This window comes from Streptomyces sp. NPDC058274 (genome assembly GCF_042881375.1).
Taxonomy (GTDB): Bacteria; Actinomycetota; Actinomycetes; order Streptomycetales; family Streptomycetaceae; genus Streptomyces.
The window spans coordinates 111,439-199,148 of record NZ_JBHVXW010000018.1 but is presented as its reverse complement, the minus strand read 5'-3'; the positions used below and the strand labels follow the sequence as shown (position 1 = coordinate 199,148).

The following is an 87,710-nucleotide window of genomic DNA, read 5'->3' as shown; positions in this document are numbered from 1 at the left end:
GCCCCAGACATTCAGGTCTGGGGCCGCCCGGCGTTCGTGTGCCTCTTGCGTGAACATGTGGTGACCGGCGCTCGGACGGAGCGGGAGTGGGGCAGGGGCACGGCGTGGCCGGGAGGCCCGCTGATCGCGCAGGGGACCGCGCGCCTCCAACTCGGCGGGCTTCCCGGGCACGCACGCCCGGCCGGCCGCCGGGCCTGTTTCGACCGCGGCACCCCGTCCCCCGTGCATGCGGCGCGAGGTGCGCCGGGTGCCGCGTCCGGGCGGCCCGTACCACCGCCGCTGATCCGCCGACTCCGTCGAGGCGCGGGACGTACGGCTGGCCGGATCGGGGGCCGGCTGCCGTACGTCCCGCCGCTCCGGGCGCGCCGGCAAGATGAGCGCGCCCGGGTACAGGGACCGACTGCCCGGCCGCATGGACGGCATGCTCGGCCGAACGGCTGACGTCTGCCGTGGGCATGCAAGGGCTGCCGGCGGCCGAGCCTGATCGCCGTTTTCTTCAGGGTGTTGAGACGGCAGACTGCTCGGATGAACTCAGACCTGTATCCCGACTTGGCCGCTGCGGGCGGCCTTGCCCCCGCGCTGGAACTGCTGGCGGCCGACCTTGGTGTGGATCTGACGGTGGCGTCCCAGGACGGAGGTTCGCTCGTCGCGGCGGGCATCGCCTCATCGGTCCCGGAACGCGGGCCGCTGTCTGTCCACGTCGGGGCCGAAAGTCGCCTGTTCGGCGTCCGGGGCTGGAGCCAGGGCATCGAGCTCATCACCGGAGCCACCCCCGAACTGGCAGACGTCGTCAGGGCCGGTGTGGCGTGGGGGGCAGGTGTGCGTGTGCGAGAGCTGACGGCGGAGCTGCCGTTTTTGCACCTCAGCAGGCGCGCCGAGGCCCACGAACGGGGACCGGCCGCAGTGGTGGACCTGCAGTGGCATGCGATGCGGGAAGAGGCGGCGGGAGCGCCGGATTTCCCCGAGTTCGGGGAGCTCGTAGAAGCGGCGCACGCCGTACGGCAGTTGCGGCAGCTCTATGTGTTCTCCAGCCACTGGATACTCGGTTTCAGCTCCTGCACCGGATTCCGGTTCAAGGTCGAGGTCGCCATCGCCCCGTCGCACGGCGGTGGACCGTACCGCGTGCAGAAGCATCCTCACTCCGAGATCATCGGCGAGGCCGCCACGGCTCAGGAGGCCGTCGCCCTGGCGGTGGCCCACCTCCCCGTCGACCTAGGCCCGGCCGTGGCGGGAACCGCCGACTCGGTCCACTGAGACCTGCGAGTTGCAGCAGCACCTTCACCGACAGTGACCGTCCGGGAAGAGGTGGCGGGTGGTTCGACTGTGAGTGGCCGTCGCTCTCGCGCCGAGGAATGGCGGGCCGAGGGGGGGCTTTCCTGGATGGCACCAACTAGGTACCATCGTGGTATGCCATCACTGAACGTGTCCTTCACGGACGAGGAGCTCGAGGGGGTCCGGGCGGCCGCCGCGGCCGACGGGAAGAGTCTGAAGCAGTATCTGCACGACCTCGGGGTCCGGGAGATGCAGCGCAAGCAGTTCGTCGCCGGTGCCAGTGCGTGGGCCGACCGGCTGCGTGGCGAATTCGATGACGCGTTCCCGGACGAGGTGCCGCCCTCGGAGCGGCGCGACGGGGTCGCGGCCGCCTGATGCACCTCTCGGTTGATGTCGCTTGGCTGCTCGACGTCCAGGAGGCCGCCCTCCTCAGCGACGACATGTCGGTCTCGGACTACTCGGCACTCGTGGCGGCCGTCGCCCGGCACAAGACCAAGCTGCCGACCCTGGCCGCGGCCGACCCGGACGCCGCCTGGCGGGCGGCCGCGCTGATGCACACCATCGTGCGCCTGGAGCCGCTCCCGCACCGCAACAGTCTGTTCGCCGCGTTCGTCGCCGCCCAGTACATGGACCAGGCCGGCGAGGGCATCGACCCGCCCTACGGGGGCTTGTCCGACCTCGTCCGCAAGATCCACGAGACCGGGCTCGGCGTCCTCGTCGTCGCCGATCAGTTGCGCTCCTGGAAGGTCTGATCCGGCGGGAGACCATGCCCTGGGACGGGAGACTCCATTCGGTCAAGGCGCGGCCAGTACCCTTGCGGCGTGACGATGCACAAGGCCGTCGGCTTGAATGTCGACTTGATGATCGAGGACCTCAGGACACTCGTCGAAGTCGAGTCTCCGTCGCGCGATCCGGACGCGTTGAGGGCATCGGCCAAAGCCGTCGCCTCCGTCATCGAGAGCCGCCTGGGCGGGCAGGCCACACTCGTGGAGAGCGAAGCCGGGCCGCACGTTCACTGGTCGGGCGGCGGCGATCCCCGCGTGCTGATCCTCGGTCACCATGACACCGTGTTCCCGCTGGGCACCCTGGAGCGTCGACCGTTCAAGGTCGCGGACGGGCGCGCGACCGGCCCCGGCGTCTTCGACATGCTCGGCGGTGTGGTGCAGGCCGTCCACGGCCTGGCGACGCTCGACGACCGTTCGGGCGTCGAGATCCTGGTGACCGCCGACGAAGAGGTCGGCTCCCTCTCCTCGCGCGCGCTCCTCGAAGAGCGAGCCCTTGCCTGCGGCGCCGTCCTGGTGCTCGAAGGCGCCGCTGACGGCGGAGGCCTGAAGACCGGCCGCAAGGGCTGCGGCACGTTCCAGGTCTCCGTCGCGGGCAGGGCGTCACACGCAGGCCTCGAGCCCGCGGCCGGGGTCAACGCCCTGATCGAAGCGGCACACCAGGTACTGGCCATCGCAGCCCTGAGCCGACCGGACATCGGCACGACGGTCACCCCGACTGTCGCGTCCGCGGGCACCCTGGACAACGTCGTCCCCGCGGAGGCGACCGTCGTCGTCGACGTCAGGGTCGAGTCGACCGAAGAGAAGCAACGCATCGAATCCGCGTTCGCGGCACTGGCTCCGCATCTCGACGGGGCCGAGATCTCGGTTCGGGGTGCGGTCAGCCGGCCCCCGATGCCCGAGTCGGCGTCGGCCGGACTCTTCACGGTGGCCAAGGGTCTGCTCCCCGGCCTCGAAGGCAAGGCCGTCGGCGGCGGGAGTGACGGCAACTTCACGGCCGCCCTGGGTGTGCCGACGCTCGACGGACTGGGAGCGGTAGGCGGCGGCGCCCATGCCGACCACGAGTACGTGGTGATCGACGCCATGACCGAGCGGGCCAACCTCCTGGCCGGCCTGGTGAACGCGCTTCGCAACGCCTAGGGAGCGGCCGTCCCTTCGCTGCCGTCGCAGACTCCCTTGCTCACCAGCGGGAACAGCCGCAGCCGCTCCCCTTTCACTTCAGGTGCCGGCCGAAGAACCGGTTCCCGTCCGCCAACCGCCAACCGCCAACCGCCAACCGCCGACGGCCGGCGGGCGAGTCCTTCACACGCGGGCTCGCGTAGGGACTGTCAGAAGTCGTCGGCCGGCCGGCGCGGTCCCGGAATGCTTCGGCGGACGACCTGACGCGGATCCGCCCTGCGGAGCCGGGGCTGGTCGTCCTGCTGGGAGTTGGGCCCCCGCGCGCGTCGCCAATCCGGCGTCGAGGAGCACGCGTCGCACCACTCGTCACACGCCCCGTCCGCCAACTCCCCGCAGTTCTTCCCCGTGTGATGGATCGTCAACGCCAAGAAGGCGCTGCAGTGCCGCCCCAGGGTGTATTCAAGTCCGATGAGGAATTTCATCCCTCTGTAGTGCTCGCCAGAGCTCGAGGCACACGCACCCAAACGGGTGCAGGACGGGGATGGAACGCATGACCGCATCGCATCCCCGGGCCGCCTTCGAGGCTTCCGGCCGGTCTACTCCTCGACAGCCATCTCGCCCAGCAGCGACCAGTCGTCCTGGGGGATCTTCATGTTCACGATGCGAGGTGTCGCGGCCAGGTGGCGCGGGAGGGTCTGCTGCGCGGTCTTGAAGTGGGCCGACTGGACATGGGCCGCGCCGGCGTCGTCGTCGCGGAAGGCTTCGACGAGGACGTACTCCGTCGGGTCCTCGATGCTCCGCGACCAGTCGAAGGACAGACAGCCGGGCTCGGCGCGGGTGGCCGCGGTGAAGTCGGCGGCGATGTCCGGCCACTGGTCCGCGTACTCGGGGCGGACGAGGAACTTGGCGGCAATAAAGATCATGAGAACTCCTTGGGTACGTGTCGAGTCATTCTGCAACGCGGCCTCGGCGGGCGTCGCCCGGCGCCGTGACCTGGACGACGGCATTGTGCCGAGGACAACACATCCGAACGGTGACGGCGACTCAACGGCCAGAGGCCAGTGGCCAGAGGCCAGAGGCCAAAGGGCACAGGGCACAGGGCAAAGGCCAAAGGGCAAAGGCCAAAGGCAAAAGGAGAAGGCCAAAGGGCGGCCCGTACGTCGTCGAGTCGCGCGGGTCATGGATTCCGGACGCGGAACGAACCGTGCCCAGGCGGAGGCCGCGATCACCCGATGTCGACCACCCGTGCCCACGCGGGCGGCGAGTCGGGGACGTAGTCGGGGTCGTCCTCGTCCCACGACCTGTTCCCGTACTGCCGCGGAAAGAGACCCACCACCGTCCGGCACGGCGGCTGCGTGGCCGGCCATGGCGTCTGGCCGTCGGTGAGGACCACGACGACGTCGGGGCGGGGCCGGCCGCGGAGGGCCCTGGTGAAGCCCGCGCGCAGATCCGTACCCCCTCCGCCCATCAGCTGAATTCCCTCGGCACGGCACAGCGGGTGGGCGACCCGGGCCGCCGCATCGCACGACACCACGGTGACCAGGTCGCGACGGCCGCCCACGGCACGGGAGATCGCGGCAACCTCCAGGATCGCGCTGCCGAGTTCGGTGTCACTGACCGAGGCGGACGTGTCGATGACGACGGAGACCCGGGGTGGCCTGCGCCGCAGGCTGGGCAGCACCGCGCCGGGTACCCCGGCAGAACGGCGCGACGGCCGGCCGTAGGTGTAGTCGTCGCCCGCGCCGGGACCGGAGGCCGCCGAGCGGACCGCCGCGCCCAGCAGCGCCCGCCACGGCTGCGGCGGGTGGAACGCCTCCGCCGCCCACCGCTTCCACCCCTTCGGCATGTGCCCGGGGCGGGCGGTGATGCCTTGCGCCACCCGGAACCGGACCGCGTCCTGCTCCTGCTCGCTGAGGCCGTGCGCGCCGTCCGGCCCCAGCTCCCACTCCCGTGTCAGTCCGTCCGCGCCGCTGCCACAGTCCAGCCAGGCCATGCCCTGGGTACGCGGCTCGAGCCCGAACCGGCGCAGGTAGTCCTCCATGAGCTGCCCCGCCGGCAGCCCCAACGCCTGCGGTTCGACGGCGCCTTCGGGGCGGAGCAACCCGTCTCCGAAGGCGTCGTCATTGATCTCGAAGTCCGCGGCGATGTTCATCCGCAGCCGCTCCCCGGGCCCGGTCAGTCCGCGCTCCCGCGCGACCCGGTCGCTGCGCCCGTGGTGGTCGCGCAGCAGGTGCGACACCTCGTGCACCCACACGCCGGCCAGGTCCTCCACCGGCATCCGGTCCACGAACGCCGGTGAGACGTAGCACCGCCAGTACCGGTCGACCGACATCGTCGGCACCAGCCGTGACTCGACGGTGTGCAGGGCGAACAGGGCCGTCGCCAAGTAGGGGCGGGCCCGGGCGGCGTGCAGGCGGGCGGCGAACAGCTTGTCGAGGTCCAGGGTCCCCGGCGCTTCGGCGGTCATCGGCCGGTCTTGGCGGCGACGGAGGTACGGGCGGCGGCCTGGTCCGCTCGCCGGGACAGCGACACCGCTCCGGCGAGTTTGTCGATCGACGCCGGGACGTCCCATTCCTCCTGGCGAAGCGTGGCGAGGGTGTTCGCGGGGACGACCACCAGATCGGGGGCACCGGTCTCCACCGCCCGGACCAGGACCGCCCATGCCGCGTCCCAGCGGGACTTCTCCGGGTTCTTGCGGATCGCCTCCACCACGCCGTCGAGCACGGCCTGGCGCAGATCCCCTCGCTGGGGCAGTTCGGCCGCCGCGGGGTCGGCGAGCAGCACCTCGGGGTCCGGGAGGTCCATACGATCCAGGCTCGCCAGCAGCTCGAACCCGGGCCCGTCTCCCACTGTGCCCCTGACCAGCTGGGACAGTACGTCGCTGGAGGACCCGGCCGCGGTCGCGAAGGCGATCAGGCACAGCGTCATCTCCCAGCTTCGGGGTGACGGCCAGGGGCCGCCCCGGCGGGTCTCCGTGGTGGGCAGCTGGTGTACGAGTCCGGGGCGGGCGGCCAGGAGCCCGCACACCGCGCGGCGGGCGAAGTCCACGGCCTCGGACAGCTTCCCCGGGTCGAGCACCGGCAGTGTGGCCCGCGGCCAGGTGCCGCCGAGTCCGCGTACGACGACGTCGTGGTCGTGGGTCCACTGGAGATGAACGAACCGGTTGGCCAGCGGTGGGCTCAGCTCCCAGCCGTCGGCAGCCGAGGACCGAGGGTTGGCGGCGGCCACGATCCGTACGCCGGGCGGGAGTTGGAGGGCACCGATCCGGCGTTCGAGGACGACGCGGAGCAGGGCGGCCTGAACGGCCGGTGCCGCGGTGGACAGTTCGTCAAGGAACAGCAGTCCCCGGCCGGCCCGTACCAGGCGCACGGCCCAGTCCGGCGGGGCCATCGGGACGCCCTGTTCGGCGGGATCATCCCCGACGACGGGCAGACCCGAGAAGTCGGACGGTTCGTGCACACTCGCGATCACTGTGGTCAGCGGGAGGTCCAGAGCCGCGGCGAGCTGTGTCAGGGCCGCGGTCTTGCCGATTCCCGGCTCACCCCACAGGAGGACGGGCAGGTCGGCGGCCACGGCCAGCGTCAGGGCTTCGAGTTGGGTGTCGGGGCGTGGTTCGGTGGTCGCGTCGCGCAACAGGGTCAACAGGTGCCCAGCGACGTCGAGTTGGGATACGTGTGTCGGGTCGGAGAGGGCGGCGGTAGGAGCGAGCGGGGTGTACGTGGGCATGTGTGATCACCTTTGGATTCGTCGTTGGGCATGTGCGTGAGTGCGTGAGTGCGTGCGTGCGTACGTGCCGGCGGGTGCGTGAGGCGCGGGCCCCTCCGCACGCGGGACGTAGGCTTCTTGGGGCCCTGCGCGATTGCGTGGTGCGGAGGTGAACGGTCGCGGGACGCGAGACCCTCGTCGGGTCAGCGGGCGATCGCGTGGCGCGGATGTGAGCGCTGGGTACGGGGACGGCGCCGGTCCAGGTGGGTACGGTCAGGTCCGTTTCCGGTCAGCCCCGACCGGTACAGCCCGTAGGTGATCCGCCGTAGCGCGGCCGCCTCCAGTTCGTCCCGCAGCGCGCCGGTGCGCAGCAGCGCGTCAGGGCCGAGCAGGCCTTCGACGACGGCGAGCGCCCCGGCGGTGTCGCCGTGGTCCAGGCGTTCGCGGACACCCGTGAGGCAGTCCGGACGGCGATGCGCCTCGTCGATGGCCCGCAGGCAGGGGAGCGGAGTACCGGTCAGCGCGGCCAGCAGCTCCTCCCGGCGGATCTCGGCCGGGTCATGGTCCAGCGGGGCCAGCACCCCGTTGACCAGGCCGATCCGGTGCGGGGCTCCGCGGCACATCACCAGGTGTGGTTGTCCCGCCCGCTGTGCCGCACGCTCGGCAGGCCCGGACCGGCCGGCGGCCGTAAGGCCCCTGGCGCCCGTCGACTGATCCGGTACGAGCGCCGAGGCGACCAGCGGATGCAGCCGGTCGGCCTCGATCGAACCGCCGCGGAGCAGTTCCAGGTCGGGCAGCACCCACGTCGCCGCATCCGGCAGGAGGGGCAGCCTGACGGCTCCGCCGTCTCCGGGCGCCGCCGCGATCCGCAGGGCCGGCGGCCCTGCGCCGTCCCGGCCCCGATCAGGGTCCAGGTCCAGGATCAGCCGATGCCGCGCCCCGACGCGCACGGCAACGGTACCTGCGCGCCGCCCTCCGGCGCCGAGGACGATCGCCGCCTCGGCCGCCCAACGGTCAACTGCGCAGAGGTGCCCCCACGGCTCCGACCCCGCCAACTCGGTATCCAGCACAGGGCGTTCGCCGGCGGGCGGCCGGGCCCCGCACCGGATCCGCAGCTCATCGGTCCTGCGCGCGTCCCACAGGTGCCGGTGCAGGTCGAGGCGGAAACGCGGGTGGGGACGGGGGCGCGGGTGACGCGCGGTGCCGGTCCAGGAGTCGGTTCCGTCCCACAGCGCGAGGCTGATCCGCTGACCGGCGTCCGCCCAGGCCGGCGGAGTCCGCACCACGAGATACAGCGGACTCGTGCCGTCGCGCCCGTCGGCCTCGTACCGGGCCAGGGCGATGGTCAGGCCGGGCCGCAACAGCCCGGCGGGGCCGATCCTCGGCATGTGCCAGCGCAGCAAGTCAGGGGCCAACTGGCGGAGATCGGCCCGGAGTCGGGACGCCAGGTGCCGGCCATGGATACGGGCCACGGCACGAAGGCTGAGATCGACATCGACGCCCGCGGCGGCGCACGCCCCCGCCCAGTCCCCGGCACGACGGCGGGCGGTCGCGGTCTCGATCATGGACGGCGGCACGGCGAACTCGCGCACGCGCAGCCAGAAGGAAAGGCGGAAATCCCTGTGCGCGGTCTCAGTGAGCATCAGCACTCACCTTGCGCGGACGGGACCCCCGATCTGTCATCAGAATGAGTCGTCATCGCGGCGAGCATAGCGTTCGGTCACTCGGTCTGCCAGAGGTTTCCGACCGAGGTGCCGATCACCCAACTCCGCGGATCTGACGGGACGTACGGAGTGAGGTGCCCCTTCTCATCGGCGTAGGCCCGCGGCCGTGGATCGCCCCGCAAGTCGGGATCCGTCACGGCGCTACCAATGGGCCCGGCCGCTGACGGCTCCCGCTTCGACGAGGAGGGCGACGGTCTCGGGATGGGGGCCGTTGGTAGCCCACTTCAGGGGCGAGAGGCCCGTGCCGTGATCTTCGCGAAGGTTCGGATCGGCGCCGTACGCGAGGAGCGCGCGCACCGTCTCGGTGTGTCCCCAGCACGCGGCCGCGCACAGAGGGGTGCCCTGGTCGCCGTGTCCGCTCTCCGTGTCGGCAGTGGCCCCGGCCGCGAGGAGCAGACGGGCGATCTCGGCCGCTCCGTGGACGGATGCCGAATACAGCGGGGTGGTGCCCTCGCGGTCCGCTCGCCGGGGGTCGGCCCCGGCCCGCAGCAACGCCTTCGCGCGAGTGGTGTCACCCAGCAGTGCCGCTGTGACGAGGGCCCGGGAGAGTTTCTTGCGCTGTCGCTGGTTCATGGGTGCGGAGGTTAGCCACGGGGTGGGCGGCCGGACCAGCCATTTCCGCCGGGCGTTGGCTCAGAAGAGTCACAGGAGACGTACAGCGATCTCACATGAACGGCTCGCACTCTTGAGTCAGCTGCCTGAGTGAGAGGTGTTCCCACATGAACGATCACGACGTCACAGGCCCGGACGAGCCCACTCCCGCTCGCCCCGATGACACGGCGACGACAGAGCCGACGGCCGCCGGAACCCCAGCCGCCGCGAAGGTACGGCGACTGCTGCCGAGCACGAGAAGGGGACGGGTCGCGGCCGCTGCGATGCTGTGTGCGGTGATCGGACTCACCGCCGCCTGTTCCTCCACGTCGGCAACAGCCACATCGCCCTCGTCATCCGCCACGTCACCCTCGGCGACCAGCAGTGCGCCCGCCGGGGGACCCAAGAGCGGCGGCGGGGGCTCCAACGCCCGGTCCGGACCGGCTGCCGGGGGAGCGGTCGGCACGGTCGACAGCGTCTCCACGTCGGGCTTCACCCTGTCCACGGCAACGGGCCAGAAGGTGACCGTCAAGGAGGCGTCCTCCACGACCTACAAGAACGGCACGAGCTCGACCACGTCGAGCGCGGTCAAGGCGGGCGACAGCGTCCTCGTGCTGGGGACGACGGATTCCACCACGATCACGGCCACGCAGGTCACCGTGCAGCCCAACGGCGACGGCGGATCCGCGACGTCCTCGGCGGCAGGGGTGGTCCCCTTCAAGCAGGGTTCGGCGTCCGAGTCCAAGCAGGTCGGCCAGATCCCGGCGAACTACAGCGAGGGCGACGGGACGGTCGTCAGCGGAACGGAAGCGAACAAGGCGACGGAAGCCGCCCTCGCCGCCTACCCGGGTGGCGTCGTCGACCGGGTGGTCAAGCTCAGCAACGGCGAGTACGAGGTCCACAACATCGGCGTCAACTGGCCCCACCACGTCTTCGTCGACCAGGACTTCAAGGTGGTCGGGGCCTACTAGCTGGTAAGGAGCCGGTACCGCCATACCCGGTCGCGGTCGGCGAAGGGCGTCCGTAGCGACCGGCGTCACCTCTCCGGCGTAACCGAGGCACCGTAAGGCGCCCGGCACGAGTGCCCGCTCCACGGTCGGGCCGACGGGCGCCACCGTCCTCGGAGCGTCCGGCCCCCGGGGCTGACCAGAGCCTCCCGGACTACTGTGCTGATGCATGAGGACCTGGTTGCTGCTCGATGCCGTGCCCCGCCTCATCGGCGCCGTGGTCCTCGGCGCTGCGGCCGCCGTGGTTGTCGCGGTGACGACCGACCTGGATCTGGGGGTGCTGGCCGGGATCGCCGTGACCGAACTGCTCTTCGTCCTGGCGGGCTGGACGGTGCTGTGGCCCATGGACGCCACGGCCACTCACCGCAATGCGCGGCGGGAGGACTTCCGGCCCGTCACCGAGGAAATCGTCGTCGTCGTGGTGGCCCTGTGCGGGCTGTTCGCCATCGTGCTGCTGCTCCTGCGCAACGAGTCCGACAACGACCACGTCGCCGCCGCGACCGCCCTGTGCGGGGTGTTCATGGCCTGGGCCGCGCTGCATCTGATGTACGCCGCCCGCTACGCCTACGTGTACTACGAGGACGAGGGCGGGATCGACTTCAATTCGCACCGACCTCCGGCTTACCGGGACTTCTTCTACTTCAGTTACAACCTCGGCATGACCTATCAGGTGTCCGACACCGACGTCTCGAGTTCCACGGTCCGCGCGGTCGTGCTCCGGCACTGCCTGCTGTCCTACGTCTTCGGCACCAGCATTCTCGCCACGGCCATCAACCTCGTCGTCGGCCTGGTCAGCGGCTGACGGCACTCGACAGCTCCCGCCTGTTTCCGGGGGTGGCGCTCCGGCACCGTCCTGCCTCGAACTCGCGCGGTTGTCCACGGGACGCAGCAGGATGGGGAACGGAACCGGCGGCAGGCCGGCTGCGGCCGTGCCGGATACATCCGCGTCGCATGAGGAGGCCCACTCGTGGTTGAGTCACAGACGGTGATCGCCCCACCGGCCAGGGCCACCATCTTCCTCGTGGTCACCGTCACGCCGGGTCACGAGGACACGGTCCGTGATCTCTTGGAGGACGTCTCGGGGCTGCGCCGTTCCGTCGCCTTCCGCGCACCCGGCGAAGAGCTCAGCTGCGTCGTGGGCATCGGATCTGCTGCGTGGGACCGGCTGTTCAGCGGACCGCGGCCGCGGGAACTGCACCCGTTCGTGGAGCTGGCCGGTGAGCGCCACCGGGCACCGGCCACGCCGGGAGACCTCCTGTTCCATGTGCGGGCCCGCCGCATGGACCTCTGTTTCGAGCTCACCCGGCTGCTCGCCGAACGGCTCAGCGGCGCGGTCACGGTGGTCGACGAAGTCCCGGCGTTCAAGTACTTCGACGAGCGCGACCTGCTCGGATTCGTCGACGGCAGCGAGAACCCCGAAGGGCAGCTCGCGGTCAATGCCGTGTACATCGGCCACGAGGACCCCGGCTTCGAGGGCGGCAGCTACGTGATCGTCCAGAAGTATCTGCACGACATGGCGGCGTGGACCGCCCTGCCGTCGGAGGAACAGGAGAGGGTCATTGGGCGGACGAAGCCGGCCAACGTCGAACTCCCCGACGACGTCAAGCCCGCCGACTCCCATGTCGCCCTCACCACGATCACCGACGAGGACGGCAACGAACGCAAGATCATGCGAGAGAACATGCCGTTCGGCAGCGTCGGCGACGGCGCTTTCGGCACGTACTTCATCGGATACGCGCGCACCCCGGACGTGACCGAGCACATGCTGCGGAACATGTTCCTCGGCGACGGCGACGCCTCGTACGACCGCATTCTCGACTTCTCGACGGCGATGACCGGATGCCTGTTCCACGTACCGACCGTCACGTTCCTCGACGACCTTCCCGAGGCTCCCGGCGGCAGGAACGCGGCGGACGGTTCTGCTTCCGCCTGAGCGGGCCCTCGGATTCCGCTGGGTCCGGCGACGGTGGTCGTTCAACGCGGAACCACGCCGAATCGCGTCGCTCTGTGATGTGTGGAAGCGTGGATGGCCAGAGTTCACGACGCAGAGCTGTGTCCTGTTCATGCGGGAGGTTGCCATGTCCTCGAAGCGACGCCGGAAGAAGAAGGCCCGCCGCAAGCACGCCGCGAACCACGGCCGACGGCCCCAGTCCTAGGTCCGCTCCTAGGCGCGCTCGCAGACCAGCTCCCAGGCCAAGAGGGTGACTCTCCTGAACGCCTCCCACCACGTCTCCCATGACGAGCAGGCAGGGCCGGAGCCCCCAGTGGGGCCCGACCCCAAGGGCGAACCCGACTTCCACCCGTACCGTCACCCGGCCGCGGGATGGGGTGCGGCCAAGAGCGTGAGCCGCGTTCTGGCGCGCGAGCGAGCCCTCGTGGACGGGCCGCGGTCGATCATGCGGATGAACCACGAGGGCCGTGGCTTCGACTGCCCGGGATGTGCCTGGCCCGACGACACCAAGGGCCTGCATCTCGACATCTGCGAGAACGGCATCAAGCACGTCACCTGGGAGATGACGCGCAAGCGGGTCGGCCGCGAGTTCTTCGCCGCCCACTCGGTCACGGAGCTGTTCGGCTGGAGCGACTTCGACCTCGAGGACCAGGGGCGGCTCACCGAACCGATGGTCTACGACCCGGAGTCCGACCACTACGTCCCGATCAGCTGGCGCGACGCGTTCGGGCTGGTCGGCAGTACCCTGCGCGGACTCGACCAGCCGAACCAGGCGGCCTTCTACACCTCCGGCCGCCTCGGCAACGAGGCCACCTTCCTCTATCAGCTGATGGCCCGCGAACTGGGCACGAACAACCTTCCCGACTGCTCGAACATGTGCCACGAGGCCAGCGGTCGCGCGCTGCGCGCGTCCCTGGGCACCGGCAAGGGGACCGTCGACCTCAAGGACTGGGAGGCCACCGACGCCCTGTTCATCATGGGTGTCAACGCCGCCTCCAACGCGCCCAGGATGCTCACCGCGCTCGCCGAGGCATACCGGCGCGGCGCGCAGGTCGTGCACATCAACCCGCTGGTCGAGGCGGCCGCCACCCGCACCATCGTGCCGCACGACTTCACGGACATGGCCCTCAACAAGGCGACCCGGACCAGCACGCTGAACGTGCAGCCCCGCATCGGCGGGGACATGGCACTGGTGCGCGGCATGGCCAAGGCGGTGCTGGAACAGGCCAGGACCGACCCCAAGGCCTTGGACCAGGAGTTCATCGACCGCCACACGGCGTACTTCGAGGAGTACCGGGCGGTGTGCGAGGCCACGTCCTGGGAGGAGATCGAGCGGCAGTCCGGTGTCGGCCGCGACGACATCCTCAACGTGGCGCGGGTGTACCGCGACGCCGACCGCAGCATCGTCAGCTGGTGCCTGGGCGTCAGTCAGCACGAACACGGCGTCGACACCGTGCGGGAGATCGTCAACCTCCTTCTGCTGCGCGGCAATCTGGGCCGGGAAGGTGCCGGGCCGTCGCCGGTGCGAGGGCACAGCAACGTCCAGGGCAACAGGACCTGCGGCATCGATCACCGGCCCGCCCAGGAGTTCCTGGACCGCCTGGCCGACGTCTGCAGGATCGACCCGCCCCGCGAACACGGTCTCGACACGGTCGGCACCATCCAGGCGATGCAGCGCGGTGAAGTGAAGGTGTTCGTCGGCATGGGCGGCAACTTCGCCCTGGCCGCGCCCGACACCCCGTACACCTATGAGGCCCTGCGCAGGTGCGATCTCACCGTGCAGGTGAGTACCAAGCTGAACCGCAGCCATCTCGTCCACGGCAGCCGGGCGCTCATCCTGCCGTGCCTGGGCCGGACCGAGAAGGACCACCAGCGCGGCGGCATCCAGAGCACCTCGGTCGAGGACTCGATGAGCATGGTCCACCTGTCCGTCGGCATGAAGCGCCCCGCCTCCAAGCACCTGCTGTCCGAGCCCGCCATCATCGCCGGCATCGCCCGCGCCGCCCTCCCGGACAGCGCCACCCCGTGGGAGTGGTACATCGAGGACTACGACCGGGTCCGCGACACCATGGCCCAGGTTCTCGACGGGTTCGAGGACTGCAATCGCCGGGTGCGCCTGCCGCTCGGGTTCCGTATCAAGCAGCCGGCCCGCGAACTGGTCTTCCTCACTCCGTCGGGACGCGCCGAGTTCTCCACGGCCCCGCTGCCCGACGTGGTCCCGGCCCCGGGCACGCTGGCACTGGGCACCATGCGCTCCCACGACCAGTGGAACACGACCATCTACTCCGACAACGACCGCTACCGGGGCATCAAGAATCTGCGCACGCTCGTCTTCATGAACCAGGACGACATGCGGGAACGCGGTCTCTCCGAGTTCGACCCGGTCGACATCACCAGCACCGCCAAGGACGGCAGCCTGCGCCACCTCGACGGCTACCTCGCGGTCCCGTACGACATCCCGCGCGGCTGCGCGGCCGGCTACATGCCGGAGATGAACGTGCTGTGCGCGATCGGTGACTACAGCGCCCAGAGCGACCAGCCACTGATGAAGCACATCAAGGTCACCATCACCCCGGCCGCCTGAGCGGCACCGGAGGCCCCCGGAAAACGTACGGCGACCAGATCGTTTGCCGCTGCCCGCGCCGGCACAGGACCCGCTGTCACGCCCCTCGCCCGGTGCGCCCCCAAGGTGTCCCGTGCAGAAGGCACCCCCTGCATGATCAAAAAGAGGAGGGCGTTAACATCTGAGCACCGCCTAGCTCGAAAGATAAACCTGTGACTGTCAACGATGACTCGTTCACCAACTGGAAGAACCGCGAAGAAATCGCGGAGTCGATGATCCCCATCATCGGGAAGCTGCACCGGGAGCGGGACGTCACGGTCCTGTTGCACAGCCGTTCCTTGGTGAACAAGTCGGTGGTCAGCATCCTCAAGACCCACCGATTCGCCCGGCAGATGGCCGGTGAGGAGCTCTCGGTCACCGAGACGCTGCCGTTCCTGCAGACCCTCACCACGCTCGACCTCGGCCCCTCCCAGATCGACATCGGGATGCTCGCCGCGACGTACAAGGCCGACGACCGCGGTCTCTCGGTGGCGGAGTTCACCGCCGAGGCCGTCATCGGTGCCACGGGTGAGAACAAGATCGAGCGCCGTGAGCCGCGCGACGTCGTCCTCTACGGGTTCGGCCGCATCGGGCGCCTGCTCGCCCGTCTGCTGATCGAGAAGGCCGGCTCCGGCAACGGCCTGCGGCTGCGTGCCATCGTCGTCCGCAAGGGCGGTGGCCAGGACATAGTCAAGCGTGCCTCGCTGCTGCGCCGCGACTCCATCCACGGCCAGTTCCAGGGCACGATCACCGTCGACGAGGCGAACAGCAAGATCATCGCCAATGGCAACGAGATCAGGGTGATCTACTCCGACGACCCGACGGCGGTGGACTACTCGTCCTACGGCATCAAGGACGCCATCCTCATCGACAACACCGGCAGGTGGCGCGACCGCGAGGGGCTGTCGAAGCATCTGCGTCCCGGTATCGCCAAGGTCGTCCTGACCGCACCGGGCAAGGGTGATGTCCCGAACATCGTCCATGGCGTCAACCACGACATGATCAAGCCGGACGAGCAGATCCTGTCCTGCGCCTCGTGCACCACCAACGCGATCGTGCCGCCGCTGAAGGCCATGGCGGACGAGTACGGCGTCCTGCGCGGTCACGTGGAGACCGTCCACTCGTTCACCAACGACCAGAACCTGCTGGACAATTACCACGATTCCGACCGGCGCGGCCGCTCGGCGCCGCTCAACATGGTGATCACCGAGACGGGCGCCGCCTCCGCGGTGGCCAAGGCGCTGCCCGACCTCGAGGCCAAGATCACCGGTAGTTCGATCCGCGTCCCGGTGCCGAACGTCTCGATCGCGATCCTCAATCTGCGGCTCGCCCGCGAGACCACGCGTGAGGAGGTCCTCGACTACCTCCGCAACGTGTCGCTCACCTCGCCGCTCAAGCGTCAGATCGACTTCATCAGCGCCCCCGACGCGGTCTCGAGCGACTTCATCGGCTCGCGCCACTCCTCGATCATCGACGCCGGCGCGCTCAAGGCCGAGGGCGACGACGCGATCCTCTACCTGTGGTACGACAACGAGTTCGGCTACTCCTGCCAGGTCATCCGCGTGGTCCAGCACGTCTCCGGAGTGGAGTACCCGACGTACCCGGTGCCCGTGGCCTGATCCCCGCCTTCCGTCGTACGACTGCCGCTCGCGAGCTCAGCGGCTGCCGCGGTGTCCGCCCTGGGCGAGGGCGGGCACCGCGGCTTCGTCGATTCCCAGCCGTTGCGGGCCGACCGGCCGCGCGGACGTCCTTGCCGCTCCGACGTCTGGGACCTCGTCCAGGTTGTACGCGAATAAGCGGATTGCCTGCCGTGTGGTGGTGCGCTTGTATCGCGGTGGGGCTCGGTGCGGGCCGGGGTGACAGGTTCCGGGGGAGCCGTCCAGGGCTGCGGTCGCCGCCAACTGGGGCGCGCTGAACGGCGGTTCGGGCACCGCTGTCACGTACCGGACGGCATGTACGGCGCACCGACGTCCCTCCCGCACGCTTCACACCGAGCCGAAACGGGGATCCACCATGCGCACCAAGCAGAGAGTCCTGACCGGGCTGTTGCTGTCCGCCGCACTGGGCATGACGGGCTCACTCCCGGCCCACGCGGAGGCGGACCCGGAGCTGCCCGTCACCGAGCGGATCAGCACGGCCTACGACGGCGCGCAGCTGGACCGGCCGTCCCACGACCCGGAGATGGGGGAGGGCCGCGTCACCGCCTTCACCACCGACGAACCCTCCGGACCGAACGGCGCCGGCGCACTGCCCGGCGTGTTCATCAACGCGCAGAGCGTCGACGAGGTCAGCTACGGCGCGGACGGGCCGTCGTACGACGGTGCGCCCTGCTCCAGCGGCCGTATGGTCGGCTTCGTGTCCGAGTCCACGACGCTGGACTCCCGCCCGCACCCCGACCACCGGCCGCGCGTCTGCATCCGCAACCGTTCGGTCGGCAAGCTTACGGGCCTGCACAGCTATCAGGGCGTGGAGTTCACGTCGATGGGCCGGCCCAGGGTGGATCCCAGCTGCCAGTGGATCACGTTCACCGCCACACTGCCGGCGACCGACACCGACCCGGCGCCACAACCCCGCGTCTACCGCTTCAAGTTCAACGGCGGCACGACCGACCTGGTGAGCGAGGCCTCGGACGAACCGGCGGACAACGCGTCGATCAGCCACAACGGGCGGTACGTCGCCTATGAGCAGGGCGGGGACATCTACGTCCGCGACCTGGACACCGGCGGCCTGGAGAAGGCCAGCGTGGCCCGCAACGGCGGCGCGGCCAACGGCGGGTCGTCGGCGCCCTCACTCAGTGCCGACGGACGTCGCGTCGCCTTCGATTCACGGGCCTCCAACCTCGCGCCCGGCGACAAGAACCGTGCCACCAACGTCTTCGTCCGTGACCTCGACTCAGGCACGACGACCCTGGTCAAGGGCGCGCACAAGAAGGACTGCACAGCGCAGGCGGCCCTCTCCGGTGACGGCACCCATGTCGCCTTCACCTCGGGGAGGAGCTCGGGCAAGAGGCCCGCTCCTGCCGTGTATCTGCGCGAACTGGCCACCGGTGACACGCAGTTGATCAGCACCGACCGCGATGGCCGGCGCAATGACCTCGCGGCCGGGGAGCCCTCGGTCAACGCGGACGGCACCGTCGTCGCGTTCGCCTCCGCGTCACCCGACCTGGTGGCGGGCGACACCAACGGAGTGTCGGACATCTTCCTGCGGACGGTTCGGTAACAGGGCAACGGGGGCGGAACGCCGGAGACCGAACCGAACCGGCCAGGACGGCGGCCCGCGCGTGGGCCGATGTCCTGGCCGGCGGGTGTCTGCGTACCGTGCGGCAGCGGCTGAAAAGCGCCTGCGAACGGGACGAACGTCCAGCAAGCAAGAGTCAATTCGAGCCGTTGTGTTGTTGGATCCATGACAAGGCGGCCTCCGTGGTGTCAGTCTGATCTTCGCGTGTTCACCATTCCTTCACCCCCCACCTCGCGCGTTGCCGAGTTCGGACGCCTGGCGTCGCTCAGGGCAGCGCTCCTTCTTGCTCAGCGCCCTCCTCCTGGTCCCGCGCGCCCTCCTCGCCCCGTCGTCGGCGCGCCCCCTGGCCTGCACCACAGGCCTTCTGTCGTAGAAGGAGAAGCCCTTGCTCCCCCCTCACCGCTCCTCGCACCGGCGCAGATACACGGCAGCACTGGCCCTCACCGCGGCCGGCACCCTGCTCGCCGCCGGCTTCCAGGCCGACGTCGCCTCCGCGGCCCCCAAGGGCCGTGACAATGCCAAGATCGTCGCCAAGCCGCGGGCCGGTGCGGCCCCGGCGAAGCTGTCCGCGGCCAAGCACGCCGCGCTCCTGAAGAGCGCGACCGCCGCGGTCGGCACCACCGCGAAGCGCCTCGACCTCGGCTCGAAGGAAAAGCTGATCGTCAAGGACGTGTCGAAGGACGCGGACGGCACCACACACACCCGCTACGAGCGCACCTACGCCGGTCTGCCGGTCCTCGGCGGCGACCTGGTCGTCCACGTCAAGGACGGCCGCAGCACGGTGTCCGAGGCCAGCAGGGCCACCATCAAGGTGGCGACCACCTCACCCGGCATCACCTCGAAGACCGCCGCGCGCAAGGCAGTTGACGCCGCCGAGCGAGCCGACGCGAAGCGTCCCGCGGTCGACGGCGCCCCCCGGCTCGTCGTCTGGGCCGGCGGAACCAAGCCTGTGCTGGCCTGGGAGGCGGTGGTCGAGGGCATGCAGCACGACGGCACCCCGAGCGAGCTGCACGTCATCACGGACGCCACCTCGGGCAAGCACGTCTTCGACTTCGAGGCTGTGCGCACGGGAACGGGCACGGGGCAGTACAGCGGGTCGGTGTCGGTCGGCTCGACGCCGTCCGGCGACACGTACCAGCTGGTGGACGGCGACCGGGCGGGCCACCGCACCTACGACCTGAACCAGGGCACCTCGGGCACCGGAACCCTCTTCACGGATGACAACGATGTCTGGGGCGACGGGACGGCGAGCGACCGGCAGACGGCCGGCGTGGACGTCGCCTTCGGTGCCGCGGCCACCTGGGACTACTACAAGGACGTGTTCGGCCGCAACGGCATCCGCAACGACGGCGTGGCCGCCTATAGCCGGGCGCACTACGGCAACGCGTACGTCAACGCCTTCTGGTCCGACTCCTGCTTCTGCATGACCTACGGCGACGGCGCGAGCAACACCCATCCGCTGACGTCGCTGGACGTCGCCGCGCACGAGATGAGCCACGGCGTCACCGCCGCCACGGCCGGCCTGGTCTACTCGGGCGAGTCCGGCGGCCTGAACGAGGCGACCTCGGACATCTTCGCCTCCGCGGTGGAGTTCCACGCCAACCTGGCCGCCGACGTGCCCGACTACCTCGTCGGCGAGAAGATCGACATCCGCGGCAACGGCACCCCGCTGCGCTACATGGACAAGCCCTCCAAGGACGGAGCGTCCCGCGACAACTGGGACGCCTCCCTCGGGAGCATCGACGTCCACTACTCGTCCGGGCCGGCCAACCACTTCTTCTACCTGCTGTCCGAGGGCAGCGGCGCCAAGACCGTCAACGGGGTCTCCTACGACAGCCCGACCTACGACGGTACGGCCGTGACCGGCATCGGCATCGAGAACGCCCAGCAGATCTGGTACCGGGCGCTCACCACGTACATGACGTCCACCACCAACTACGCCGGTGCGCGGACCGCGACGCTGCAGGCCGCCTCCGACCTCTTCGGCGCGTACAGCGACACCTACCTCGCCGTCGCCGCCGCCTGGGCCGGGATCAACGTCGGCGACCGGATCGCGCTCGGCGTCAACGTCGCCCCGATCGCCGACCAGACCAGTGGCGTCGGCCAGGACGTGTCGCTGCAGACGAACGCGTACACCACCAACTCCGGTGCCACGCTGACGTATGAGGCGACCGGCCTGCCGGACGGGCTGGCCATCAGCGACACCGGCCAGATCTCCGGTATTCCGACCACGGCCGGGACCGGCGAGGTGACCGTGAAGGTCACCGACAGCACCGGCGCGGCCGTCTCGGAGAGCTTCAACTGGCGCATCGCGTACATCTACGGCAACAGCACGCGCGTCGACATTCCCGACGCCGGTGCCGCGGTGGAGTCGCCGGTCGTCATCACCGGGCAGACGGGCAACGCCTCGGCCACCACCGAGGTTTACGTGAAGATCATCCACACCTACCGCGGTGACCTGACGGTCGACCTCGTGGGTCCGGACGGCGCGGTCTACTCGCTGCTCAACCGCAGTGGCGGATCCGCCGACAACGTCGACCAGACCTTCAAGGTCGACGCCTCCGCACAGTCCATCAACGGGACCTGGAAACTGAGGGTCCGTGACCTCGCGTCGATCGACGTCGGCTACATCCAGCAGTGGCAGCTCACTCCCTGACCAATTGCTGACCCGCACCGCCCGTCCGGGTCACTTCCGTGGCCCGGGCGGGCGCACCTCTTCCCTCGCGCCACAGTCCGGGCGATCGACCCTCGCGCCACAGTCCGGGCGAGCGCGAACGCCGTACGCTGGCCCGGACCTGACCGGCGTACGGCTCAACCGACCTTCGCCTGAGCGGAAATGCCTCCGTCGACCGGCATCGCCACGCCCGTCACGAAGGACGCGCGGGGACTGCACAGCCAGGCCGCGGCTTCCGCGATCTCACGTGGCTCCGCCATGCGCTTCTGGATCTGCGGGGCGATGAACGCCTGCTCCAGGTGCGGGAACTGCCGTACGGCCTCGTCGATCATCTCGCTGCGCGTGGTGCCGACCACGAGCGCGTTCACCCGGATGCCCTTGTCGCCGTACTCGGCCGCCGACGCGCGCGTGATGCCGAGGACCGCGTGCTTGGCGGCCACATACGGGACGGACGCGCCCGTCGCGTAACGGCCCGCCGTACTGCTGGTGTTGACGATGGAACCGCCCTTGCCCGCGGCCAGCATCACCGGCAGCTGGTGCTTCATGCAGTTCCAGACACCGCGGACGTTGACGTCCATGGTGCGGTCGTAGATTTCGTCGTCGGTCTCGTGGAGCGAGGGCTCGACGGTCGCGTAACCGGCGTTGTTGAAGGCGCAGTCCAGGCCCCCGAACCGCTCCACGGCCGCCTCGACCACGCGGCGGACGTCCCCGGAGCGCGTGACATCGCCCGGGACGGCCAGTGCGTGCCCGCCCGCGTCGTTGATCTCCTCGGCCAGCGCCCGCAGCCGGTCCTCGCGGCGCGCCATCAGGACGACCTCGGCCCCCTCCTCGGCGAACAGTCGTGCAGCGGCCTCACCGATCCCGCTGGACGCCCCCGTGATCATCGCCACCTGCCCGGCCAACAGGCCTGCGTGGCTCCCCTGTGTGATCTTCTGTTCGGTCATCGGGCGAGCATACGACGTGCGGTCGGGGGGATCGGGAGATGGTCCGGGGCTCGAAGTCCTCGCCCGTGACTACCTGACCCGGGCCGAGGGCGGGGTCCTGTTTGTGCCGTCCTGCCGCGCTTCAGGCGCAGGTCGGGCACAGGCCGCGGTAGGTGACCTCGACCTCGGACACCGTGAAGCCGAAGCGCTCCTCCGAGGGGAGGTCGGCCAGCGGATTGCCCGTCGGGTGTACGTCGCGGATGGTGCCGCAGCTGGAACACACCAGGTGCTGGTGGGCATGGTGCGCGTTGGGGTCGTACCGCTTGGCGCGGCCGTCGGTGGAGACCTCCGTGACCTCGCCGAGGGAGACCATCTCGCCCAGGGCGTTGTAGACGGTCGCCCGGGAGATCTCGGGCAGCTTCGCGACAGCGCGGGCGTGCACCTCGTCGGCCGTGAGGTGCACGTGGTCGCCGTCGAGGACCTCTGCAACGACACGCCGCTGGGAGGTCATACGCCAGCCACGCCCTCGCAGTCGCTCCAGCAGGTCGCTCATGTCGGTTCACCTATTCAAGTGGGTGGGAACGCGAGTTTACCGGGAGAACATCCGGGTTCTGATTGGATATGGGTTTGGCGCTCTTCTTGACTTGGACTCTGTCCATCGTAGGATCGAGACCGGCGCAAGCCAAGGGACCGGAAGACTCCAGTACGGCAGGGGACACAGACGTTATGGGACCACCGACGCGGAACTGCGCGGGGTCGGCCTGCGGATGACGGCCACCCGCGCAGTGCTGCTCGACACCGTCCGGGACCGTGACCGCCCGGGCGTCGAGGCGATGGCCTCACGTGACCCGCGCGGCCCGCTGCGCGTTCCTGTCGGTGTGTCCCGTACGCGGCACCGCACCGGGCGTCGACCCCGCCCGGTGCGTGAGCCACGTCGTGCCATCGCCCGCGTCTCCCGCCCGGTCGGCGAGGCCCGTCGCCCGACCGTGTCCGGTGACCACGGCTTCTCGATGGACGAGGCCGAGGTCGTCAACTGGAGCCCGCGTCCCACCTGTTCCACCCTTCGCAGTTTCTGAGCACCGAGAATCGCCCCGTCCGGAAGGATTCCCATGTCCGAGAACCACGACGCAATCGTCACAGACTCCAAGACGGAGGGTGGAGGTGGCTGCCCGGTCGCGCACGGGCGCGCCCCCCACCCGACGCAGGGCGGCGGAAACCGCCAGTGGTGGCCGGAGCGGCTCAACCTGAAGATCCTCGCCAAGAACCCCGCCGTGGCCAACCCGCTCGGTGAGGAGTTCGACTACGCCGAGGCGTTCAAGACCCTCGACCTGCCGGCCGTGAAACAGGACATCGCGGAGGTGCTGACCACTTCCCAGGATTGGTGGCCGGCCGACTTCGGTCACTACGGCCCCTTCATCATCCGGATGGCGTGGCACAGCGCGGGCACCTACCGCATCAGCGACGGCCGCGGCGGCGCCGGCGCCGGCCAGCAGCGCTTCGCCCCGCTCAACAGCTGGCCGGACAACGCCAACCTCGACAAGGCCCGGCGTCTGCTGTGGCCGGTCAAGAAGAAGTACGGCCAGAGCCTCTCGTGGGCCGACCTCATGATCCTCGCCGGTAACGTCGCCCTGGAGTCGATGGGCTTCGAGACCTTCGGTTACGGCGGCGGCCGCGCCGACGTCTGGGAGCCCGACGAGGACGTCTACTGGGGTCCCGAGACCACCTGGCTCGACGACCAGCGCTACACCGGTGACCGCGAGCTCGAAAGCCCCCTCGGCGCGGTCCAGATGGGCCTCATCTACGTCAACCCGGAGGGCCCGAACGGCAACCCGGACCCGCTGGCCGCGGCCCGCGACATCCGTGAGACGTTCCGCCGGATGGCGATGAACGACGAGGAGACGGTCGCCCTGGTGGCGGGCGGTCACACCTTCGGCAAGACCCACGGCGCGGGCCCGGCGGACAGCGTCGGCGACGACCCCGAGGCCGCCTCGCTCGAGGAGCAGGGCCTGGGCTGGAACAACACCTTCGGCACCGGCAAGGGGGGCGACACGATCACCAGCGGTCTCGAGGGTACGTGGACGAACACCCCGGTGACGTGGGACAACAGCTTCTTCGAGATCCTGTTCGGCTACGAGTGGGAGCTGTTCAAGAGCCCCGCGGGCGCGAACCAGTGGCGGCCGAAGGCCGGCGCCGGAGCGGGCACCGTGCCCGACGCCCACGACGCGTCGAAGAGCCACGCCCCGACGATGCTGACGACCGACCTCGCGCTCCGCGTCGACCCGGCCTACGAGCAGATCTCGCGGCGCTTCCTCGAGAACCCTGCCGAGTTCGCCGACGCCTTCGCCCGGGCCTGGTTCAAGCTGACCCACCGCGACATGGGCCCGATCGTGCGCTACCTCGGCCCCGAGGTCCCCAGCGAGACGCTGATCTGGCAGGACCCGCTGCCCGAGTCGACGCACGAGCTCGTGGACGCCGCGGACATCGCCGCGCTCAAGGGCCAGATCCTCGCCTCGGGCCTGTCGGTCTCCCAGCTGGTGTCCACCGCGTGGGCGTCGGCCTCGTCCTTCCGCGGCAGCGACAAGCGCGGCGGCGCCAACGGCGCGCGCATCCGCCTCCAGCCGCAGAGCGGGTGGGAGGTCAACGACCCCGACGAGCTGGCGTCGGTGCTGCGCACTCTGGAGGGCGTCCAGGAGTCCTTCAACTCCGGCCAGGCCGGCGGCAAGCAGGTCTCGCTCGCCGACCTGATCGTGCTCGCCGGTGCCGCGGGTGTCGAGAAGGCCGCGAAGGACGCCGGCTTCGACATCGAGGTCCCCTTCACGCCGGGCCGCGTGGACGCGTCGCAGGAGCAGACCGACGTGGAGTCGTTCGTCGCGCTCGAGCCGACGGCCGACGGGTTCCGCAACTACCTCGGCAAGGGCAACCGGCTGCCGGCCGAGTACCTGCTGCTCGACCGTGCCAACCTGCTCAACCTGAGCGCGCCCGAGCTGACGGTCCTCGTCGGTGGTCTGCGCGTCCTGGGCGCCAACCACCAGCAGTCGACGCACGGCGTGCTGACCACGGCCCCCGGGACTCTGACCAACGACTTCTTCGTCAACCTGCTCGACCTGGGCACGAAGTGGAAGGCGACGTCCGAGGACCAGCACATCTTCGAGGGCCGTGACACCGCCACCGGCGAGGTCAAGTGGACCGGCACCCGTGCCGACCTCGTCTTCGGATCGAACTCCGAGCTGCGCGCCCTCGCCGAGGTGTACGCGAGCGACGACGCCAAGGCGAAGTTCGTCAAGGACTTCGTCGCGGCCTGGGACAAGGTCATGAACCTGGACCGGTTCGACCTCGTCTGATGCTGCGGACGTCCCGGTCGACCCGCGAGGGTCGGCCGGGACGTTTCTGTTGTGAAGGGGCCCGGCTCCGCCGGAGTCCCTGGCACGTGCGTGGGCCGCCGGCCGGCGGCACGCGGCGCCCACCGCGGTATCGCCCTGTGGCCGGGTGAACCCATCGCGCAGCCAACCGAGTTGAGACGCCCACCCCTGACCCCGCCCGGAACAACGCCCGCTGAGGACGGTCAGAACAGACCGTGCTGACCCTCGACGTCGTCCGGCTTGGCGGCCGGGCGACGACGCCGCGGAGCCGGACGGGGCTCTTCACCGAACAGGGCCGGGGTGCCGCAGTCGTCGGGTGTGGCGAGGACCCGCCTCGGCCCCGGGGACACGGCCAGCGTGTTGGGTGCGGCCGCATCGAACTCGGCCAGTGACATCGCTGTCCACTGCGGCCGGCTGCTGTTCTCGTTCATCCCCTACTCCTGCCCCGCTGAGGTCCGATACATAACAGACGCCGGCTCGGCGAGCAGGAAGAAGCCCGCGCGCGATCCCGTCGAGCAGTCGCGCGCCCGGAAGCGATCGGGGCCCCGGCCGGCGCACACGGTCGGAACTCCGTGCTCGCTCAGCCGACGTGAAGGACCCGGAAGCGATCGGGTTCCGCCGGATCCCGGTCCACGACTTGGACGGGCGCCCAAGCCCATTGCCACACGTTGATTCCTGGATTGCGGGAGAACTGGATCTGCCCGCGGGTGCCTTCGACCGCGACCCGCGGCCAGGACGCGGCAATGCGCGCTCGCTCCGTGCCGTGAGAACGCAGCACATCGGCGAGGACGGCAACCGTGTCGTAGCCCTCGAAGGCCACGAAGGAGGGCGCTTCGCCCAGCCGCTCGCGCAGAGCCGTCTCGACCCGTGCACCGAGTGGGCTGAGGCGCTCGGGCAGATAGCGCAGGAACGGGATCGCGGCGCTGTCTTCGCCCAGCAGCGTCGCCCATTCCGCGAACTCCGGTTGCCCGGCCGGAGCGCCGATCATGACCTCGGACAGTCGCCGGTCGCGGCGGACGGACTGGACGATCGACACCGCAGGCTCCGGATGGCCGACCAGAAGAAGGAGGGCTGTCGCGCGATGGCCGACGAGCTCGTCGCACACAGCCGTGGGGGTGAGTGCGCGCATGTCGAGTTCGATGACGGTGCCGCCGCGTGGAGCGACGCAGTCCCGCAGAACGCGGGCCCCGGATGCCCAGTAGACACTCGGCTGGGCTGCTACGGCGATTCGGCTGTGGCCCGCGCCGAGGAGGAAGTCCGCGTAGACCTGCCAGCCGTGGGACTGCGCCGGGGCGAGGCGCGCCACCCATTCCGTTGGCTGCTCGGTGAGCGCGTCGAGAACCGCTGACGAGCAGAGGAACGGCAGGCCGAGGGCGTCGGCCCGGGCGGCAGCGGCGCGAGCGACGACGCTGTGATACTCGCCCGCCAAGGCGGCCACGCCCAGGCCCGCCAATTCGTCTACGGCCGCCGCGGCCTGCTGTGGATCGGCCGCGGTGTCCCGGACGACCAGGTCGAGTGGTCTTCCGGCGATCCCGCCGGCGCCGTTGACTTCGTGCACCGCAAGCTCGAGTCCGGCGAGCAGGTGTTGGCCGGCCTCGACCCAGCCGGGCCGAGTCAGCGGAACGAGAGCGCCGATCCGGACGGGCGATCCGTCAGTCCGTTCCGCTCCGGATGGCGAGGGTGGCGTATTCATGCGGTGGCGTCTCCCGTGCGACGACTCGGTTGCGGCTTGCCCGAGTCGTCCGGTGGCACGGCCCGGCCGTACGCGTTCATCTCATCTCGCCGTGGCGGGCACACCTGGGTGATCATGCCGGACATTGCATCCACCACCAGCGCCGACAGGCAACCGATTATCGGTTCGCTGCGCTGCCGGGCGCCGTGGGTCCGGGGCGGGAAACCGGGGCCTGCCACCCGCCCGCGCCTGTGAACGTTGTCCAGTCCCTTGACATGGACCCGACCGGAGGAAGACGCTCCCGAGAGCGCTCTCACGTCCACCCGCAGGGCCGCCGCCTGACGGAGCACCGGCATGTGGTCGCCCCTCGCCCCCCACGAGGGGAAGGAGTACGGATGTCCATCAACGGCATGCGCGTGTACTTGTTCCGGCGCCGAAGAGGCAGGTCTCGCACGGGAGTTGGCCTGCTCGCGGCGGTATCCGCCGTTGCGACGGTCGCGTTGGCCGGTGCGCCGGCCGCTCAAGGAGCGACCGCGCAGGCCCCGGTGACGGCCATCGCGGCACAGTCCGCCGCAGCGGCCGCCCCCACGGCCGTACCGACCGCGCCCGCCGGCTTCACCACCACGTGGAGCGACGACTTCTCCGGAGCGGCCAACACCGGTCTGGACACCGGGACATGGCGCTACGACGTGGGCGAGGGCTGGACCTTCGGCACCGGTGAAGTCGAGACCATGACCAACAGCACGTCCAACGTCTACCAGGACGGCAACGGCCATCTGGTCCTCAAGGCCCTGCACTCGGGCTCCGACCCGGTCGCCGGCTGGACGTCGGGCCGGGTCGAGACGCAGGCCGACGGCTTCGGCGCGCTGCCCGGCGGCGTCGTACGGATGCAGGCCTCGATCCAGCAGCCGAACGTCAACACGTCGAACGGGCTCGGCTACTGGCCCGCGTTCTGGATGCTGGGCGCTCCGCTGCGGGTCGGCACGGTCTGGCCCGGTTCCGGCGAGATCGACATCATGGAGGACATCAACGGCCGCAGCTCGACGTTCGGCACCCTGCACTGCGGTACCGCTCCGGGCGGCCCGTGCAACGAGAACACCGGCGTCGGCAGCGGCGAACGCGCCTGCTCCGGCTGCCAGACCGGGTACCACACCTACGCGGTGGAGATCGACCGCTCGACCTCTCCCGAGCAGATCCGCTGGTACCTCGACGGCAACCTGTCCTACACGCTCAGCTCCAACCAGGTCGAGGCAAGCGCCTGGTCCAACGCGGTCGACCACAGCTTCTTCATCATCTTCGACCTGGCCATCGGCGGCGCCTTCCCGGCCGCGTACGGCGGCGGCCCCACCGCGGCCACCGTGTCCGGCGGTTCCCTGAACATCGACTACGTCGCCGTCTACAACAAGCCGCCGCCCGGCACCACGGGCACCAACATCGCCCAGGGCAAGCCGACTACGGCCTCGTCAACGGAAAGCGCCTCGTTCCCTGCGTCCAACGCCACCGACGGCAACATCACCACCCGCTGGTCGAGCGCCTTCAGCGACCCGCAGTGGCTCCAGGTCGATCTCGGCGCCACCTACAACCTCACCCACGCGTCGGTGATCTGGGAGGCGGCCGCCGCATCGGCCTACCAGATACAGACCTCCGCGAACGGCACCACCTGGACCACCGTCTACACCAACAACAACAGTCCACAAGACATCCAGGACACCGCACTCTCCGCCTCGGGCAGATACGTCCGGGTCTACATCACGGGCAGAGTGTCGACCTACGGCGCGTCGCTCTACGAGTTGCGACTCTACGGTTCGACCGGTTCCGGCGGGAATCCCGCGACGCTCCTGTCGCAGGGCAAGGCGGCCACCGCTTCGTCCTCGGAGAACACCAGCTTCACCGCGCCCAATGCGGTGGACGGCAACACCGGCACCCGCTGGTCCAGCGCGTTCAGCGATCCGCAGTGGTTGCAGGTGGACCTCGGGGCCACCCACGCCATCAGCTCGGTGGGGCTCAACTGGGAGGGCGCCTATGGCACGGCGTACCAGATCCAGACCTCCGCCAACGGGACGACCTGGACCACCATCTATACGACCACGGCGGGCAGCGGTGGCAATCAGACACTGAACGTCACCGGTTCCGGGCGGTACGTGCGCCTGTACGGCACCGCACGCTCGACCCAATACGGCTACTCACTCTGGGAGTTCCAGGTCTTCGGTACCTGATCGCGCCCCGACTCGGTAGCTCTTGTCCCTTGGCCGCCCTGGTGCGCAGTCGGCGCACCAGGGCGGAGGTGCTTCACGGACGTATGAAGAGGCCCGGTGGTGGCTGGTTGTGCCAGGCTGGCGGATCATGGGTTCGACCGTCCGCCAAGCGTCAACCAGTTCGTTGTGGGAGCGTCAGTGACAGCATCGCGTCTGGCACCGTTGTTGGACCAGTTCGACTTCGCGTGCGAGCGGCTGACCGGCCGCTTGGCGGGGCCGGTGATGGACAGCGGTGACGGTTCGGAGACACAGGTCAGCACCATGGCCGATGCGGAGTACTTCTGGGAGCCGGTGCCCGAGTGCTGGTCGGTCCGGCAGCGGGCGGACGGACCCGGTCCGCGCGCCGCCTTCCTGGCCGGCACCGGCGACTGGGGACGCGACGCCGCGCCCTACCCGCACCCCTGGCCGCCGCCGTTCACCACCATCGCGTGGCGTCTGACCCACCTCAGCGAAATGCTGACTCTCCGCGCCGACCACACGGCCGGCGGCCGTACGCTCACCCGCGACGACTACCGCATCAGCGGGAGTGCGGCAGCCGCGGTCGCCGCCTTCCATGCCGGTGCCACCGCCTGGCGGAAGGCGCTTGTCGGCATCGACGACGCCTCGCTCGACACCGTTGGGTACTGCACCTATCCCCACGGCAGCGACTCGGAAGAGCCGTTCATCGACATCGTGTGGTGGGTCAACCAGGAAGTCCTGCACCACGGCGCCGAGATCGCCCTGCTGCGCGATCTGCACCGCACCCGGCAGCTCTGACTCTCCGGCGAAGGCAACGCCCCCGCGCCGTTCACCCCCTGCCCCCGCCGCCCTCGGTCACCGTCCGCAGGTACCCGCCCAGGCGGGCGACGGCCGACGGGTTGCGGGGGCTTTCGACCAGGTCGACGTAGTCGAGGGTGAAGATCCGCCGGTGCTTGACGGCGGAGACGTTGCGCAGTGGAGCGTAGGAGAGGAGGAACTTCTTCTTCTGTTCGGCGCTGACGTCCCCGTAGTCGCAGATCACGATGACGTCCGGGTCGCGTTCGACGACGGTCTCCCAGCCGACGGTCGTCCACGAGTCGGCGACGTCGTGCATGAGGTTGGTGCCGCCGGCCTCGGTGATGATCTGCTCGGGCGCCGCGTAGCGACCGGAGGTGAAGGGCTGGTCCTGGCCGCTGTCGTACAGGAAGACGGTCGGCCGGTCGTCGTCCTGGGGCGCCTTCGCCCGGACGCCGGCGATCTGCTTCTTGAAGTCGGCGATCAGGGCTGCCGCACGCTGTTCGACGCCGAAGAGTTTCCCGAGGTTGGTGAGGTCGGCGTACAGGGCGTCCAGCGGCGGCATGATGCCGCGCGAGCTCTTCGTACGGCCGTTGCGGCAGGACTCGGTGAGGACGTATGAGGGGATGCCGAGCTTCTTCAGGGCGTCGGGAGTGAAGCCGCCGTCGTCGCGGAATCCGTAGTTCCAGCCGGCGAAGACGAGGTCGGCACGGGCGTCGAGGACGTTCTCCCTGGTGAGCTGGTCCTTCGACAGCCACTTCACCTTGTCGTAGCCGTCTTTCCACGGCACGCCGCTCAGGTCGCCCTTGTCGTCCGGCATCGCGTATCCGGCCATGCGGTCCTCGAGGCCCAGCGCGAACATGAGCTCGGTGATGCCGACGTCGTTGGTGACCACGCGTCGCGGGACCTTGTCGTAGGTGACCTTGTGGCCGCAGTTGGTGAGGGTGATCGAGGAGGACTTCGAGTCCGCCGACGGTTCGACGGTGGCGCCGCAACCGGTGGCCGTGGCGGTCGTGGCGAGACAGAGTGCGGCGGTGAGCAGCTTGCGCATGGGGGTCCTTAGGCGGTGGGCGGGAGCCGGTCGAAGAGGATGTGGAGGACACCTGTCTCCGGGTGCCGCACCGGATGCGCGCGGACCCCGAACACCTCGGCGAGCAGGCCCGGCCGGAGGACGTCGTGCGGTGGCCCCGAGGCGACGATCCGGCCGTCGGCGATCACGTACAGGACATCGCAGTGGGCGGCGGCCAGATTGAGGTCGTGCAGGGCGGCCAGCACGGTCAGGCCGCTCTCGCGGACCAGGGACAGCACGTCCAACTGGTGTGCGATGTCGAGGTGGTTGGTGGGCTCGTCGAGGACGAGCACCCTGGGCTGCTGGGCGAGCGCCCGGGCGACGAGCACCCGCTGCTTCTCGCCGCCGGACAGGGCAAGAAACCCCCGGCCGGCGAGGTGGCCGACACCGGTCCGGTCCATGGCCTGCGCGCAGATCGCGCGGTCCGCCGTGGCGGTCCGGTCGCGGTGGGGCAGGCGTCCCATGGCGACCACCTCGGCGACGGTGAAGTCGAACTCGGCCGACGACTCCTGCGGCAGCGCCGCCAGGACCCGGGCCGCCGCCCTGGCCGGCATGGCATGCATGTCCTGTCCATCGAGCCGCACCACGCCCCCGGCCGGGCGCAGCGCCCGGTACACCGTGCGCAACAGGGTCGACTTGCCGCTTCCGTTCGGTCCGACGAGACCGACGAAGGCCCCGCTGTCCGCCGTGAGCCGGATGTCGTCCACGAGACGGGTCCCGCCGGCGTCGACGGTGATGCCCTCCAGGTCAAGCCGCATGAATGCCGTTCCTTCCGGTCCCGGCCGTCATCAGCGGCCTCCGAACGCGTAGCCGCCGCGCCGCATGAGCAGCAGGAAGGCCGGCACTCCGACGACCGCGGTGATCACCCCGACGGGCAGCTCCGCGGGCGCGAGCAGCAGCCGGGAGAGCAAGTCCGCCCATACGAGCAGGACGGCACCGGCGAGGGGGGCCACGGCGAGCACCCGCCGGTGATCGGCGCCGACCAGCATGCGTGCGACGTGCGGCACCATCAGTCCGACGAACCCGATGGCCCCGCTGACCGCGACCACCGTCCCGGTCACGGCGGCGGTGACGAGGAACAGCTCCCGGCGCAGCCGGCTCGGCGGGATGCCGAGCGCCGCGGAGGTCTCGTCCCCCATGGCAAGGGCGTTGAGCGCCTCGGCCCGCAGGCGCAGCCACACCCACCCGGCCGCCACTGTGACCGCCGCGAGCGGCACCTGCGCCCAGGTCGCGCCCCCCAGACTCCCCAGCAGCCACATCATCGCCGACCGCGCGGCCTCACCCCGTGCGGCCCCGAACACCATGACGGTGGTGAGGGCCTCGAAGCCGTACGCCAGTGCCGTCCCGGTCAGGATCAGTCGCAGCGGGGTGAGCCCGTGCGGCGAGCGGGCCACGGCGTACACCAGCGCCATGGCGACGAGCGCGGACGCGAACGCCGACACCGACAGGGCCCACACCCCCAGCCCCGCGAACGCGCCGAGGAGGATGACCGCGTTGGCGCCCACCGCGGCGCCCGAGGAGATGCCCAGCACGAAGGGGTCGGCGAGCGCGTTGCGGACCATGGCCTGCACCGCCACGCCGACGGCCGCGAGACCCGCCCCGACGACGGCGCCGAGGACGACACGTGGCAGCCGGATCTCCCAGACGATGGTGTACGAGGCGACGTCAGGGGCGTGCACGGTCCCGCCGGTGAACCCGGCCCACAGAAACCGCAGGACGTCCCCCGGCCCGATCCCCGCGGCTCCCAGGCCCACGCCGCACAGCAGCGACACGAACAGTAGGAGCAACAGCCCGAGCACCAGAGGGAAAAGGGGTGCCCGGGATGTCCCGGACGGTGTCGGACTACCGGCTCGACGGGGACTTTGGCCCGGGCTTCGGGTCGGACTTCGGCGCATGGTCAGGGCGGTCCTTGGCCTGGGGCCGCCTGGTGAACGTCGAGCGAGGAGACAGCCCGTACGGCGGAACGGCCGCGCGGTCCCCTCTCGCAGTCCACGGCGAGCAGTCAACGGGTCGCAGGCCACCTACGGGTAATCGGACTCGCGCGGCGGACCCCGGGTCCCCACGCACACCGTTGCGGGTCAGCGCCGGAATCTCACCGGACTTCCCCCGCGGGAGGCTCCGGGAGCGTAACAAACGGGCCGGCACGCGCCTGACCCTGGGGCAGCACCGCCCGTGGTGGAGCCCGCCCCGTCTTCCGCCAGGATTATGATCATGCGACCGATTCGTGACGGACAGGAGGGCCAACGCCCATGACGGACAAGCGCGTTGTCATTGTTTCCGGGGGAGGTACGGGTATCGGTGCGGCCACCGCACGGGTGCTCCGGGCGGCCGGGCACGATGTGGTCGTCTCCGGACGACGGCCGGAACCGCTGCACCGGGTCGCCGAGGAGACCGGCGCCCTGCCCTGCCCGGCGGACACCACCGACGCGGACGCCGTCCGTCACCTCGTCGACGTCGCGGTGGAGCGCTACGGCCGGCTCGACGGGCTGGTCGTCAACGCGGGGATCGGGAGCAGCGGTGCGGTGGGCCAACTGTCCGACGAGGACTGGGACTTGGTGCTCCGGACGAATCTCACCGGGCCTTTCCTGCTGATGCGCGCGGCGTTGCCACACCTCCTGGAGGCCGGCGGCTCGGTCGTCGCGGTGGCGTCGGTCGCCGCCCTCCGCAACGGAGTGGCCAACGCCGCGTACGCCACGTCCAAGGCGGCGCTGCTCCAGCTGTGCCGCTCGCTGGCCGTCGACTACGGGCCGCAGGGTCTGCGGGCCAACACCGTGTGCCCCAGCTGGGTGCGCACGGAGATGGCGGACGGCCGTATGACCCGGTTCGCCGAGGAGGCCGGGCTGGAGGGCGGGGCCGAAGCGGCCTATGAAGAGGCGACCCGGCTGCTCCCGGCACGCCGTCCCGGCGAGCCCTCGGAGGTGGCCGAGGCCATCGCCTGGCTGCTGTCGCCGGCGGCCTCGTTCGTCAACGGCGCGGCGCTGACCGTGGACGGAGGCGTGACAGCGCTGGACCCGGGGACCCTTCCGTTCGATTTCCGGATCAGTCCGCGCGACGGCGTGCGCTGACCCTGCGGGGGCTTCTGCGGAAGCCGGCGAGGTCGGCGCCCAGGGTTCGGGGTGGCGTCCCGGGGCACTCCCCGAGCTCGCGGGCGTGGGGGCGTTCGAGGGCCGCCGCTGGGAACCGCCGGGTTCCGCCGGGAGCGCGGAGATAACCTCGGCACGCGAATCGTCCGACGGGGAGGGGCAGGACATGCCGGGGCAGGACTGGATAGATCGTGCGGGGGAGTTGTTCGAGGCGGCGATGTTCGGCGGGGACACGTCCGCGCTGGAGCGGTCCGACGACGTGCTGGACGCGATCGAGGCGCCACTGTCCATGGCACGGGGAAAGGTGTTGCACGTCCGCTTCCTGAACGACCGGGAGGAGAACAGCCAGGAGCTGGTGCTGTTCGAGCGCGCGGCCGCGTTGTACCAGCGTCTCGGGGACGCGTCGGGTGAGGCGGCCGCCTTGTTCTGGGTCGGCTGCTGGCATCAGGTGGTGAAGAGCGACGGCGCCACCGGCAGGCCGTACTTCGAGCGGTCGTACACGCTGGCGAAGTCCGTTGGCGACCGGATGACGATGTCCTACGCGACACGCCATCTCGGCTTTGCCGACAAGGACGCGGGCCGATTCGACCTGGCCCGCGAGCGGTTGACCGAATCGGTGACGCTGCGCCGGGAAATCGGCTTCAAGCCCGGTGAAGCGGCCGGCCTGGTGGCGCTGGCCTACCTCTCGGCCGAGACGGGCGACCGATCGGCGGCGCTCGACCACCTCGACGAGGCCGCATCGGTCGCCGAGGAGTGCGCTGCCAAGGCCGTCTCGGGGTGGATCGTGCAGGCCCGCACGTTCATCCGCCCCTGAGGTCTGTGGACCATGCCGGTCACAGCCACGCGGTGAGGACTGCGACCGGCACGGTCGCCTCGTGGCGGACGGCAAGCTCGTCGTACCGCGGCGGCCGGCCGCCCCGGGGGCCCGCTCCTGACGGCCGTTCGGCTCTGCGTACCGGTGGTCCGCCGGGCATGGCGGGCGACCGTTCGGCTCTGCCGTACCGGTGGTCCGCCGGGCATGGCGCACGCCGACGGCGTCACGCGGCGTCTACGGTCGGCGGCATGGACGGTGATCGCCGAGGGTGGCTCCAGTGTTTGCTCTGCGGGGCGGTGTTCGCCGTGTGCATGGCCGGCACCACGCTGCCGACCCCGCTCTACGGCCTCTATCAGGAGAAGTTCGGATTCTCCGAGCTGACGGTGACGGTCGTGTACGCCGTGTACGCCTTCGGGGTCATCGGCATGCTGCTGCTGGCGGGCAACGCGTCGGACGCCGTGGGCCGACGGCCGGTGCTGCTCGCGGGCCTCGGCTTCGCGGCGCTCAGCGCCGTCTGCTTCCTGTGTGCCAACGGGCTGGGCTGGCTGTACGCGGGACGGCTGCTGTCGGGTCTGTCCGCCGGCCTGTTCACCGGCGCCGCCACGGCGTACGTGATGGATCTGGCACCCCGCGGCGGCTCGTCCCGGGCCACGTTCGTGGCGACAGCCACCAACATGGGCGGCCTCGGCTGCGGCCCGCTGCTCGCCGGACTGCTCGCGCAGTACGCCGTCTGGCCGCTGCACCTGTCGTTCATCGTGCACCTCGTCCTGCTGGCCGGCTCGGTGGCCGTGCTGCTGCGCCTGCCGGAGACCGTGGCGGAGCGGCGGCCGTTGAGCACGGTACGGCCGCAGCGGCCCGGCCTGCCCAGGCAGGTACGGGCCGTGTTCGCGCCCGCGGCGATCGCCTCGTTCGTGGGGTTCGCCATGTTCGGCGTGTTCACGGCGGTCAGCCCGACGTTCCTCGAGGAGTCCCTGAACGTGGACAACCACGCCGTGAGCGGGCTGGTGGTCGCGCTCGGCTTCTTCGCCTCGACCGGGGGGCAACTGGTGGCCGGCCGGGTCGGGCCGGAGCGTTCGCTGCCGCTGGGCTGCGCCGCGCTCTTCGCCGGACTGGTGCTGCTCGCGGGTGCGTTGCGCTGGGACCTGCTGGTGCTGGTGATCCTCAGCGCGATCGTCGCCGGTGTCGGGCAGGGACTGGCGTTCCGCGGGGCGCTGTCCGCAGTGGCCGCAGCGTCCCCCGCCCACGGGCGCGCGGCGGTGATCTCGACGCTCTTCGTGGTGGCGTACGCGGGCATCTCGGTCCCGGTGATCGGCGTGGGCGTTCTGGCGCGTCCGCTCGGCCTGGAGGGCGCCGGGCTGACGTTCATCGCGTGCATGGCCGTCCTGGTCACGTCCGCGGGCGTCTACCTGCTCCGGCGGCCGGTAGGGGCGAGCACGTAACCCGGCAGTGACGGACGTACCTCGGCGGCGGGAAGACGTCTCGTCCTGCTCGCCTGCAACCAATACACTGCCGCGGCGCGTCCGTTCCACAGAATGACATCGGGGGAGAATCAGAGATGAGTGCCTGGAATCCGCAGGGGCCGCCGCCGCAGCAGCCGCACCACCCTCACGGTCACCCTGTGCCGCCGCAGCCGTATCCGTACAACGGTCCCCCTCACCAGGGCGGATACCCGCCGCAGGGGCCCTACCCCTACCAGCCGGGATATCCGCAGCCGGCGCCACGCCGCGTCGGGCTGTTCCGCCGGCTGTGGCGCGCCGTCGGCCCGACCGCCACCGCCCGCAAGGTGTTCCGGCCCTCCCGGCCGGGCCGGGTGGAGGACGCGGTGGTCGACCGGATCCAGAAGATCCGGACATACGTGGGTCTGGGCGCGATCGCCTGGGTGACGTTCTCCTACAAGCTGGTCGACTCCGCGAGCGACGCCGCCAGTGATCGATTCAGCGACTCCTGGATCAACGTCCTCGTCCTCTCCCTGACGTTCCCGGTCATCATCGGTGTGCTCGTCGCACTGGCGCGTCCCCCGGCCCGGCAGCAACTGCTGCGGCGCGCGGCCAAGCCGTTCGGCTCCGTGGTGGCGATCATCGGCGGTGTCGCCGTGTTCCCCGCCGCCATCATCAGCGGCCTCATCGACGGACGGCTCGCCATCAATCCCGTGATGTCCGTGGTCAGTTGGCTGATCACGGTGCTGATTCTCGTGTGGGTCCTGCCGTTCATCCTCTACGGGATGGTGCTGTCCCTGGTCCACGTGTTCCGTACCGCGGACATCCACGAAACCGTGCCACCGCTGCTCACGATGACACTGGTGTGGGAGATGGCCATCATCGGTCTGTTCACCGGGGCCTACGGAAACCTGCCAGGTGTCGTCCGCATCGTCTTCATCCTCGGAGCCCCCCTGTCGGTCACCGCGGTCGGGCTGTGGGAACTGCGCCGACTGCGCTCCCACTACGGGCTCACCCTGCGCGGCGCGCTGATGCGCTGACCCGTGCCGGGACGCCGCTCGCTCTCGACGTCCCGGCCTCGGCTGTGGTCCGCCGTCAGCCGGCGTAGTCCCGGATGACCTGGCGTGCCACGCGTGTGCGGGGAGCGGCCAGCTCCGCCGCGATCTCGGCCGGAGTGTTGTCGTCGAACCGGACCAGCGCGGGCTGGTGCTTGCCCTCGCTCACGCACTGGCGCCGCGCGTGGGTCGGCGGATGCGTCGTATCCACGCTGTGTCCGCGCGCGGTGCTCGCCCGTCGCAGCCGTTCGTATTCACGCTCCGGTACGGATCCGACGTGGTCGGCGAGACGCTCCCACAGGCCCTGTCCCGCGTCGCTGCGTGACCTCCCGCCGATGCCCGTCTGAGCCAGCACCGATTCCCGGCGCAGTTCCATCTCGACGGAGTCGATGAGCAGGAGCCGGTCCAGCAGTTCGGCGACCGCCTCGGTGGAAGCGGCCCGGGCGGCCGCCCGGTCGGCCAGGTACTCCGCCCGCTGCGAGGCCTGCATGGTCAGGCGGTCGAGCAGCATCAACAGGCAGTGGGCGAGGCCTCGGGGGACGAGCAGCAGCACGTTGCCGAGGCGCTCGAGGAAGGTGGGTGACTGCGCGGGCGCCAGTACGTAGCACCACAGGGCGAGCGAGCGCAGGGCGCTGCCGACGATCTTCGCGTGCCGCAGGTCCCCGTGGGCGTAGTGACCGAGTTCATGACCCAGGAGTGCCACGCGCTGCTGGGGCGTGAGGACTTCCCACAGTGCCAGGCCCAGGTACAGCACCCGCCGCTGCCGGACCCCCACCAGACCCACGCTCGCGTTGGCCTCCGGTCCGATCACCACGGCATGCACACCCGTCGTGCCGACGGCCGCCGCGACCTCGTCGACCAGCGCGAACAGCCGTGGCGCGTCGGTCCTGTGCAGGACGGGCGCGTCGTCCGGCAGGGAGGCGAACCGCGGCCGCAGGGCGATGGCGAGGAGGATCAGCACGACACCGATCACGGGCTGGCTCACCGTGCTCCAGCCCAGTACCACCAGCAGCGCTCCAGCCACCGCGAGCGCCACCGTGGAACCGTGCACCGCCAAGGCGATCGTATGAGCGAGGACGCCGGACGCGTCACGCCGCGGCCGGGCGGCCTCGTCCTCGGTCATCTCCGCGAGCAGGTGCTGCCCGTGTCTTCGAGCCAGCCGCCGGCGCAGAGCGTCGATCCTTCCGGGTTCCGGCTCCGCCGCCCCCGGATCGACGTTCCAGCCGCACTCGGCGCACCAAGCGCCGAAACGCGGGTCCACCGGCACGTTCTCAGCGCAGTCCGGACACGCCTGTGTCCGGCCCGCAGAAATCTGCGGTCCCATGTCCCTGTCCCCACCCCTGTAGATCCTCAGCACCAGCCCACCGATCGCGCCGGCAGGGCGGGAGGGCGGGAGGCGGACGTGCCTGCGCAGCGTAAGCGGGGTTGGGCAGCACGTCCAGCGCCGATCATGGCCGCCACCAGCGCTCCACGAGATGGCGCCGCCGGGACGGCGGACGCGGCTACTCGGCCGGCCGGCCGACTCGGAACGCCTGGCGGTAGGCGGTGGGGGAGACGCCGATCGTCTGGGACAGGTGCTGCCGGAGCGAGGCCGCGGTGCCGAAGCCCGCGTGGGCGGCGACCTGGTCGACCGGCAGGTCGGTGGTCTCCAGGAGCAGGCGTGCGTGTTCCACCCGTTGCTGCGCGAGCCACTGGCCCGGCGGCATGCCCACCTCCTCGACGAACCGCCGGCAGAACGTCCGCACACTCATCCCGGCGTGCGCGGCCAGCTCGGCCAGGGTGAGCGGCCGGTGCAGCTGCTGCTGGGCCCAGCTACGGGTGGCGGACGTGGTGGCGGCGGTCGGCTCCGGGACCGGGCGAGCGATGTACTGGGCCTGGCCGCCCTCCCGCCACGGGGGTACGACGCAGAGCCGGGCCACCCTGTTCGCGGTCTCGCTGCCGTGGTCGCGGCGCACCAGATGCAGGCAGAGGTCGACTCCGGCGGCGACGCCGGCCGCCGTGAGGACCTGGCCGTTGTCGATGAACAGCACGTTCGCGTCGACCTGCACCTGCGGATAGGCACGCTGGAAAGCCCCGGCCTCGTTCCAGTGTGTGGTGGCGGGGCGCCCGTCGAGGAGGCCTGCGGCGGCCAGGACGTAGGAGGCGGTGCAGATCGAGACGAGGCGGGCGCCGGCCGGCAGGAGGGCGAGGGCCTCGGCCAGTTCGTCGGGCAGCCAGTCCCGTGGTTCCTCGGGTCCGCAGGTGAACGGCGGGATGACGAGGGTGTCGGCCGTCCGGAGCGCATCGCTGCCGTGGGCCACCGTGATGGTGAAGTCCGCGCTCGTGGTGACCGGATTCCCGTCCAGGCTGCACGTGATGACCTCGTACAGGGGCTCGCCCTCCTGCCCGGCGGCGGTGCCGAAGATCCTTACCGGGATGCTGAGTTCGAAGGGATAGACCCCTTCGAGAGCCAGGACGACAACGCGATGCATGGCAAGATCCTTGCACATGCTGGCAACCTTGCCACTCGTTCTTGTCCGTCGGATCCGAGAACCTTGATCCAAGCGGGCCGCAGGAGCCCGACAGGAACTGGGGGAGTTGTCATGCGTGCTATCGGCCAGGACGAGTTCGGCGGGCCCGAGGTGCTGAAGGTGATCGAGGTGGTACGCCCGGCACCCGGGCCCGCGGAGGTGCTGGTGCGGGTGCACGCGGCCGGCGTCAACCCGACCGACTCGTGGCACCGCGCCACCGGTGGCCTGGCCGGTGCCGTGATCCCGCTGGGCTGGGACGTCTCCGGTGTGGTCGAGGAGGTCGGCGCGGGCGTGACCACCCTCGCGCCGGGCGACGAGGTCTTCGGCATGCCGCGTCACCCGCTCCCCGCGGGCACGTACGCCGAGTACGTCACCTCCTCCGCCCGCCACCTGGCCCGCAAGCCCGCCGGTCTCAGCCATGAACAGGCCGCCGCGCTGCCGTTGGCCGGACTGACCGCCTGGCAGGCACTCGTGGAGACCGCCGGCATCCGTCCAGGCCAACGCGTACTGATCCACGCGGCCGCAGGCGGCGTCGGCCACCTCGCCGTGCAGATCGCCAAGGCGCGCGGGGCCCATGTCATCGGCACCGCCCGCTCGGCCAAGCACGACTTCCTGCGGGCCCTCGGCGCGGACGAACTCGTCGACTACACCGAGACCGAGTTCGAGAACGCCATCGAGCCGGTCGACGTCGTGCTCGACGCGATCGGCGGAGCCTACGGGCCGCGTTCTCTGCGCATCCTGCGCCCTGGCGGTGTCCTGGTCGCGCTCGCCTCCCCGGCCGAGGCCTACCTGGCCGAGCAGGCCCGCCCGCTCGGACTGCGGGCCGGCTTCATGATCGTGGAAGCCGACCATGCGGGCATGCGGGAGATCGCGGCCCTCGCCGAGGCCGGGCTGCTGCGGCCCGAGCTCGACACGGTGCTTCCCCTCGAACAGGCGGCCAAAGCGCATGAACTCGCGGACAGCCGGCGGACGACTGGCAAGATCGTTCTGTCCGTCGCCGACTGACGGACCCGTCGCCGACCGACCCGTAAAGGAACGCCCCGATGACGACCTTCGTCCTCATACCCGGTGCCTGGCACGGCGCGTGGACCTTCGAACCCGTCGCCGAGCAGCTGCGCCGGCACGGCCACCAGGCCCACCCCCTGACCCTGACCGGGGTGGGGGAGCGCCGGCACCTGCTGACCGCCTCCGTCAACCTCGACACCCACATCGCCGATGTCGCCAACTTCCTGATGGACCAGCAGATCACCGACGCGGTACTGGTCGGGCACAGCTACGGCGGCATGGTCATCACCGGCGCCGCCGACCGCGTCCCTGAGCGCGTGGCGGGGCTGGTCTACGTCGACGCCCTGGTCCCCGAGGACGGCGACTCCTGCTGGTCCCTGGTCACCGAGCAGGAGCGCGCCTGGTACCTCCGCGGCGTGGGCGCCACCGGCTACGCCAGCGCCCCGCTGCCCTTCTTCGACCCCCGGGCCACCGCACACCCCCTCGCCTCACTGCTCCAGTCCATCCGCCTGGACGGCGGCCTCGACCGCTACCGCAGCAGGGACTACGTGTACGCCACCGGATGGAGCGGAGAATCCCCGTTCGCCCCGGTGTACCAACGGCTGTCCGGTGACCCCGCCTGGCGCACCCACGCCCTGGCCTCCGGCCACAACGTGATGCGGGACGCCCCGGACGAACTGCTCAAGGTCCTGCTGGGCGCCGCGCAGGACGGCTGAACCAGCCGGGAGCTTCCGGGTGCACGGGCACGACCTTCTTGCCGATACGTTGCAGCTTCAGGGCCACGCGGTAGGCGGCCCGTTCGGGGTTGTCGGACAGGCCTGCCACCGCCCAGGTGTCCCCTGTGTTGGTGAAGATCTCTCTTATCGTCGCGTCATCGCCCTGGACCGTCATGCACGGTTCAGCTTCGGCGAAGCCGCGCCAGTGCCCGTTCGCGCGAGGAGACTGTGGCCGGGCCCTGGCCCCTCGGCAGGGAACGCTGTGCGCGGCGCCGAAGTCCCGCACGTACGTGACGACTTGGGTGCCGCTCTCGCCGACGAGCCCCAGAACACGGCGGACCTGTGGCCCGCCACCCGCGGACGTGTCAACACCCGTGCCGGTTCCTGTGTGAATGGCGTTCTTCGTTGACGTGCACGGAACAGCGGAGGTATATACCAAGCACCCTCGTGAGAGCGCTCTCTGAAGGCATTCGGCGCCGAGCGAGGCAGGCCAGGCACGTCAACATCCGCAGGCTCCCCACCCTGTTCAGGAGACATCATGCCGAGCAAGCCCCTCGCGCTGGCGCACGTACGGCCAATGCCGCACCGGCGCAAACCGCTCCCCGTTCTCGCGCTGCTGGTCGCCTTGCTGGCGGCCCTCCTGCTCGCGGTCGACCAGCCGTCCGCGCACGCGGCCGACGCCCTGCTCTCGCAGGGAAGGCCGGCCACCGCTTCCTCGGTCGAGGCGGCGGGAACCCCCGCCTCGGCGGCCGTGGACGGCTCCACCACCACGAGATGGTCCAGCGCGTTCAGTGATCCGCAGTGGCTCCAGGTCGATCTCGGTGCCACGGCCCAGATCAGCCAGGTGGTGCTGCGCTGGGAGGCCGCCTACGGGACCGCCTTCCAGATCCAGACCTCCGCCAACGGCACCAGCTGGACCTCGATCTACTCCACCACCGCCGGCCCCGGCGGCGTACAGACGCTCAACGTGACCGGCTCCGGCCGGTACGTCCGTCTGTACGGCACCGCCCGGGCCACCCCGTACGGCTTCTCGCTGTGGGAATTCCAGGTGTACGGCACCGGCGGCACCACCCCGCCGCCCACCGGCGACTTCTGGGGCGACACCACCAAGATCCCGCCGGCCAAGAACGCCGTGGAGGTGGCGATCCTCAACCGGACCAACGGCGCCTACCCGGACAGCCAGGTGTACTGGAGCTTCAACGGCCAGACGCACTCCATTGCGGAGCAGCCCTACCTGGACATGCCCGCCAACTCCTCCGGCCGCATGTACTTCTACGTCGGCTCACCGACCAGCCAGTACTACGACTTCATCGAATTCACCGTCGGCGGGGGCGTGTTCAACGGCAACACCACGCGCGTGGACGCCTACGGCCTGCCCCTCGCGATGCGGCTGCACTCCTCCGACGGTTACGACGTCCAGGTCGGGGAGACCCAGGCCTTCTTCGCCAAGTCCCGCACCCAGGTCTTCCAGGACTTCATCAACGCCGTACCGCAACAGTTCAAGGTGCTGGCGCAGAGCCAGGCCCCGTACCGGATCATCGCCCCGGGCAGTGACCCGAGCTTCAAGCCGGGCGGTGTGAACGCGAACTACTTCACCTCCTACGCCCAGTCGGTCGGCGTCAACGAGACCACCCAGTACATCTTCGGCTGCGCCGGCAGCATGGCCGGCAACCCCAACATGTGCGCGGCGCTCAACCGGCACGTCGCCACGCTGCCGTCCTCGGGCCAGTCGGACCCGAGCCAGTTCTACAAGTCCGCGCCCGCCAACTACTACGCCAAGTTCTGGCACGACAACAGCATCAACAACCTCGCCTACGGCTTCCCCTACGACGACGTGGCAGGCCAGTCCTCGTTCATCTCGCACGCCAACCCCCAGTGGCTGGCCGTGGCCGTCGGCTTCTGACCGAAGCAGGCGCATTCCGGTCCGTGTGCCGGACTGATCAGTCGTGCACCCCGTCACCCCTGGGTAGGGCGGCGGGGTGCACGCCGTACGGCGCCCTGAGGGGGCGAATGGCGCAGAGGTCCGACGATTCGGTGGGCGCCGTCGGCCGCCGGTGGGGGAGGGCGGGGAGGACGACGCGGTAGAAAGGGGTCATGGCTGAGCGCGAGGTCTCCTCGGGGGGCGTGGACGATGTGGATGCGGTGGCCCGTGCGGTACTGACGGCGTCCCGGCTGCTGGTCGCCGTGTCCGCGCGGTCGCTGGCCGAGGTCGAGGAACGCGTGACGCTGGCGCAGATGCGGATGCTGGTGGTGCTGTCGTCGCGCGGCGCCACCAAGCTGGTCTCCCTCGCCGAGCAGCTCCAGGTCGCGCCGTCGACGGCCATGCGGATGGTGGACCGGCTGATCGCCACCGGCCTGGTGGACCGGCAGACCAATCCGGGCAACCGCCGCGAGACGATGCTCCAACTCACCGAGGACGGCCGCAGATCCGTCGAGGAGGTCATGGCGCGACGTCGCGCGGAGATCGCGGCGATCGTCGAGCGGCTCGCCCCGCATCAGCGGCTGGCGCTGATCGACGCGCTGAATGCCTTCAACGAGGCCGGCGGAGAGCCGCCCGCCCCGGAAACGGATGATCTGGAACCGCATCCGCTGGGGTGAACGGCATCTCCTCGGCGCACAGCGCTCTGCCCCCTTGTAACCGCCTTCTGGGGGAGGAGGGTTGTCAGCCCACCGTCGGAGTGGCGGTCGGGGAAGCCGAGGGAGCGCCTGGGGACGGGGTGAGGACGAGGACCGGCTCCCCCGGCGGCGGCGGGGGCGGGGTGAGGTCAGTGGCAGGCAGCTTCGGCGGGGTCGTCTCCTTGAAGAGCACCGTGCCGAAGTCGACAAGACCGGTCTTCTCCATCACGGTGATGTGGTCGAGGACGGTGTCGTTGGCCTGGTCGGCCAGTGCTCTGACCAGGCTGTTCTCGGTGGTGGCGCGAATCTTGGCCACCGTCGAGAAGATCTGGCCGTGGGTGACGCGCAGGATGTTGGCGAAGTCGTTGTCGAACTGCTTCCCGCTGTCCGAGGACAGCGTGGACACGAAGCCCTGCTGCTGAGGGGACGCCAGGTTGGGCAGGGTGACGCCCAGTTGGGGTGCGATCTTGCGGCAGGTGGCGTCGAGCCCGGAGTGGCCGTCGACCAGATGCTGGCCTGCGGACCGGACCGCCGCGGTGGTGCCCTTCTTCAGTGCCAGCTGGCCCACGGGGTACTCCCAGAGCCCGGCCGCGCGCACCTTGACGACGAAGTCACGGTCGGCCTCGGTCAGCGGACCGGAGGGGGTGTTGGCGATGACGCGCGACGGGGAACTTGTCGTGTTCTGTACGCCGAGCATGGCCGGGTAGACGAGCGCGCCGAGGGTCAGGGCGACTCCACCGCCGACGAAGAGGGTGCCGGCCTTGTTCCGCCAAATGCCCATGATGCCTCCCGGCTTGAGCCGTCGCCCGGAGCGGGACATGCCCTGCGGCGAACGGCCTTGTCAGCTTGCTGTGATGAGTGATGACAGCCGGGAATACGGAGGCGCCGCCCGGACAAACCTTTGCTGTAGGCAAAATATGCACCATCATTGAGGCATGACGGTGGCACGATGCATCGGAACCATCGCGTTGCGTGACGTCGTGAGCCCCGGTGGCCGCGCCGCACGAACGAAGGGGAACCGGTGAGCCGATGATCGGCCTGGAGAGCTGCCGCGAGCCGCTGCCGGTCCCCGGCGCGAGGATCCTCGTCGACCGGCGCTGCCCGAGCCGCCGGAGCCCACTGGACAAGCGGATGCCGGTGCTCGCGCTCTTGACCGCACTCTCTCGTCGGTACGGCGACGGGCAGGCGAAGTTCGCCGGCTTCGCAACCTTGTGGAAGCTCTCGCTCCGGACGGCCCATTTATCTTTGCACTATGCAATGTTAAGCTGGAGCAATTGATGCTGGATGTGATGGTCATGAACGTGCGCGAGGACAGTCCGAGTGTCCACTCACGCTGCGGTCACGCCTGGGAAGGGGCAGGAGATTCGTCACCCCACGGAGCCGAAGGACGGGCCCGGCGCCCCGCATCACGCTGGAGCGACGCCGCACCTTCCCCCTCCGCTGGCCCGCACCAGGCCCCCGCTCCGCAGCGGCAAGGCAAGCCGGACAGCGCGCTCGGGCCGGCCTGTGCCGACGCTTCCTCACCCCGGCTGAACAGAAGACCCCCCGCCCCGGGGGCAGTTGTCGCTCAGCCGCCCTCCGCCCCGAGGGCGGCTGAACGGCACGGGCGCGGCAAGCCCCTGCCCTCTTACCGCGGCCGACGCCGTGCCGGGACCGGTTCGCCAGTGCCGGCTGCAGCGTCCGCCATCACCGAGCGCCGCACGGCTGCCATGATGAAGCCCCTTCCTGACGGTGGGGGTTCGTCAGCGAGGTCTCTTCGAGAAGGGGTCCGGCCATGAGTACGAGCGTCCGGTTCTGGCGCTGGCGCCGAAACCCCCTCCGGCGCGGCAGCGACCGTATCCAGGCCTGGACTTTCCTCCTCGCGATCCTGCTGGTGACCATCGGAGCACCCGTGGTCGGTGTGGTCACCGGAAGGAGCGTCGCGGCGTCCGCGTCCCGGCCTCCCGCCGGCTGGCACTCCGTCGCCGCCACCCTCACCGAGAAAGCGCCGCCGCCCTCGACTCCCTCGGAGACGAACAACGTCAACCGCGTGGAGGCCGCGGTCAAGTGGCATGACGCCGACGGGCACCGGCACGGCGGATTCGCCTGGGTGAGGCCCAACAGCCCGGCCGGCAGTCGTACGACCGTCTGGCTCGACGACAAGGGCGACCTGCGCAAGGACTTCATGCAGCCGGTGCGGACGCAGTCCCGAGCTCTGACCCTCGGCGCCCTGGCGGCCGCGGGAACAGCGGTCCTGGTCGTCAGTTGCTACGCACTCCTCCGTGTCCGCCTGGCCAGGCGCCGGGCATGGCAGCTGGACCTCGAGTGGAGCAGCATCGCGTGATCCCTGGGCATGGAAAGGGAGAAGGGACGGGCCGGCCCGAGGTCACCGTTTCTTGAACTCCTCGATGGCTGCCCGGACCGTTGCCCCCATCGCGTCGCTTCCGGTGTGACCTGAGTCCTCGAAGATGTGGAGCCGTGCGCCCGGCCACGCCTTCGCCAGTTCCCATGCCGTCTGCACCGGGCTGCCCATGTCGTGTCGGCCGTGGACCAGTACTGCCGGGATGCCGGCCAGCTTGTGGGCGTTGCGCAGCAGTTGATCGTCCTCCAGCCACGCGCCGTTGCCGAAGATGTGGGCGCAGATCCGTACGAACGCGATCTGCGCGTCGACGGTCCGGTTGCTGTACATGCCGGGCACGCCGTTGGGCTCGTTCGAGATGACCGCGTCCTCCCAGGCGAGCCAGTCGGCGGCGGCCTTCGCCCGGATCGCCCGGTCCGGGTTCTCCATCAGCCGCGCGTAGGCCGCGAGGAGGTCGCCACCCCGCTCGTCCTCGGGGACGCCGTCGCGGAACCGGTCCCACGCCTCGGGATAGAACTGCCCGGCGCCCCGGTAGAGCCAGTCGGTTTCGGTGCGGCGGGTCGTCGTGACCGCCTGGATGACGATCTCGGTGACCCGCTCCGGGTGCTGTTGCGCGTAGGCCAGGATGAGCGTCGAGCCCCAGGAGGCGCCGTTCAGCAACCACCTCTCGATGCCGAGGTGTTGGCGCAGCTGTTCCATGTCGTCGATCAGATGCTGCGTGGTGTTGAGGCTCATGTCTGCCGCCGGGTCGCCGGCGTGCGGGGTGCTGCGACCGCAGTTGCGCTGGTCGAAGCGGACGAGGCGATAGCGCTCGGGGTCCCAGGAGCTCGTCGGCCGCTGCGGTGCGCCCGACCCCGGGCCGCCGTGGACATGCAGAGCGGGCTTGCCTTCAGGGTTGCCGAGCTGCTCGTAGTAGATGCGGTTGCCGTCGCCGGTGTCGAGAAATCCGGAGTCGTAGGGACTGGTCGGAGGATAGAGATCAACCATAACCACGATCCTACGGAGCGATTGCGGTGGGGCTCCTTGAGACGTGAGTCCAACACGTGGGCAGATCAGGCGGGTTGACGGGCGCGACCGGCGTCGGACTGCCTGCGGGCCGGACGCGCGCTGGTTGCGGCCACGCCGGGTCGGTCCCCACGGCTTGAGGACCGAGATCACCGTCATGAACACGTACGCGGACAGGGAAACGATCGGCCCGTAGAGGATGTCACCCGTGTCGGGAATCTGCCGGCCCGCGGCGACGGCCGCGACCGCGGCGTTCACCCCCGGGCGCAGCGCGAAGACCGTGGCGGTCGTCGTTGCCAGCGTCAGCCAGAACTTCGTGTAGACCCAGCGATGCCTCGCCAGTCCCCACGGGGTGCCCAAGGACAGCACCATGCCGCTGGTGAACGTGGCGAACGCGACGGGGAGCAGGATCCAGTCGGCGAAGAGCTTCATGGCCCGGACGGAGGCCTCCACGGTCACCGCGGACCCGGTGGTGACCGCGGTGACGGCGAGCGTGAAGAGCCCGAGCGTCACTCCGAGCCAGGCCGCCGAGGCGGAAACATGGACGACGAGGGAAGCCCGGCGTGCGGGACGGCTCAGTTTCATACGAGACACCGTGCCGGGCGGGGGCCGTGTGGTCGTCTGACGGCGGGAGTAACGCCGAGTACTCGCCTCGGCGTACACGGCGAAGCGGGGACTGCGGCGGAGCCTGCGTACGACGTGTGCGTGGCCCGTTGTCCCGCCTCGGTGACCGACACCGGTTCGCGCTCGGCCGGCGCGGGGCGGAGCGACCACTCCGAGCGCCTGATCCGGCAGGCGAGTTCTCGCGGGTACGTTTCGAAGGCGTTCGAAACGTGGTGCGCCGGTCTCGCACCGCATCCACACTCTGCCTCAGTACGCCGATGACACCGGCCGACAGAGGGGATGCCGCCATGGAGGGACCGGACCCGCGTTGGGTCCTCGCGTTCGACGGGTCGTGTGCGACCTGTCGCAAGATCTCCAGCGCAGTTTTTCACGCCTGCGACGGTAAGCTCGAAGTGCTGCCGCTGGACGACGAACGGGTGCGGGGCTGGCGGGAGTTGGCATTCAAGACGGACGCTCCCTGGGCGCCGACGCTGCTCCGCGTGGAAGCAGGTCAGGTGCGGGCCTGGGCCGGCGGCGCGATGACGGTGCCGCTCCTGCGGCGTCTCGGCCCCCGTTCCACCGTGCGGGTGCTGCGCGCGCTCGGCGAACTCCGCAGGGCGGACGCCGGGCATCACCAGGGCCGGCCGGGGACCGGACGGACGCTCGGGCGGGCGCAGTTCCTGCGCGCAGGTGCGGGACTGGCGGTCGCCGCCGGCCTGATCATGCGTGGCAGCACCCCGGCCTTCGCCGAGAACGAGCACGAGGCAGCGCGCCGTTGGGTGCTCACGCATCGCACCGAACTGCCCACGACCTACGACGACGTGGTGGCCTACCCGCTGAGCTACCGGCGGGCCATCCACGAGGCACTGCCGGCGAAGACCCGCAGCGGCCTGTGGGCCGAGCATCTGCGGCGCTTCAAGAGCACCAGGCCGCAACTGACCGCAGCGCAACACCGCATCGTGGAGCGGGCGTTGGCCATCGCCGCGGATCCGGCGACGTTCGAGGGCGAGCCGCCCGCCGAGCTCACGGAACTCGGCCGGACCGCACGCGAGACGTTCGGAGCCGACGAAGCACGGGCCATGCTGGCCGTCCTCGGCCCCGCGGCCGACGCGGCGGCGCCGGCACCCAACTGCGAGTGCAACAAGGTCGACGTGTACTGCGGCTGGTCCGGCGACTGCGTCGACAACGGCTGCCACCACACCAGTACCGGCTGCGGAAGCCTCTACATCTACCCGTGCAACGGCCTCTGTTACGACTGACGACGGCGACCGCGCCGCCGAGCCGCGACGCGGAGACAGGAGTGTTCGCCATGGACAATTCCCGGGTGCGCTGGATGCTGGCCTTCGACAGCTCCTGCGGGGCGTGCCGCACCATCTCGTCGATCGTCCACGGGGCGTGCGACGGCAAACTGGAAGTGGTCCCACTCGGACGCCAGGACGTACGGGACTGGCGGGAACGGGCTCTGGGCCCGGACGCGCCGTGGGCGCCGACACTGCTGGCCGTGCGTCGCGCCGAGGCCGGCAGGAGTGACGGGGACGCCAGGCCGGTCAAGGCCTGGACGGGGGCCGGAATCGCCCTGCCGCTCGCCCGACGGCTGGGGCCGCGCTCCACGTCGGCGGTGCTGCGGGCCCTCGGGCAGGCGCGCGCCGAGGGTGCGACCGCGCGTACTGGTGGCCGTGCCCTGATGGGGCGCGCGCAGTTCCTGCGCCTGGGCGGAGGTGTCGCGGTGGCCGCCGCCGTACTGCTGAAGGGGACGACGCCGGCCTTCGCCCAGGGCAAGGACCAGGCGACGGCCCGTGAGTGGGTGCGCGCACACGCCGACAAGCTGCCTACCCGCTACAGCGAGGTGGCCGCGATGCCGCTCGCTCACCGCCGGGCGGTCTTCGCGGCGTTGCCCGCGAAGGCGCGCAGTGCCCTCTGGGTCGAGCACATCGAACGCTTCCGTGCCGATCACCCCGGCCTCACACCCGAGCAGGCCTCGGTCGTGGAACAGGCACACGAACTCGCCTCGAAAGTCTCGACGTTCGAGTTCGAGCGCGGACGGCGCGGCGCCGAGGAGGCACCCGACCTCGATGCCCGCGCCGTCGCCGCCTTCGGAGCCACCTCGGCCCACGCGCTGCTCGCCACACTGGGCCCGGCCGAGGCCCAGTCCCTGCCGGACTGCGAGTGCAACACCTTCAGCGACTACTGCAGCAGCAGCGACTGCATCTACGTACAGAACAGCTGCGAATACGACTCCAGCGGCTGCGGAAAGCTCTGGACCTGGGCCTGCGACGGCCTCTGCTACGGGTGAGGTCCGGGACGGGCAGGACGTCGGCCGGTCCGTCCCCTGTTCACCGCGGGCTGCTGCTCCCTGGACAGCAGCCCGCGGTGACGTTCCGGTGGGGGCACCGGCACATGTCGAACGGCGGCTGTGCCGACTGACTTCAGGGGCGTCCGGCTTCAGGAACGCGGCGGCATCTCGCCCGCAGGGCCCTCGCCAGGTCCCCGGCCAGGGCCGGGCCCGCGGAAGGCCGGGCCCGGGGGCAGGGGATCCGTGCCCTCCGGCTGTGTGCGCATCCCGTCCAGCAGCAGCCGCAGGTAGCGCCGCCACAGGTCGGGTTCGCCGGTGCGGTCGGTGACCGCGGCCACCATCAGCTGGATCATCGGGAGGTCCACGGGCTCCGCGTCGGCTCGCAGCGCCCCCTGCTCCTTGGCGCGGGCGACCAGCTGATCGACCAAGGGCTTGACCCGCCGCCCGACGAGGGCGTGTCGCTGAGCGGCCTTGCCGGTGCCGAGCATGACCTCGCGCAACCCGCGGTCGTGTGCCTGGAGTTCGCACACCTTCTCCAGGCTGGAAGCCAGCCCGTGCCAGGGGTCGGGGTCCCCGGCGGCTTCCCGGGCGGCCGCCTCGACTCGGTCGATCATGTCCTCGAAGACGGCGTCGACGAGCTCTTCCTTGTTGGCGAAGCGCCGGTAGGCCGTCCCCACGCCGAGCCCCGCGTGGCGGGCGACGTCGTCGAGGGTCGCGCCCAGACCCCGGTCCCGGAACACCTCTCGGCCGGCGGCGATCAGGCGGCTTCGGTTCAGGTCGGCATCGCGCCGCAGCGGCGCCCTGCCGGGCTCAGCGGGCTCCGCCATGCCTATCGTCTCGCCTTCCGGAAGATGTCGGATCGTCCAGCGCATGCTACTGCCGGGAGATGCGCGCCCCTTGATCGGGTTCGGACCCCGGTGCGGTGATCTGCCCACATGCACCGGCCACGGCCACCCGCCCTCCACCTGCAACACCTTGGCTGCCCAGCCTTGCTGACACTGCGTCACATAGGGCGCGGCGTACGGGTCTTGCCCGCTTCGGGACCGCGGAACGGCTTCCGGTCCACAGGAAGCGGAGATACAGTCTCCGATCGGAGACGCGGTCTCCGCACACAGTCGAGTGCCGGTGGACTGGAACGGCACCGGCATGTTCAAGGCGTCCTCAGCAAGCCTGACGCCCCCTCCAACCCCCCCCGGAGTGCTCAGAGATGCCCACTTCCCTGCCAACTTTCCTACGGAGAACGGTCATGCTCGCCGCGACCATGGCCTTGAGCGCGGCGACGCTCATGGCATCGGGCGCAGAGGCGAGTCCCAGCGCCATCGCGAGCCTGCCGACCCCCGAAGCCACCTCGACCACGGCGGCCGGTGTCAGCTACGGCACCTATTCCGACCTCGCCTACGTCGCGGGCGGGAACAGTCAGCAGGTCCTCGACCTGTATGTGCCGAAGCAGACCTCCGGACCGACGCCCCTGGTCGTGTACGTGCACGGAGGCGGCTGGTCCGGCGGGAACAAGAGCGAGCTGACGTCCCAGAAGGGCTGGGACACCCTGCTGTCCAAGGGCTTCGCGGTGGCGACCGTCAACTACACCCTGAGCGGCACCGCGGTCTTCCCGCAGCAGATCTACGACGTGAACGCGGCCATCCGCTATCTGCGCTCGGTCAAGGGCAAGTACCGTCTCAGCGGGAACATCGGCCTGATGGGCGAGTCGGCCGGCGGTCAGCTCGCCGCGCTGGCCGGCGCGACCTGCGAGGTGAGTTCGCTGCAGAACACCGAGGGGGTGACCAAGGGGTCCAGCTGTGTGCAGGCGGTCTTCGACGGGATGGGCCCGACGGACTTCCTGGAAATGGACTCCCACCTCTACGACGACAAGTCCTCGAAGCACGATCCCCCGTCGTCGGGCGAGTCGCGTTACCTCGGCTGCACCCAGGGCCTGAGCGCCTGCCCGGCATCCACCGTCGAGCGGGCGAACCCGATCACGTACATCACCTCGGCCGCCAAACTGCCGCCGTACTACATCGTGCACGGTGACGCCGACACAGCCGTGCCGCACTACGAGAGCGAAATCCTCTTCAACGCTCTCACTTCGGTGTGCGCGGATGTCACCTTCGACACCATGCACGGGCAGAACCACTTCCTGTTCCTCGCCGGCGCGCTGGACCCCCCGTACCCGGCCCAGACCATCCAGTCGTCGAAGAACTGCTCACCCGTCACCTCGACCGAGGACACGTCCCTGACCTGGGCCGGGATCACTTCGTACTTCGGGAGCCACGTGCACTGACCCGGCGACCGGACGGACGGAACCGGTCTGGCGGGCTCCTCGCTCAGTGACCCGCTGCCCGCGGTGCCCCGGGAGGGGACCGCGGGCAGGGCCTGGCCGATCCGTGTGCCGGATCGGCCAGGCCCACGGCCGTTCACTCCCGACTGCCCGACGGAGGAGGGACGTTCCTGCCCGCCCGCCCGCCCGCTTCCGCTCCGGAGGCGGCCTCCGACCAGGGTCGTCCGCGGTCGCCAGTCGCTACCCTCCAGGGCATGACCCCAAGGAGTGCACGGCCTGTGGAGATCGGTTCGGCGCACGTGGTCGTGACCGGAGGGTCGAGTGGCATAGGTCTGGCCACGGCCCGGCTGCTGTCCGGGCGGGGTGCGAAGGTGTCACTCATAGCGCGGGGGCGGGTGCGCCTGGAGGCGGCGGCCAAGGACGTGCCGGCCGCCGCCCGGGTGGCCGACGTGGCCGATCACGCGGCCGTCACCCGCGCTGTCGCGGAGCTGGAGGAGGAGCGGGAGCAGCCCTGCGACATCCTGATCACCTCGGCGGGGCTGGCCAGGCCCGGCCATTTCCTGGAACTGCCCGACGACGTCTTCCGGCAGATGATCGAGGTCGACTACTTCGGGACGCTGTACGCCCTGCGGGCCGTCGTGCCCGGCATGGTGGAGCGCGGGCGGGGCAGCGTGGTCGCGGTGTCGTCGGCCGCCGCGCTGCTCGGGATTTTCGGCTACAGCGCGTACGGACCGGCCAAGTTCGCCGTACGGGGGCTGATGGAGTCGGTGCGGGCCGAACTCGTACCGCACGGGGTGCATGTCGGTGTGGTCTTCCCGCCGGACGTGGACACGCCGCAGCTCGCCGAGGAGAACCAGTACAAGCCTGCGGAGACCCGGGCGATCGGCGGCACGATCAAGCCGCTGACCCCGGAGAAGGTCGCGGCCGCGATCGTGGCAGGCATCGAGCGGCGGCGCTTCGTGATCTGCCCCGACGTGGGCACACGGGTGCTGGCGCGGTTCGGGAGTGCGCTGATGCCGCTGCTCAACCGGGAGTTCGACCGCAGGGTGAAGGCGATCGGGAAGGCGGCCAGGAGAGCGTGACTCCGCCCTTGATGTCAGCGACGAGGTGCAATGGCCGGCGCCAGAGGGTCAGAGTCGCTGGAACAGCAGCGGAATCAGGGCGGGGATCGCGGGGACCAGCAGGTAGAGGGTGATGCCGGTCATCGCCTTGCGTGTGGTGACGGGAAGCACCGGGTCGGCCCAGACCTGCGCTATCGCCGCGTCGCACTCGTCGCGGGGGAGCCGTTGGTGCAGCTCTTTGACGTAGTCCTTCTTCACGGTGAGCGCGGAGTGATAGCCGATCGAGGAGGGATAGACGATGACGAACATGTCCACCACCATCACGCCCAGCACGATGAACACCATCCATGATGCGGCCGGCAGCCAGACCGTGAACAGGATCAGCAGGCCGGTCATGTGTGCCAGCGCCGAGCCGTAGGTCCACAGCATGAACTGGCGCAGCGGGCGCAGCCCGTGGAAGCCGTCGCTGTCGAATTCCATGTCCGGTGTCACTCCGAAGCCGAGCGCTTCGGACCGGTAGAGGTAGACGGTGAAGACGACGCCCATGATCAGTTGCTTGGCGAGGAAGTAGAAGGCGTACGTGCCGGCGGTGCACAGGGCCACCGCCAGTCGGGGATGGGTGTGCCAGTTGGCCCACCAGCCGGCGTACACCTCCGAACGCCAGACGGGGTCGGGAAGCTCGGTCGGGTTCCAGGTCTCCAGAAGTCCATGGGTGTTGACGAAGGCGTACAGAGAGGTCGTGCCGATCGCCATGGCCACCATGATGCCGGCGGACACGGTCTTGAGGCCGAGCACACGAAACCAGCTGTTGGCTCTGGAGATCAGGCGATTGAGCCGGAGTATCTGGCGCGGAGTCAGCTGGTGCGCGCCTCTGTTGCGCTCGTTCATCGACACGAAGTCGGCGATGGCCTGCACCTGCTGGCAACAGAAGACGGGCGTGATGAAGACGACCGCCAGCACGACCAGTCCGGCCACGTCCTGCAGGAGGGTGAGACTCACACCGCTCAGTTCGGTGTGGTCGGAGAACAGGTAGTCCAGTGCCCAGCGCTTCTCCGTGCCGGCCGGTGCCCCCAGCACTCCATCAGCCTGGGCCAGCCCCAGTAACGTGACGGAGAACGCCAGGCTGACCAGCAGAATCTTGGTCTTGGCCGTCAGCGGCCAGTACAGCAGCCGGATCAGCAGGCGCGCCGCGTCCCGACGATGACCTGGCAGCCGGCGCACCCGGCGCATCGCCCAGCGGTAGTTGAGGGGTTCGGTGGGACGGAAGGCGGCCCCCATCCGCTTCGGCTCCAGAGCCTTGAGCTGCTCCATCTCCACCCCCCGATGGTGACACCACGCAATGTCTTTATAGCCATCGCGACCGGGAGCCGAACCTCCCCGGGCAGCGGCAGCCGCCGAATCGCGTGCCGTCACTGCTCAGGGAGTCCTGCCGACGTTGCTACGAACGCGCCACCACCCGCGGCACGTTGTGGCCCTCGACCCGCAGTGCGGGCCGGCCCGAAGGGAGGGCGTCGGCCGGCCAGGAGAGGGTGACCTCGCGTGACTCGTCGGGGAGGAGCCACAGATAGTTGTCGCCGTACAGCGTCGGCAGCACCCGGTCGCCGCTCCTGCCGTCGCGCAGGGACAGCCGCACCATCGCCGCGACGGCGGAGCCGCGGTTGTGGATCCTCGCGGTCGCCGTGCGGCGGCGCGTCCCCTCGCGCCTCACCGGGCCGATGTCGGCGGAGACCTTCACCGGCCTGGCCGTGTTGAGGGCCTTCATGTCGGAGGCCCGGCGATAGCGCCAGTACGTGTTCTCCGACAGGCGTGCACCCTTGCTGTCCCTCAGGCTGAGGCGCAGCAGGTGGAAGTCCGGCAGTGAGTCCGAGAACGCGGCGGTGAACGCCTCGGCCGTGGTGGCGGAGGCGATGTCCACCGTGGTGCGCCGTGTGGAGCCGAGCTGCTTCCCGCTCAGGTCGTAGGCGCGCGCGGTGACCGTCACGCCCTTGAGTGCTCGCGGGGTGTGGTTGACCGCGATGACCCGCCAGTTCTGCGGGTCGGCCTGGACATGCACGGGTTCGCACGCCGTACGGGACCCGTAGTACATGCCGTTGACGTCGAAGTCGTAGTCGTAGGTCTGCCACACGGTGCTGTGCCACGCCGGGTGGGACATCCAGAGCATGAGGCCGCTGGCGTCCTTCCACAGATGCTGGTTCCACGCCTCGAACATGGCCCGGGAGTTCTCGTAGTTGACGAACTGCGCCTTGCGCGTGAAGTCGTCGAGGTCCTTCGCGGTGCCGAGCCGGGTCTCGATGGCGGCCCGGTAGTCCTGGGGAGCCTGGTTACCCCGCGTGCTCCAGTCGTGATAGAGCCAGGCGCCGCCGATCGGCCACTCCGGCTCGTCACCGACCAGGTTGCGCATGCTCTCCGCCGTGGACACCACGGGCATGCCGATCTCGGTGTGGAAGCCGAAGTTGCCGCTCCCGTAGGTGGACGCGGAGAAGTAGCGGTCGGGCTCCACCCAGCCGTAGGGGCCGCCGCCGGTGACGATGCCGCCCGCCGAGTTGTTCTGGTAGAAGACGTCGGGAGCCTCGGCCCGTACCGCCTCGCCCATCCCGGTGTTGATCGCCTCGGGCGGATTGCCCTCGTTGGCCCCGCACCAGATGACGACGCTGGGGTGGATGCGATAGCGCCGTACGGTGTCCCGGGCCAGGTCGTTGTACGCCTTGTGGTCCGGCGGGTCCATCGCCCAGGCGTTGGGGAAGTCGTTCCACACCAGCAGGCCGTGTTCGTCACAACTGGCGAAGAACTCCTCCCGGTTGCTGGACGCCACCCAGTTGCGGATCATCGTGAAGTTCATGTTGCGGTGCATCCGCACCGCCGCGTCCATCCGGGCTGCCGGCATCCGGCGCAGCAGCTCGTCCCAGCCCCAGTTGCCGCCACGGCAGAAGACCCGGACGCCGTTGACGCTGATCTTCAGCGGTTCCGGGGTGTTGTCCACGGACTTCACATCGGTCCAGGTGTCGCCGTCGTCGGACACCTGGATGACGTACGTCTTCGGGTACGCCTGTTCCCAGACGACCGCGACCCGGTCGAAGGAGACGGACGAGCCCAGGTCCACCCGGATCCACTGGCCGTCCTGGTACTCGGAGGACCAGCGGGAGTTGGGGTTGCCGTCGGTGGCATGGGAGGCGGGGTTCCCGGAATCCTGCGTGGAGGCGGTGGCCGTCTTGTGCAGGGCCAGGTCGGTGCCGGGGGAGGCACTGTCGACCACCGATAGGGTCCACAGCGAGGTGCCCCAACTGGTCGCACGCGCACCGCAGTTGAGCCGTACATATCGAGCGGTGCGGGCTGTGAAGTCCACCGTCTGCAGGCTCGCGGCGCCGCTGCTGAAGGGCAGAGGCACCGCGCCGTTGTCCACCGTCTCGGCGTCGGTCCACTCCGAGCCGTCGCTGGAGACCTGCACGACGAACGTCCTGGCGTACGCCTGCTCCCAGGTCAGGTCGACCCGGTCGAAGGAGACGACGGACCCGAGGTCCACCTGGATCCACTGGTCGTCCTCGAAGGCTGAGGACCAGCGGGACCCGGCGTCTCCGTCGGTGGCCTTGGCCGCGGTGTTCGAGGAGTCCTCCGTGGATGCGGTGGCCGTCTTGTGCAGGGCCAGGTCCGTGCCGGCCGACGTGCTGTCGACCACCGCGAGGCTCCACAACGAGAACCCCCAATCCGTGGATCTGGTGCGGCACTTGATACGCACATACCGCGCCTTCCGCGCACCGAGGGGCACCGGCTGCGTGTACCGGTCACTGCTCCCGCCGAACGGCAGCGGCACCGCGTACTCGTAGCCGAACTGCCGGATCCCGAAGCGCGTGGTGCGGCGATCGCTCTCCTGGCCCTCGACCGAGGCGGTCAGCGTCAGATCGTGCAGAGCGGCCCTGCCGTACCCGTTGGGCCACCACAGCTCGGGGTCGCGCAGCCGCAGCCCGGCGTACTGCTCGGGCGCGAACGTGACGTCGACGCTCTCGCCGCCGGCGATCGTGACCGACCGGGAGACCCGTACGCCGTCGAAGGCCGCCGAGACGGTGACGCGTCTGCTCGCCGCGTCGGCGTTGCGCACCGGCACCACGATCGTCACCTCGGCGCTGGAGGTGTCCGGCAGGCCGGGGAGCTTCGTGTCCACCCGGGGATCGCCGATCACCGCGTGGCCGGTCGAGCGCAGCCGTACGTGGTTCCAGATGCCGGAGACACGGTCGCGCACCGCCGGCATCCAGTCCCAGCCGGAAGCGGCCAGATACGTCGGCGAGTTCTGGTTCATCATGGTGGCGCCGGCGTCCACGAAGGCGAGTCCTGCCGGGCCCTTGTCACCCGGGCTGCCGGGGAACGGCATGGGGGTGATCTTGACGGCCAGGGCCTGCTCACCGCTTCCGGCGAGCTCCTTCGTCACGTCGTGGGAGGAGCGCGCGAAGGGGTACGTCAGACCGCCCACCTTCTGCCCGTTGAGCCAGATCTCCGCGGTGTGGTTGACGCCGTCGAACTCCAGCCAGATGTGCCGGCCCGCCCCCGTGCGCAGCCCGTGCGGCAGCTCGAAACCGCGGCGGTACCACCATGAGTGCCGGGACAGGGCCTCGGGAATGTGCAGGTTGTTGAACCCGGCCACCGGGTCCGGCAGATGGCCCTGGTCCACCAGCGAGGCCAGCACCGTCCCCGGGACGGTCGCCGGCAGCCAGCGGCTGGTGTCCACGTCCGGCCGGGACAGCCGCGCGCCCTCCCCGCCGGCCCAGTCGTCCATGGTCAGCGTCCAGCCGGACTCCAGCGGGACCGTGCCGTCGGCGGCCGCCTTGAGCGCGGGCGCCCGGTGGTCGTGGGTACCCCAGTCGGTCCAGCCGGTCGCGGACGGGCGATGTCCCCGTGCGGAGCCGTAGACCTCGAAGCCGTTGAGGCCCAGCGGGTTGGCGTTGGAACGCTTGGTCACCGTCATTCGCACCCAGCGCGCCGTGACCGGCTTGTCGAACGCGATCTCCACGACGCCGCCCTTGCCGGACGTGGCGCGGTGGACGGTGGTCCACGCGTGGTGATCGCGGGAGGTCTCGACGACGTACTCGACCGCGCAACTGGAGAGGATCTCCTGACCTGTTGTGCGGTCCCGGGGATTGCCGCCGGTGGCCGGCACGAAGACTGGGTCGTCCACCGTCGCCTCGAAGGTGAGCCGTACGGAGTCGACCGTGCAGTCGGCCTGAAGATCCACCGAGATCCACTGCGGATCGCCGTCGGCGGCACGCCAGCCGGTGCCCTTCACGCCCACGGAGTTGACCTTGTCCACGACGAACTCGCCCGGTGTGGGCGCGTAGTCGGTGGACGACACGGATATCGGGCGGTAGGCGGCGAGTTCACCCCGTGCACCGATCGACCCCGACCCGGTGGCCGCGTAGCCGCTCTGGGGGAGCGCGACGCCAAGTCCGAAACCTGCCAGCAGAGTTGAACCGCCGGTCAGGACCAGGCGACGGGACGGGCGGGGCGGCTGAGTCGACATGTGCGGTGGATCCAATCCAGAGCAGAGGGGAGCAGGGTCCAACCCAGACCAGAGGGGAGCAAGTGCCCTCTGCGATTGATGGGATGACAACGTTGCCAAAGGCTGCTGTCTCCTCCGGCCTCTGTCAAGGTTTCCGGCACGGTCCGCTTGTGACGGCGGCGTGTTGAGGGCCGGGAGCAGGCGAATCGGATCCGGCGTCCCTGTCCCGGCCTGACGAGCCCGGCAGGTGCCTGGATCCCACACCCGCTCCCTTTCCGGGCGAACCGAGCCGGTCGGCAGGGGCGGATCGGGGAGCGCGGATCAGGAGGCGGGCGGTGCCGTGCGCGCGCGGTGGCGGCGTACCGCGTCGCGGTTCGCGCAGAGTGGGGAGCAGTAGCGCTGCCGTCCCGTGCGGGAGGTGTCGGCGAAGATCATGGTGCACTCGGTCACTGCGCAGCGCCGGAGGCGGTGCATTCCCCGGCCCGCCAGGTGAAGTGCCGTACCTACGGAGATCAGTGAGAGCAGCACGGCGGCCGGCGGTTTCCGGTCGTCGCGGTAGTGGAGGTGCCAACCGCTGCCGGCGTGGTTGGTCATCCGCGGGAAGGCGGCGGCCTCCGCCAGCATCCGGTTGAGCAACTCGGCGCGCTCGTGTTCGTCGGCGGCGTCGACGACCTTCTCCCACGCCTCCAGCGCGTCCCGGGTGCGAGCGAGGTCCTGCGAGGTGACCGGCCGCTCCAGCACCAGTCCGGCGGCACGGCAGCGGTCCGCGAGTTCCTCGGCGTCGGCGGGGGGCCGGTTGGCCAGGTCGGCCGCCAGGTTCACGGCATCCGCGCCGTAAGGGTTGAGGTGCACAAGGGCATTACATCAGTCTGGTCGGTATGCAACAACGCATCGGAAGACCCTCCCCCGTGCGGCAGGCGCTGGAGTACGACCTGGTGGAGCTCGTACGGCTGCGGGCGCTGCTGTTCGCGGACCTCGGCGGTGACTTCTTCCACCCCGCGCCGGCGGAGGACGACTGGCTGGACGCCTTGGCCGTGGTGCTCAGGAAACAGCTGACCGATGACGCCGTACGCATCCTCGTCGTGGACGGCGACCCCGGCGGAGGCCTCGCCGCCTGCGGAATCGGCACGATCGAGCAACGACTGCCGGGCCCGCACCTGCGCAACGGCAGAATCGGCCACGTGATCGGCGTGGTCACCGACCCGGCGCACCGGCGGCGCGGTCACAGCCGCTCGATCATGCGGGGCCTGCTCGACTGGTTCGAGGACAGCGACGTCGCCCGAGTGGACCTGTACGCCTCCGCCGAAGGCGAGGGCCTGTATCGCGAACTCGGATTCACCGACCACCCCGACCCCTCGCTGTACTGGCGCCCGTGACAGGACGGGCCGACGACGCGCGGTACAGGTGGATCGTGGAAGGCGCGGCCGGGCGGAGGCTCCCGCCCGGCCGTTGTCCTCAGACCGTCGACGGCTGCTCGGGCAGCACGTGGTCGCCGATCTTGTCGGTGCTCAGGCACAGCGAGCAGACGACGGAGCCGTGTGTCCGGCAGGCGGCCAGGTCGGGGCGCTCGTACGCCTGGTGGCACACGTGGCAGTCGTACGTCGTCGCGCTCGGGTTGCCTTCCGTGTCGAGCAGCGGCTCATCGATGCCGTCGTCGGTGCGGCGCAGGTAGTACTTGCCCTTGGTGACGATCGCCATCAGTGGGGTGAGGACGAAGGCGATGGCTGCCGCGGCGACGGGAGAGTACGGCTGCAGGGTGTCACCGAGGGCGTGGAAGTACATGGCGATCGACAGACCGGAGGCGGCGCCGAAGGCGACGACACCGACGGGGTTGACCGCGTGGAGCATCCCGCGACGGAACTCGGGTGCGTGCGGGGAGAGCTTCAGCAGGTACTTGTTGATGCCGATGTCCGTGGCGACGGTGACGACCCAGGCGATGGCGCAGTTCGAGTAGAAGCCCAGGATGCTGTTGAGGAAGCTGAACATGTCGGCTTCCATCAGGATCAGCGCGAAGCCCAGGTTGACCAGGACGAAGACCATGCGGCCGGGGTAGTGCCTGGTGACGCGCGTGAAGGAGTTGGTCCACGCGAGCGAGCCGGAGTAGGCGTTCGTCACGTTGATCTTGATCTGGCTGATGACGACGAGCGCCACGGCCAGGGGGATGACCATCCAGGACGGCATCATCGTGTCGAAGGCCCCACGGAACTGCTGGATGGGCTCGGTGGCCGAGGCCGGTCCGACCTTGGCCAGGATGTACACGGCGAGGAAGACGCCGATGGCCTGCTTGAGCGCGCCGAGCACGACCCAGCCGGGACCGGCCATGACTACCGCGGTCCACCAACTGCGCTTGTTCGCCGCTGTCTTGGGCGGCATGAAGCGCAAGTAGTCGATCTGCTCGCCGATCTGCGCGATGAGGGAGAGACAGACGCCGGCGCCGAGGAGGACGGAGGCGGTGTTGACGCCGCCGTCGCCGTCCGTGCCGGCGTAGGCGAGGAAGCGGTCGACGGTGCCGGGGTCGTCGGAGATGAGGTAGACCAGCGGGGCGACCATCAGAAGCAGCCAGACCGGGGTCGTCCACACCTGGAGTTTGCTCAGCGCCTTCATGCCGTAGATGACCAGCGGGATCACCATCAGGGTGGAGACGGCGTAGCCCAGCCACAGGGGGAGTCCGAGGCCGAGCTTGAGTCCCTGGGCCATGATCGAGCCTTCGAGGGCGAAGAAGATGAAGGTGAAGCTGGCGAAGATGACGCTGGTGACGACCGAGCCGTAGTAACCGAAGCCCGAGCCGCGGGTGATGAGGTCCAGGTCGATGTTGTAGCGGGCGCCGTAGTACGCCAGCGGGAAGCCGGTGACGAAGATGACGACCGCGGCCACGGCGATCGCCACGAGCGCGTTGCCGGTGCCGTGGGTCAGGCCGATGCCGGCGCCGATGGAGAAGTCGGCCATGTAGGCGATGCCGCCGAGCGCGGTCGTCGCCACGATCATCGGGGTCCAGCGGCGGTAACTGCGGGGCGCGAAGCGGAGGGTGTAGTCCTCCAGCGTCTCCTTGGTCGCCTGACTGGTCGGGGAGTTGGGCTCTGCGGCCGTCTGCGGTGACTGCGTGGCGCTCATGGTCAGCCCTTCGGGGATGCGGGGTGCGAGGCGCTGAGTGGATGCGGTGAGCGGTGGGGCACCCCCGGGTGGCGACGTCGGCAGCCGGGGCCTCGTAGTGGCCGGGTGAATTCCCGGAACTTCAGCGGCGGTTGACGTGGGCTCTGCCCGGCTGCGTATACAACTTCGGATCCATGGGCGGCCACGGTAGGAACGGCGTGTTTCCCGGACGTCTCTTGCCTGGTGAACGGCTCGTTTCCGGGATCTCACCCCGGTCCGCGGCTGTCGGGGCGACCGGAACGCACGCCGGCGGGTCCGCTCGCCTTCCGGATCACCTGACGAGAGCAGGCACCCGTGAACCGTGAGGCAAGAGCACGCCGAGCGCGCGGGACTCGTCTCCCGTGTGGTCCCGGCCGACGACCTGCTCGACGAGGCGCTCGCGGTGGCCGAGACCGTCGCCGCGATGTCGCTGCCGGTGGCGGTGGCGGTGCCGGTGACCGGTCACGGGTGGGGGCCGGGTGATCCGCACCACCCGGCGGGCGAGAGCGGGATCATGCAGAGCGGGATCACGCCAGGTGGTGCGGTATTGGCCATGCACCCGACACACGGTACGGTCGCTCTGATATCGACGACGGAGTCACGGAAGCCGGTGAGAATCCGGCACGGTCGCGCCACTGTGGACGGTGCACCCCGCAAGGGGGCGCACCGCGAGTCAGACCCGGGGCCGTCGTCCTGTGCACCACCGAGACGGGACGCGAACTCCCAGAGGAGGCCCTGCCATGGCGCAGCATGTCGCCCAGCCGACAGCGACCACCCCCGCCATTCCCGCCAAGCTGCCGATCGGCGCGATCGTCCCCTGGGCGGTCTTCTTCGGCATCCTGATGCTGGTCCTGCTCTACTTCGTCGGCGCCGAACAGGGCGCCACCTCGGTCGTGTCCGGCGAGAACGTGCACGAGTGGGTCCACGACGCGCGACACCTCCTCGGCTTCCCCTGCCACTGACCTGAGGGACGCCGCAGAACCCATGAACTCCGCAACAGTGAGAAACCTGCTCGTTCGGGGCATGCTCGCCGGCCTCGGAGCCGGCGTGCTCGCCCTGGTCGTCGCCTATTTCCTCGGCGAACCGAACGTCGACAGCGCGATCGGCTTCGAGGAGACCCACGCCCCCGCCCACGAGCACGAGGTCGAACTCGTCTCCCGCAGCCTGCAGTCCACCGCCGGCCTCGCCACCGGTGTCCTGATCTACGGGGTGGCGTTCGGCGGCATCGCGGCCCTCGCCTTCTGCTTCGCGCTCGGCCGCGTGGGCCGCTTCGGTCCGCGGGCCACGGCGCTGCTCCTGTCGGGGACGGCGCTGCTCGCCGTGTACGTCGTGCCGTTCCTGAAGTACCCGGCCAACCCGCCCGCGGTCGGCGACCCCGACACCATCGGCAAGCGGACCACGCTGTACCTCCTGATGATGGTGTTGAGCGTGCTCCTGGCGATCGCCGCGGTCATCGCGGGCAAGCGGCTCGCGCCGAAGCTGGGCACCTGGTACGCCACCGTCGTCGCCGTCCTCGGCTTCGCCGTCGTGATCGGCCTCGCATACGCGTTCCTGCCCGCCGTCAACGAGGTGCCGAGCGACTTCCCGGCCACCTTGCTGTGGCGATTCCGCCTGTCCGCCCTCGCCCTGCAGATCACGCTGTGGGGAGGCTTCGGCCTCGTCTTCGGCGACCTGGCCGAACGGCTGCTGCACCCCAAGCCGGCCACGGTGACCGCGGGCACGGCGGTGGCCGCCCCGCAGTGACATGACCGGGACGACGCCCTGACCGGGACGACGCCCTGATCGGGACGTCGCCCTGATCGGGACGTCGCCCTGATCGGGACGTCGCCCTGGCCGGGACGACACCCTGGCCGGTACGACGCCCTGATCGGCGCGACGAGAGGGCCCGCGGAACCATCCGGGGGCTCTCTCTCGCGTCCTCCGGCAGCGCCGACTGGGACCATGGTCCGCGTCATCGCGCACCACCACGGAGGCCGTACCGGCAGCCGCGGACGCCGATTGCCTGCGCTGCGCAGCGCGGTTGCGGTGCTGTTGCGCCGGCACCGGGACGCGGCGTCATGACGCAGCGGAGTGGGCCTCTCCTTCGCGTCGCCGCATGAGAATGATCAGCTAGAGCATCGCAGGAGGCTGCCACTCCTGTCCGAGGACATGGTGGTCGAGGAAGTTCAGCACCGTCTCGTACATCAGCCGAATGTGGTTCGGCGCTTCGATGGCGTGACCCTCTTCCGGGAAGTACAGAAACCTGACGGGTACGCCGAGCCGTTGCAGGTCGTCGTGCAGACCCATCCCCTGGCCGACCGGTACCCGGTAGTCCTTGCCGCCGTGCACGATCAGCATCGGTGTCGTCATCCGTGCCGCGTCGAAGTGGGGCGAGTTGGCCTCGTACCGCTCGCGCTGCGTCCGCGGATCGCCAAAGATCGTGCGGAAGTACGCGTGCATGTCCGTGTCGACCTGGAACGCCTCGAGGTTCCACATCCCGGCGTGCGAGACGATCGCCTTGAAGCGGTCGGTACGAGTCGCGGCTCGATTGGCCAGGTAGCCTCCGAAGGACCAACCGGCAAGGCCCGTCCGGGTCACGTCGAGGTCGCCGCGTGCCAGTGCCGCGTCCGTGAGGGCGATGACGTCACGGTAGGGCTGACCGCCGTACTGGCCCCGGCCGCGTTCCTGCATGCGCTGCCCGTATCCGGTGGACAATGCCGGGTCCGGTAGCAGCACCGCGTAGCCGCGGGCCGTGAACGGCCAGGGGTTCCACAGCCACGTCCAGGAGTTCCAGGACGCCTGCGGTCCACCGTGCGGGGCGATGATCAGCGGAGCGGGGCGCTCCTCCGAGGCGCCCTCGGGCAGAGCAAGCCAGGCGCGCAACGGGAAACCGTCGTCTGCCTCGGCATGCACCTCGGTCAGCGTGCCGGGAAGCGAGCCGAGGGCACCGGGAGCCTTGAGGAAGGCGGGTTCTTGATCGACCGCGGCGGCATCCAGCCGAACCACTCGTGGCGGACTGTCGATCGTGCTGCGCAGCGCGTAGAGGGTGGACCCGTCGGGCGTCACACACAAGGAGGCGTAGGCGCCGGAGGCGGTCAGACGGGTGATCGTGCCGTCCGGGTCACGCCGGAAGGCCGGGCAGTGACCCCGTTCATCCCCGGTGAACCACAGCGTGGCGTCCCCGGGGATCGGCGAGAGGACCGCCCGCCCCGGCCACGGCCAGTTGTCGAACTCCGGCAGGAGATCGGTCTCTTCACCCGAGGCCAGGTCGAAGGCGACGAGCGTGACGCGCCACTCCGAGTCGTACGTCTCCTCCCGCTGTCGCTGGCAGACCAACGTCGAGCCATCGGCGGTGAACGCCGGGCGGTAGTACTGCTGGCCAGGGCGCGAGAAGGTGCGGCGCTCGGCTCCCGTGACCGCGTCGGCCACCACCACAACATTCGTGTCCGGGGCACGGCCGCTCGCGGACCGCGTGTAGGCCACGAGCGATCCGTTCGGTGAGAGAGCTATGTCTCCGTCGCCCGCCGGACCCTGGCTGCCGGCGTTCACCGGAGCCCCGTCGGAGTGCAGGACGAATGTGTGCGGTTCTTCCGGGCCGAGGGCTGTACCCCAGGCACAGATCGCGGTCGCACCGTACAACACCGCGTTGACCAGGGCACTTTCGCGTTCACGGAGATGCTCCGTGTACCTCCCGGCACCCACGGTGCCAGGCAGCAGATCGGCGGTGTAGGCGACAGCGCCGGCGTCCTTGGCGACGGTGAACGTTGATACGCCTCCTGGGTGGTGGGCGATCCGCTCGGCCTCGCCGCCCTCAGGCAGTCCCCACACCGCAACGCCCTGGCTGTCCCCCTTTTCACCGGCGGAGTCCGTGTCCTCGCGGTCGGAGAGGAACAGCAGTGTGCCGTCGTCGGCGAACGCGGGAGCGAAGTCACCCGGCACGGACTGGGTCACGAGGTGACTCTCACGTTCGCCCGAGGGGTCGACCTCCCACAGCGTCGAAACGTGCCTGTTTCCCGCATCGTTGATCGACCGCACGGACACGATCAAGCGTCTCCCGTCGGGCGCCAGAACCAACCCGGTCAGGCGAGGGTGCGTGGCGAACAGGTCGTGGAATGCGGAGGCATCGTCCGGTGCGTGGATCATGGCGATCATCCTGCCTTTCGCACCCGAGCTGGGACAGGGGTCGAATCGGCCGAGGGACCGCGCGCATGACCGCGGACCAGCTTCACCGTGCTCGCGTAGGTCGCGGTGGTCCCCTCGGAGCGGTCCCGGCCGGCTCTCCTCGTGATGCGGCTGCCCGGTTCGCGGGGGCCGCGGGCGGGAGGTTTCGCGGGGGCCGCGGACGGGAGGTGATGGGCGCACCCGCGTCCGAGCTGGTCATCGAGAGACGGATTAAGTTAGGTTAGGCAAACCTAAGTTTCCGTCTGGTTATGGAGGACCGGGATGCGACGTACCCCCACACGTCCCAGTGTGCCGACAGCAGTTGAGCGCGTCCGCTCGATCCTGGCCGCTGCGCATTCGCTGACGGTGGTGAGCGATGGGCGGCACACCGAAGTCCGCCGTCTCGAAGACACCGGGACCATGGGTCACTTCCACCTGCACGCCCCGTTCGAAGGCACCGGCACGCGGTCGGGCGAGCGGATCCCCGTCCGGTTGGAGCTGACCGACATCGCCCCCACGCCCGTACGCGACCGGCTGCGTGCCCGGGTCACCCTGACCGGTCTGCTGGCGGCGCCGTACGACCCCGAGGCCGAGGAGAGCACGTGCGTGGAGTTCGGGCAGGGGGTGTTGGAGGACGCCGAGGGGCGCGCGTACGTGACCCTCCAGGAACTGGAGGCGACCGAACTCGACCCGCTGGCCACGGTCGAGGCCGGCATGCTGAGCCATCTCATCGACGACCACGGCGAACTCGTACCGCTGCTTCTGCGTCTCGCCCGTCCGCTCCCGGACATCGGCGTGCAGCGTGTGCTTCCGGTGGGGATCGACCGCTACGGCCTGACCCTGCGTCTCGAATACCGGCACACCCACCGAGACGCCCGGCTGCCCTTCAAGACACCCGTGGACCACATCGACCACGTCGGTCCCCAGATCCACGCCCTCCTGGCCGCGGCCCGCCGCCTGTCCCACACGGGTCACTTGCTGACTTGAGCCGAGAAGGGCCGAAGTCCATGACGTCGTCCCGTCTCGCCCCGTACCCCATGCCCGCGGCAGCGTCGCTGCCCGTCGACGGTCCCTCGTGGAGCATCGACCCGCGGCGATCGGCGATTCTGGTGCAACACGTGCAGAACTACCTCCTACGCTCCCTGCGTGACAGTGCGCCCACCGGTCAACTCCTTGCCAACGTAGGCCGGTTGACGCGGTGCGCCTGGTCGACGGGTGTGCCCATCGTGTACGCGGTGCGGGTTCCGGGACAGCCGGCCGGCGGAGCGGGTCACGTCCTTCTGGAGCCGCCCGCCGAGGCCGAGCCCCGTGCGGTCGCCGACGTCGTCGAGCCGCAGGCCGGTGACATCGTGCTCGCCGCCAAGCGGTACAGCGCGCTCGTCGGCACCCGGCTGCGGGCGCGCCTGAAGGAGCCGGGGCGGGACCAGCTCGTCGTCGTCGGTGCGGCCGCGCGGACGGAGGTGCTGCTCACCGCCGCGGACGCCTGGATGCAGGACCTGGAGCCCTTCGTGGCGCGGTGACGCCGTGGTCGACAGGACGGCCGCCGGTCACGCGATGGCCTTACAGTGGCTGGCCACCACCTGCGCGGTGGTCGTGGTCACCGACGCCGTGGTGGAGGCGTTCCGCGGGCAACGCGTCGATGCCGAGGCGGTCTGAGCGGAGACCGAGGCTTCGGCGGACGAGGACCTGCGCCGGGCCGAACGCCGACCGGGCCGACCCGTCAGCTACGCAGGCGGAGCGGGAGCGCGCCGCACAACTGGCTCGTGCTGTCATCAGCAACCCGTCCAGGAACGAGAGGCGCGCCATGACGTCGGAGTCACCGGAGTTCGATCACCTTCTGCACTGCGTTCCCGGTGTGGCGTCCGCGGTCGCCGTCTGCACGGCCGCCGGGCTGCCGGCACACACCAACCCGCCGTACTTGGGCTTCCAGAACGGAGCGTGGCGCCTGGACGTGCGGTACGTGGAGATCCTCGGCATCGTGGACCGCGACGAGGTCGCCGGGTCCCCGTACGGCAGGGCGATGACGTCATGGATGCCCGTTGTCGACGACCTCGTCGCGGACGGGGGCGGTGTGCTCAACTTCGCCGTCAACGTCACCGATGTCGCCGCGACCACGGAACGTCTGCGGCGCGAGGGTCATGAGGTCGAACTCGTTACGTTCGCCACGGAAGGCTCGCCTGTGTCGTTCCGGGAGGCGTTCCTGCGGGACGCACCGCGCTGGGCCGGTTCTTCATCACCTACACCCCCGGCCGGCAGGTGTGCGATCTGCCGACTGACATCCGCGACGCGCTCGCCACGACCCTGACGCAAAGGCTGCCAAGTCCATCGTTCCACACCCGGAACTCTCCGAAGCGCAGTTGCGCACCATGGTCGACCGGCACGGAGTCCGGGTCGTTGCCAGGGTGGCGACCAACCCGGACGCGAATGAGGCACTGCTGGGAGGCGCTCACCCAGCACGAAGCCTCGGCACACAAAGCGCTCCGCGAGTTTCCTCGGCATCGCAACGCGACGGCTCTGGCGCTGCTCGCCTGCCTGGCCAACAGGCAGTTGAGGCGCGTCGCCGCCGGCCACCCCGAGCAACGTCCGGGATCCACAAGATGACGCGTACCGCCAAGCTTCCGACGGGTCGAGGGTGTGCCGTTCCTCCGCGTCGTTTAGTTCGAGCGCGGGGACCCGCTCGGACTGTGATCCGCCGGGACGGGTCCATCGACCTTTGGTCTTTGCTTCAGGGCCGAGTAACGGCATGTCTCAAGCGAAAGAAATAAGTCTGCCGCATCGTTGGGCTGCCCCTGATGTGGACTGCGAGGACATGCTTCTGCCTCGTTCTTGCCGGAGGTCGTAGACCGCATCAGCAACCTGACCATTGTGCACGTTTTGTGTGTTGTAGCGGTCCCAACGCTGCGGCTTGCCTGACCTTCGCCCCTAGTGAAGCTGGACGCCCGCCTTTGCAGGTCTCGACTACTTGGTGTTCCTGCAGCTGGTCGGCATGGTCGATTGTCAGCCACATGTCAAACGATCCTTGACGGGCTGCGGTTGCCAGTGTTTGGCTCCATGTTGGTTTTTGTGAAGAACATGTGACTGAGGTGGGGACTTGACTGCCGTACGGGGAGGGCGTCTTCGTGGTGCTTGGCGAACAACAAGGAGCTGGCGCGCGACGAGCGCGATCACATTGACTGCTGTGGTGGCGTCGCTGGTGCCAGGGTTCGGCACCTTGGCCGGGCCCGCATATGCGAATGATGCGAAGGCCGACCCGGGGCAATCGGCATCGGAGCGGGCCGCCTTGACAGGACGACCAGTCGAGGTGGAATCCGAACGAAGTGCGTACACGCAGACGATGGCGAACCCGGACGGCACCTACACGTTGACGCAGTCGACGACTCCGCAACGGGTGAGAGCGGATGACGGCTCCTGGCAGGATATCGACGTCACCCTGGAGCGCCGGCCCGACGGGACGGTTGGCCCCAAGGCGGCAGCGGTTGATCTGGCGTTTTCGGGTGGTGGCGAGGGGCAGGCCCTGATCCGCGTTGGGAACGAGAGAGGTGCCCTCGAACTCGGCTGGCCGGGCGGCCTTCCCGAGCCGACTCTGGAGGGTGCGACCGCGACGTATCCGGAGATCTTCAAGGGAGTTGACCTCCAAGTCACAGCGAGGGCAGAGGGCTATCGCGAGATACTGGTCGTCAAATCGGCCCAGGCTGCGGGCAATCCGCGGCTTGACAAGGTCAAGCTCACTGCCTCCGGCAAGGGATTGCAGGTCATTCCGAGTCGAGACGGCGGGCTGCGTGCCATCGATGAGGACGGAAACACCGTCTTCGACGGGCCGGCCGGTCTCATGTGGGATTCGTCCGGTGGCGAGCCGACGGGTGTGAAGCCGGTGCAGGCCGCCAAGGCGGCTGGGACGGTGCGGTCGGCCGCTGACGGTAAGCCGGATGTCACCGTGCCGAGTCCCGGCGACGCCAGCGCTGAGATGCCGGTGAAGGTCGAGCGCGGCGCGATCAGTGTGAAGCCGGACCTCAAGCTGCTGCGCGGCAAGGACACTGTCTACCCGGTGCGCATCGACCCCTCCATCGGGCTTGGCGCCTCGGAGCGCACGGTGCTGTCCAACGACGGTGACGTGTTCTGGCAATTCGACGGCGACTACGGTGTCGGCAACTGCAGCCGGCTCGGTCCGTACTACTGCGACAAGGACCACACCAACCGAATGTACTTCGAGTTCGGCCCGTCGAAGTTGTCCGGCAAACAGGTCATCGACGCGACCTTCCGGGCGAAGGAGACCTGGTCGTTCACCTGTGATGCGAAATGGGTGGACCTGGAGCGCACGGACAACATCTCCAAGACCAAGTCCTGGCCCGGCCCTGCACAGAGGGATCAGATGGGCGATCGGCTGGTGTCCGCTGGACGCGGCGACTTGTGTAGCCCCGACCAGCCGGATGAGTGGATCGAGTTCAACGACAATCCCGCTGAGTCGGACGAGAATCTCACCGCATCGGTGAAGAACCTCGCGTCGGGCAAGTTCAGTGCGCTGACACTGATGCTGCGAGCCAAGGACGAGGGCGACCCCGCAGCCTGGAAGCGGTTCGACGACAATGCCGAACTACAGGTCGTCTACGTACCGAAACCGGGCATCCCTTCCTCGGTCGGTCTGATCCCGGGCAATGGCAATACGTCGTACTGCAGTAAGTCGTCGTCCAGCCCCACGGTCGTCACCCGTTTTGATCCGATGGCCCAGGCTCGAGTGCAGACGCAGGTCAAGCCGAAGTCGAACGATGAGAAGGGCGAGCTGCAGGCGGAGTTCGTTGTACAGCGCGGAGATGACGCGGCCTGGCATCAGGTCTGGTCCGACTACCGGCCCAAGCCGGGTTGGGTCAAGGACGACACCCTGCAGAGTGTGCGGATGGACAACAGAGCTGATGGCGGCCAATACCGGATGAGGGCTCGCACCCAATCACACTGGGCGTACGGCACCAAATCCGGTGACCTGTGGTCTTCGTACTCCCCCTGGTGCTATTTCAAGATTGACTCAACCTCGCCGAAGGCCCCGCAGATCTCCGCGAGTGGTATCTACACCGAGTGCACCGCGAATCTGTGTGAAGGCAAGGGCGGCCCCGGCGTCGCAGGATCCTTCCAGATCAAGCCGAATGCGGCAGACACGGACGTCACCGCATACCGATGGCGTCTGCTCACGCAGAAGGGCGCCACGACCACGACCGGCTCGAGCGTCACTATCAACCCGGTTCCTTCTTTGTCGGGCCTGCAGGTATTGACGGTGGAGGCCAGGGACGTCCGCGAGCGGTGGGGCACGCCAAGCGAGATCGCCTTCAAAGTATCTCCTGCTGCCGGCCCCGTCGGGACCTGGCACTTCGCCGACGGCACACCGGGCTCCACCGTGGTCAGCGCCAAGGACAGCGCGACCGAAGGCACACGGCACGACATGACGCTGCACCCGCAATCCGACGGTACCGCCGCCTCGTGGTCTGTGCTGGGCCGGCGCGGTACGGACGACTACTCATTGCGCCTAAACGACGATGTGACCGACGCGGCCAAGCAGACGGGCTATGCCTCCACGGTCGTGCCCGCCGTGAATACCGGGGACTCGTTCACCCTCTCCGCCTGGGTATTGTTGACCGACAACTCGACGACGCGGGTGGTGGCTGCTGCGCCGGGCACGAATAGCTCAGCGTTCACGCTGTACTACTCGTCCAGTTACAAGAAGTGGGTTTTCAACCGCACGGCTACTGATGCGAAAACCAGCCCTGTCTACATCCGGTCGATCGCTGATGCCGTGAACCCGGCCGAGGAAGTTTGGACCCATCTCGCCGGTGTCTTCGACACCAAGGGCGACGCGGACAAGACCAACGACACCATCCAACTGTTCGTCAACGGGCGGCCGCAGGGTCAGCCTGTCAAGCTGTACGCGGCCTCCAGTGCTTACACACCCTGGACTTCGACCGAGGGGCTGCAAGTCGGCCGGTCCAAGGTCGGCGGTGTCTACGGCGAAAACTTCGCCGGCAAGGTGGATGAACTCAACCTGTGGCAGCGTGCGTCGACAGCAGACGAAGTGCGCCAGGACGCGCGTTTGGAGACCGACAGCGTTCCGGCGACCGAACTGGTCGCCTTCTGGGACACTGCAACCGCGGAGAACGGGAAGGTCACCGAGTTCACCTCGTACGCGCTGGGCTCGATGAACGTCTCATCCACCGGTGCGCTGGCCGACCCGGACGACAATGATCTCGAACTCGACGGCGTCTCAGGGTATATGGCCACGACGGGACCAGCCGTGGACGAAACCGGCTCCTTCACAGTGACCGCCGATGTCAAACTGGACGGGGCAAAGTTCACCGCGATGAAGGTGGGCGGAAGAGCGCAAATCTTCGGCCAGGCAACCCCGGACGGCAAGGAGTCGTCCTGGGCGCTGTGGGTGGAGAAGGTGTCCAACGATGGATACCTTTGGCGCTTCGGCCGCACCGCCACAGACTCCACCGGCAAGGTGCTTGGCAGCGCCTCGGTACCGTCCGAGACCTCGGCTGAGATGGACACCTGGGTGCAGGTGACCGGCGTCTACGACGCCACAGAGGAAGCCGACGGTGGTTACGGTAATACCCACCTGTATGTAAGCGAGGCCGAGCAAGCCCAGGAGGGTGGTTCCGCCTTCACGGCTGTGGAGCAGGGCGGTGGCGAGATCGCCGTGGGCCGCGGCCCTGCGGGCGGCTTCAACGGACACTACCTGCCCGCATCGCTGGACGAGGTGCGCGTGTGGGTCGGTGCGATGACTGCCGACCAAGTCCGCACGAGGGTCTTGGGCACACCTGGCGACGAGTGATTCGACCGGGTAGGGCGGCAGGCAGAACCCGTCGCCCTACCCGGCGTGACCACTGATCCACACAGATTCATTGCCGGCCCATTCTTGATGGGCAGAACTCGGCATGTTCGGCGCCGCCCGACAAGAGGTGGTGCATCAGGGGAGCAGAGAACATGAGCAGTTTTGGACCGAGCACCATAGTCGGCAGTAGATGGGGCCAACGTGTCGCCTCAGTCGTGGGCTTTGCCCTGCTGGCGGGGGCAGTGACCCCCGTGGCCTTCGCTGCGGATGCCGGGCCGCTGGGGCAGCCCAAACTGACGGCGTCTCCGGCGGCCGAGGTTTCGCCTTTCACGGCCCAAAACAGCAAGAAGACGACTGCCCTGGTCCGGAAAGCGGAGAAGGCTGACCAGGACGCGGCTGTCCGCGCCCGCGCCGACCAGCAGCGCGAGGTCGCCTGGCCAACAGAAGGCAGCGCGAAGATAGTCTTGGCGGCTGGCGAAACCGTCAAGGCTGCCCCGGGCTCGCTCCCGGTCGCTGTCTCGGCACCTCGGTCAGGCGCAGCGCCAAGGTCGCTCATGGTGAAAGTCCTGGGCCAGGAGGCTGCTGACCAGCTCGGGATCAAGGGCATCGCGCTTCAGGTGCGCGGGCCGAATGGGGGTGGAAAAGCTCGCCTGGGCCTCAACTATTCGGAGTTTGCTGCCGCTTACGGTGGTGACTGGGCTGGCCGTCTCCAACTGGTGCGCCTGCCCAGCTGTGCCTTGCAGGAGGTGTCCACTGCGCATTGCCGCACTCGCACACCCCTGGACTTCACCAACGACCGTACGGCACAGAGCATCTCGGCGCCCCTTTCCCTTCCCGCTGACGGAGCAGCGGTGACCCTTGCGGTAGCGGCGGGAACACAGTCCGGTGCCGGCGACTACAAGGCGACACCTTTGTCGGCTGCTTCCTCGTGGGAGGCAGGAGGTTCCTCGGGCAGCTTCACGTGGTCGTACCCCTTGCGCATGCCCCCGGCAGCGGCGGGTCCCAAGCCGGTGATGTCGATCGCGTATGACTCGGGAAGCATCGACGGTCAGACTGCCTCGACGAACAACCAGGGCACCACGATAGGCACCGGCTTCAGCCTCACCGCGTCGTACGTTGAGCGGAAATACGGCTCCTGCGACGACGACGGACAGAGCGAGAAATACGACCTGTGCTGGAAGTATGACAACGCCTCTCTCGTCCTCAACGGCAAGGCCACGGAACTCGTCAAGGACGACACCACCGGCACGTGGCGATTGGAGAATGACGACGCCTCCACTGTCACCCACTCCACCGGCGGCGACAATGGCGACGACAACGGGGAATACTGGACTGTCACCACGGGGGACGGCACCAAGTACGTCTTCGGCCTCAACAAACTGGACGGCGCGGGCGCGGGCGACCGTACGGACTCGGTATGGACCGTGCCAGTGTTCGGCGACGACGAAGGCGAACCCGGCTACTCCGACGGCACCAACTTCTCCGACCGGGACAAGAAGCAAGCCTGGCGGTGGAACCTCGATTACGTCGAGGACACCCACGGCAACGCCATGTCGTACTGGTACACGGCAGAGCACAACAACTACGACAAGCTCGGTGACGACAACACCGGGACGGACTACGACCGGGGCGGTTACCTCGAGGAGATCCGCTACGGCCAGCGCGCGAACGCCCTCTTCTCGGCATCCCCGGTCGCTTCGGACAAGGTCACGTTCACGTACGCCGAACGCTGTGTGGTTTCCGGCGCCGGCTGCGACTCACTGACCAAGGACACCCGCGACAACTGGCCCGACGTGCCCTACGACACGATATGCAAAGACGGCGACAAGTGCACCGGCATGACAGGACCGTCGTTCTTCATCCGTAAGCGCCTAACAGGCATCTCCACCCACGCCTGGGATGCAGCCGCAGCCACCCCCGGATACAAGGCAGTTGACGCATGGTCACTCAAGCAGAAGTACTTGGATCCGGGCGACACCGGCGATTCTACGGATCAGTCGCTGTGGCTGGACGAGATCAAGCACACCGGCAAGCGCGGAACGGACCTCGCCCTGGACCCGGTGAAATTCACCCATGTCATGCGGCCCAACCGGGTCGACGGTGCATCTGACAACATCCTCCCGTTGAACAAGCCGCGCTTGTACACCATCACGTCCGAGGCGGGCGCGGTGACGACTGTCAACTACGCGGGCCAGGAATGTGCGGCGGGGCAGGCCAAGCCGAAACTCGACGAGAACACAAAGCGCTGTTATCCGGTGTACTGGTCGCCCAACGGTCAGAAGGACCCGATCCTCGACTGGTTCCAGAAGTACCCCGTCACGTCCGTATCCACATCGGACCAGACAGGCGGCTCGGAACCAGTCCAGGACACCTATCAGTACTCCGGCGGTGGGGCCTGGCATTACAACGACGACCCCATGACGCCTGCAAATGAGCGCACCTGGTCGATCTGGCGTGGCTACAGCAAGGTCACCCACCTCGCGGGTGTTGCCGGGCGTACGCAGTCCAAGACAGTGACTGTCTACCTTCGTGGGATGAGCGGTGACCGCGTCCTAGGCGCGGACGGCAAGACTCCCGATCCGGACAAACGCAGTACGGTCGCAGTCACCGGTATCAAGGCCGCCGAGGTCGTCGACTCCGACCAGTACGCCGGCTTCGCCCGTGAGTCGGTGACCTACAACGGGGCCGCCGAGGTATCCGGCCAGATCAGCGACCCCTGGTCCAAGAGGACGGCAACTCAGCACAAGTCATATGCGGACACGGAGGCGTACTACGTACGTACCGCAGCCACCCACAGCCGTACGAACATCACGAGCAAGCTCAACCCGGTCGACCGGGTGCGCACCGTCAAGACGACCTACGACGACTACGGGATGGCCGAGACCATCGAGGACGACGGCGATGATGCCGTCCAACGCGATGAGACCTGCACCCGGACCTGGTACGCGCGCAACGACGACCTTGGGATCAACTCGCTCACCTCACGGGTTCGTACGGTTGCCAAGACATGCGCAACTGCCGACAGCGCTCTGGATCTTCCGTCCGACTGGGGACGCTCCGGTGACATCGTCACCGACACGTCGGCGGTCTACGACAACACCGAGGCGACCACTTGGTCTGCGACGCAGAAGCCGACCAAGGGCGACGTGACGTGGACCGGGCGCGCCAGCAGATATGGCAGCGACGATGCCCCAGCGTGGCAACGGACCGCCGGCTCCACCTATGACAGCCTGGGCAGGCCGGTGACCGCTTCGGACGCCAACGGCCTGGTAACCCTGGTGACCGACTATGTACCCACCTCATCCGGCCCGCTGACCTCCAGCAGCGCAAAAAACGCCGAGAAGCACAAGACCACGACCTCAGTGGACTTCGGGACCGGTGCGGCACTCACGGTCACTGATCCCAACATGAAAATCACGGAAACCGAGTACGACAGCCTCGGTCGCACGACCAAGGTTTGGCTTCCCAACCGCTCCCATTCCCTGGGCAAGACACCGAACTACATCTACGACTACAAGGTCAGCAGCTCAGCAATGTCCTGGGTGTCCACGGGTACCCTCAAGGGCGACGGCTCGGGTTACAACACCGCCTACGCGTTCTACGACTCGTTGCTGCGTTCCCGTCAGGCCCAAACACCGGCACCGACCGGAGGCCGGAACGTCTCGCTGACCCTGTATGACGACCGAGGCCTCGCCGTAAGTACGCAGGCCGATATCTGGGACGCGAACAGCGAGCCGTCCGGCACCCCGGTGCAGCCAGACGGAGGCCAGGCCCCGATCCAGACCGACACCGTCTACGACGGAGCGGCGCGGCCCATCACTCAGACCACCACGTCCCGCGACCTCTCGACAGCCGACAAGAAGATCGTTCATAGCTGGGTCACCGACACCAGCTACACCGGTGACACCATTGCCACTTCCAGCGTGAGCGGCGGACAGGCCGCCGCAGTCGTCACCAACGCTCTCGGCCAGACAACCCAACGACGTGAATATGGCAGCGCCAAGCCGACCGGCACCGACTACACGACCATCGACTACACCTACACTCCCGGCGGCCAGCAGAAGACCATCACCGGTCCCGATCAGTCGCAGTGGTCGTACGACTATGACCTGTTCAGCCGCCAGGTCGGCGCTACGGACCCGGACAAGGGTAAGACGACCACGCACTACGACATGCTGGACCGCGTCGACAACACCGTGGACGCGGAAAGCAGGACGCTTCTCTACGGCTACGACGACCTGAACCGAAAGACGGGCCTCTGGCAAAATTCCAGGACAGACCCCAACAAGCTCGCGGCCTGGACCTTCGACACCCTCGCAAAGGGACAGTCGGACACCGCCGTTCGATACGACGACGGGGTGAGCGGCAAGGCCTACACCCAAAAGGTCACCTCCTACGACAGCCTCTACCAGGTCACTGGAAGTCAGCTGACTCTGCCCGACAAGGACCCGCTGGTCGCTGCGGGGGTACCGAAGACCCTGTCTGCATCAGCGATGTACAACCTGGATGGAACCATCAAGCAGACGACTGAGCCTGCCGTCGGCGGCCTCGCCTCTGAAACCATCCAGTACACCTACAACGCAACGGGCCAGCAGCTGAAGGCCACAGGCGTCACCGGCTATCTGCAAGGTGCCCTGTTCTCTCCGCAAGGCGACCTACGTCAACTCAGACTGGGCACCGACGGCACCGACTCGGCGAAACTCGCCTACGTCACGAACGACTACGAGCCCGGCACCCGGCGTCTGACCCGCTCCTACATCACCGACGACGTACACGGCTATATGCCGCAGGAGCTCAAGTTCAGCCAGGACGAGGCAGGCAACGTCACCTCGATCGTCGATGCCACCACCCAGGGCGGCACCACCAAGGCGGACTACCAGTGCTTCGTCTACGACGGCCACAGCCGTCTGACCGAGGCGTGGACTCCGAAGACGCCGGACTGCGCCGGCTCCGGCCGCACCCAGTCCAACATTGACGGTGCAGCGCCCTACTGGAGTTCGTACACCTATAACGACGCAGGCCAGCGCAAGACGGAAACCCAGCATGCGAGCACCGGAGCCACTACCACCAACTACACGTACGGCACCACGAATGGCCAGCCGCACCCGCTGACCAGCACTACTGGCCCCAAGAGCAACAGCTATGGCTACGACAAGACCGGTAACACCACATCCAGGCCCGGCCCTTCGGGTCCGCAGAGTCTGGTCTGGAGCAGCGAGGGCAGGCTCGCCGCCACCACCGACACCAAGGCGGACACGGGGTACCTCTACAGCGCGGACGGTGATCTGCTGATCCGCCGCGCCAAGGGGGACGGCGACACGGTCTTGTACCTTGGATCCACTGAGGTACGCCTGACGGCCAAGGGCACCGCCGCGAGCCTCTCCGGCACGCGCTACTACACGGCCAACGGCCAGACCATTGCCGTTCGCGCCGCGACCTCGGGCTCGTCCAGGCTCAGCTTCCTCGCCGCCGACCATCACGGCACGTCTAGTGTGGCCCTGGACGCCACCGCCTATGCAGTCACTAAGCGCTACACGAGCCCCTTCGGTGCGGAACGCGGCCAGAAGGCCACCAACTGGCCAGACGACAAGGGATTTTTGGGCAAGCCGGCGAATGTCTCCACGGGCCTGACCCATGTGGGCGCCCGTGAGTACGACCCGGGAACCGGCCAATTCCTCAGTGTCGACCCCGTACTCGCCGTCGATCAAGTTCAGTCCCTCAATGGATACGGCTATGCCAACAACACGCCAGTGACGGAGAGCGACCCAACCGGGCTAGACCCGTGCGGTCGTCTGAAGTGTGGTCATGAAGGCGACAATTGCAGCGATCCGGACATCTACTGCTACAACTCGAAGGCGGACGGGACTGCCGACGTAACCGGCGTCGTCCCGTCCTCCGGTGGCACCGCGTCGACCAGCAGCACTGGAACCACAGGGCGCGCTGCTGCTGTGAATCGCCTTATCGACCTGGGGCCGAAGACAGATGACCAGAACACCCTCCTTCGATACTTCTATGTATATGCATCAGGGAGTACCGGTACGGGCGATTTCTGGGATACCCCGGTTGGTGAAGGAGACCGCCTTTCCATGGCCTGCTACGGCAGGGCAGGGTGCCAGAAGGCATACAGCTACCTGCTGGATACCGGGGACACCACCGGCGCCAAGAGAATCGCGGCGACCTACTGCCTTGACCACGCTAAGCGGTGTGCAACGGACGCTAGCCACGAGAAGCTGACCTCCGACCTGATGCAGGAAGCTCTTGGGCTGATCGCCTTGGGAGCTGGTGGCGGAAAGTACGGCTGCAAGTGCTTTTTGGCGGGGACGGACGTCCTCATGGCCGACGGCACGACCAAGGATATTGAGGATGTCAAGCTCGGAGACAAGGTCCTGGCTACGGATCCGAAAACGGGTGTATCTAAAGCGCGAGAAGTGACCCGGCTGATCAGGACGGACGGCGACAAGTACTTCAACAATCTGTCCGTCGCCACGCATGACGGTATCCGATCACTGACGGCCACCCACGAGCATCCCTTCTGGTCGCCCTCTGAGCACCAGTGGATTAAGGCGGGCGATCTTAGACCCGGGATGACCCTGCTGAGCGATGACGGCTCCACGGTCGTTGTCACAGCAAATCATGCTTTTAGTCGGCATGCTCGAACCTACAACCTCACCGTCGATGACCTCCACACGTACTATGTACTCGCTGGTCAGACGCCGGTCCTCGTTCACAACTCGAACGGGCTCTGTGGGCCGGGGGCCAGAACTGCATCAGAAGCCGGAATCAGCCCGAACGATGCGCAGCGTATCCAAAATGCTGCCGATAAGGCCGGCCAGCCGATCATCGTAGTCGGAAGCCGCGCGAACGGCAGCGCTAACCCGGCATCGGACTGGGACTACATCTTGTCCGGCCCGTCGAGGTCTCGGCATAGCCAGCAGAACTCTCTGCCGAGGGGGACCGGGGATGGCGAGGGAAGTGGTCGAGGGCGCGACTTCTGGCAGAACTACAATCCAAGTCGGCCAGACTATGCAGAACTGGATCCGAGTAAGCCCCATGTCATATTCGAGCCCCGGAGACGGTGATCAATTGAAAGCGTCGGAGCGGATCATCAACGAGGTTGCCCAGGGGCTCCTCGGCTGGGAGGAGGGGCTGAGCTGGTTCTCTTCCTTGGAGCAGGCCGAGCAAAAGGCGGTGCTGCATGAAGTGGTTCGCTACTCCATGCAGGCCCACGCAACAGCGGAGGACGGCCGAGAAGGCGTTCTGCGATCAGGAGTGAAGCCGACAGCGAATCCCGCTGTTCTGATTGTCAGGGAACCGCTACTCCAGCAAATGGGAAAGATTATCAATCTTCCTGAAGCCGAGTATGTGAAGGCGTTTCGTGTTCTCCTTTCTACTTTCGTCGTGGCCGATACGCGACGGAGAGAAGTGGAGTGTCGAGGAAGTTGCAGCCACGCTTGGCATAACTTGACATAGGCGTGATCGGCGGGCCTTGCGGCCTCTCGGCAGCAGCATCAAGTACCGGTCACTACGACTACCTGAATTCGGGTCGGCGTACAAAATGGGAGCCCCCACCAGGCGCGTGCTTGGTGGCGGCTCCCGGTCGTTTGACGGCAACGTCAGCGAACGGTTGCCACGGAGGGTGGGTTTTCTCGGTCGTCGTTGCCTGTGCCGAGTACGTCGTTGAGGGTGTCGATGGCTTGGCGTTGGAGGCGGAGCCGGACGTGGGCGGGAGACGCCGGCGGTGACGCCGATGTGGGCGTGGCCAAGAAGTTCCTTGATCACGACGAGGCCGACGCCCTGCTCCAGCAGCAGGGTCGCGGTCGAGTGCCGTAGGTCGTGGAAGCGAATGCGGCGCAGCCCTGCGCGGCTGGGGAATGCCGCGAAGCGGCGGGTCATGTTGGCTGGGTCGAGAGGACCGCCCCTTGGGGTGGTGAAGACGAGGCCGCTGTCCTTCCAGCTTGCCCCGGCCGCTTTGCGTTCTTCTTCCTGACGTTCCTTGTGGCTCTTCAACGGGTGGACGCACTCGCGCGGTAGGGCGATGCGACGCTCGGATGCCCGGGTTTTGGTGGGCAGGCTAGTCAGGCCAGCCGTCCGGGTGCGCTGGAGTGAGTAACGGACGCTCGTCGTTCCGCCGTCGAGGTCGAGGTCTTCCCAGCGAAGGCCGAGGAGTTCGCCTTTGCGGAGCCCGGTGCGCAGGGCGAGTTCGTACAGGGCATGCAGCCGGTCCTTTCGGGCCGCCTCAAGGAGCTGCCGACGAGAACGCAGGTGCGCCCGTGCGCCCGCGCGCCCCGCACCGCGCGCCGCAGGCTGGCGCCAGTGTGCGCGGCCGGGTGGCCGCCACGGAAACATTTCAACGCTGTCCAAAGTGTAGGGACCGCGGCTGAACTCCCAGCGCTGAATGCCGTCGGCGAACTGCTTGAACGCGGCTTGCCTCTCCGATTCCGGCGATTCCTGCGAAACCTGTGATCCCCCGGTGTAGCTCCGGTAAGAGGTCCTGACATAAGTTGTTGATCAAGTGTCCGTCGGCTTGTCTGCTCGTTGGTCGGGTCGTGGGGAAGCGTCAGTCGCGGCCGTGGACCGTGTCGGGCGAACTGTGGTCGCTCATCGAGCCGTTGTTGCCGGAACCAGGTCCGAAGCTGGTGGCGGGCCGGCCGCGGGTGCCGGACCGGCATGCGTTGTGCGGGATCCTGTTCGTGCTGCACACCGGGATCCAGTGGGAGTACCTGCCGCAGGAGCTGGGCTTTGGGTCGCGTATGACCTGCTGGCGGCGCCTGGCCGCCTGGAACGAGGCCGGCGTGTGGGAGAAGCTGCACCTGATGCTGCTGAAGAAGCTGCGGTCGGCGAAGCAGCTGGACTGGTCGCGGGCGGTGATGGACTCCTCCCACGTGCGGGCGGCCCGCAGGGCCCAAAAGCGGTCCCAGCCCGGTCGACCGAGCACGGCCGGGCAGCACGCACCACGTCCTTGTCGATGGTCAGGGCATCCCGCTCGCGGTGTCGCTGACCGGCGGGAACCGTAACGATGTCACCCACCTGATCCCGTTGCTGGACAAGGTCCCATCCGTGGCCGGCGTGGTCGGGCGGCCACGCAGACGGCCGGACGTGCTGTTCGCCGACCGCGGCTACGACCATGACAAGTACCGGCGACTGCTGTGGAAACGCGGCATCCGGCCCGCGATCGCCGAACGCGGCCTGCCACACGGCTCCGGCCTGGGCAGCTTCCGATGGGTCGTGGAGCGAACAATCTCCTGGCTCCACGGCTTCCGCCGCCTGCGCATCCGCTGGGAGAGACGCGGCGACATCCATGAAGCCTTCCTCGGCCTCGCCACCTGCCTCATCACCCACCGACACGTCCAACGCCTTTGTTAGGACCTCTAAGTCACCCGACGGGCTTCGCGTGCCTGCGTCGAGAGACCGGCAGCTGCCAAGGGAACAGGCAGCTCCGGCGGTCGGTAGCGGGCAGACGGGAGCAGGTGTGGCTGGTTTTGCGTTCGCAGGTCGGTGAACTCGGTCTTCGCCTGTCCCTGGACGTGATCCGTCGTCGCGGCTTCCACAGAGCCGCGCCATGAACTCGACGCTCGTTGAAGTGATGGTGGGGGTTGCCGCAGCCCGCAGCCCGCAGCCCGTAAGGCAGTCCGGTAGCCCGGCGGTCGGACCCGTGGGTCAGGGACCGTGGGTCAGGGACCGTGGGTCAGGGACCGTGGGTCAGAAGTCGCCCGGCCCATCCGCCGGTTCCGACGTCGTGGTGCTGATACGGCGATAGGCGGCGCGGGCTTGGACGCACCGCGCCATCGCTGTCCCGATGAGTGCCGCGGTACACAGACAGGCGAGCCAGAAGGCGTCGCGGTGGCCGGCCCAAGTGAGGGTGCCGGCGGGCGGGATGGCGAAGCCGTTGAGGATCAGCCAGCACAGTACGGCTGTGCCGGGGGCCGCCGTGAAGCGTGCGCACAGTCCCGACAGAGCGGCCAGCAGTGACAGTGCGGTCAGGGCGAGGCCGGGCTGGCCGGGGCCCGCGAGGGCGTTGAGGAGTGTCACGAGCGACAGGGCGCCGCCGAAGGCCGCGCCCCACACCAGCGGCGTAGCGACGGGCCGGGGGACGGGCCTGGCCCCGAAACTGACAGTCACCCACTCGATCACGCTGACGGTTTCCTTTCGGTCCTGCGGGGTGCCCGGCGAAGAGGAGCGTGAGGCGTTGCGGCGGTCGTGGCGCGATGCCTGACAAGGGGATCGGGATCGCCTTGCTCGGTCCTCGCAGCAGCGCCGTGGGCCGATCTCGGGCGCTCGTCAGCGTGTCACCAACAGCTGTTCGAGGAACATATCCAAATCAGACAGGGGAGCAGCCGTGGGCACTCCACGCCTGAGCAGTACGCCGCTGCCCGGGATCGGTGTCCGATACAACCTGACCATGCGGGAGCAGTGCCGCCTGTTGGTCGTCCCATCGCGACGGTTCGCGGACGCTGAGCGCGTCCCGACCGGACGACCGAACGATCGGACGACAGGACGCCTGCGCCCTCGCGGTGCGGCTGTCCGCCGGTGCGTCGTCGGCATCATCGACGCGATGATGCCGACGGAGTGTGGGTTCTGGGGCGGGGAGGCACGTGGGTTCGTGCGCGACGTGTCGGGCAAGATGGGGCTCCAATCGGTTGGGGAGGCCGCGGGATGGGTTACGAATTGGAGGCAGTGATCGCGGCAGAGGAGTTGCTGCGTGTCGCGTCGCGGGAGGTTCCTGGAGCCCGAGTGGTGCCTCTTCAACAGGGCCTGTCGCTGATGCCGATCACAGATGAGGTCTTCGACGCCGTCACAGACGGCAGCGACGTGGGAGACCTGGGGTTCTGGAAGCTGCCGGGAGGCTTCGAGACGGTGCTCGCCCGGTGGTCCTCAGCAGGACCGATCGCCTATGTGGAAGCCGAGTATTTCGGCGGAGTCGGCGAGCAACGCACCGCCGTCTGGGCCGACGGATCGCTGGCACTGGGACCACTGGACAAGCCCGAAAAGAAGCGGTTCTGGCGGGCAGTCAGCCCGATCTCACAGGCCTTGCGGCGGCTTGGCGCACGAAAGAGCCTGGGCGAGGACGAGTTCGACGCCGTGGGACTGTACCGCCACCGAAGCAACGAGGACTGGATCTCGTCCAGCACCGGCTAGGGCTGGTTGGGGTCGATGGTGAAGCGCTCGGGGTGGGCGGCGTGGACGTAGTGGATCGCGGTGTGAGAGGTGATCCCGAACGGTCGCATCAGCCGGACCGGGTCCGCGGTCTCGCGGGCTTCGTCGAGGAGCCGTCCTGGCGAAGCTGTGCGGCGTTGATCCCGATCCGGTCGCGTAGCGCTTTGAAGGTGGCGATCATGCGGTGGTTTTCCCCTCGCAGCTCCCCCTAGCGCGCCTCATCAAGCAAGATCGCAACCCGAGGGCGCTCCAGGTGCGGATGGAGGGTGATGCGGTGAAAGTGGGAAGAGACGTCTTCCGTAGACAGGAGCCCTCATGTCCATGCTCGACAAGCTCAAGGGAATGCTCAAGGGGCACCCCGACCAGGCCCGCCAAGGAGTGGAAAAGGCGGGAGACGCCTTCGACGGGCGGACGGGGAACAAGTACCAAAGCCAGGTCGACACGGCGCAGGAGAAGCTCAACCAGCAGATCGGCGAGCCGCCCACTCGTGGCGACCAGAACCCGCCGCAGAGCTGAACGAGCGGCCCAGCGCCGCCGTGCAGAGGGTCGGCGGGCTCGGCAGGTGCCGGGCCCGCCGACCGGCGCGCTTCACCTCATGTGCAGAACGTGACGTACCCGTCGTACCCGACGCGGCGATCAGCCGAGGACGAGCGGCAGTTTCGCGGCCAGCTCACCCAGTTCGGCTTGTTCAGCCGCGTCCGGTGCACGCCGTCCGGTGCCGATCAGCAGAGCGTCCCGGTCGGAGAACGACAGGGGGAACGCCGCACCGGCGATCTTCTCCAGGAGCTCGCGGGACTTGGCCAGCCCGTCGGCCGGCGGTTCCGCTGCGTCCGCGAGGTGGGCGATGAGGTCGAGGTGGTGCAGCGTCCATTCCAGGACGTACGCGGTGAGGTAGTCCTCCACGGTGAGCACCTCGTCCTGGGTGCCGACCCTGAGCGCAGGATCCGCGAGCTCGGCGGCGCGACCGGCCGCGGAACCGACGTCGTCGAGGTGGAACCTGAGCAGCCCCGGGTCCTCGTACGCGCTCGCCAGCCGCACGATCAGCGCGTCGAGCGGGTCCTCGCCGGTCGGCGGCCGGTCGTCGACGTTCCAGTACGTGACCGCGTCGACGGTCGGTTCCGTGTCGGCGGGGGTGACGAGGGTGATCAGGACGTCCTGAGCGTCGATGATCAGGTGGCACACCAGGTCCTGCACCAGCCAGCCGGAGCAGCCGGACGGCCGCGTGAAGTCCTCGTCCGGGAGTTCGGCGACCGCTGTGCGCAAGGCTGTCCACGAGCGTGAGAAGAGATCCACTGCCGCAAGCTAACAGCGTGGGGCCTTCGCTGCGAACGATTTCTCCCGCCGGTCCCTGTACAACTCGCTCTCGTTCAGGGGAACTCGGGCTCGGTTCGGGTACAGGTACAGGTTCGGGTTCGGTAGGGGCGCAGGCGACGGTGAAACAGACAGTGATCCAGGGTCGGAGGCCGACGTCGGGCTGATCGTCGTGCCACATAGAGTCGGGGAAAGCGGAGGCCCACTGCCCTCCGCTGTTGTCACCCCGACCGACCAGAAGGAGCAGCCGTGACCGACCCGGCGTCCGACACCCTGCAGCAGGAGATAGCCCGGGATCTCCAGGTGTCCGCGAGTTTCGACCCGGAGCTGGAGATCGAGCGCCGGGTGGCCTTCCTCGCCGGGCAGCTGACCTCCGTGGGGCTGCGGTCGCTGGTGCTCGGCATCAGCGGTGGCGTGGACTCGACGACCACCGGACGGCTGTGCCAACTCGCGGTGGAGCGGGCCCGTGCCGCCGGACATGACGCGACCTTCTACGCCATGCGCCTGCCGTACGGGGTCCAGGCGGACGAGAAGGACGCCCAGCTCGCCTTGGGGTTCATCAACGCCGATCAGGTCCTGACCGTGGACGTGAAGTCCGCCAGCGACGCCGCGCTGGACGCGCTGCTGGCCGGCGGGGTGACCTTCCGGGACGCGCACCACCAGGACTTCGTGCAGGGCAACATCAAGGCCCGGCAGCGGATGATCGCCCAGTACGCGGTCGCCGGCGCGCACCACGGTCTGGTCGTGGGCACCGACCACGCGGCCGAGGCGGTCTCGGGGTTCTTCACGAAGTACGGAGACGGCGCGGCCGATGTCGTACCGCTGACCGGGCTCACGAAGCGCCGGGTGCGGGCCCTGGCACAGACGCTGGGCGCCCCCGCGGAACTGGTCTGGAAGACGCCGACCGCGGACCTGGAGACGCTGGATCCGGGCAAGCCCGACGAGGACGCCCTCGGAGTGACGTACGACGACATCGACGACTTCCTGGAGGGCAAGCCCGTGGGCGAGCAGGCCTACGAGTCGATCGCCCGCCGCTATCGCCTCACCGAGCACAAGCGCCAGTTGCCCGTCGCGCCCTGAGTCTCCTCCTCGGGAGATCTTCTGCCGTACCGGCTGGGCCCGTGAAGTCACGCAGGCCCAGCCGGTCCGCCCAGGACAGGGACGAAATCCGGCGCTACAGGCCGATGTCCCGGCAGCTGATGTCTTCCAGCGATTCCCGGCGTACGACGACCCGAGCGACCCCGTCGGTCACCGCGGCCACCGGGGGCCGGCCGACCAGGTTGTAGCCGGAGGCCATGGCGGGCGTCTCCTCAGCCGATCAGCAGGTGCGAACGCGCGGTGACGGCAGCGGCGCCGGTCACTCGCCCGGCGCCGATGCGCTCGGGACGCGTCCCCTGCCACGAACGCTCGCGTTCGCCTTCCGCGGCGAGCGCGGAGGAGAGCGAAGGGGCGGGGGCCACGGACGCCGCCAGGGGAGCGGAGAGCTCCGGGTCGACGGTGAGGGCGGTGACGCCCAGGAGTGCGGCGAGCGCGCGCAGCGCGGGTTCGGAGAGCCTGATACTCGCCTGGTTCGCGCCCAGGGCGGCGGTGAGCTTCGCCGCCGAGGTGAATCCGACGGCCGTACGGCCGCCCAGGGGTGTGCGGAAGAACCGGGCCGCACAGCCCGCGGGTCCCGACCGGACGGGGACGTAAAGTCCGGCCGGGAAGCGTTCGGAAGGCTCGGGATCCTCGGAGTGGTCGATCGCAGACATGCTGCTGCTCCTCGCAGAAGGCGGCGTGCGTTGCCCGGCCGGACCGGCCGGGCAACGCATTGAGGCTATGCCCGTCGGCCGGGTTGCCTGACCGCTCACTGACGGAAGCTTGACGCGAAGGCCCTCACCGGTGACGCGACGCTGACGGGATGCGGTGTCAGCCGCGCAGAACCGTCACCCTCAGGGCCGGGTCGGCCGCGATCTCCGCCTCCGTGAAGCGCTCAACGACCCACTGTTTGCGGGAGTAGAGGCGGGTCTGGTCCGTGCAGTGGGGTGAGGCCGGGTTCGCCGACTGGCCGTAGGTGAGGAGCGTGTGGGTGCGCGGGCCGCCGGGAGTCAGTTCGACGGCCATGAGGTGCCTTGGCACTGTTCGATTGAGCGTCAGGGCCAGGTGCTCCTTCAGGGCCGGAAGGTGCGG

General features: G+C 69.0%; 69 protein-coding genes, 4 pseudogenes and 2 riboswitches (1 of these 75 running past the window's edge). Of the genes and pseudogenes, 43 read left to right on the top strand and 30 right to left on the bottom strand.

What is annotated here, in order from left to right; translation table 11 throughout:
• Nucleotides 1–525: 525 nt before the first annotated feature.
• The 4 genes from ACFVYF_RS29450 to ACFVYF_RS29435 all read left to right on the top strand — a co-directional run bounded on the left by ACFVYF_RS29450 (nucleotide 526) and on the right by ACFVYF_RS29435 (nucleotide 3,194).
• On the top strand, nucleotides 526–1,254 hold the full coding sequence (locus ACFVYF_RS29450) for a DUF6193 family natural product biosynthesis protein (RefSeq protein WP_389460186.1): 729 nt from the start codon (nucleotides 526–528) through the stop codon (nucleotides 1,252–1,254).
• Nucleotides 1,255–1,407: 153 nt separating this feature from the next.
• Nucleotides 1,408–1,647, top strand: coding sequence for a hypothetical protein (locus ACFVYF_RS29445; protein WP_389460184.1), 240 nt, complete (start codon nucleotides 1,408–1,410; stop codon nucleotides 1,645–1,647).
• On the top strand, nucleotides 1,647–2,024 hold the full coding sequence (locus ACFVYF_RS29440) for a toxin Doc (protein WP_389460182.1): 378 nt from the start codon (nucleotides 1,647–1,649) through the stop codon (nucleotides 2,022–2,024). The genes ACFVYF_RS29445 and ACFVYF_RS29440 overlap by 1 nt, the downstream gene beginning before the upstream one ends.
• Nucleotides 2,025–2,099: 75 nt before the next feature.
• A complete protein-coding gene (locus ACFVYF_RS29435) occupies nucleotides 2,100–3,194 on the top strand; it encodes a M20 family metallopeptidase (protein WP_389460198.1) in 1,095 nt (364 codons plus the stop codon).
• Between the two features lie 575 nt (nucleotides 3,195–3,769).
• Here ACFVYF_RS29435 and ACFVYF_RS29430 read toward each other — a convergent pair.
• The 5 genes from ACFVYF_RS29430 to ACFVYF_RS29410 all read right to left on the bottom strand — a co-directional run bounded on the left by ACFVYF_RS29430 (nucleotide 3,770) and on the right by ACFVYF_RS29410 (nucleotide 9,175).
• Nucleotides 3,770–4,096: a putative quinol monooxygenase gene (locus tag ACFVYF_RS29430; RefSeq protein WP_389460180.1), complete on the bottom strand. Its 327-nt coding sequence runs from the start codon at nucleotides 4,094–4,096 to the stop codon at nucleotides 3,770–3,772.
• Between the two features lie 302 nt (nucleotides 4,097–4,398).
• Nucleotides 4,399–5,640 (bottom strand): VWA-like domain-containing protein, encoded by a 1,242-nt coding sequence (locus ACFVYF_RS29425; protein ID WP_389460179.1) that lies wholly within the window; start codon nucleotides 5,638–5,640, stop codon nucleotides 4,399–4,401.
• Nucleotides 5,637–6,899, bottom strand: coding sequence for an AAA family ATPase (locus tag ACFVYF_RS29420; RefSeq protein WP_389460177.1), 1,263 nt, complete (start codon nucleotides 6,897–6,899; stop codon nucleotides 5,637–5,639). Before ACFVYF_RS29420 ends, ACFVYF_RS29425 begins: the two co-directional genes overlap by 4 nt.
• 182 nt (nucleotides 6,900–7,081) lie before the next feature.
• The gene (locus tag ACFVYF_RS29415; RefSeq protein WP_389460175.1) at nucleotides 7,082–8,521 is read right to left on the bottom strand and encodes a hypothetical protein; all 1,440 of its coding nucleotides are present in this window, start codon (nucleotides 8,519–8,521) and stop codon (nucleotides 7,082–7,084) included.
• 222 nt (nucleotides 8,522–8,743) lie between these two features.
• Nucleotides 8,744–9,175 (bottom strand): ankyrin repeat domain-containing protein, encoded by a 432-nt coding sequence (locus tag ACFVYF_RS29410; RefSeq protein ID WP_389460173.1) that lies wholly within the window; start codon nucleotides 9,173–9,175, stop codon nucleotides 8,744–8,746.
• 146 nt (nucleotides 9,176–9,321) lie between these two features.
• Between ACFVYF_RS29410 and ACFVYF_RS29405 the strand changes: the two genes are divergently transcribed.
• The 7 genes from ACFVYF_RS29405 to ACFVYF_RS29375 all read left to right on the top strand — a co-directional run bounded on the left by ACFVYF_RS29405 (nucleotide 9,322) and on the right by ACFVYF_RS29375 (nucleotide 20,646).
• Nucleotides 9,322–10,164: a hypothetical protein gene (locus ACFVYF_RS29405; protein WP_389460171.1), complete on the top strand. Its 843-nt coding sequence runs from the start codon at nucleotides 9,322–9,324 to the stop codon at nucleotides 10,162–10,164.
• A gap of 205 nt (nucleotides 10,165–10,369) precedes the next feature.
• Nucleotides 10,370–11,002, top strand: coding sequence for a DUF1345 domain-containing protein (locus ACFVYF_RS29400; RefSeq protein ID WP_389460169.1), 633 nt, complete (start codon nucleotides 10,370–10,372; stop codon nucleotides 11,000–11,002).
• 165 nt (nucleotides 11,003–11,167) lie between these two features.
• On the top strand, nucleotides 11,168–12,133 hold the full coding sequence (locus ACFVYF_RS29395) for a Dyp-type peroxidase (protein ID WP_389460167.1): 966 nt from the start codon (nucleotides 11,168–11,170) through the stop codon (nucleotides 12,131–12,133).
• A 268-nt stretch (nucleotides 12,134–12,401) separates the two neighbouring features.
• Nucleotides 12,402–14,735: an FdhF/YdeP family oxidoreductase gene (locus ACFVYF_RS29390; protein WP_389460165.1), complete on the top strand. Its 2,334-nt coding sequence runs from the start codon at nucleotides 12,402–12,404 to the stop codon at nucleotides 14,733–14,735.
• 191 nt (nucleotides 14,736–14,926) lie between these two features.
• The gene (locus ACFVYF_RS29385) at nucleotides 14,927–16,372 is read left to right on the top strand and encodes a glyceraldehyde-3-phosphate dehydrogenase (protein WP_389460163.1); all 1,446 of its coding nucleotides are present in this window, start codon (nucleotides 14,927–14,929) and stop codon (nucleotides 16,370–16,372) included.
• Between the two features lie 394 nt (nucleotides 16,373–16,766).
• On the top strand, nucleotides 16,767–17,972 hold the full coding sequence (locus ACFVYF_RS29380) for a TolB family protein (RefSeq protein ID WP_389460162.1): 1,206 nt from the start codon (nucleotides 16,767–16,769) through the stop codon (nucleotides 17,970–17,972).
• Between the two features lie 403 nt (nucleotides 17,973–18,375).
• Nucleotides 18,376–20,646 (top strand): M4 family metallopeptidase, encoded by a 2,271-nt coding sequence (locus ACFVYF_RS29375; protein ID WP_389460160.1) that lies wholly within the window; start codon nucleotides 18,376–18,378, stop codon nucleotides 20,644–20,646.
• A 155-nt stretch (nucleotides 20,647–20,801) separates the two neighbouring features.
• Here the strand turns inward: ACFVYF_RS29375 and ACFVYF_RS29370 are convergent, their stop codons facing one another.
• Both ACFVYF_RS29370 and ACFVYF_RS29365 read right to left on the bottom strand, forming a co-directional pair.
• On the bottom strand, nucleotides 20,802–21,608 hold the full coding sequence (locus tag ACFVYF_RS29370; RefSeq protein WP_389460158.1) for an SDR family NAD(P)-dependent oxidoreductase: 807 nt from the start codon (nucleotides 21,606–21,608) through the stop codon (nucleotides 20,802–20,804).
• Between the two features lie 121 nt (nucleotides 21,609–21,729).
• Nucleotides 21,730–22,140 (bottom strand): Fur family transcriptional regulator, encoded by a 411-nt coding sequence (locus tag ACFVYF_RS29365; RefSeq protein WP_389460157.1) that lies wholly within the window; start codon nucleotides 22,138–22,140, stop codon nucleotides 21,730–21,732.
• Between the two features lie 214 nt (nucleotides 22,141–22,354).
• Here ACFVYF_RS29365 and ACFVYF_RS29360 point away from each other — a divergent pair, with 214 nt between their 5' ends.
• Complete coding sequence (locus ACFVYF_RS29360) at nucleotides 22,355–22,663, top strand: hypothetical protein (RefSeq protein ID WP_389460155.1); 309 nt, start codon at nucleotides 22,355–22,357, stop codon at nucleotides 22,661–22,663.
• Between the two features lie 33 nt (nucleotides 22,664–22,696).
• Nucleotides 22,697–24,928 (top strand): catalase/peroxidase HPI, encoded by a 2,232-nt coding sequence (katG, locus tag ACFVYF_RS29355; protein ID WP_389460154.1) that lies wholly within the window; start codon nucleotides 22,697–22,699, stop codon nucleotides 24,926–24,928.
• Between the two features lie 221 nt (nucleotides 24,929–25,149).
• Here katG and ACFVYF_RS29350 read toward each other — a convergent pair whose 3' ends face one another.
• The gene (locus ACFVYF_RS29350) at nucleotides 25,150–25,377 is read right to left on the bottom strand and encodes a hypothetical protein (RefSeq protein WP_389460152.1); all 228 of its coding nucleotides are present in this window, start codon (nucleotides 25,375–25,377) and stop codon (nucleotides 25,150–25,152) included.
• Between the two features lie 149 nt (nucleotides 25,378–25,526).
• Nucleotides 25,527–26,639 carry an ABC transporter substrate-binding protein gene (locus ACFVYF_RS29345; RefSeq protein ID WP_389460151.1) on the bottom strand — a complete coding sequence of 371 codons (1,113 nt, stop codon included), beginning with the start codon at nucleotides 26,637–26,639 and terminating at the stop codon, nucleotides 25,527–25,529.
• 374 nt (nucleotides 26,640–27,013) lie between these two features.
• Between ACFVYF_RS29345 and ACFVYF_RS29340 the strand changes: the two genes are divergently transcribed.
• A complete protein-coding gene (locus ACFVYF_RS29340; RefSeq protein WP_389460149.1) occupies nucleotides 27,014–28,834 on the top strand; it encodes a discoidin domain-containing protein in 1,821 nt (606 codons plus the stop codon).
• 177 nt (nucleotides 28,835–29,011) lie between these two features.
• Complete coding sequence (locus ACFVYF_RS29335; protein WP_389460147.1) at nucleotides 29,012–29,629, top strand: DinB family protein; 618 nt, start codon at nucleotides 29,012–29,014, stop codon at nucleotides 29,627–29,629.
• 31 nt (nucleotides 29,630–29,660) lie between these two features.
• Here ACFVYF_RS29335 and ACFVYF_RS29330 read toward each other — a convergent pair whose 3' ends face one another.
• Genes ACFVYF_RS29330 through ACFVYF_RS29320 form a run of 3 tightly spaced genes read right to left on the bottom strand, consistent with a single transcriptional unit; the run spans nucleotide 29,661 to nucleotide 32,590 of the window.
• Nucleotides 29,661–30,677, bottom strand: a complete 1,017-nt coding sequence (locus tag ACFVYF_RS29330; protein WP_389460146.1) for an ABC transporter substrate-binding protein — start codon at nucleotides 30,675–30,677, stop codon at nucleotides 29,661–29,663.
• A gap of 8 nt (nucleotides 30,678–30,685) precedes the next feature.
• On the bottom strand, nucleotides 30,686–31,453 hold the full coding sequence (locus ACFVYF_RS29325) for an ABC transporter ATP-binding protein (RefSeq protein ID WP_389460144.1): 768 nt from the start codon (nucleotides 31,451–31,453) through the stop codon (nucleotides 30,686–30,688).
• A gap of 30 nt (nucleotides 31,454–31,483) precedes the next feature.
• Entirely contained in the window at nucleotides 31,484–32,590 is a 1,107-nt protein-coding gene (locus ACFVYF_RS29320; RefSeq protein WP_389460142.1) for a FecCD family ABC transporter permease, read from the bottom strand.
• Nucleotides 32,591–32,720: 130 nt separating this feature from the next.
• Nucleotides 32,721–32,802, bottom strand: a riboswitch (cobalamin riboswitch).
• A gap of 142 nt (nucleotides 32,803–32,944) precedes the next feature.
• Between ACFVYF_RS29320 and ACFVYF_RS29315 the strand changes: the two genes are divergently transcribed.
• The 4 genes from ACFVYF_RS29315 to ACFVYF_RS29300 all read left to right on the top strand — a co-directional run bounded on the left by ACFVYF_RS29315 (nucleotide 32,945) and on the right by ACFVYF_RS29300 (nucleotide 37,068).
• Nucleotides 32,945–33,760 (top strand): SDR family NAD(P)-dependent oxidoreductase, encoded by an 816-nt coding sequence (locus tag ACFVYF_RS29315; RefSeq protein ID WP_389460141.1) that lies wholly within the window; start codon nucleotides 32,945–32,947, stop codon nucleotides 33,758–33,760.
• 184 nt (nucleotides 33,761–33,944) lie between these two features.
• Nucleotides 33,945–34,592, top strand: a complete 648-nt coding sequence (locus tag ACFVYF_RS29310; RefSeq protein WP_389460139.1) for a tetratricopeptide repeat protein — start codon at nucleotides 33,945–33,947, stop codon at nucleotides 34,590–34,592.
• A 248-nt stretch (nucleotides 34,593–34,840) separates the two neighbouring features.
• Entirely contained in the window at nucleotides 34,841–36,031 is a 1,191-nt protein-coding gene (locus tag ACFVYF_RS29305) for an MFS transporter (protein WP_389460137.1), read from the top strand.
• Between the two features lie 116 nt (nucleotides 36,032–36,147).
• Nucleotides 36,148–37,068 carry a hypothetical protein gene (locus ACFVYF_RS29300; protein WP_389460136.1) on the top strand — a complete coding sequence of 307 codons (921 nt, stop codon included), beginning with the start codon at nucleotides 36,148–36,150 and terminating at the stop codon, nucleotides 37,066–37,068.
• A gap of 55 nt (nucleotides 37,069–37,123) precedes the next feature.
• On the opposite strand, the gene ACFVYF_RS29295 is transcribed toward ACFVYF_RS29300, so the two are convergent.
• Together ACFVYF_RS29295 and ACFVYF_RS29290 are read right to left on the bottom strand one after the other, a co-directional pair.
• Nucleotides 37,124–38,350, bottom strand: coding sequence for a M48 family metallopeptidase (locus ACFVYF_RS29295; protein WP_389460134.1), 1,227 nt, complete (start codon nucleotides 38,348–38,350; stop codon nucleotides 37,124–37,126).
• A 235-nt stretch (nucleotides 38,351–38,585) separates the two neighbouring features.
• Nucleotides 38,586–39,554, bottom strand: coding sequence for a GlxA family transcriptional regulator (locus ACFVYF_RS29290; protein WP_389460132.1), 969 nt, complete (start codon nucleotides 39,552–39,554; stop codon nucleotides 38,586–38,588).
• A gap of 111 nt (nucleotides 39,555–39,665) precedes the next feature.
• Between ACFVYF_RS29290 and ACFVYF_RS29285 the strand changes: the two genes are divergently transcribed.
• The gene (locus ACFVYF_RS29285) at nucleotides 39,666–40,598 is read left to right on the top strand and encodes an NADP-dependent oxidoreductase (RefSeq protein WP_389460130.1); all 933 of its coding nucleotides are present in this window, start codon (nucleotides 39,666–39,668) and stop codon (nucleotides 40,596–40,598) included.
• Nucleotides 40,599–40,636: 38 nt separating this feature from the next.
• The gene (locus ACFVYF_RS29280; RefSeq protein WP_389460128.1) at nucleotides 40,637–41,314 is read left to right on the top strand and encodes an alpha/beta fold hydrolase; all 678 of its coding nucleotides are present in this window, start codon (nucleotides 40,637–40,639) and stop codon (nucleotides 41,312–41,314) included.
• A gap of 10 nt (nucleotides 41,315–41,324) precedes the next feature.
• Here the strand turns inward: ACFVYF_RS29280 and ACFVYF_RS29275 are convergent.
• Nucleotides 41,325–41,489 (bottom strand): annotated as a pseudogene (locus ACFVYF_RS29275) (CoA-binding protein); the annotation flags it as partial.
• Between the two features lie 402 nt (nucleotides 41,490–41,891).
• Here ACFVYF_RS29275 and ACFVYF_RS29270 point away from each other — a divergent pair.
• Both ACFVYF_RS29270 and ACFVYF_RS29265 read left to right on the top strand, forming a co-directional pair.
• Nucleotides 41,892–43,217, top strand: coding sequence for a beta-1,3-glucanase family protein (locus tag ACFVYF_RS29270; protein ID WP_389460196.1), 1,326 nt, complete (start codon nucleotides 41,892–41,894; stop codon nucleotides 43,215–43,217).
• A gap of 191 nt (nucleotides 43,218–43,408) precedes the next feature.
• The gene (locus ACFVYF_RS29265) at nucleotides 43,409–43,912 is read left to right on the top strand and encodes a MarR family winged helix-turn-helix transcriptional regulator (RefSeq protein ID WP_389460126.1); all 504 of its coding nucleotides are present in this window, start codon (nucleotides 43,409–43,411) and stop codon (nucleotides 43,910–43,912) included.
• 64 nt (nucleotides 43,913–43,976) lie between these two features.
• On the opposite strand, the gene ACFVYF_RS29260 is transcribed toward ACFVYF_RS29265, so the two are convergent.
• Nucleotides 43,977–44,711: a DUF4142 domain-containing protein gene (locus tag ACFVYF_RS29260; protein ID WP_389460124.1), complete on the bottom strand. Its 735-nt coding sequence runs from the start codon at nucleotides 44,709–44,711 to the stop codon at nucleotides 43,977–43,979.
• A gap of 993 nt (nucleotides 44,712–45,704) precedes the next feature.
• On the opposite strand from ACFVYF_RS29260, the gene ACFVYF_RS29255 reads away from it, so the two are divergent.
• Nucleotides 45,705–46,253 carry a hypothetical protein gene (locus tag ACFVYF_RS29255; RefSeq protein WP_389460122.1) on the top strand — a complete coding sequence of 183 codons (549 nt, stop codon included), beginning with the start codon at nucleotides 45,705–45,707 and terminating at the stop codon, nucleotides 46,251–46,253.
• Nucleotides 46,254–46,295: 42 nt separating this feature from the next.
• Here the strand turns inward: ACFVYF_RS29255 and pip are convergent, their stop codons facing one another.
• Entirely contained in the window at nucleotides 46,296–47,255 is a 960-nt protein-coding gene (pip, locus tag ACFVYF_RS29250) for a prolyl aminopeptidase (protein ID WP_389460195.1), read from the bottom strand.
• Nucleotides 47,256–48,184: 929 nt separating this feature from the next.
• Here pip and ACFVYF_RS29245 point away from each other — a divergent pair.
• Entirely contained in the window at nucleotides 48,185–49,135 is a 951-nt protein-coding gene (locus ACFVYF_RS29245; protein ID WP_389460120.1) for a bacteriocin fulvocin C-related protein, read from the top strand.
• Nucleotides 49,136–49,185: 50 nt separating this feature from the next.
• The gene (locus ACFVYF_RS29240) at nucleotides 49,186–50,169 is read left to right on the top strand and encodes a bacteriocin fulvocin C-related protein (protein WP_389460118.1); all 984 of its coding nucleotides are present in this window, start codon (nucleotides 49,186–49,188) and stop codon (nucleotides 50,167–50,169) included.
• Nucleotides 50,170–50,318: 149 nt separating this feature from the next.
• Here ACFVYF_RS29240 and ACFVYF_RS29235 read toward each other — a convergent pair whose 3' ends face one another.
• A complete protein-coding gene (locus ACFVYF_RS29235) occupies nucleotides 50,319–50,996 on the bottom strand; it encodes a TetR/AcrR family transcriptional regulator (RefSeq protein WP_389460116.1) in 678 nt (225 codons plus the stop codon).
• Between the two features lie 419 nt (nucleotides 50,997–51,415).
• Here ACFVYF_RS29235 and ACFVYF_RS29230 point away from each other — a divergent pair, with 419 nt between their 5' ends.
• The gene (locus ACFVYF_RS29230; RefSeq protein ID WP_389460114.1) at nucleotides 51,416–52,447 is read left to right on the top strand and encodes an alpha/beta hydrolase fold domain-containing protein; all 1,032 of its coding nucleotides are present in this window, start codon (nucleotides 51,416–51,418) and stop codon (nucleotides 52,445–52,447) included.
• Nucleotides 52,448–52,698: 251 nt separating this feature from the next.
• A complete protein-coding gene (locus ACFVYF_RS29225; protein ID WP_389460112.1) occupies nucleotides 52,699–53,526 on the top strand; it encodes an SDR family NAD(P)-dependent oxidoreductase in 828 nt (275 codons plus the stop codon).
• Nucleotides 53,527–53,574: 48 nt separating this feature from the next.
• On the opposite strand, the gene ACFVYF_RS29220 is transcribed toward ACFVYF_RS29225, so the two are convergent.
• The 3 genes from ACFVYF_RS29220 to ACFVYF_RS29210 form a co-directional block, all read right to left on the bottom strand.
• On the bottom strand, nucleotides 53,575–54,822 hold the full coding sequence (locus ACFVYF_RS29220) for a hypothetical protein (RefSeq protein WP_389460111.1): 1,248 nt from the start codon (nucleotides 54,820–54,822) through the stop codon (nucleotides 53,575–53,577).
• 121 nt (nucleotides 54,823–54,943) lie between these two features.
• Nucleotides 54,944–59,011, bottom strand: a complete 4,068-nt coding sequence (locus ACFVYF_RS29215) for a discoidin domain-containing protein (RefSeq protein ID WP_389460109.1) — start codon at nucleotides 59,009–59,011, stop codon at nucleotides 54,944–54,946.
• A 300-nt stretch (nucleotides 59,012–59,311) separates the two neighbouring features.
• Entirely contained in the window at nucleotides 59,312–59,842 is a 531-nt protein-coding gene (locus ACFVYF_RS29210; RefSeq protein ID WP_389460107.1) for a CGNR zinc finger domain-containing protein, read from the bottom strand.
• A 26-nt stretch (nucleotides 59,843–59,868) separates the two neighbouring features.
• On the opposite strand from ACFVYF_RS29210, the gene ACFVYF_RS29205 reads away from it, so the two are divergent.
• Nucleotides 59,869–60,366 (top strand): GNAT family N-acetyltransferase, encoded by a 498-nt coding sequence (locus ACFVYF_RS29205; RefSeq protein ID WP_389460106.1) that lies wholly within the window; start codon nucleotides 59,869–59,871, stop codon nucleotides 60,364–60,366.
• A gap of 79 nt (nucleotides 60,367–60,445) precedes the next feature.
• On the opposite strand, the gene ACFVYF_RS29200 is transcribed toward ACFVYF_RS29205, so the two are convergent.
• A complete protein-coding gene (locus tag ACFVYF_RS29200) occupies nucleotides 60,446–62,101 on the bottom strand; it encodes a purine-cytosine permease family protein (RefSeq protein WP_389460104.1) in 1,656 nt (551 codons plus the stop codon).
• Between the two features lie 352 nt (nucleotides 62,102–62,453).
• Between ACFVYF_RS29200 and ACFVYF_RS29195 the strand changes: the two are divergent.
• From ACFVYF_RS29195 to ACFVYF_RS29185, 3 genes and pseudogenes are all read left to right on the top strand, one after another.
• Nucleotides 62,454–62,564, top strand: a pseudogene (locus ACFVYF_RS29195) (enoyl-CoA hydratase); the annotation flags it as partial.
• 157 nt (nucleotides 62,565–62,721) lie between these two features.
• Nucleotides 62,722–62,798, top strand: a riboswitch (cobalamin riboswitch).
• 61 nt (nucleotides 62,799–62,859) lie between these two features.
• Nucleotides 62,860–63,081 carry a CbtB-domain containing protein gene (locus ACFVYF_RS29190; RefSeq protein WP_389460103.1) on the top strand — a complete coding sequence of 74 codons (222 nt, stop codon included), beginning with the start codon at nucleotides 62,860–62,862 and terminating at the stop codon, nucleotides 63,079–63,081.
• Between the two features lie 22 nt (nucleotides 63,082–63,103).
• Complete coding sequence (locus tag ACFVYF_RS29185; RefSeq protein WP_389460101.1) at nucleotides 63,104–63,862, top strand: CbtA family protein; 759 nt, start codon at nucleotides 63,104–63,106, stop codon at nucleotides 63,860–63,862.
• 366 nt (nucleotides 63,863–64,228) lie between these two features.
• Here the strand turns inward: ACFVYF_RS29185 and ACFVYF_RS29180 are convergent, their stop codons facing one another.
• Nucleotides 64,229–66,049 (bottom strand): S9 family peptidase, encoded by a 1,821-nt coding sequence (locus ACFVYF_RS29180; RefSeq protein WP_389460099.1) that lies wholly within the window; start codon nucleotides 66,047–66,049, stop codon nucleotides 64,229–64,231.
• A gap of 492 nt (nucleotides 66,050–66,541) precedes the next feature.
• Between ACFVYF_RS29180 and ACFVYF_RS29175 the strand changes: the two genes are divergently transcribed.
• From ACFVYF_RS29175 to ACFVYF_RS29150, 6 genes are all read left to right on the top strand, one after another.
• Nucleotides 66,542–67,246 carry a DUF2470 domain-containing protein gene (locus tag ACFVYF_RS29175; RefSeq protein ID WP_389460097.1) on the top strand — a complete coding sequence of 235 codons (705 nt, stop codon included), beginning with the start codon at nucleotides 66,542–66,544 and terminating at the stop codon, nucleotides 67,244–67,246.
• Nucleotides 67,247–67,266: 20 nt separating this feature from the next.
• Entirely contained in the window at nucleotides 67,267–67,779 is a 513-nt protein-coding gene (locus tag ACFVYF_RS29170) for an isochorismatase family protein (protein WP_389460095.1), read from the top strand.
• Nucleotides 67,780–68,063: 284 nt separating this feature from the next.
• Nucleotides 68,064–68,564: a VOC family protein gene (locus ACFVYF_RS29165; RefSeq protein ID WP_389460094.1), complete on the top strand. Its 501-nt coding sequence runs from the start codon at nucleotides 68,064–68,066 to the stop codon at nucleotides 68,562–68,564.
• Nucleotides 68,565–69,440: 876 nt separating this feature from the next.
• Nucleotides 69,441–73,076 carry a LamG-like jellyroll fold domain-containing protein gene (locus ACFVYF_RS29160; RefSeq protein WP_389460092.1) on the top strand — a complete coding sequence of 1,212 codons (3,636 nt, stop codon included), beginning with the start codon at nucleotides 69,441–69,443 and terminating at the stop codon, nucleotides 73,074–73,076.
• Nucleotides 73,077–73,228: 152 nt separating this feature from the next.
• Nucleotides 73,229–80,155: a polymorphic toxin-type HINT domain-containing protein gene (locus ACFVYF_RS29155; protein ID WP_389460090.1), complete on the top strand. Its 6,927-nt coding sequence runs from the start codon at nucleotides 73,229–73,231 to the stop codon at nucleotides 80,153–80,155.
• Entirely contained in the window at nucleotides 80,127–80,546 is a 420-nt protein-coding gene (locus ACFVYF_RS29150; RefSeq protein WP_389460088.1) for a DUF5958 family protein, read from the top strand. The genes ACFVYF_RS29155 and ACFVYF_RS29150 overlap by 29 nt, the downstream gene beginning before the upstream one ends.
• A gap of 143 nt (nucleotides 80,547–80,689) precedes the next feature.
• Here the strand turns inward: ACFVYF_RS29150 and ACFVYF_RS29145 are convergent.
• Nucleotides 80,690–81,326 (bottom strand): annotated as a pseudogene (locus ACFVYF_RS29145) (site-specific integrase); the annotation flags it as partial.
• Nucleotides 81,327–81,622: 296 nt separating this feature from the next.
• Here ACFVYF_RS29145 and ACFVYF_RS29140 point away from each other — a divergent pair.
• A protein-coding gene (locus tag ACFVYF_RS29140) for an IS5 family transposase (protein ID WP_389460086.1) occupies nucleotides 81,623–82,439 on the top strand; the annotation gives its coding sequence in 2 pieces (ribosomal slippage) (nucleotides 81,623–81,952 and nucleotides 81,954–82,439; 816 coding nt in all).
• Nucleotides 82,440–82,775: 336 nt separating this feature from the next.
• Here the strand turns inward: ACFVYF_RS29140 and ACFVYF_RS29135 are convergent.
• A complete protein-coding gene (locus ACFVYF_RS29135; RefSeq protein WP_389460084.1) occupies nucleotides 82,776–83,207 on the bottom strand; it encodes a hypothetical protein in 432 nt (143 codons plus the stop codon).
• 220 nt (nucleotides 83,208–83,427) lie between these two features.
• Here ACFVYF_RS29135 and ACFVYF_RS29130 point away from each other — a divergent pair.
• The 3 genes and pseudogenes from ACFVYF_RS29130 to ACFVYF_RS29120 form a co-directional block, all read left to right on the top strand.
• Nucleotides 83,428–83,637, top strand: a pseudogene (locus tag ACFVYF_RS29130) (potassium transporter TrkA); the annotation flags it as partial.
• A gap of 92 nt (nucleotides 83,638–83,729) precedes the next feature.
• A complete protein-coding gene (locus ACFVYF_RS29125; RefSeq protein ID WP_389460083.1) occupies nucleotides 83,730–84,212 on the top strand; it encodes a hypothetical protein in 483 nt (160 codons plus the stop codon).
• Nucleotides 84,213–84,545: 333 nt separating this feature from the next.
• Nucleotides 84,546–84,746 carry an antitoxin gene (locus ACFVYF_RS29120; RefSeq protein ID WP_389460081.1) on the top strand — a complete coding sequence of 67 codons (201 nt, stop codon included), beginning with the start codon at nucleotides 84,546–84,548 and terminating at the stop codon, nucleotides 84,744–84,746.
• Between the two features lie 120 nt (nucleotides 84,747–84,866).
• Here the strand turns inward: ACFVYF_RS29120 and ACFVYF_RS29115 are convergent, their stop codons facing one another.
• A complete protein-coding gene (locus tag ACFVYF_RS29115) occupies nucleotides 84,867–85,523 on the bottom strand; it encodes a maleylpyruvate isomerase N-terminal domain-containing protein (RefSeq protein WP_389460079.1) in 657 nt (218 codons plus the stop codon).
• Between the two features lie 267 nt (nucleotides 85,524–85,790).
• Between ACFVYF_RS29115 and nadE the strand changes: the two genes are divergently transcribed.
• Complete coding sequence (gene nadE / locus ACFVYF_RS29110; protein WP_389460077.1) at nucleotides 85,791–86,621, top strand: ammonia-dependent NAD(+) synthetase; 831 nt, start codon at nucleotides 85,791–85,793, stop codon at nucleotides 86,619–86,621.
• Between the two features lie 94 nt (nucleotides 86,622–86,715).
• Here the strand turns inward: nadE and ACFVYF_RS29105 are convergent, their stop codons facing one another.
• From ACFVYF_RS29105 to ACFVYF_RS29090, 4 genes are all read right to left on the bottom strand, one after another.
• Nucleotides 86,716–86,838 carry a hypothetical protein gene (locus ACFVYF_RS29105; protein ID WP_389460075.1) on the bottom strand — a complete coding sequence of 41 codons (123 nt, stop codon included), beginning with the start codon at nucleotides 86,836–86,838 and terminating at the stop codon, nucleotides 86,716–86,718.
• Between the two features lie 13 nt (nucleotides 86,839–86,851).
• On the bottom strand, nucleotides 86,852–87,292 hold the full coding sequence (locus tag ACFVYF_RS29100; protein ID WP_389460074.1) for an SAV_915 family protein: 441 nt from the start codon (nucleotides 87,290–87,292) through the stop codon (nucleotides 86,852–86,854).
• A 157-nt stretch (nucleotides 87,293–87,449) separates the two neighbouring features.
• On the bottom strand, nucleotides 87,450–87,644 hold the full coding sequence (locus tag ACFVYF_RS29095) for a penicillin acylase family protein (protein ID WP_389460072.1): 195 nt from the start codon (nucleotides 87,642–87,644) through the stop codon (nucleotides 87,450–87,452).
• Between the two features lie 47 nt (nucleotides 87,645–87,691).
• Nucleotides 87,692–87,710, bottom strand: the final stretch of a protein-coding gene (locus tag ACFVYF_RS29090) for a helix-turn-helix domain-containing protein (RefSeq protein WP_389460070.1). The gene runs 917 nt beyond the window's last position; the window shows 19 of its 936 coding nt (coding positions 918–936); the start codon falls outside the window, past its right edge; its stop codon occupies nucleotides 87,692–87,694.

Coding starts and splice junctions, on each gene's coding strand:
- ACFVYF_RS29175 (WP_389460097.1), top strand. CDS start 66,542: ATGCGACGTACCCCCACACGTCCCAGTGTGCCGACAGCAGTTGAGCGC.
- ACFVYF_RS29260 (WP_389460124.1), bottom strand. CDS start 44,711: ATGGGCATTTGGCGGAACAAGGCCGGCACCCTCTTCGTCGGCGGTGGA.
- ACFVYF_RS29225 (WP_389460112.1), top strand. CDS start 52,699: ATGACCCCAAGGAGTGCACGGCCTGTGGAGATCGGTTCGGCGCACGTG.
- ACFVYF_RS29100 (WP_389460074.1), bottom strand. CDS start 87,292: ATGTCTGCGATCGACCACTCCGAGGATCCCGAGCCTTCCGAACGCTTC.
- ACFVYF_RS29245 (WP_389460120.1), top strand. CDS start 48,185: ATGGAGGGACCGGACCCGCGTTGGGTCCTCGCGTTCGACGGGTCGTGT.
- ACFVYF_RS29125 (WP_389460083.1), top strand. CDS start 83,730: ATGGGTTACGAATTGGAGGCAGTGATCGCGGCAGAGGAGTTGCTGCGT.
- ACFVYF_RS29445 (WP_389460184.1), top strand. CDS start 1,408: ATGCCATCACTGAACGTGTCCTTCACGGACGAGGAGCTCGAGGGGGTC.
- ACFVYF_RS29105 (WP_389460075.1), bottom strand. CDS start 86,838: ATGGCCTCCGGCTACAACCTGGTCGGCCGGCCCCCGGTGGCCGCGGTG.
- ACFVYF_RS29270 (WP_389460196.1), top strand. CDS start 41,892: ATGCCGCACCGGCGCAAACCGCTCCCCGTTCTCGCGCTGCTGGTCGCC.
- ACFVYF_RS29370 (WP_389460158.1), bottom strand. CDS start 21,608: ATGACCGAACAGAAGATCACACAGGGGAGCCACGCAGGCCTGTTGGCC.
- ACFVYF_RS29235 (WP_389460116.1), bottom strand. CDS start 50,996: ATGGCGGAGCCCGCTGAGCCCGGCAGGGCGCCGCTGCGGCGCGATGCC.
- ACFVYF_RS29405 (WP_389460171.1), top strand. CDS start 9,322: ATGAACGATCACGACGTCACAGGCCCGGACGAGCCCACTCCCGCTCGC.
- ACFVYF_RS29170 (WP_389460095.1), top strand. CDS start 67,267: ATGACGTCGTCCCGTCTCGCCCCGTACCCCATGCCCGCGGCAGCGTCG.
- ACFVYF_RS29420 (WP_389460177.1), bottom strand. CDS start 6,899: ATGCCCACGTACACCCCGCTCGCTCCTACCGCCGCCCTCTCCGACCCG.
- ACFVYF_RS29345 (WP_389460151.1), bottom strand. CDS start 26,639: ATGAATACGCCACCCTCGCCATCCGGAGCGGAACGGACTGACGGATCG.
- ACFVYF_RS29410 (WP_389460173.1), bottom strand. CDS start 9,175: ATGAACCAGCGACAGCGCAAGAAACTCTCCCGGGCCCTCGTCACAGCG.
- ACFVYF_RS29310 (WP_389460139.1), top strand. CDS start 33,945: ATGCCGGGGCAGGACTGGATAGATCGTGCGGGGGAGTTGTTCGAGGCG.
- ACFVYF_RS29255 (WP_389460122.1), top strand. CDS start 45,705: ATGAGTACGAGCGTCCGGTTCTGGCGCTGGCGCCGAAACCCCCTCCGG.
- ACFVYF_RS29300 (WP_389460136.1), top strand. CDS start 36,148: ATGAGTGCCTGGAATCCGCAGGGGCCGCCGCCGCAGCAGCCGCACCAC.
- ACFVYF_RS29305 (WP_389460137.1), top strand. CDS start 34,841: ATGGACGGTGATCGCCGAGGGTGGCTCCAGTGTTTGCTCTGCGGGGCG.
- ACFVYF_RS29200 (WP_389460104.1), bottom strand. CDS start 62,101: ATGAGCGCCACGCAGTCACCGCAGACGGCCGCAGAGCCCAACTCCCCG.
- ACFVYF_RS29430 (WP_389460180.1), bottom strand. CDS start 4,096: ATGATCTTTATTGCCGCCAAGTTCCTCGTCCGCCCCGAGTACGCGGAC.
- ACFVYF_RS29435 (WP_389460198.1), top strand. CDS start 2,100: ATGCACAAGGCCGTCGGCTTGAATGTCGACTTGATGATCGAGGACCTC.
- ACFVYF_RS29340 (WP_389460149.1), top strand. CDS start 27,014: ATGTCCATCAACGGCATGCGCGTGTACTTGTTCCGGCGCCGAAGAGGC.
- ACFVYF_RS29400 (WP_389460169.1), top strand. CDS start 10,370: ATGAGGACCTGGTTGCTGCTCGATGCCGTGCCCCGCCTCATCGGCGCC.
- katG (WP_389460154.1), top strand. CDS start 22,697: ATGTCCGAGAACCACGACGCAATCGTCACAGACTCCAAGACGGAGGGT.
- ACFVYF_RS29290 (WP_389460132.1), bottom strand. CDS start 39,554: ATGCATCGCGTTGTCGTCCTGGCTCTCGAAGGGGTCTATCCCTTCGAA.
- ACFVYF_RS29380 (WP_389460162.1), top strand. CDS start 16,767: ATGCGCACCAAGCAGAGAGTCCTGACCGGGCTGTTGCTGTCCGCCGCA.
- ACFVYF_RS29095 (WP_389460072.1), bottom strand. CDS start 87,644: ATGGCCGTCGAACTGACTCCCGGCGGCCCGCGCACCCACACGCTCCTC.
- ACFVYF_RS29240 (WP_389460118.1), top strand. CDS start 49,186: ATGGACAATTCCCGGGTGCGCTGGATGCTGGCCTTCGACAGCTCCTGC.
- pip (WP_389460195.1), bottom strand. CDS start 47,255: ATGGTTGATCTCTATCCTCCGACCAGTCCCTACGACTCCGGATTTCTC.
- ACFVYF_RS29415 (WP_389460175.1), bottom strand. CDS start 8,521: ATGCTCACTGAGACCGCGCACAGGGATTTCCGCCTTTCCTTCTGGCTG.
- ACFVYF_RS29330 (WP_389460146.1), bottom strand. CDS start 30,677: ATGCGCAAGCTGCTCACCGCCGCACTCTGTCTCGCCACGACCGCCACG.
- ACFVYF_RS29425 (WP_389460179.1), bottom strand. CDS start 5,640: ATGACCGCCGAAGCGCCGGGGACCCTGGACCTCGACAAGCTGTTCGCC.
- ACFVYF_RS29360 (WP_389460155.1), top strand. CDS start 22,355: ATGACGGCCACCCGCGCAGTGCTGCTCGACACCGTCCGGGACCGTGAC.
- ACFVYF_RS29365 (WP_389460157.1), bottom strand. CDS start 22,140: ATGAGCGACCTGCTGGAGCGACTGCGAGGGCGTGGCTGGCGTATGACC.
- ACFVYF_RS29280 (WP_389460128.1), top strand. CDS start 40,637: ATGACGACCTTCGTCCTCATACCCGGTGCCTGGCACGGCGCGTGGACC.
- ACFVYF_RS29440 (WP_389460182.1), top strand. CDS start 1,647: ATGCACCTCTCGGTTGATGTCGCTTGGCTGCTCGACGTCCAGGAGGCC.
- ACFVYF_RS29185 (WP_389460101.1), top strand. CDS start 63,104: ATGAACTCCGCAACAGTGAGAAACCTGCTCGTTCGGGGCATGCTCGCC.
- ACFVYF_RS29350 (WP_389460152.1), bottom strand. CDS start 25,377: ATGAACGAGAACAGCAGCCGGCCGCAGTGGACAGCGATGTCACTGGCC.
- ACFVYF_RS29325 (WP_389460144.1), bottom strand. CDS start 31,453: ATGCGGCTTGACCTGGAGGGCATCACCGTCGACGCCGGCGGGACCCGT.
- ACFVYF_RS29320 (WP_389460142.1), bottom strand. CDS start 32,590: ATGCGCCGAAGTCCGACCCGAAGCCCGGGCCAAAGTCCCCGTCGAGCC.
- ACFVYF_RS29285 (WP_389460130.1), top strand. CDS start 39,666: ATGCGTGCTATCGGCCAGGACGAGTTCGGCGGGCCCGAGGTGCTGAAG.
- ACFVYF_RS29150 (WP_389460088.1), top strand. CDS start 80,127: ATGTCATATTCGAGCCCCGGAGACGGTGATCAATTGAAAGCGTCGGAG.
- ACFVYF_RS29165 (WP_389460094.1), top strand. CDS start 68,064: ATGACGTCGGAGTCACCGGAGTTCGATCACCTTCTGCACTGCGTTCCC.
- ACFVYF_RS29155 (WP_389460090.1), top strand. CDS start 73,229: ATGAGCAGTTTTGGACCGAGCACCATAGTCGGCAGTAGATGGGGCCAA.
- ACFVYF_RS29205 (WP_389460106.1), top strand. CDS start 59,869: ATGCAACAACGCATCGGAAGACCCTCCCCCGTGCGGCAGGCGCTGGAG.
- ACFVYF_RS29215 (WP_389460109.1), bottom strand. CDS start 59,011: ATGTCGACTCAGCCGCCCCGCCCGTCCCGTCGCCTGGTCCTGACCGGC.
- ACFVYF_RS29120 (WP_389460081.1), top strand. CDS start 84,546: ATGTCCATGCTCGACAAGCTCAAGGGAATGCTCAAGGGGCACCCCGAC.
- ACFVYF_RS29265 (WP_389460126.1), top strand. CDS start 43,409: ATGGCTGAGCGCGAGGTCTCCTCGGGGGGCGTGGACGATGTGGATGCG.
- ACFVYF_RS29230 (WP_389460114.1), top strand. CDS start 51,416: ATGCTCGCCGCGACCATGGCCTTGAGCGCGGCGACGCTCATGGCATCG.
- ACFVYF_RS29315 (WP_389460141.1), top strand. CDS start 32,945: ATGACGGACAAGCGCGTTGTCATTGTTTCCGGGGGAGGTACGGGTATC.
- ACFVYF_RS29450 (WP_389460186.1), top strand. CDS start 526: ATGAACTCAGACCTGTATCCCGACTTGGCCGCTGCGGGCGGCCTTGCC.
- ACFVYF_RS29190 (WP_389460103.1), top strand. CDS start 62,860: ATGGCGCAGCATGTCGCCCAGCCGACAGCGACCACCCCCGCCATTCCC.